Annotated in this window: 87 protein-coding genes and 1 pseudogene (1 of these 88 only partly in view); 40 read left to right on the forward strand and 48 right to left on the reverse strand. The window is 67.0% G+C overall.

Annotated elements, in window-relative coordinates; translation table 11 throughout:
• The 4 genes from AB4Y40_RS27480 to AB4Y40_RS27495 form a co-directional block, all read left to right on the forward strand.
• Positions 1-905, forward strand: the 3' portion of a protein-coding gene (locus AB4Y40_RS27480; RefSeq protein ID WP_368690587.1) for an NAD(P)/FAD-dependent oxidoreductase. 232 nt of this gene lie to the left of the window's left edge; the window shows 905 of its 1,137 coding nt (coding positions 233-1,137); its start codon lies beyond the left edge, outside the window; its stop codon occupies positions 903-905.
• A 12-nt stretch (positions 906-917) separates the two neighbouring features.
• Positions 918-1,964, forward strand: a complete 1,047-nt coding sequence (locus AB4Y40_RS27485) for an ABC transporter substrate-binding protein (RefSeq protein ID WP_368690508.1) — start codon at positions 918-920, stop codon at positions 1,962-1,964.
• Positions 1,965-2,048: 84 nt separating this feature from the next.
• Positions 2,049-3,611 carry an SH3 domain-containing protein gene (locus AB4Y40_RS27490; RefSeq protein ID WP_368690509.1) on the forward strand — a complete coding sequence of 521 codons (1,563 nt, stop codon included), beginning with the start codon at positions 2,049-2,051 and terminating at the stop codon, positions 3,609-3,611.
• Positions 3,612-4,106: 495 nt separating this feature from the next.
• Entirely contained in the window at positions 4,107-5,180 is a 1,074-nt protein-coding gene (locus AB4Y40_RS27495) for a porin (protein WP_368690588.1), read from the forward strand.
• Positions 5,181-5,261: 81 nt separating this feature from the next.
• On the opposite strand, the gene AB4Y40_RS27500 is transcribed toward AB4Y40_RS27495, so the two are convergent.
• The 5 genes from AB4Y40_RS27500 to AB4Y40_RS27520 all read right to left on the reverse strand — a co-directional run bounded on the left by AB4Y40_RS27500 (position 5,262) and on the right by AB4Y40_RS27520 (position 11,669).
• A complete protein-coding gene (locus AB4Y40_RS27500) occupies positions 5,262-7,229 on the reverse strand; it encodes a beta-galactosidase (RefSeq protein WP_368690510.1) in 1,968 nt (655 codons plus the stop codon).
• A 77-nt stretch (positions 7,230-7,306) separates the two neighbouring features.
• Positions 7,307-8,158 (reverse strand): carbohydrate ABC transporter permease, encoded by an 852-nt coding sequence (locus AB4Y40_RS27505; protein WP_133187218.1) that lies wholly within the window; start codon positions 8,156-8,158, stop codon positions 7,307-7,309.
• A 23-nt stretch (positions 8,159-8,181) separates the two neighbouring features.
• Entirely contained in the window at positions 8,182-9,087 is a 906-nt protein-coding gene (locus AB4Y40_RS27510; protein WP_368690511.1) for a carbohydrate ABC transporter permease, read from the reverse strand.
• A gap of 67 nt (positions 9,088-9,154) precedes the next feature.
• A complete protein-coding gene (locus tag AB4Y40_RS27515) occupies positions 9,155-10,420 on the reverse strand; it encodes an ABC transporter substrate-binding protein (RefSeq protein ID WP_368690512.1) in 1,266 nt (421 codons plus the stop codon).
• A gap of 112 nt (positions 10,421-10,532) precedes the next feature.
• Positions 10,533-11,669, reverse strand: coding sequence for an ABC transporter ATP-binding protein (locus tag AB4Y40_RS27520; RefSeq protein WP_368690513.1), 1,137 nt, complete (start codon positions 11,667-11,669; stop codon positions 10,533-10,535).
• Positions 11,670-11,875: 206 nt separating this feature from the next.
• On the opposite strand from AB4Y40_RS27520, the gene AB4Y40_RS27525 reads away from it, so the two are divergent.
• Positions 11,876-12,901 carry a LacI family DNA-binding transcriptional regulator gene (locus tag AB4Y40_RS27525; protein ID WP_368690514.1) on the forward strand — a complete coding sequence of 342 codons (1,026 nt, stop codon included), beginning with the start codon at positions 11,876-11,878 and terminating at the stop codon, positions 12,899-12,901.
• 136 nt (positions 12,902-13,037) lie between these two features.
• Positions 13,038-14,195, forward strand: coding sequence for an N-methyl-L-tryptophan oxidase (gene solA, locus AB4Y40_RS27530; RefSeq protein WP_368690515.1), 1,158 nt, complete (start codon positions 13,038-13,040; stop codon positions 14,193-14,195).
• A gap of 15 nt (positions 14,196-14,210) precedes the next feature.
• Here the strand turns inward: solA and AB4Y40_RS27535 are convergent, their stop codons facing one another.
• From AB4Y40_RS27535 to AB4Y40_RS27560, 6 genes are all read right to left on the reverse strand, one after another.
• Positions 14,211-15,281 (reverse strand): hypothetical protein, encoded by a 1,071-nt coding sequence (locus AB4Y40_RS27535; RefSeq protein ID WP_368690516.1) that lies wholly within the window; start codon positions 15,279-15,281, stop codon positions 14,211-14,213.
• Positions 15,282-15,393: 112 nt separating this feature from the next.
• Complete coding sequence (locus AB4Y40_RS27540; RefSeq protein ID WP_368690517.1) at positions 15,394-16,698, reverse strand: RNA polymerase sigma factor; 1,305 nt, start codon at positions 16,696-16,698, stop codon at positions 15,394-15,396.
• Positions 16,695-17,117 carry a VOC family protein gene (locus AB4Y40_RS27545; RefSeq protein WP_342922843.1) on the reverse strand — a complete coding sequence of 141 codons (423 nt, stop codon included), beginning with the start codon at positions 17,115-17,117 and terminating at the stop codon, positions 16,695-16,697. Before AB4Y40_RS27545 ends, AB4Y40_RS27540 begins: the two co-directional genes overlap by 4 nt.
• A 30-nt stretch (positions 17,118-17,147) precedes the next feature.
• Positions 17,148-17,570: a YciI family protein gene (locus AB4Y40_RS27550; RefSeq protein WP_368690518.1), complete on the reverse strand. Its 423-nt coding sequence runs from the start codon at positions 17,568-17,570 to the stop codon at positions 17,148-17,150.
• Positions 17,571-17,720: 150 nt separating this feature from the next.
• Positions 17,721-18,074, reverse strand: a complete 354-nt coding sequence (locus AB4Y40_RS27555; protein WP_368690519.1) for a YciI family protein — start codon at positions 18,072-18,074, stop codon at positions 17,721-17,723.
• A 92-nt stretch (positions 18,075-18,166) separates the two neighbouring features.
• Positions 18,167-18,784 carry a TetR/AcrR family transcriptional regulator gene (locus AB4Y40_RS27560; protein WP_368690520.1) on the reverse strand — a complete coding sequence of 206 codons (618 nt, stop codon included), beginning with the start codon at positions 18,782-18,784 and terminating at the stop codon, positions 18,167-18,169.
• An 88-nt stretch (positions 18,785-18,872) separates the two neighbouring features.
• Between AB4Y40_RS27560 and AB4Y40_RS27565 the strand changes: the two genes are divergently transcribed.
• The 5 genes from AB4Y40_RS27565 (at position 18,873) to AB4Y40_RS27585 (ending at position 25,260) form a co-directional block, all read left to right on the forward strand.
• Entirely contained in the window at positions 18,873-20,000 is a 1,128-nt protein-coding gene (locus AB4Y40_RS27565; protein WP_368690521.1) for an MBL fold metallo-hydrolase, read from the forward strand.
• 326 nt (positions 20,001-20,326) lie between these two features.
• Positions 20,327-21,586 carry an ROK family protein gene (locus AB4Y40_RS27570; RefSeq protein WP_368690522.1) on the forward strand — a complete coding sequence of 420 codons (1,260 nt, stop codon included), beginning with the start codon at positions 20,327-20,329 and terminating at the stop codon, positions 21,584-21,586.
• Entirely contained in the window at positions 21,573-23,126 is a 1,554-nt protein-coding gene (locus AB4Y40_RS27575) for a sugar ABC transporter ATP-binding protein (protein ID WP_368690523.1), read from the forward strand. The genes AB4Y40_RS27570 and AB4Y40_RS27575 overlap by 14 nt, the downstream gene beginning before the upstream one ends.
• Positions 23,127-23,167: 41 nt before the next feature.
• Complete coding sequence (locus AB4Y40_RS27580; RefSeq protein ID WP_133187246.1) at positions 23,168-24,211, forward strand: ribose ABC transporter permease; 1,044 nt, start codon at positions 23,168-23,170, stop codon at positions 24,209-24,211.
• A gap of 104 nt (positions 24,212-24,315) precedes the next feature.
• Positions 24,316-25,260: an ABC transporter substrate-binding protein gene (locus tag AB4Y40_RS27585; RefSeq protein ID WP_368690524.1), complete on the forward strand. Its 945-nt coding sequence runs from the start codon at positions 24,316-24,318 to the stop codon at positions 25,258-25,260.
• A gap of 42 nt (positions 25,261-25,302) precedes the next feature.
• Here the strand turns inward: AB4Y40_RS27585 and AB4Y40_RS27590 are convergent, their stop codons facing one another.
• The 4 genes from AB4Y40_RS27590 to AB4Y40_RS27605 form a co-directional block, all read right to left on the reverse strand.
• Positions 25,303-26,304, reverse strand: coding sequence for a sulfonate ABC transporter substrate-binding protein (locus tag AB4Y40_RS27590; protein WP_368690525.1), 1,002 nt, complete (start codon positions 26,302-26,304; stop codon positions 25,303-25,305).
• A 109-nt stretch (positions 26,305-26,413) separates the two neighbouring features.
• Positions 26,414-28,024: an EAL domain-containing protein gene (locus AB4Y40_RS27595; RefSeq protein ID WP_368690526.1), complete on the reverse strand. Its 1,611-nt coding sequence runs from the start codon at positions 28,022-28,024 to the stop codon at positions 26,414-26,416.
• Between the two features lie 194 nt (positions 28,025-28,218).
• On the reverse strand, positions 28,219-29,262 hold the full coding sequence (locus tag AB4Y40_RS27600; protein ID WP_368690589.1) for a transporter: 1,044 nt from the start codon (positions 29,260-29,262) through the stop codon (positions 28,219-28,221).
• Positions 29,263-29,364: 102 nt separating this feature from the next.
• Positions 29,365-30,618, reverse strand: coding sequence for a DUF1479 domain-containing protein (locus tag AB4Y40_RS27605; protein ID WP_368690527.1), 1,254 nt, complete (start codon positions 30,616-30,618; stop codon positions 29,365-29,367).
• Between the two features lie 226 nt (positions 30,619-30,844).
• Between AB4Y40_RS27605 and AB4Y40_RS27610 the strand changes: the two genes are divergently transcribed.
• Complete coding sequence (locus AB4Y40_RS27610) at positions 30,845-32,248, forward strand: DHA2 family efflux MFS transporter permease subunit (protein ID WP_368690528.1); 1,404 nt, start codon at positions 30,845-30,847, stop codon at positions 32,246-32,248.
• Between the two features lie 8 nt (positions 32,249-32,256).
• Here the strand turns inward: AB4Y40_RS27610 and AB4Y40_RS27615 are convergent, their stop codons facing one another.
• Complete coding sequence (locus AB4Y40_RS27615; RefSeq protein ID WP_368690529.1) at positions 32,257-33,360, reverse strand: PHB depolymerase family esterase; 1,104 nt, start codon at positions 33,358-33,360, stop codon at positions 32,257-32,259.
• A 252-nt stretch (positions 33,361-33,612) separates the two neighbouring features.
• Here AB4Y40_RS27615 and AB4Y40_RS27620 point away from each other — a divergent pair, with 252 nt between their 5' ends.
• From AB4Y40_RS27620 to AB4Y40_RS27635, 4 genes are all read left to right on the forward strand, one after another.
• Complete coding sequence (locus AB4Y40_RS27620; protein WP_368690530.1) at positions 33,613-34,185, forward strand: chromate transporter; 573 nt, start codon at positions 33,613-33,615, stop codon at positions 34,183-34,185.
• Complete coding sequence (locus AB4Y40_RS27625) at positions 34,182-34,751, forward strand: chromate transporter (protein ID WP_368690531.1); 570 nt, start codon at positions 34,182-34,184, stop codon at positions 34,749-34,751. Before AB4Y40_RS27620 ends, AB4Y40_RS27625 begins: the two co-directional genes overlap by 4 nt.
• A 130-nt stretch (positions 34,752-34,881) precedes the next feature.
• Positions 34,882-35,211, forward strand: coding sequence for a DUF4148 domain-containing protein (locus AB4Y40_RS27630; RefSeq protein WP_368690532.1), 330 nt, complete (start codon positions 34,882-34,884; stop codon positions 35,209-35,211).
• Between the two features lie 327 nt (positions 35,212-35,538).
• Positions 35,539-37,383, forward strand: coding sequence for a trypsin-like peptidase domain-containing protein (locus tag AB4Y40_RS27635; protein WP_368690533.1), 1,845 nt, complete (start codon positions 35,539-35,541; stop codon positions 37,381-37,383).
• Between the two features lie 114 nt (positions 37,384-37,497).
• On the opposite strand, the gene AB4Y40_RS27640 is transcribed toward AB4Y40_RS27635, so the two are convergent.
• The 3 genes from AB4Y40_RS27640 to AB4Y40_RS27650 are packed head-to-tail and all read right to left on the reverse strand — an operon-like array spanning position 37,498 to position 39,663.
• Positions 37,498-38,343: an anti-sigma factor gene (locus AB4Y40_RS27640; protein WP_368690534.1), complete on the reverse strand. Its 846-nt coding sequence runs from the start codon at positions 38,341-38,343 to the stop codon at positions 37,498-37,500.
• Positions 38,340-38,858: a sigma-70 family RNA polymerase sigma factor gene (locus AB4Y40_RS27645; protein ID WP_028205375.1), complete on the reverse strand. Its 519-nt coding sequence runs from the start codon at positions 38,856-38,858 to the stop codon at positions 38,340-38,342. Before AB4Y40_RS27645 ends, AB4Y40_RS27640 begins: the two co-directional genes overlap by 4 nt.
• A 55-nt stretch (positions 38,859-38,913) precedes the next feature.
• Positions 38,914-39,663 carry a transcriptional regulator gene (locus AB4Y40_RS27650; RefSeq protein WP_368690535.1) on the reverse strand — a complete coding sequence of 250 codons (750 nt, stop codon included), beginning with the start codon at positions 39,661-39,663 and terminating at the stop codon, positions 38,914-38,916.
• Positions 39,664-40,067: 404 nt separating this feature from the next.
• Here AB4Y40_RS27650 and AB4Y40_RS27655 point away from each other — a divergent pair, with 404 nt between their 5' ends.
• Positions 40,068-42,122: a hypothetical protein gene (locus AB4Y40_RS27655; protein WP_368690590.1), complete on the forward strand. Its 2,055-nt coding sequence runs from the start codon at positions 40,068-40,070 to the stop codon at positions 42,120-42,122.
• Positions 42,123-42,134: 12 nt separating this feature from the next.
• Here AB4Y40_RS27655 and AB4Y40_RS27660 read toward each other — a convergent pair whose 3' ends face one another.
• The 11 genes from AB4Y40_RS27660 to aroQ form a co-directional block, all read right to left on the reverse strand.
• Positions 42,135-43,118 carry a diguanylate cyclase gene (locus AB4Y40_RS27660; RefSeq protein ID WP_368690591.1) on the reverse strand — a complete coding sequence of 328 codons (984 nt, stop codon included), beginning with the start codon at positions 43,116-43,118 and terminating at the stop codon, positions 42,135-42,137.
• 199 nt (positions 43,119-43,317) lie between these two features.
• Positions 43,318-44,343: a chemotaxis response regulator protein-glutamate methylesterase gene (locus AB4Y40_RS27665; RefSeq protein ID WP_368690536.1), complete on the reverse strand. Its 1,026-nt coding sequence runs from the start codon at positions 44,341-44,343 to the stop codon at positions 43,318-43,320.
• The gene (locus AB4Y40_RS27670) at positions 44,340-46,631 is read right to left on the reverse strand and encodes a hybrid sensor histidine kinase/response regulator (RefSeq protein WP_368690537.1); all 2,292 of its coding nucleotides are present in this window, start codon (positions 46,629-46,631) and stop codon (positions 44,340-44,342) included. The genes AB4Y40_RS27665 and AB4Y40_RS27670 overlap by 4 nt, the downstream gene beginning before the upstream one ends.
• A complete protein-coding gene (locus tag AB4Y40_RS27675) occupies positions 46,628-47,320 on the reverse strand; it encodes a chemotaxis protein CheW (protein WP_368690538.1) in 693 nt (230 codons plus the stop codon). Before AB4Y40_RS27675 ends, AB4Y40_RS27670 begins: the two co-directional genes overlap by 4 nt.
• Positions 47,313-48,791, reverse strand: coding sequence for a CheR family methyltransferase (locus AB4Y40_RS27680; RefSeq protein WP_368690539.1), 1,479 nt, complete (start codon positions 48,789-48,791; stop codon positions 47,313-47,315). The genes AB4Y40_RS27675 and AB4Y40_RS27680 overlap by 8 nt, the downstream gene beginning before the upstream one ends.
• On the reverse strand, positions 48,788-49,282 hold the full coding sequence (locus tag AB4Y40_RS27685; protein ID WP_368690540.1) for a chemotaxis protein CheW: 495 nt from the start codon (positions 49,280-49,282) through the stop codon (positions 48,788-48,790). The genes AB4Y40_RS27680 and AB4Y40_RS27685 overlap by 4 nt, the downstream gene beginning before the upstream one ends.
• Positions 49,283-49,295: 13 nt before the next feature.
• On the reverse strand, positions 49,296-50,969 hold the full coding sequence (locus AB4Y40_RS27690; protein WP_368690541.1) for a methyl-accepting chemotaxis protein: 1,674 nt from the start codon (positions 50,967-50,969) through the stop codon (positions 49,296-49,298).
• 340 nt (positions 50,970-51,309) lie between these two features.
• On the reverse strand, positions 51,310-51,978 hold the full coding sequence (locus AB4Y40_RS27695; RefSeq protein ID WP_368690542.1) for a TetR/AcrR family transcriptional regulator: 669 nt from the start codon (positions 51,976-51,978) through the stop codon (positions 51,310-51,312).
• Between the two features lie 121 nt (positions 51,979-52,099).
• Positions 52,100-53,398, reverse strand: a complete 1,299-nt coding sequence (locus AB4Y40_RS27700; RefSeq protein ID WP_368690592.1) for an MFS transporter — start codon at positions 53,396-53,398, stop codon at positions 52,100-52,102.
• A 193-nt stretch (positions 53,399-53,591) separates the two neighbouring features.
• A complete protein-coding gene (locus tag AB4Y40_RS27705; RefSeq protein ID WP_368690543.1) occupies positions 53,592-54,512 on the reverse strand; it encodes a shikimate dehydrogenase in 921 nt (306 codons plus the stop codon).
• Complete coding sequence (gene aroQ / locus AB4Y40_RS27710) at positions 54,509-54,964, reverse strand: type II 3-dehydroquinate dehydratase (protein ID WP_368690544.1); 456 nt, start codon at positions 54,962-54,964, stop codon at positions 54,509-54,511. Before aroQ ends, AB4Y40_RS27705 begins: the two co-directional genes overlap by 4 nt.
• Positions 54,965-55,270: 306 nt before the next feature.
• Here aroQ and AB4Y40_RS27715 point away from each other — a divergent pair, with 306 nt between their 5' ends.
• The 3 genes from AB4Y40_RS27715 (at position 55,271) to AB4Y40_RS27725 (ending at position 59,969) form a co-directional block, all read left to right on the forward strand.
• Positions 55,271-57,187, forward strand: a complete 1,917-nt coding sequence (locus AB4Y40_RS27715) for a bifunctional sugar phosphate isomerase/epimerase/4-hydroxyphenylpyruvate dioxygenase family protein (protein ID WP_368690593.1) — start codon at positions 55,271-55,273, stop codon at positions 57,185-57,187.
• 121 nt (positions 57,188-57,308) lie between these two features.
• Entirely contained in the window at positions 57,309-58,487 is a 1,179-nt protein-coding gene (locus AB4Y40_RS27720) for a porin (protein ID WP_368690545.1), read from the forward strand.
• 135 nt (positions 58,488-58,622) lie between these two features.
• Positions 58,623-59,969, forward strand: a complete 1,347-nt coding sequence (locus tag AB4Y40_RS27725) for a PucR family transcriptional regulator (protein WP_368690546.1) — start codon at positions 58,623-58,625, stop codon at positions 59,967-59,969.
• 23 nt (positions 59,970-59,992) lie between these two features.
• Here the strand turns inward: AB4Y40_RS27725 and AB4Y40_RS27730 are convergent, their stop codons facing one another.
• Positions 59,993-61,603 (reverse strand): AMP-binding protein, encoded by a 1,611-nt coding sequence (locus tag AB4Y40_RS27730; RefSeq protein WP_368690547.1) that lies wholly within the window; start codon positions 61,601-61,603, stop codon positions 59,993-59,995.
• 317 nt (positions 61,604-61,920) lie between these two features.
• On the opposite strand from AB4Y40_RS27730, the gene AB4Y40_RS27735 reads away from it, so the two are divergent.
• The gene (locus AB4Y40_RS27735; protein WP_368690548.1) at positions 61,921-63,504 is read left to right on the forward strand and encodes an inorganic phosphate transporter; all 1,584 of its coding nucleotides are present in this window, start codon (positions 61,921-61,923) and stop codon (positions 63,502-63,504) included.
• Here the strand turns inward: AB4Y40_RS27735 and aliA are convergent.
• The 4 genes from aliA to badH all read right to left on the reverse strand — a co-directional run bounded on the left by aliA (position 63,440) and on the right by badH (position 68,018).
• A complete protein-coding gene (aliA, locus tag AB4Y40_RS27740) occupies positions 63,440-65,158 on the reverse strand; it encodes a cyclohexanecarboxylate-CoA ligase (RefSeq protein WP_368690549.1) in 1,719 nt (572 codons plus the stop codon). The genes AB4Y40_RS27735 and aliA overlap by 65 nt on opposite strands.
• Positions 65,159-65,204: 46 nt before the next feature.
• On the reverse strand, positions 65,205-66,356 hold the full coding sequence (gene aliB / locus AB4Y40_RS27745) for a cyclohexanecarboxyl-CoA dehydrogenase (RefSeq protein ID WP_368690550.1): 1,152 nt from the start codon (positions 66,354-66,356) through the stop codon (positions 65,205-65,207).
• A gap of 61 nt (positions 66,357-66,417) precedes the next feature.
• A complete protein-coding gene (gene badI / locus AB4Y40_RS27750; protein ID WP_233888679.1) occupies positions 66,418-67,200 on the reverse strand; it encodes a 2-ketocyclohexanecarboxyl-CoA hydrolase in 783 nt (260 codons plus the stop codon).
• Positions 67,201-67,250: 50 nt separating this feature from the next.
• Positions 67,251-68,018 carry a 2-hydroxycyclohexanecarboxyl-CoA dehydrogenase gene (gene badH, locus AB4Y40_RS27755; protein WP_368690551.1) on the reverse strand — a complete coding sequence of 256 codons (768 nt, stop codon included), beginning with the start codon at positions 68,016-68,018 and terminating at the stop codon, positions 67,251-67,253.
• A gap of 231 nt (positions 68,019-68,249) precedes the next feature.
• On the opposite strand from badH, the gene AB4Y40_RS27760 reads away from it, so the two are divergent.
• Together AB4Y40_RS27760 and AB4Y40_RS27765 are read left to right on the forward strand one after the other, a co-directional pair.
• Positions 68,250-68,675, forward strand: a complete 426-nt coding sequence (locus tag AB4Y40_RS27760; RefSeq protein ID WP_368690552.1) for a MarR family transcriptional regulator — start codon at positions 68,250-68,252, stop codon at positions 68,673-68,675.
• A gap of 45 nt (positions 68,676-68,720) precedes the next feature.
• Positions 68,721-69,061: pseudogene (locus AB4Y40_RS27765) on the forward strand (DHCW motif cupin fold protein).
• Positions 69,062-69,074: 13 nt separating this feature from the next.
• On the opposite strand, the gene AB4Y40_RS27770 reads toward AB4Y40_RS27765, so the two are convergent.
• The 3 genes from AB4Y40_RS27770 to AB4Y40_RS27780 form a co-directional block, all read right to left on the reverse strand.
• The gene (locus tag AB4Y40_RS27770; RefSeq protein WP_368690553.1) at positions 69,075-70,205 is read right to left on the reverse strand and encodes a DnaJ domain-containing protein; all 1,131 of its coding nucleotides are present in this window, start codon (positions 70,203-70,205) and stop codon (positions 69,075-69,077) included.
• Between the two features lie 135 nt (positions 70,206-70,340).
• On the reverse strand, positions 70,341-72,101 hold the full coding sequence (locus AB4Y40_RS27775) for a cobalamin biosynthesis protein CobT (RefSeq protein WP_368690554.1): 1,761 nt from the start codon (positions 72,099-72,101) through the stop codon (positions 70,341-70,343).
• A gap of 22 nt (positions 72,102-72,123) precedes the next feature.
• On the reverse strand, positions 72,124-73,347 hold the full coding sequence (locus AB4Y40_RS27780; RefSeq protein ID WP_368690555.1) for an AAA family ATPase: 1,224 nt from the start codon (positions 73,345-73,347) through the stop codon (positions 72,124-72,126).
• Between the two features lie 529 nt (positions 73,348-73,876).
• Between AB4Y40_RS27780 and AB4Y40_RS27785 the strand changes: the two genes are divergently transcribed.
• Together AB4Y40_RS27785 and AB4Y40_RS27790 are read left to right on the forward strand one after the other, a co-directional pair.
• Positions 73,877-75,346, forward strand: coding sequence for an ATP-binding cassette domain-containing protein (locus AB4Y40_RS27785; RefSeq protein WP_368690556.1), 1,470 nt, complete (start codon positions 73,877-73,879; stop codon positions 75,344-75,346).
• Positions 75,347-75,389: 43 nt separating this feature from the next.
• Positions 75,390-76,202, forward strand: a complete 813-nt coding sequence (locus AB4Y40_RS27790) for a helix-turn-helix transcriptional regulator (protein WP_368690557.1) — start codon at positions 75,390-75,392, stop codon at positions 76,200-76,202.
• Positions 76,203-76,227: 25 nt separating this feature from the next.
• Here AB4Y40_RS27790 and AB4Y40_RS27795 read toward each other — a convergent pair whose 3' ends face one another.
• A complete protein-coding gene (locus tag AB4Y40_RS27795) occupies positions 76,228-76,449 on the reverse strand; it encodes a hypothetical protein (protein WP_368690558.1) in 222 nt (73 codons plus the stop codon).
• 369 nt (positions 76,450-76,818) lie between these two features.
• Here AB4Y40_RS27795 and AB4Y40_RS27800 point away from each other — a divergent pair, with 369 nt between their 5' ends.
• From AB4Y40_RS27800 to AB4Y40_RS27815, 4 genes are read left to right on the forward strand one after another with little or no spacing between them, the layout of a single operon-like run.
• On the forward strand, positions 76,819-78,150 hold the full coding sequence (locus AB4Y40_RS27800; RefSeq protein ID WP_368690559.1) for an efflux RND transporter periplasmic adaptor subunit: 1,332 nt from the start codon (positions 76,819-76,821) through the stop codon (positions 78,148-78,150).
• 18 nt (positions 78,151-78,168) lie between these two features.
• Positions 78,169-81,327, forward strand: a complete 3,159-nt coding sequence (locus AB4Y40_RS27805; RefSeq protein ID WP_368690560.1) for an efflux RND transporter permease subunit — start codon at positions 78,169-78,171, stop codon at positions 81,325-81,327.
• Complete coding sequence (locus tag AB4Y40_RS27810; protein WP_368690561.1) at positions 81,324-84,638, forward strand: efflux RND transporter permease subunit; 3,315 nt, start codon at positions 81,324-81,326, stop codon at positions 84,636-84,638. Before AB4Y40_RS27805 ends, AB4Y40_RS27810 begins: the two co-directional genes overlap by 4 nt.
• A 32-nt stretch (positions 84,639-84,670) precedes the next feature.
• Positions 84,671-86,248, forward strand: coding sequence for an efflux transporter outer membrane subunit (locus AB4Y40_RS27815; protein ID WP_368690594.1), 1,578 nt, complete (start codon positions 84,671-84,673; stop codon positions 86,246-86,248).
• Positions 86,249-86,263: 15 nt separating this feature from the next.
• On the opposite strand, the gene AB4Y40_RS27820 is transcribed toward AB4Y40_RS27815, so the two are convergent.
• Together AB4Y40_RS27820 and nfsB are read right to left on the reverse strand one after the other, a co-directional pair.
• The gene (locus AB4Y40_RS27820) at positions 86,264-86,719 is read right to left on the reverse strand and encodes a PACE efflux transporter (RefSeq protein ID WP_368690562.1); all 456 of its coding nucleotides are present in this window, start codon (positions 86,717-86,719) and stop codon (positions 86,264-86,266) included.
• 88 nt (positions 86,720-86,807) lie between these two features.
• On the reverse strand, positions 86,808-87,458 hold the full coding sequence (nfsB, locus tag AB4Y40_RS27825; protein WP_368690563.1) for an oxygen-insensitive NAD(P)H nitroreductase: 651 nt from the start codon (positions 87,456-87,458) through the stop codon (positions 86,808-86,810).
• A 181-nt stretch (positions 87,459-87,639) separates the two neighbouring features.
• On the opposite strand from nfsB, the gene AB4Y40_RS27830 reads away from it, so the two are divergent.
• From AB4Y40_RS27830 to AB4Y40_RS27850, 5 genes are all read left to right on the forward strand, one after another.
• Positions 87,640-88,059 (forward strand): secondary thiamine-phosphate synthase enzyme YjbQ, encoded by a 420-nt coding sequence (locus AB4Y40_RS27830; RefSeq protein ID WP_368690564.1) that lies wholly within the window; start codon positions 87,640-87,642, stop codon positions 88,057-88,059.
• Between the two features lie 85 nt (positions 88,060-88,144).
• Positions 88,145-88,867 (forward strand): dienelactone hydrolase family protein, encoded by a 723-nt coding sequence (locus tag AB4Y40_RS27835; protein WP_368690565.1) that lies wholly within the window; start codon positions 88,145-88,147, stop codon positions 88,865-88,867.
• Between the two features lie 126 nt (positions 88,868-88,993).
• Complete coding sequence (locus AB4Y40_RS27840; protein WP_368690566.1) at positions 88,994-89,767, forward strand: hypothetical protein; 774 nt, start codon at positions 88,994-88,996, stop codon at positions 89,765-89,767.
• 46 nt (positions 89,768-89,813) lie between these two features.
• Positions 89,814-90,125, forward strand: a complete 312-nt coding sequence (locus AB4Y40_RS27845) for a cupin (protein ID WP_368690567.1) — start codon at positions 89,814-89,816, stop codon at positions 90,123-90,125.
• A gap of 149 nt (positions 90,126-90,274) precedes the next feature.
• The gene (locus AB4Y40_RS27850; protein WP_368690568.1) at positions 90,275-90,979 is read left to right on the forward strand and encodes a glutathione S-transferase N-terminal domain-containing protein; all 705 of its coding nucleotides are present in this window, start codon (positions 90,275-90,277) and stop codon (positions 90,977-90,979) included.
• A 12-nt stretch (positions 90,980-90,991) separates the two neighbouring features.
• Here AB4Y40_RS27850 and AB4Y40_RS27855 read toward each other — a convergent pair whose 3' ends face one another.
• Entirely contained in the window at positions 90,992-91,645 is a 654-nt protein-coding gene (locus AB4Y40_RS27855) for a DUF4410 domain-containing protein (protein WP_368690569.1), read from the reverse strand.
• Between the two features lie 71 nt (positions 91,646-91,716).
• Positions 91,717-92,334 carry an HAD family hydrolase gene (locus AB4Y40_RS27860; RefSeq protein WP_368690570.1) on the reverse strand — a complete coding sequence of 206 codons (618 nt, stop codon included), beginning with the start codon at positions 92,332-92,334 and terminating at the stop codon, positions 91,717-91,719.
• Positions 92,335-92,491: 157 nt separating this feature from the next.
• Here AB4Y40_RS27860 and AB4Y40_RS27865 point away from each other — a divergent pair, with 157 nt between their 5' ends.
• Positions 92,492-92,752, forward strand: a complete 261-nt coding sequence (locus AB4Y40_RS27865; RefSeq protein WP_368690571.1) for a hypothetical protein — start codon at positions 92,492-92,494, stop codon at positions 92,750-92,752.
• Positions 92,753-92,770: 18 nt separating this feature from the next.
• Here AB4Y40_RS27865 and AB4Y40_RS27870 read toward each other — a convergent pair whose 3' ends face one another.
• Entirely contained in the window at positions 92,771-93,733 is a 963-nt protein-coding gene (locus AB4Y40_RS27870; RefSeq protein ID WP_368690572.1) for a LysR substrate-binding domain-containing protein, read from the reverse strand.
• A 16-nt stretch (positions 93,734-93,749) separates the two neighbouring features.
• Positions 93,750-94,829, reverse strand: a complete 1,080-nt coding sequence (locus tag AB4Y40_RS27875; RefSeq protein ID WP_368690573.1) for a tartrate dehydrogenase — start codon at positions 94,827-94,829, stop codon at positions 93,750-93,752.
• A gap of 253 nt (positions 94,830-95,082) precedes the next feature.
• Here AB4Y40_RS27875 and AB4Y40_RS27880 point away from each other — a divergent pair, with 253 nt between their 5' ends.
• Positions 95,083-95,580 carry a GAF domain-containing protein gene (locus tag AB4Y40_RS27880; protein ID WP_368690574.1) on the forward strand — a complete coding sequence of 166 codons (498 nt, stop codon included), beginning with the start codon at positions 95,083-95,085 and terminating at the stop codon, positions 95,578-95,580.
• Positions 95,581-95,653: 73 nt separating this feature from the next.
• Here AB4Y40_RS27880 and AB4Y40_RS27885 read toward each other — a convergent pair whose 3' ends face one another.
• On the reverse strand, positions 95,654-96,565 hold the full coding sequence (locus tag AB4Y40_RS27885) for a LysR substrate-binding domain-containing protein (protein ID WP_368690595.1): 912 nt from the start codon (positions 96,563-96,565) through the stop codon (positions 95,654-95,656).
• A gap of 117 nt (positions 96,566-96,682) precedes the next feature.
• On the opposite strand from AB4Y40_RS27885, the gene AB4Y40_RS27890 reads away from it, so the two are divergent.
• Positions 96,683-97,570 carry an aldo/keto reductase family oxidoreductase gene (locus AB4Y40_RS27890; RefSeq protein WP_368690575.1) on the forward strand — a complete coding sequence of 296 codons (888 nt, stop codon included), beginning with the start codon at positions 96,683-96,685 and terminating at the stop codon, positions 97,568-97,570.
• An 18-nt stretch (positions 97,571-97,588) separates the two neighbouring features.
• Here the strand turns inward: AB4Y40_RS27890 and AB4Y40_RS27895 are convergent, their stop codons facing one another.
• Positions 97,589-98,494: a LysR family transcriptional regulator gene (locus AB4Y40_RS27895; protein WP_254319794.1), complete on the reverse strand. Its 906-nt coding sequence runs from the start codon at positions 98,492-98,494 to the stop codon at positions 97,589-97,591.
• A gap of 95 nt (positions 98,495-98,589) precedes the next feature.
• On the opposite strand from AB4Y40_RS27895, the gene AB4Y40_RS27900 reads away from it, so the two are divergent.
• The gene (locus tag AB4Y40_RS27900) at positions 98,590-99,903 is read left to right on the forward strand and encodes an MFS transporter (protein ID WP_368690576.1); all 1,314 of its coding nucleotides are present in this window, start codon (positions 98,590-98,592) and stop codon (positions 99,901-99,903) included.
• A 143-nt stretch (positions 99,904-100,046) separates the two neighbouring features.
• On the opposite strand, the gene AB4Y40_RS27905 is transcribed toward AB4Y40_RS27900, so the two are convergent.
• The gene (locus tag AB4Y40_RS27905; RefSeq protein WP_028205419.1) at positions 100,047-100,271 is read right to left on the reverse strand and encodes a hypothetical protein; all 225 of its coding nucleotides are present in this window, start codon (positions 100,269-100,271) and stop codon (positions 100,047-100,049) included.
• Between the two features lie 389 nt (positions 100,272-100,660).
• Between AB4Y40_RS27905 and AB4Y40_RS27910 the strand changes: the two genes are divergently transcribed.
• Together AB4Y40_RS27910 and AB4Y40_RS27915 are read left to right on the forward strand one after the other, a co-directional pair.
• On the forward strand, positions 100,661-101,296 hold the full coding sequence (locus AB4Y40_RS27910; protein ID WP_368690577.1) for a LysE family translocator: 636 nt from the start codon (positions 100,661-100,663) through the stop codon (positions 101,294-101,296).
• Positions 101,297-101,952: 656 nt separating this feature from the next.
• On the forward strand, positions 101,953-102,300 hold the full coding sequence (locus AB4Y40_RS27915) for a helix-turn-helix domain-containing protein (RefSeq protein ID WP_368690578.1): 348 nt from the start codon (positions 101,953-101,955) through the stop codon (positions 102,298-102,300).
• Positions 102,301-102,503: the final 203 nt, after the last annotated feature.

Here is a 102,503-nt window from a genome sequence, read left to right on the forward strand (position 1 = left end):
TGATCGGCAGCGACGGTGAATTCGTCGTCTCCGGGCACTTGCGCCTCGCGCGCCGCGACAGCGATCTCGAGGCGCTCCACGCATGGTCCGCCATGGCGCGCGATTTCGGCGTCGAGTCGCTGGTCATGAGCGGCGAAGCGTTTCGGCGCCGCTACCCGTGGCTCGGCAAGGCCGCCATTGGCGGGGCGTTCTGCGCGAGCGACGGCCAGGCGAATCCGCGTCTCGTCTCGCCCGGCTTCGCGGCGGCGGCGCGGCGCGCGAGCGCGCACGTGCAGGAGCAGACCGCACTCGGCGACCTGAGCTTCGACGGCCGGCGCTTCCAGATGCGCGCGGGCAACGAGCGCGTCAGCGCCGACTGGCTGATCAACTCGTCGGGCGCCTGGGCCAATACGGTGGCGGGCGCGTTCGGCGAAACCGTGCCGATGAAGCCGATCTACCCGAACATGTGGGTGACCGAGCCGCTGCCGCGCTTTATCCAGCACAACCTGGGCGTGTACGGCGGCGGCGTCTACGCGCGCCAGGTGGAGCGCGGCAACTGCGTGATCGGCGGCGGACGCGGCCACGGCGACGGCGAATACGCGCAGCCATCCACTGCCACCACGCGAGCCGTCATGCACGACGCCTGCGCGCTGGTGCCCGGCCTGCGCGACGCGCTGCTGATCCGCACGTGGAGCGGCGTGGAAGGTGAAACGCCGGACAGCAACCCGATTATCGGTTTCAGCAACACCACGCCGCGCCTCCTGCATGCTTTCGGCTTTTCCGGCGGCGGCTTCCTGCTGGCGCCGGGCGTGGGCGAAGTCCTTGCCGAACTCGTTACGGAAGGCACGACGAGCACACCCATCGAAGCGTTCGCAATCGGGCGCTTCGCGCAGTCTTCCGTTCATGCCGCTCTCCCAATCAAATAAGGAGTCCCCTCGATGAAACTCACACGCACCCTGGCCTCGCTAGCCGCACTCGTTGCCTTGGGCATCTCGCAAGGCGCCTGGTCGCAAACGAAGACGATCTACATCGGCATGAACGGCGGCCCGATGGAGAAGGCCTACACGAGCCAGGTCCTGCCCGACTTCGAGAAGGCCAACAACGTGAAGGTGGTGGTCGTGCCGGGCACCTCCTCCGACGTGCTCGCGAAGCTCCTCGCCAACCGCAACAGCCCGCAGATGCATGTCGCCTTTCTCGACGACGGCGTGATGGCGCGCGCCGTGAGCATGGGCGTGTGCGAGAAGCTCGACGATTCCCCGGTGCTCAAGGAACTGTATCCGTTCGCACGCGTGAAAGGCGACGTGGGCGCGGGCGTGCAGCTCGGCATGACCGGCATCGGCTACAACACGAAGGTGTTCGCGGACAAAGGCTGGGCGCCGCCCACTTCGTGGCTCGATTTCGCCAATCCGAAATACAAGGGCAAGGTGGTGTTCCAGTCGGCTTCGAGCAGCACCTTCGGGCTGCACGGCTTTCTTGCCATCAACCGCCTGATGGGCGGCAGCGAGAGCAACGTCGAACCGGTCTTCACGAAGTGGGCGAGCACCGTGGGCCCGAACGTCGTCGAATATATTCCGAACTCGGCCAAGCTCTCGGAGATGATCCAGACCGGCGAGGCTGGCATCTTCCCGCTCACGCCCACCGCAGTGGGCGACCTGAAGGACAAGGGCCTGCCCGTGGCCTACGCCAACCCGAAGGAAGGCGCGGTGCTGCTGCTCGTGGACCTGTGCGTGGTGAAGAACAATCCCGACCCGCAACTCGCGCAAAAGCTCGCGCAGTTCCTGCTTTCAGCGCCTGCGCAAAACAAGGCGGCCGCCGCCGGCAAGCAGATTCCGACCAACCAGAACACCACCATGCCGGCCGACATGCAAAAGAGCCTGGGCAATCTCGACCAGCTCGTGAAGAAGGTGACGGTGGTGGACTGGGATGTGATCAACGAGCACCGCGCGCAGTGGGATTCGCGCTGGAACCGGCAGATCGAGCAGTGATCGTTTGATTTTCGGGCATCGGCGAGGGCGGCGGGCGCGGCGCGTCCTGTATCATCCACGGGTTGTCGAACCGCCCGCTCGCCCATGCGCTCCGCCCTCGATTCTTCGTTTCGCCTTTCCGCTTTTGCCCGGGCGCCGCGCGCCCGCTTCTTCGCCCTGGCGCTAGCCGCCGCGTGCGTGCTGCCGGGATGCGCAACCGGCCCGGCCTCGCAGAGTCAGGCCGCGCAGGCACTCCCGCCCGATACGGTCACACTTTTCCCGATCGAGCACTACGACCAGAACGTCGATCACTGGATCGATCCGGCCAGCGCCGCTTACGACAAGCCCTTCCTTTCGCCCGACGTCCAGCGCGCGCAATTCGATGCGCTCGTCGCGCGCTATTTCGGTGCAGGTCCGAACGATCCCTCGCCGTGGAATCGCGCGTTTGTCGAGCAGCGCGTGTATCGCGACGGCGGCAGCGACATCGCCGCGCTGCAGACGCGCCGCCTCGCGTACTTCGACAACACCGGCAAGGAGGCGCGCCGCATTGGCTACGGCATGAATTTCCGGCCGCACACGAAGGCGTGGATCGACGCCATCGAGCGCAACGCCAACGTCAACCAGTTCGAGCAGGCCAGCGGCTTCGACGCCACGCGTCGCGCCATCGCCACGACGGCGCTGTACGTGCGCGAACTGCCCACCATCGACCCGTCGTTCTATTCACATCGCATAGCAGGCGAAGGCTATCCCTTCGACAACCTGCAGGTGAGCGCCGTGCGGCCGGGCACGCCGCTCTACGTGCTCGGCACGAGCACCGACGGCGCCTGGCGCTACGTGCAGACGCCGGACGTGCAGGGCTGGGTGCGCAGCGACGGCGTGGCGAGCGTCGATGAAAGCTTCGTGTCGACGTGGCGCGCGGCGGCGCACCAGTCGCTCGGCGTCGTGGTCGCGGCGTCCGCCGCGCTGCGCGACGACGCGGGCGTGTTCCGCTTCGATGCGCCCGCCGGCACGCTGCTGCCGCTGCGGCCTGCTTCCGGCGCGAAGCCGGGCGAAGTGCTCGTGCCCGCCCGCGACGTAGACGGCCGCGCGGCGATCCGCACGGCGGCGCTCGATGGCAACGCGATCGCGCCCGCGCCGCTCGCGGCCACGCCGCGCCATCTCGCGCAGTTGATGAAGGCGCTGATCGGGCGCCCCTACGGCTGGGGCAACACGAACTTCGACAACGACTGCTCGGCTGAACTGCAGAGCATTTTCGCGGCGTTCGGCGTGTGGCTGCCGCGCCATTCGTCCACGCAGATGAACGCCGGGGCGATGACCGATCTTTCGGCGTCCACGCCCGCGCAGCGCCTTGACTGGCTCGTGCAGCACGGGGCGCCGATGCGCACGCTGATCTATATAGGCGGTCACGTGATGCTCTACCTGGGTAACACGGAGCGCGACGGCAAGACGGTGCCGCTCGTCTATCAGGACGTGTGGGGCCTGCGCCCCGCCGACAACAGCCGCCGCGCCGTGATTGGCGGCTCGGTCATTTTCCCGTTGCTGCTCGCCTACCCCGAAGACCCGGGCCTCGAATCGCTCGCAGGCACGCCGGTATTCCAGGTCAGCATTCTCGGCGCGCCCGCGGGGAGCACGCCGCCGGCGCAGGACGAGGAGAATCCGGCGGGGTGAGTCAGACGCCCGTGTGTCGATTCATGCACCGGGTGCAACAAATTGATGTGCAAATGTGATCGTTTCTCCCAGGGTGACAGATTCCGCACGGTCGTACAAAAATAGCCCCCATCGAACGTAGCATTCCGTCAACGTTGCACACCTCTCGTCAGGGGAGAAGCGATCGGTGAACGCGCATTCAATCCGGCTCATGCCTAGCCGCAAGCCCACGATGACCACGCGCTCGTCCACGCTGTTCCTGCGCACGCGAGAGGACCCCGGCCGCCGCGCCAGACCGCAGGACCGCGCACAGTCCTGCGCGTAGTACTCCGAGCAGCACTCCCAGCATTCCGATTCGTGTGGTTCCGCGAGGAACCGCGGTCCCCTTTCGCCTGAAGCTTTATCCGCGGTTTTGCCTGGAGCATGGCCTGAAGCGTGCGCAGCACCCTGTCATATCAATTTCAATCCATAAATAACACTAAGGATGACGAAATGTTACAACGCGACAACCTCGGCATGAAATGGCTGGTCCGCTGCCTTGCGGCGGCCGGTTTGATGGGCACAGTAGGTGTCGCAAGCGCACAGAGCAGCGTCACCCTGTATGGCATCGTCGACGGCTCGATTCTTTACACGAGCCATACGCTGAACACGCAGACGGGCCAGAACGCCGGTCATCAGTTCTCCTTCACGGACAGCGGCATGTCCGGCTCGAACTTCGGCATGCGCGGCGCCGAGGACCTGGGCGGCGGGATGCGGGCGGTATTCGCGCTCGAAAGCGGCATTAGCGTCGCGAACGGCCAGTTCGGCAATTCCAACGGCAACTTCTTCGGGCGTCAGGCGTGGATCGGCATGGAAAGCCCCTACGGTACGGTCAAGGCTGGTCTGCAGTACTCACCGTTCTTCCTGTCGCTCTACCAGACGGACCCGCGCGGCATGTCGTATTTCGGCAGCGGTCTCGTGAGCTACGTGAACAACGTCTACGTGACCGGCCTCTTCAACAGCAACGCGATTACGTATACGTCTCCGGAAATCGCCGGCATTCAGGCGATGGGCATGTTCGCCATGGGCGGCGCAGCGGGCAACTTCCAGGCGGGACGCCAGTATTCGGCGAGCCTGCGCTACCACATCGCAGGCTTCACGATCACGGGCGCGCTGTATAGCGGCAACGCCGGAGGCAGCGCGGCCACCACGCCGGTGCCGAGCACCATCGAGTTCGTGGGCCGCACGATCGGCGCGAGCTATCGCTTCCCGAACTCGCTCACGGTCTACGCTTCGTATGCGCTTTACAAGGTTGCGCAGTCGTTCGACAACAGCGTCTACTCCGGCGGACTCAGCTATATGATCACGCCCTACCTCGACGTCGACGCGGGCGTCTGGTACACCCGCGACGGCAACGACGGCACCAACCACTCGCTGCTGGCGTCGAGCGGCGTGCAGTTCTTCCTCTCCAAGCGCACGACGCTCTATGGCCAGGTCGGCTATGTGAACAATCACGGACGCATGGACACGGGCTTGTCGATCAACAACGCGCTCTTTGAAGTCTCCGGCTCGACCGTCGGCGCGAGCATCGGCATCCGGCATCTGTTCTGATGCGCGCAAGTGTTCCGCGGCGCGCGCGTGAAGTGACGCGACGCGACGCGACGCGGAACACGCGCTCGGGCTAGCTGCGACTCAGCGAGTTTCGCGCCACGCGCACACGTCACCTCGCGCAAGCTCGCGCGCGCCCAGCACGAACTGCGCCCCGTCGGGGGCCGGCGCCTGAACACGTTGCTCGCCAAAGTTGAAGGCGAAGCACAATCCGCCGCGTCGGCTCACGCGCAAGCCTTCGGGCAAGCGCTGCGTTGCGAGGCCCGCGCCGCGCGCGGCTTCTTCGAGCATGGCGAGGTGCAGTTCGCGCGCAAACCACGCTGCGGCGTAACGCACGCGGCCATGCGAGAGCAACGCTGGCCAGCCGTCTTCGAATTGCGCCTGAATACGCGTGGCGCCGTTGGCGCGCACGTGATCGCGCCAATGCAATGCTTCGCCCTGCTCGCCGGCTAGCGTGACCGCAGGCGCGAGCGTGGGCCGCAGCGATTCCGCCTCGAGCACCTGCAACGGCAGCACGCGTTGCAACGCGCCGGGCGGCAGGTCGCCGGGAATGGCGAAGTGCGCGGTCTTCGAGCCGCTGCGCGGCCCGAACACCCAGAGCCCGTCGCTGCGCTCGATCTGGTCGACGAAGGCGTCGTCGATCACGGCCAGCGACGGCACCACCACGAGCCGGTAAGCCGAAAGATCCGCATGGCGCGAAACGATCTCGACATCGAGGCCCAGTTCGCGCAGCGCGCTGTAGTAGTCGAACGCGAGCGTCTGATAGTCGAAGCTCGCGCCGTGGCGCTGGATCTCGAACATCCACTGCGTTTCGTAGTCGAACACCAGCGCCACCTGCGCGCGTCCCGCCGGCGCGAGCGTGCGCAACACGTCGCTCGCCGCGATCTCGCGCGCGGCCTGCTCGACCTCGCGGCCACCGGGAGACAGCTCGTTATTCGGCAGATTGAGGCCCGAATGCATCTGCTCCTGCGCATACGGGCACTGCCGCCAGCGGAAGTACGACACGAGTTCCGCGCCGTGCGCGAACGCTTCGTAGGCCCACAGCCGCACCATGCCCGGCGCGGGCACCGGGTTCCATGGCGCCCAGTTCACCGGCCCCGCCTGCTGCTCCATCACCCAGAAACGTCCGCCACCGATCGTGCGGTAACGGTCGTGATCGAACGACGAGACGTCCGGGTGCGCGGTGCGTGCGTAGCGCGCCTTTTGCGCTTCCGGCAAGCCGATCACTTCGGTGCGTGCGATCGGATAGCTGTCCCACGTCGCCACGTCGATGGCCTCGTCCGCTGCGAACCGGTAGTGGTCGAAGGTCGTGAAGAAGCCCATGAAGTTGTGCAGCACGTCGGCGTTCGGCGCGTGGCGGCGCAGCACGTCCGCCTGCTCGCGGTGAAAGCTCGCGACTTCATCCGACATGTAGCGGCGAAAGTCCAGATGATGTGCCGGATTGGCGTCGGTCGGCGTGCGCACGGGCAGCCCCACTGCTTCGAACGACGGGTACTCCATGCTCCAGAACACGTTGCCCCATGCCTCGTTGAGCGCCTCGATCGTGGAGTAGCGCTTCGCGAGCCACGTCTGGAAGCGGCGCTGCGCAGCACTCGACCAGCTCGGCACGGTGTCGTGGCAGCCCAGTTCGTTGTCGGTCTGCCATGCGACCACGGCCGGATGCGCGCCATAGCGCTGCGCCATCGCCTCCGTAATGCGCACGCAATGGGCGCGATAAGCCTCGCTCGCAATGTCGTAGTGGCGGCGCGAGCCGTAGTTCCAGGGCGTGCCGTCGGCGCGCACGGGGAGCATGTCGGGCGTCGCGTCGACGAGCCACTTCGGCGGCGAGGCCGTGGGCGTGCCGAGCACCATCTTCAGGCCGCGAGCCGCGAGCGTTTCGATCGCGTCGTCGAGCCATGCCCATTCATACACGCCGGCGCGCGGCTCCATGCGGCTCCAGGCGAATTCGCCAATACGCACGTGGGTAATGCCGAGTTCGGCCATGCGGCGCGCGTCGTCGGCCCACATCGTTTGCGGCCATTGTTCGGGGTAGTAGCAGACACCGATTTGCATGAGTGACAATCCGCCTCGGAATAACGTCAGTAATACGAATGAGATGAAAAAGGGCCTTCGGCTGCGGCCGGGCTCGATCAGCCCTTGCTCGCGCCGAAGGTAAGCCCCGCGACAAAGTGTTTCTGCATGGCGAAGAACATCAGCACCGAAGGCAGCGCCGCTAGCACCGAACCCGCCGCCACGAGATTCCACGCCGTGGTCCACTGCCCCTTGAGCGCGGCCACGCCCACCGTGATCGGCGCGGCGTCGTCGCCCTGGGTGAGACACAGCGCCCAGAAGTAGTCGTTCCATACGAACGTGAAGACGAGAATGCCGAGCGCGGCGAGCGCCGGCCGCACGAGCGGCATGACGATGCGCCAGTAAATGGCCCATTCGCTCGCGCCTTCCACGCGCGCGGCCTCGATCAACTCGAACGGCAGCTGCTTGATGAAATTGCGCAGGAACAGCGTGCAGAATCCGGTCTGGAACGACACGTGAAAGATGATGAGCGCCCACACGGTGTTGTAGAGTCCCACGCGCAGCGCCATGTCGCGCACCGGGATCATGAGAATCTGGATCGGCACGAAGTTCCCGGCGACGAAGGCGAACAGCACCGCCGTGTTGCCGCGAAACCGATACGTGGAGAGCGCGAAGCCCGCCATCGAAGCCAGCGCGATAGCGCCGATCACCGAAGGCACCGTGATCAGCACGCTGTTCGCGAAGTAATGGAGCATGGGCGTTTGCGTGAGCGCCGCGCCGTAGTTTTCCAGCAGCGCGAAGTGCTTCGGCCAGCCCCAGTAGTCGCCCTGCTGCAATTCCTCGGTAGAGCGTATCGACGTGACGAGCACGGCGAGCATGGGCAGCAGCCAGATGACGAGCGCAATGGGCAACGAGATCTTGTAGAGCGCGCGATTCGCGGGTTTCCAGCGATCGACGGGAAGCGGATACATGGGCAGCGACTCCGACGGGAAATTCAGCGTTCTTCGCGCAGCATGCGGCGCAAATGGAACACGATATAAACGAGCATGATGGCGAACAGCACGACGGCAATCGCCGCCGAATAGCCTTCGCGGTAATACTTGATCGCCTGGTCGTACATGAAGTACGCGAGCACGGTGGAGCTATCGAACGGGCCGCCGCCGCTCATCACGGCGATCAGGTCGAAGCTGCGCAGCGCGCCGATCACCGTGAGCACGATAGCCATGAACGTGGCCGGGCGCAGCTGCGGGAGCACCACGTGCCAGAAGAGCCGCCAGCCCTTCGCGCCTTCCATGCGCGCGGCTTCCACGATCTCGGGGTTGATGCCCGTGAGGCCCGTGAGATACAGGATCATGCAGAACGGCGTTTGCGGCCAGAGCGCGGCGAAGATGATGCCGAACGTCACGAGCTTCGGGTCGCCCAGCACGGGGATGCCGTGCCCGACGATCATCTTCAGTAGACCGAAGGTCGGATCGTAGAACCACGAAAACACGAGACCGACCACTACGCCTGAGATCACGAACGGCGCGAAGAACAGCGACTTCACCGCGCGAATGCCGCGCACGTGCTGGTTCAGATAAAGCGCGAACACGAGACCGAGCGGCGGCGCGAGCAGGAAGAACACGAGCCACAGCAGATTGTTCTTGAGCGCGGTATAGAACGTGTCGGTCTGGAACAGTTCGACGTAATTGGCGAGGCCGACGAATGTCTTCGCGGTCATGCCGTCCCAGTTATAGAAGCTGAGCGTGATGCTGCTGATGATCGGGTAGACCACGCACAGCGTGAAGAGCGCGCAGCCCGGCAGCAGGAAAAACAGCGCGGCACGATTCTGCTGCCGCCGCACAGTAGAGACGCGACGTGGCCGCGCCGCCCCGATGGGGCGCGCCAAGGTATCGGACATGGTGAAGTCTCGCCGGTGATCGAAGAAGGTGCGGCCGGCGGCGCAATGCGCCGGCCGCACCGCGGCTTTACTTGTGGTAGATGCGCTGGCGCGTCGTTTCGAGGCGCGCGAGCAGCGTATCGAGCTGAGACGGGTCGCTGTAGAACTGCTGCATGGCCTTCATGCCTTCGTCGGCCATTTCCTTCTGCATGTCGCGGTCGTAGAACTGCGCAATACCGCCGCTCGTGCTCGCGAGCGTCTGGAAGCCCACCTTGGAGATGGGATCGTCAGGCTCGGCGGCCTTGTTGTTCGAAGGCAGCTGGCCCCAGCCATGCGCGAGTTCGGCGTTGATCGCGGGCGTTTCCATGAAGGCAAGCAACCGGCGCGCGTCGGCCTTGTTCTTCGCCTTCGCCGGAATGAGCAGCACGTTCACGGGACCGTCTTCGGCCGTCGGCACGTTGGCGTCGATGATCGGGAAGCGGAAGAAGCCCACGTCCTGCTTCATGTTCGCCGGGAAGCTGGCCGAGAAGAACGTGCCCATCAGCATCATCGCCGCCTTGCCGTTCACGAGCACCGGCGCGATCGAATCCACGTCGTAGGACAGCGCGTTTTCCATGAAGCAATGGTTGTCCATCAGCGTCTTCCACGTCGTGTAGACCTTCTTCACGCGCGGATCGGTATAGGGAATCTGACCGGCCATCAGCTTCTGGTGGAACTCGTTGCCGTTGATGCGCAGGTCCAGATAGTCGAACCAGGCAGCGAGCGTCCAGCTGTCGCGCGCGGCCACGGCAATGGGCTGCACGCCGATGGCGTTGAGCTTCTTGCAGCTTTCGAGCAACTCGTCGAAGGTCTTCGGCTCGGACTTGATGCCGGCCTTGGCGAACAGGTCCTTGCGATAGAAGAAGCCATAGGCGTCATAGCCCAGCGGCGCGGCGTACTGCTTGCCGTTCCAGGTGGACGCACTCTTCACCGACGCGTACTGCTCGTTCCAGCCGTTTTTGGCCCAGTCCGGGGAGAGGTCTTCCAGCAGGCCGCGCTCGGCGTAATAGGCCATGCGCTCGCCATCGTGCCACGACACCACATCGGGCGGATCGGTCGCGAGCCAGCCGCCCATCTGCACCTTGTAGGCCTCCTCGGTGATATAGGAGACCTTGAGGTCGACGTCGGGATTGGCTTTCTTGAACTGGTCGAAGGCGTCTTGCCATGTCGAGCGCTGGTTGGCGCGCGCCGAGACGTTGACGGTCAGCGTCCCGGCGTCGGCGGCCATGCTCGTGAGTGCCGTCGCCGCCACGATCGCAACGGCGGCCGAGGCGCGGGCCAGCGAACCGAACGTTTTCAAGCGGTTGGAAAACATCTGTTGTCTCCTGTGTCGATCCATCCAACATGCTGTTGGACTGCCTTTGTCGACTGACGGCACTCGCGCCGCCAGACCTGGTGACCCGCTCTACCGGCGGGGTATAACGAAATCAGGCCAGTGCCGGCGCGTGCGCTGCCGCGAGCCGGCGCAACGCCGCGCCTTCCGCGTCGAACAGATGGCACGCCTGCGGCGGCACATGCACGCGGATGCGTTCGCCCACGCCAATGAGCGAATCTCCCGGCGCCTTCGCCACGAGCGTACCCGCCGCATGATCCGCATGCAGATAACTATGTTCGCCCAGGCGCTCGGCCAGCACCGTTGCGCACGCAATCGATTGATCGTCGCCAGTCAGCCGCAGATGTTCGGGCCGCACGCCCAGCGTGACCGGTTGGCCACGTTGCAAGGCGCGGCCGTCCACGCAGGCGAGCAGCGTCTGCCCGCCTTCGAGCGTGACGCGCACGCCCTCTTCATCGACGGAGTCGACAGTCGCGTCGATGAAGTTCATGCGCGGCGAGCCGATGAACCCGGCCACGAAGCGCGACTTCGGATGGTGATAGAGATCGAGCGGCGCGCCGCTTTGCGCCACGCTGCCGTGGCGCTCCATGTCGGCGCCCGCGTGCAGCAGCACGATGCGGTCGGCGAGCGTCATCGCCTCGACCTGGTCGTGCGTGACATACACGACGCTCGCATCCGTGAAGCGCTGGTGCAGGCGCGCGATCTCGATGCGCGTATGGCTGCGCAGCGCGGCGTCGAGATTGGAAAGCGGCTCGTCGAACAGGAACACGCCCGGTTCGCGCACGATGGCGCGGCCGATGGCGACGCGCTGCCGTTGCCCGCCCGACAACGCCTTGGGGTGACGGTCGAGCAGCGCCTCCAGTTGCAGGCTGCGCGCGGCATCGCGCACGCGCCGCTCGATCTCGGCTTTCGGCACCTTGGCGATCTTCAGGCCGAACGCGATGTTGTCGAACACCGTCATGTGCGGAAAGAGCGCGTAGCTCTGGAACACCATCGCCACGCCGCGTTCGGCGGCGGGCACGTCCGTCACCACGCGCGACCCGATGCGCAGTTCGCCTTCGCTCAATTCCTCGAGACCCGCGATCATGCGCAGCAGCGTGGACTTGCCGCAGCCGGAAGGCCCGAGGAACACGCAAAACTCGTGAAGCCCGATGTCGAGATCGACCCGCCGCACCACCGGCGGATGATCGCCGTAGCGCTTGCCGACGCCCGAGAGCTGTATCGTCGCCATGTTCTCGCCTCGAAATTTAAGCGCTTAAATTTTTACGCAGAAAACGTCCCGTAGCCCTTGCGCAGCGGGAATTTAACCGCTTAAATTCGAATCCGGCATAATCGCGCATTCGTTGTCTCCGTTGATGTTGTGGGAGAAAAGTAGCAAACCCGGCCGCAGCATTGCAACATCTGAATCATCTTCCCTGAATGTGGGAAAGGTCCGACATGGTCACCTTGTCAGAAGTCGCGCGGCGCGCACGCGTCACGGCGGCTACCGTTTCGAACGTGCTGCGCAATCGCGAGAAGGTTCGTCCCGAGACGGCCGAGCGTGTGCTGCAGGCCATCGCCGAGCTGGGCTACCGGCCCAACCTCAATGCGCGCGCGCTGGCGCAGGGGCGCTCGTCCACGCTCGCGCTCATGCTCTCGAACATCTCCAACCCGTTCTATCCCGAGTTCGTGCTCGCGGCCGAGCGCGCCGCGCGCAAGGCGGGCCACTTCCTGATGGTCTGCAACACCGACGACGACGCGCAAATCGGCCGCGCCTACCTGAACCAGATCGCGGGCACCTTCGCGGACGGCGTGCTCGTGATGAACACCGACATCGCCATGAACGAACTGTGCATCTCGGCCATGCACAACGGCCCCATTCTGCTGGCGATGTGGGAGCACCCCGAGAATCCGCCCGTGCTGCCGTGCGTGGCCGTGGACTTCGCGCGCGCGGGCGCGCTCGCGGCGCACCATCTGCTTGAATTGGGACACCGAAATATCGCCATGCTGATCGGCGACGGCTGCGGCGGCCTGCAGGATGCGCGTTCGGAAGGATTCCGAATGGCCTTGCGCGAAGGCGGCGTAGATCCCACGGACGTGGCGCAGATGCAGGTGCGCGACTCGATCGACTCCGGCTACGCGGCCTGCCAGCAATTGCTCGCGCAACACCCGCGCGTGAGCGCGATCTTCGCGACCAACGACCTGCTCGCGATCGGCGCGATTCAGGCGCTGGTCAGCATGGGCCGCGCCGTGCCCGACGACGTGTCGGTGATCGGCATCACCGACATTCAGCTCGCCCATCAGATGCGCCCCGCCCTCACCACGGTCGCGATCCAGACCGAGGCCGTGGCCGAGCTGTCGATCCGCAGCCTGATCCGGCTGATCGACGAACCGGACCGGCAGCCGCCCATGGTGCTCGGGCCGCCGCCGGAGCTCGTCACGCGCATGTCCACGGGGCCGCGCAAGCGGCGCGCGCGGGCCTGACCCTGCGCGCTCCCCGCCTCGCTCGACAGGTGCGGGCGAAGCGCCGACAATGAATGCCCTTTACGGCGCGCCCGTCCCGCTCTGCGGGGCCGCGGCCCACACACGTTCGCGCGCCGCGGCGCGCACGGGGCACTACATGCAGGACACAAACGCAAGCAATCGACATTTCGACACGCTCATCGTCGGTGCAGGTTCGATGGGCATGGCGGCCGGCTATTATCTGAGCCGCCTCGGCAACAAGGTACTGCTGCTCGACGCCGGCGATCCGCCTCACGATCAGGGTGCGCATCACGGCGCGACGCGCCTCATTCGCCACGCCTATGGCGAAGGCGCTGCCTATGTGCCGCTCGTCTTGCGTGCCCAGCAGCTTTGGGAGGACCTCGAGCAGCAAACGCAGACCACCCTCTTCGTGCGCACGGGCGTCGTCAATATCGGCTCGCCCGACGACGTGTTCATGCGCGAAGTGCAGGCGAGCGCCGCCAGCCACGGCATCCCGCTCGAAACGCTCGACGCCGCCACGGCCGGCAAACGCTGGCCCGCGTGGCGGTTGCGGCCCGAGCAGATCGCGAACTTCGAACCGGGCGCGGGGGTGCTCTATTGCGAACGCGCGATCAGCGCCTACCGCCAGCTCGCGACCGCGCTCGGCGCCACGCTGGGCACGAATACGCGCGTCACGCGCATCGAGTGTCACGGGCGGGAAAGCGTCAACGTCTGGACCGACCGGAACGAAAAGTTCACCGCGCGCGACCTGATCGTGTGCGCCGGCAAATCGACGCGCGATCTGCTCGCGCCGCTGGGCGTCGAGGTGCCAGTCACGCGCGTGCGCAAGGGGTTCGCGTGGTTCGAGGGCGAGCCCGGCCTCTTTGCGCCGGAGCGCTTCCCGGGCTTTTTCGTCGCCTCGGAAGTGGGCGGCTATTACGGGTTTCCCGATCTCGACGGCAGCGGCCTGAAGCTGGGCCGTCACGACACCGGTGTGCCCGTCGCGGCGGACGCACCGCTCGCGCCATTCGGCGCCGAGCCGAGCGATTTCGGCGATCTGCAAGCCTTCCTGGAACGCTACTTACCGGGCGCGGGCAAGCTGCGCGCAGGCCGCGCATGCGAATACGACATGACGCCGGACGAGCATTTCATCATCGACCGCGTGCCCACCTGCCCGAACGTGCACGTCGCGACCGGCTTTTCCGGGCATGGGTTCAAGTTCGCCAGCGCGATCGGCGAGGCGCTCGCCGAGCGCATCACGCAAGGCGAAAGCCGCATCGACCTCGCCATGTTCGCGCGCAAGCGCTTCGCGTAGCGACGCCGCTCACGCCTAGTTCGCGGGAATCGTCACGACCGGCGCCTTGCTGCTCGTTTCGGCCTCGGCGAGCGCCATGAGGTTCTGCAGGACCGTGAACGCGTATTTCGAGTCGAAGTCGGCACGATCGACCCAATACGCCGTCCCCTCGTACTCGATCGCAACATAGGCGTCCGCGGGCGCCTTCGGCCCCTGGTGCACGATGATGATCGGCCGCGTTTCGCCCCCGATCAGCCCGACGGTCGGTTTGGTCGCGCCGCTCTGCACCTGGGCGTCCGGCACCTGGATCTGCGCGCCGATATTCGTGAGGATGCCGAGCACCGAGCGCGTCACCATCGGAATGCGATTGCCGCCCTGCGCCGAAGGCCCATAGACGACCTCGTAAGTACGCGTGTCCGCCGCGAGATGGAGCAGTTCGCGCACGCGCGCCAGGTCCGCCGAAACTTGCGGCGACTGCGCGCTGTTCGTCGCGCCGAGCGCGAGATACACCGTGTTCTTGCCGTTCTCGCTGCGCGACTCCACGTTCAGCTCGCCGGCCAGCTGCAGGCGCCGCAGCGCCTGCAGCAACTGGAAGAAGCCCGCCGAGCCCGCGCTGCCCTCTCCGCCCAGCGCGCTGCCGTTCTGCAACCCGCCGATCGATTGCGCGCCGATACGCAGCAGCAGATCGACCGGCATGCCGCCTTCGGCGAGCGGCATCATGAGTTCCGGCGCGAGCGGCCGGATGTACGCGGAGGCGAACGCTTCGCCCGTGGTCGGCGTGAACGTGAAAGTCGGGCGATTCGACCAGGAGATATTACCGGTCGCCAGCGCATAGTTCGGTTGCGCGCCCGAACCGAGATTGCCTGTGGCGCCCGCCGTCGAATCGAATTGGTACGCGGCGATGATCGAACTCACCGAGAGAAAGGCGGGCGCGTCGCCGTAACGCAACCCGATCACCGCGGCGAGTATGCCGCGCTTTTTTGCATCGCCCAGCGCTCTTGCGTAGTCGACCTGATCGGCACGCAAGCGCGTCGGACCGAGATGCACACACGCCGTGCCCAGCAAGGCCGAGCACGAAACCGCCAGAATCGACGTTTTTGAAATCATCGAAGCCTGCGCGCCGGGCCGCGCAAAGTGAGTGGGTTCGCGCGCACAGGTAGCAAGCGTTGTGCCCCGATATTTCAGAAGCGCAAGCGTGACCCTTCCGGCGACGGCGCCCTCAAGCGCGCGGCGCGCACGATTGCGCCCGCGCCAGCAGCACTTCGCGGTCGCGCGCGTTTTGCGTGAGCGCGGCCGCGCGCTCGAATTCCGCGCGCGCTTCGGCATGGCGCGCCAGCTTTTCGAGCAGATCGCCGCGCGCGGCCGGCAGCCACGGATAGTGGCGCAGCGCGGGTTCCGCGCACAGTGCATCGACGAGCTCGAGCGCCGCTTGCGGCCCCTGCGCCATGCCCACCGCCACGGCGCGATTCAGGCGCACGACGGGCGAAGCATCGAGTTCGAGCAGCGCGTCGTAGATCGAGACGATCTGCGCCCAGTCGGTCGCCGCCGCGCTCGGTGCGCGCGCATGGCAAGCCGCCAGCGCCGCCTGCAGCGCGTACGGTCCTGGCGAGCCCGCGCAGGCCGCACCGCGCGCGATCGCGGCAAACCCGCGCCGGATCAGGAGCGCGTCCCAACGGCTGCGGTCCTGGTCGGCGAGCAGCACGGCGCGCCCGGCCCGGTCCACGCGCGCGGGCAGGCGCGAAGCCTGCAGTTCCATCAACGCGACGAGGCCGTGCGCCTCGCCCTCGAGCGGCACGAGTTCCGCCAGCATGCGGCCGAGCCGCAGCGCTTCTTCGCACAGCGCGGGCCGGGTCCAGTCCGGGCCCGCCGTGGCCGCGTAACCCTCGTTGAAGATCAGGTAAATCACTTCGAACACCGAAGCAAGTCGCGGCTCGAGGTCGGCCAGGCGCGGCACTTCGAACGGGACCTTCGCGGCCGCGAGCGTGCGCTTGGCCCTCACGATGCGCTGCGCGACGGTTGCCTCGGGCACGAGGAACGCGCGCGCGATCTCGGCCGTGGTGAGGCCGCCGAGCAGACGCAGCGTGAGCGCGGCGCGTCCCTCCTTCGGCAGCACGGGATGGCACGCCACGAACACGAGCCGCAGCAAATCGTCGCCGATCTCGTCCTCGCGCGCGGCGTCGAGCGCCTCCACGAAGTCGGGCGCGAAGTGCGCTTCGAGCGCCTCGAGGTCGGCGCCCAGCGCCTCGTGCGCACGCGCATGCGAGGCCGCGCGACGCAGCCGGTCGAGCGCGCGATGTTTCGCGGCGGTCATGAGCCACGCTCCGGGGTTCTCGGGAATGCCGCTCGCGGGCCAGCTTTCCAGCGCGGCGACGAACGCGTCCTGCGCGATTTCCTCGGCCACGCCCACGTCGCGCACGATGCGCGCGGCGTGGGCGATCACCTTCGCCGACTCGATGCGCCACACGGCCTCGACCGTGCGGCGCGTCGCCGTGAATGGGTCGTGAGGATCGCGCGCTTGCGTCACGAGCCGTGCGCGCCCTTTTCGACCGCCGCCGGCGACATGTACATCAGTTCCCAGATGTGGCCGTCGGGGTCTTCGAAGCTGCGGCCGTACATGTCGGTGCCGCACTCCATCGGCGGGCGCTTCGAGCTGCCGCCCGCCGCGAGCGCCTTCTCGACGAGCCCGTCCACTTCCTCGCGCGACACGCACGAGAGGCAGGTCAGCACCTCGGTGCTTTCGCGGGCGTCCACGAGCGCCTTGTCGGTGAAGCCGCGCATGAAATCGAGAGTGAGCAGCATGGCGTACATGTTCTCGCCCAGCACCATGCAGGCGGCCTGGTCATTGGTGAATTTCGGGTCGAACCTGAAACCGAGCTGGCCGAAGAAGTCCATCGAGCGCTTGAGGTCGCGCACGCCCAGATTGACGAAGATGTGCTTATGCATGATTGAAGCCTCGTGTGATCGGGTCAATGTTCAGGATGCCTTACGCTCTTCCTGGAGCTGGCGAAAGCTCTCGACGCCCTCGCACTGCGGAAGTTCGTCGAGTTCATAGAGTTGGCGCACTTCGACCTCGCCTTCGGCGTGCTTGCCGAAGGGCGACGGGAAGCGGCGCGCCCATTCGAGCGCTTCGTCGCGCGAGCGGACCTGGATCAGCGTATAGCCGGCGATCAGCTCCTTCGTTTCGGCAAACGGGCCGTCGAGGATCGTGGGCTTGCCATTCGTGTAGTGCACGCGAAAGCCGCGCGAGCTGGGCTGCAGACCCGAGGCGTCGAGCAGCACGCCGGCCTTCGCCAGTTCCTCGTGATAGCGGGCCATCTCGGCGAATACTTCCACGTCGTCGGGCGGCTCGCCCGCTTCGGTCAGCGCGTTGGCGCGCACCATGATCATGAATCGCATTGTCTTCTCCTGAATGTGACGTTCGGGGTCGTTCGAAGCAAGCGGCACCCTTGGGTGCGCTCATGAACACGACGCGTGGGGCGCACGGAAATCGACAACGGACAGCGAATTTTTTACGTGCCTGGGGAAACTACCAGGAGTAGCGCGGCTTCAGCGGAAACACGGACCGGTCTCCCGCACTTCGACGCTCGCCCATTGCGCCGCGGGACAGCGCTGCGCAATGGCGAGCGCCTCGTCGCGCGTGGCGCAATCGACGAGGAAAAAGCCGCCGATCATCTCCTTCGCCTCGGCGAACGGGCCGTCGACGATGCTCGTGCGGCCTTCGCGCACCTGCACGCGCGCGCCGCGGGTGTCGGCGGTGAGCGCGTGCGCGTCGATCAGCTTGCCTTCGGCGGCGAGTTCGTCGGCGAACGCGACCATGCGCGCGTAAAGCGCCTCGCCTTCGGATGGCGTGCGCGTGTCGCGCTGGCCGCGCGGCTCGGCGATGAGCAGCATGAATGGCATGAACGTGTCCTCTCAGTCAGCCTGCGATCCTGAAAGGCAAGAGTCTATGCCAGAAGAACCGTTGCGCGCCGGGGCCGCGCGCGGTCAGGCGCTCACGCGTAGCGCGCGAGGAAAAGATCGGCCGACGACTCGGCAATCTGGCACTGCTGCGCGTCGTCGAGCGGCGGCTGGCCCATCGCGACCTGCGGCCAGAAGGCGAATGCCTTCACGATGCCGTGCAGCTGCTGCGAGGCGAAGGCCGGATCGGTCGTCTTCAGGCGGCCATCGGCGGCGGCGGCACGCACCCAGACGGTGACGTCCTCTTCGCGCTCGCCGATGCGGGCCACCATGTCGCGCGCACGTTCGGGCGAATGGATGCCCGCCGCGATCGCCACACGCGCGAGCTTGAAGAACGCTTCGTCGCTCAGGAGCCGCAGCTTGCGCATCAGCAACTCGACGAGTTGCGTGCGCAGCGGCTCGCCGGCGCGGTAGGCCGGCGCGTCGGCGGTCGCGCTCGCGTCCCAGAGCTGGCACAGGATCGACGCGAACAGCGCCTCCTTGCTCGGGAAATGGTTGTAGACCGTGCGCTTCGAGACGCTCGCGCGCGCCGCAATGCGGTCCATGCTCGTGGCGTCGAAGCCGGAGGCCAGAAATTCGTCGATGGCCGCCGCGACGATGGCGGCGCGCTTGCGGTCGGTCAGGCGTTGGGGGGTAGCGGGGATGCAATCCATCCCCAAATCTTACACCAGACAGTTTACTTTTCGCCAGAATAAACTACACTGTGCAGTCTACTTCCTGTTTCCAAAGGCAGCCGCCGACATGACCTCGCCTTTCGCATCGCTGAGCCGTACCTTGGGCCTGAGCGCCGCACAACGCGGCCGCGAGCTCTCGTCCACCTCGCCGCAACATGATGGCGAGCGCTTTCGCAACGTGCGCCCGCGCCCGGCCGAGGGCCTCGGCAAGACGCTGAAGATCATGTGGAACATGATCTTCCACAAGCCGGGCGGCACCATCCCCGCCGGCGCGCTGCCCGTTCAGGCGCTCACGCGCAGCCAGCTCGAGGCCGCGCCCGACCGCAGCGTCTACCGCCTCGGCCATTCCACGCTGCTCTTCAAGCTGCGCGGCCACTTCTGGCTCACCGACCCGGTGTTCGCCGAGCGCGCCTCGCCGTTCCAGAACCTCGGGCCCAAGCGCTTTCATGCGCCGCCCATTGCGCTTGCCGATCTGCCGCCGTTGCGCGGCGTGATCCTGTCGCACGACCATTACGACCACCTCGACCGCGAAACCGTGCTCGCGCTCGCCGCCACGACTGGGGTGTTCCTCACGCCGCTCGGCGTGGGCGACCGCTTGATCGAATGGGGCATCGACGGGGCGAAGGTGCGCCAGTTCGACTGGTGGCAAGGCGCGAATGTCGAAGGCGTCGAGTTCACCGCCACCCCCGCGCAGCACTTCTCGGGGCGCAGCCTGTTCGACGGCAACAGCACGCTGTGGGCGTCGTGGGTGATCGCCGACGCCAACCTGCGCGTGTTCTTCAGCGGCGACACCGGCTACTTCGACGGCTTTCGCGCGATCGGCGAGCGGCTCGGTCCGTTCGACGCGACCTTCATCGAGACCGGCGCCTACGACCCGCAATGGCCCTACGTCCACATGCAGCCCGAGGAAACGGTGCAGGCGCACGTGGATTTGCGCGGCGAGTGGCTCGTGCCGATTCACAACGGCACGTTCGATCTCGCGATGCATCGCTGGCAGGACCCGTTCGAACGCGTGACCGGCCTCGCGCTCGCGCGCGGCGTGACGCTCTCCACACCGCGTATGGGCGAGCGGCTCGACCTGGCCGAGCCGCATCGTGGGGAGCGCTGGTGGCGTGAGGTGGCCGAAAGCGCAGAGCCGCCGCGCACGGCGCGTCGGTGGTTCGCTTGCCGCGACGCGCGCGAGGCGCGCTCGTAACACCCAGCCCCACATCTCCCTCGACTTCCCGCGCGCGATACCAACGCGCGCGGGCACGCCCGCTGCTCGTTCCCCGCTTCTTCCCCTTCGCGGCCAAAGTCTCCTAAGCTTTTGCATCAGGGCCCGCATCGCGCCGGCGCCCTTCATCCCGCCCCTTTACGCTTAACGGGATTTCCCCAGGCTGACAGCCCCCGATTTCTGGCATTAAATAAATCAACTTGATTTATTTAGTCGGTCGCGCAGTTCCAGGCCGACCCTCTCTTTAGCTTTGCATGGGACCGGAGTCAGCGCTCAAGCGCCCACTCCGGATCGACCGGAGGAGACACGTGAGAAGTCCGCATATCGGTCAGGGCAGCAATTCCGCCAACGTCCGCCGCTTCAACGAACGCCTGCTGCTGCAGGCGCTGCGTCGCGCGGGCGAGGCGTCGAAGGCCGATCTCGCGCGTCTCGCGAATCTCACGAGCACCGCGGTGGGCACCATCATCACCTCGCTCACGGCCAATGGCCTGATCGAGGTGAGCGGCCGCCGCGACGGCCAGCGCGGCCAGCCCGCCTCGCTCCTGCGCCTCTCGCCGCGCGGCGCGTTCGCCATCGGCGTGCGGCTCGACCGGACCAACATCGAAACCGTGCTCGTGGATTTCGCGGGCCAGATGATCGAGCGCCGCTCGCGCGACATGCTGCTGCCGCAACCCTCGGTCGCGCAGGAGATCGTGCAGCGCGACATCGCCGAGCTGTTAGGCTTGCTCACGACCGAGGAACGCAGCCGCCTCGCCGGCATCGGCGTGGCGCAGCCGTACAACCTCGGCAGCTGGCTGCGCGAACTGGGCCTGCCTGCCGACACCTTCCGCGTCTGGAACGACGTCGATTTCGCGGGCGAACTCGCGCGCGCCACGGCGCTGCCCGTGTTCAGCGAAAACGACGGCAACGCAGCTGCCATCGCGGAAATCTTCTACGGCTGCGGGCGCCAGCGCGACGACTTCCTCTACCTGTTTCTCGGTGCGGCGATCGGCGGCGGCATTGCCATCGACGGCGACTGCGTGCGCGGCCTCACCGGCAACGCGGGCGATTTCGCGGTGATGCCGGTGCCGCCGAGCCGCCTGCCCTCGGCGCACAAGCCGCCCGGCCAGTGGGACATCCTGCTGTCGCGCGCGTCGCTCATCGCGCTGCGCCGCCATCTGCAGTATTGCGGCGAGACGATCGACAGCCGCGCCGATCTGCAAGCGTGCATCGCGCGCGGCCACCCCGGCGTGCAGGAATGGCTCGACGACTGCATCGATGCGCTCGCCCCCGCGCTGCGCTCGGCGTTCTGCGTGCTCGACGTGCCGGCCGTGGTGCTCGACGCCGACGTGGACGCGGGCCTCATCGACACGCTCATGCAGCGCCTGCGCCTCGCGGTCGCCGCCACCGCGCCCGAGGCGCGCGGCACGCCCGCCCTGGTGCGCGGCACCTTCGGTCCCGATGCGGGGGCGCTCGGCGCGGCCACGCTCCCCATGTTCTTCAACTTTTCGCCGCGCGCGGGCATCCTCATGGGCGCCGGCGCACAAACTTACGCACAAGCGCAGGAGGAGAGCCATGTCGCCCTCTGAGTCCACGCCGCCGCTGCTGGAAATGCGGGGCATCACCAAGACCTTCCCCGGCGTGCGCGCACTCGACAACGTGCGCCTCACCGTCTACCCCGGCGAGGTGCACTCGCTCATGGGCGAGAACGGCGCGGGCAAGTCCACGCTGATGAAGATCCTCTCGGGCGCCTACCAGGCCGACCCCGGCGGCGAGATTCTCATCGAGGGCAAGCCGGTCGTGATCGACGGGCCGCATGCGTCGCGCGAGCTGGGCGTGGCCGTGATCTATCAGGAGCTGAGCCTCGCGCCCAATCTCTCCGTGGCCGAGAACATTCATGCGGGCCGCGAACTGCGCAAGGGCGGCCGCCGCTTCGGCACGGTCGACCGGCGCGCCATGGAGCGCGGCTGCGAAGACGTGCTCAAGCGCCTCGGCGCGAGCTTCGGGCCCACCACGCTGGTCGGCTCGCTTTCCATCGCCGAGCGTCAGCTGGTGGAAATCGCACGCGCCGTGCATAGCGACGCACGCATCATCGTGATGGACGAGCCCACCACGCCGCTCTCCTCGCGCGAAACGGAACGCCTTTTCAAGCTCATCAACCAGCTGCGCGACGAAGGGCTTGCGATCATCTACATCAGCCACCGCATGGCCGAGGTGTACGAGCTTTCGGACCGCGTGTCCGTGCTGCGCGACGGCAGCTACGTGGGCACGCTCATGCGCGACGCGCTCAACGCGGAAAGCCTCGTGAGCATGATGGTGGGCCGCGATATTTCGGGCTTCTACAAAAAGGCGCACGCCCCTTACGATCCGGGCAAGGTCGTGCTCACTGTGCGCGATGTGGCCGACGACAAGCGCGTGCGCGGCTGCAGCCTCGACCTGCACGCGGGCGAAGTGCTCGGCATCGCGGGCCTCGTGGGCGCGGGCCGCACCGAGCTTGCGCGCCTCATCTTCGGCGCGGAGCCGCGCGTGCGCGGGCAGATCGCCATCGACGGCAAGATGCTCAACGTGCACACGCCGCGCGACGCGATCAACGCGGGCCTCGTCTACCTGACCGAAGACCGCAAGCATCAGGGCCTCTTTCTCGACATGAGCGTGCGCGACAACATCAACGTCGCCGTGGCCGGTCGCGACGCGCGCATGGGCGTGCTCGACCTCGCGCGCGGCGGCGAGCGCGCGAAGGAAGCCATCCGCTCGCTCTCCATTCGCGTGCCGAACGCGCGTGTGAACGTGGGCGCGCTCTCGGGCGGCAACCAGCAAAAGGTGCTGCTGTCGCGCCTGCTGGAAACCAGGCCGCGCGTGCTGATACTCGACGAGCCCACGCGCGGCGTCGATATCGGCGCGAAATCCGAGATCTACCGCATCATCAACGACCTCGCCAAGACCGGCGTGGGCATCATCGTGATTTCGAGCGAGCTGCCCGAGATCATCGGCGTGGCCGACCGCGTGCTCGTCATGCGCGAAGGCGTGTTCGCCGGCGAGCTTGGCGGCTACACCGGCAAACCCATCAGCCAGGAGGCGATCATCGAACTCGCCACCGGCTCGCAGCACCCGCTCGACGAAGCCGCTTGACCTTCACCGCATACGCAAGAAACGTCCCTCAGGAGTACGACATGAAAAGCATTCTTCCCCGGCACGGTGTCGCGGCCTCGCCCACACAGCCCGCGCAAGGCGCTCAACCCGCACGCAGCGTCGCGGTCGACGGTCATCGCCAGCGCATGAAGTCGCTCGTGCGCACCGCCGGCATGCTGCCCGTGCTGGTGCTGCTGTGCATCGGCTTCGGTCTGCTCAACGATGGCTTCTTCACGCTGGAGAATCTTTCGATCGTCACGCAGCAGGCGTCGATCAACATCGTGCTCGCCGCCGGTATGACGTTCGTGATTCTTACGGGCGGCATCGACCTCTCGGTGGGCTCGGTGCTGGCCGCGGCAGCCATGGCCGCCATGATCGGCTCGAACTTCGCGGGCTGGGGCTGGGTCGGCGTGCCCATGGCGCTCGCGGTGGGCCTCGGCTTCGGCCTCATCAACGGCGCGCTCATCGCGCTCCTGCGCCTGCCGCCGTTCATCGTCACGCTCGGCTCGCTCACGGCGGTGCGCGGCATCGCGCGCCTCATGGGTCACGACACCACGATCTTCAACCCGCAGCTGTCGTTCGCGTTCATCGGCAACGGCACGGTGCTCGGTGTGCCCTGGCTCGTCATCATCGCGCTCGTGGTGGTGGCCGGCTCGTGGTTCGTGCTGCGCCGTACCGTGCTCGGCCTGCGCATCTACTCGGTGGGCGGCAACCCGGAAGCGGCGCGCCTCTCGGGCATCAAGGTGTGGGGCATCGAGATGTTCGTCTATGCCGTGTCGGGCCTGCTCGCGGGTCTCGGCGCGGTGATGTCGGCGGCCCGTCTCTACGCGGCCAACGGCCTGCAACTGGGCCAGTCCTACGAACTCGACGCGATCGCCGCGGTGATTCTGGGCGGCACGAGCTTCGTGGGCGGGGTGGGCTCAATCATCGGCACGCTGATCGGCGCACTCATCATCGCCGTCCTGACCAATGGCCTCGTGCTGCTCGGCGTCTCGGACATCTGGCAGTACATCATCAAGGGCCTCGTGATCGTCGGCGCCGTGGCGCTCGACCGCTACCGCCAGCGCGGTTCGGCGCGTACCTAAGCGTAGATTCGATACACCATCAGCCAGAAACAGGCGCGAGCGCAGGCGGTCCTGCTGCGCTCGCCCGGAAAGCACCCAAACAGGACCCCTCAGGAGACAACCTCATGTTCAAGAAGAAAGTCGTTCTCGCCGCTGCCGCCCTCACGTTCGGCTTCGCACTGCAAGGCGCGCATGCCGCCGACAAGCAGCTCAAGTCGATCGGCATCACCGTGGGTTCGCTCGGCAACCCCTACTTCGTGACGATCGTGCAGGGTGCGGAAGCGAAGGCGAAGCAGATCAACCCGAGTGCCAAGGTCACGGCCGTTTCCGCCGACTACGACCTCAACAAGCAGTTCACGCAGATCGACAACTTCATTTCGGCGCACGTGGACATGATCCTCCTGAACGCGACCGATCCGAAGGCGATCCTGCCGGCGGTGAAGAAGGCGCAGGCGGCCGGTATCGTGGTGATGGCCGTGGACGTGGCCGCCGCGGGCGCCGACGCCACCGTGCAGACCGACAACGTGAAGGCCGGCGAGATTTCGTGCGAATACCTCGCGAAGAAGATCAACAACACCGGCAACGTGATCATCCAGAACGGGCCGCAGGTCTCGGCCGTGATCGACCGCGTGAACGGCTGCAAGCAGGTGCTCGCCAAGACGCCCGGCATCAAGATCCTCTCCGACGACCAGGACGCCAAGGGCTCGCGTGAAGGCGGCATGAACGTGATGCAGGGCTACCTCACGCGCTTCCCGAAGATTGCCGGCGTGTTCGCCATCAATGACCCGCAGGCCATTGGCAGCGACCTTGCCGCGAAGCAGCTGCATCGCAGCAACATCGTGATCACGTCGGTGGACGGCGCGCCCGATATCGAAACGGCGCTCAAGACCGATACGCTGGTGCAGGCCTCGGCGAGCCAGGACCCGTGGAAGATGGCGCAAACGGCCGTGCAGGTGGGCTACGAGATCATGAACGGCAAGAAGCCCGCCAACCCGATGATCGAAATGACGCCGCAGCTCGTCACGCGCGACAACGTGGGCAGCTACAAGGGCTGGTCGTCGCAGCACTAAGCCCTGGCATTGCATGAGCACGGGGCGCCCGTGCTCGCGCGGTCAGGCGAGCACGGCGTCCTTCGTCACCACGCGGCGCGGAATGATCTTCAGATCGTAGAACGTGTCCGCGATCTTCTGCTGCTGCGCGATCACGGCGGCGTCGATGGGCCGGTATTCATGCGCGTAGTGCGTGAGGCCGGTCTGGATCGTCGCCGCGTCGAGGCCCTGGATCGGTGAGAGTTTCGCGGCCGCTGCCGCCGTGTTGGCGCGCACCCATTGCCCCGTCTTGCCGAGTTCGTCCAGCGCGATCGCCAGCGCGTCCTTGCGGTTTTGCGCGAATTCGCGCTGGCTCAGGAAGAACTGATGATGGCTCGCCACGCCGCTGGCGTCGGCAATGAGGCGTGCGCCGTCCTGCGACTCGACGGCGGCCAGGAACGGGTCCCAGATCGCCCATGCGTCGATGGCGCCGCTTTGCAGCGCCGCGCGCGCATCGGCGGGCGCCAGATACACGGGCTGCACGTCGCCGATCGAAAGGCCCTGCTTTTGCAGCAGCGCGACGAGGAACCAGTGCACGTCCGAACCGCGATTCAGGCCGATCTTCTTGCCCTTTAGTCCTGCCACGTCACGGATCGGCGAGTTTTTCGCCACCACCACGCCTTCCGCGTGCGGCGTGGGCAACTCATACGCCGTATAGACGAAATCCGCACCCGCGGCCTGGGCAAACACGGGCGGCGCCTCGCCCACGTAGCCAAAGTCGATCGCGCCCACGTTCAGGCCTTCGAGCAATTGCGGGCCGGCCGGGAATTCGGTCCACGACACCTTGATGCCGAGCGGCGCGAGGCGCGTTTCGAGCGTGCCGTTGGCCTTGAGCAGCACGAGCGTGCTCGCGGCCTTCTGGTAGCCGATGCGGAACTGGTCGGGCTGATATTTCGCGAACGCGGTGGCGGGCAGCGCCGCGCTGGCGAGCGTCGCGCCCAGCGTGGCGAGGAAGTGGCGGCGGGTATAGGGTCTGGGCGGCGTGGGGCGAGTCATCTTCAGCGCTTCCGTGTTGGCATGGGGCATGCGCCGACACGGCGCAGCCATCGAAGCGTTGATGCTACCGGGCCGCACGCGTTCGCCGAACCGATGTTTGGCGCTAAGCAAATCACGCCGGCAGGAATACGCGGGCGCCCTAGGTGCCGGCCGTCATGTGCGGATTGGGCGACATATGCGCCCCGTTCGCGCGATACCAGCGCACGAACGCCTCCGACGGCATGGGCCTCGCGTAGAAAAAGCCCTGGATATAGGTGACGCCGCGCGCGCATAGATAGTCGCGCTGCACCTGTGTTTCCACCCCCTCGGCCACGAGCCGCGCGCCAAGGCTATGCGCGAGATCGATAATGGCGTCGAGCACCGCCGCCTTGCCGCCCTGCGCGTCGATGGTCAGCACGAAGCCGCGATCGATCTTCAGGATATCGAACGGAAATTTCTCGAGATACGAGAGCGAGCAATATCCCATGCCGAAGTCGTCGATGGCGACCCTCACGCCCTCGCGCCGCAAGGTCACGAGATTGCTGCGCGCCTGCTCGGTATTGCGCACCAGCGTGCGCTCGGTGATCTCCAGCGTGATCGTCGCGCCGTGCGGCGCCACGGCCGCGCGCAGCGCCTGCACGTCGCTCACGAGCTCTACGCCCGACAGATGCTCGGGCGCGAAGTTGACGCCGAGGTGAAATCCCCGTGCGACGTCCCACGTGGCGACATCGTGCTCGATGAGCTTCAGCAGATGCTGCGTGAGCGGCACGATCACGTGCTCTTCTTCGGCCACCTGAATGAACTCGTCCGGACGGATCGCGCCGGTGCCTGGCCGCACCCAGCGCAGCAACGCCTCCGCGCCCTCGCAGCGCCCCGTCTCGACACCGTAGAGCGGCTGGTATTCGACATGGAATTCGTTCGCGCGAATGGCCCGCAGCAGTTGTTCGCGGCGCGACTGCCCGCTTTGCTGCAGGCGGCGCACGAGCCAGACGAGCCACGCGGAGAAGGCAGCCGCCCACGGCATGTAGCGCAGCAGCAGGGCGCGCCAGTATTGCAGAATACGCTCGGGCCGCCCGTAGATCTTCAGATCGATCGTGGTGCCCGACATGCGCTTTTGCAGATCGACCAGCAACGGCGCGCCTCGCACGTTCACGAGCGCCATGGCTTCGCGCAACACGGTGCCCCCGCCCACCCTCAACTCGGCCTGGCGAAACACCGTGAGCGGCGCCGCGCCATGCAGGAGGTCCATCAGATACTGCACGTCCACCACGGCCACGACCGCGCGCCCCGCTTCGCCCGCGACGCCAACCAGCAGCGAGGGGCGGTTGCGCACCATCGGCGTGTCGTCGACGATCAGGAGCCATTCGTCCTGCGAGGCCGGCACGCTGCCATCGAGCCAGCCGCGATTGGGCACCGCCTGTTGCGCGTACGCGGACGAGCAGTCGATGCGGCCTTCGTAAAGGATATTGAGCGTGCGCACATAGGGCACGGCGGCGGCCTTGCGCGTGAGATCCGGCGAGAGCGTCTCGCACGCTTCGTTCGCACGCGGCGCGAATGAGCGCGCCGCGCTCTGCGCCGTCTCGACGATCGAGACCACCTGCCCGACGATGAACGCGGAAGCAAGGCTCGCCTCACGCTGCGCAATGCGTTCGGCCTCGTAACGCCCGAGCGCCACACACAGCAGGAGCGGAATCAGCGCCACGACCAGCAGCACGAGCAAACGCGAGACTCGCGAGCGGACCGCGCCGGGGTTGGGCGAGACTTCGGGCAAGGCGTCCTCCGCACCAGGGCCGTCATGGGGGCCGCTACGGTATGACGCCAACATACACCAACGCGCCAGCCGCGGGCGCGCGCGGTGCCCGGCGCACGCCAACGTCAGCTAACGTGAGCGCCCATCATGCCCAGACGCGTGAGGCCGTCGGTTGCATCGCGCGCGCCGGCAGTCCTGCAGCTGCCCCGCAAGCCTCAGGTGTCGCCGCGGCGGCGGAACACCCACCATCCCAGCAGCGCCGTGAAGGTCGCGACCAGCACCACCATGAGCCAGAAGCCGTGGCGGTTTTCCGCGAGCGGAATGCCGCCCACGTTCATGCCGAAGAAGCCCGCGACGATGTTGATCGGCAGCGCGAGCACGGTGACGAGCGTGAGCGTGAAAAGCGTGCGGTTGTTCTGCTCTTCGAGCCGCGCGGCGATTTCTTCCTGCAGGAGCTTGATGCGCTCGACGAGTCCGGCCATGTCGCCCAGCACGAGCGAGAACTCCTCGGTCGCCTCGCGCAGGTCCTGCATGTCGGATGTCAGCAGCCAGCGCGGCGGGCGCGCGAGCAGACGGAAAATCGAACCCGGCTCCGGCGCGAGCATGCGTTGCAGGCGCACCAGGATGCGCCGCATGGCCGCGAGTTCATGGCGGCTCCTGGAGCGGCGCGAGGCGAGAAACTGGTCCTCGGCACGATCGACGTCGATACTCGTGCGGCGCACGATCTCCACCATGAGGTCGGCCTGGTCGCGCATCAGGTGGATCAGCAGCTCGGCCGGCGAGCGGAACGTCTCGCCGTTGCGCACGTAGCCGCGCAGACGGTCGATGGAGCGCAACGGCTTCAGGCGCGCCGTGACGAGAATGCGCTCGTGCGTGTACGACCAGAGCGTCGCGATCTGCGAGGGCGTGAGTTCGAAATCGAACATCACGTCGTTGACCACGGCGAACAGGCCGTTATCGACGTGTTCGATGCGCGTGGAGTGCGAGCCTTCCACGAGCATCTCGAAGAAGGCGTCGGGCAGGTCGAGATGCGCGCGCATCCACGGTTGCGCCGCGGCGTGGGCGAGATTGAAGTGCAGCCAGTAGAACGTGTCGTCGCGCGCGCCCTGCGGCTCGCCGCTCTCGTGCGTGCGCCGCAGCGCCTCGAGGACATCGTCGCACGTGACGGGCTGCCCGGGCTGGCCGGGCGTGAAGTGAAAACCGCAAATGAGGCCCGACAGGTCGGCGCCATAGGTTGCGACGGACGAAGCGAAATCCATGGTCGTCATGGCCGGTTGATCGGCGCACAGCATGCCACACGCGTGCTTTGACAGGCAAGCGCGCGAATCGATGCGCCGACACGCGCGGGTCATGTGCCCATGTTAGGCAACGCCGGGCAGGCCAAGCTGGGTGCGGCCGAGCGGCGTGAGATCGGCCACGCCCGCCCGGTCCGCCAGATCGGCTTCGATATGTTCGGCGGGAAAGTCCGGCGGGCTGCGGCCTTCGAGAAAGCTCGGCAACTGGCGCTGTAAATAGGCGTCGTTCTTCGCGCAACCCGGTGTGGCCGGAATGTACATCACGTTACTGTAGCCGCTGCCGCGGTGCTCGTCTTCCACGGAGTGAATCACGTCGCAGTGCCAGAACACGGTGTCGCCGGCTTGCATCTGAGGAATCGAAATCAGCGCATCGATCAGCGGCGCATGCCACTCGCGGCTGATCGGCAGCCCACGGCCCGGCTGGGCGCCGCACAGGTCGTCCTCGGCCACGTCGTCCTGCAGTGCGCGCAAGAGGACGTACGCCATCGCGTTGGCAATGGGCACGATCTGCAGCGTGCCGTCGCCGGGGCCCTGCGGCGTGAGCGCGGTCCAGCCCTGGAAGGTGCGGAACATCGAAGAGGCGATGCGTGAGGGAATCTCGCTCGCATGCGTGCGGTACGCGCCGTCGAACGGGTCGTAGCGCCGCCAGTCGCCCGAGAACACGTGGCGATAGACCTGGCGGAAACTCTCGTCGACCCAGCGCTCGACCGCGCCGCCGTCGCAATGCGGGGCGAGGCCGGGCGCAGCCGTTCCAGGCGGCCGGCGCCGCAGACGGTCGGCGTAGACGGGCACGACATCGGGATCGAAATGCACGCGCCCCTCGCTCTCGTGGCGCCACAGGCGGTTGAGGAAGACGCGCGCGGCCGTCAGTTCGGCGGACTCGCGCGCCTGCACCTGCGGGCGGGACCAGTAGAGGCCATAGATCAACGGGCGGCTCGCCTGCGGCGGGAGGGCATTGCGCTGCGCCGCGCGCTGCGCGGCACGCGCGTCGAGATCGTTGCGCGCCACGTACCCGGCGATTTCGGCGTCCCAGCGTGCGGCCTGCTCCGGCTCGAACACGCGGCGGATCACGCAGGCGCCGCGCGCCTTCACGAGCGCGATCGCCTCGGGACTCACGCGCTGCGCCTGGATGTCGGCGAAAGCGATCTCCGGGATCACGGCCTCGCCCGCTTCGCGCAGCCGGGCAATGTGCCGTGCTTGTTCGCCTATGGCCTGCGCGACCTCCTCGAACACTTCGCGATAGTTCGGCAGTTGCGCGCGCAACATGCGCTTGGCTTGCCGGATCGCGGCCGGGACATCGTCGATTTGAAGTGCCGCCATGCGTGTCTCCATCGGGGTTGAATGCCGTCGTTTGATGGCAAGCATACGCCTCCATGGCGCTCGTCTGGCGTTAGCGGTTTGGCATCCCACTTCCTGGGTTTTCAAATTTTCAACAGGTAAACTTGCAAGTTTGGCTGTTTATATTCATGATTGGCTGACGTACCCCAGCCGAATCCGCGTGAATCGTTTTCAAGGCGGGCGACATCATGAGAAGGCTGGCTGAACGATGAGCGGCACGCGTGAGCCCAGCGGTGCCGGCAACCGGATTTCCGCGTCCGTCTGGAAAGTCGCCGTGGTCGTCTCGATCGGCTCGTTCATGGCACAGATGGACTCGACGCTCGTGAACGTCTCGCTATCGGCCATCGGCCATGCGCTCCACTCGCCCGTTGCCACGACGCAGTGGATCATGAGCGGCTACCTGCTGGCCATGGCGCTCATGCTTCCGCTCAACGGCTGGCTGGTGGATCGCGTCGGTGCGAAGCGGCTTTATCTCTTTGCCTTCACGGCCTTCACGCTCGCTTCGGTACTGTGCGGCGCGGCGCAAAACATGGGGGAACTAATCGGCGCGCGCATCGTTCAGGGCCTCGTGGCGGGGCTGCTCGCCCCCATGGCGCAGATGATGATCGGGCGCGTCGCGGGTAGGAACATGGAGCGCGTGATGGGCTACGCCACGCTGCCCATCCTGCTCGGGCCGATCCTCGGCCCGGTGCTTGCCGGCGCGGTGCTGGCGCGCGCGGCGTGGCCCTGGCTGTTCCTGATCAACGTGCCGGTCGGCATACTCGGCGTCACGTTGGCCACGCGTTTGCTCGCGCCCGACACCGCCCAACCACAAAGGCGCCGCTTCGATTTCGCGGGCTTTGCGTTGATCTCGCCGGGGCTCGCCGCGCTCGTCTATGGCTTCCAGAGCGCCATGCACGCCGAAGGCGCGGGGTTTCTGCTAGCCGGCGCCGCGCTGCTCGCGGGATTCGTGTGGCACTCGTTGCGCCGGCCAACGTCGGCGCTGATCGACGTGCGCCTCTTTGCGGACCGGATGTTCGCGGTGCCCGCCATCACGCAATTCTTCGCCAACGGCATCATGTATGGACGGCAGCTGGCCGTTCCGCTCTACCTCATTGCAGGCTGCGGCCTGAGCGCCGCGCATGCGGGCTGGCTGCTCGCGGCGACGGGCGCGGGCATGATGGCCTCGTTCGCCTTCATGGGCTTTCTCACCGAGCGGCTGGGCTGCCGCGCGCTCGCGGCGGGCGGCGCACTGCTGGCGCTCGTCGCCACGCTGCCGTTCCTGTGGATGACGGGCCACGCGTTCTCCACGGGCCTCGCGTTGGCGAGTCTCTTTATCGCGGGCGTGGGTCAGGGAACCATTAGCATTCCTTCGATTTCCGCCGCGTATGCCCGCATGCCGAAGGCACGGCTTCCGGTCGCGAACACCGCGTTGAATATCGCGCAGCGGATTGGCGGCCCGTTCGCCACGACGCTCGTCTCCATCGCCGTTTCCCTGGCAATGCCGAGTGCTTCCGCTGCCGAACCGCGGCACTTCCTGCCGGCGTTCGCGGCGCTCGGCGGGCTGCATCTCCTGTGCTTCGCGGCAGCCATGCTGCTCCCGGCGAGAGTGCGCCGCGCAAACGAGGGCTGACGCCCCGCTCACACCATGTCGCTTGCCGCAGTTCGGCGCTGCCGCCGGAAGAACTGCCACATCAGCGCCATCGCGTCGGGACCTCGGTCCGAATGAAACGCTTCGCGCGGATCGCCGCCGCTCCATGCGTGCCCGAGCCCGCGAACGACACACACCCGCACGACGAGCCTGCCCGACTTGACATAGTCGGTGTATGCCACCGCGTCACGGCTATAGGTCCGGATCTCGCCGACGCGCAATTCGCCCTGCGCGTCGAGCAGCCGGTTGACACGCGCGAACTGCATGCCGAGCTGTGCGCCGTTGCGCTTCGCCACGACCGCGTCGATTTCGCCTTGCACGATGAAGGCGGGCACACCTGGATGGGCGGCGACGTCGAGCGCGGCATCGACCAGATGCACCGGGTCTTCGCGGCTGCCGTGGCGCATGACGCTCATCGCGCTCATGGTTGAACTGGCCGCACCGAAAACCGGCCCCGAGTGCAGGCCCACTGCCGCGAAGCGCCACGGATGGCGCATGGCGAGCACGGACGCGAGACCCGCTCCCGCCGAGATGCCCGCGAGGTAGACGCGCTCGCGATCGAAGCCGTGCTCGCGCGCGACGGCATCGACGAGCGAGGCGACCGCTGGCGCTTCCGACTGCGCATGATCGCCGTGCCAGTGCCAGCATCGCTGCGCGTGCGCCGTTTTCGCCTGCTCGGGAAGCAGCACGGCGAAGCCTGCGCGATCCGCCAGCCGGCAAACCCGCGTGCCCGCGGCAAACGACTCCGCCGTCTGCTTGCAGCCGTGCAGCATGACCACGAGCGGCAGGCCCGTGGCGCTGGCCGCGCCGGCGGGCAAATAGAGCGCATACGCGAGATGGTTGACGAGATGCCCGGCCCTGGGCGGCGCGGAATGATAGGAGCGGATCCACCTGCCGGCCGTGCCCGCCGGTTGCGCACGCCCCACGTGCGCCTTCCCTGCGCGCCTCGCCGGTTTGGCTGCCGGCCTCGCGACCTGCGCGGCCCTGGCGGGCACCGTTTTGCGTGCGGCGGCCTTTGTCTTCGGTCGCGGTGCGCTCATGCGGGTGAGCAGTTCGAGACCTTTGAGCCAGACGCTGGTCTTTTTCCTGGGCATGAGCAATGGCGACAAGGCGTTTTGTTCACGTCACGCCAGGCGGCACACGGCGGACAGCGCAAATACATCGATCGCAGCGATGGCAACGATCGAGCCGCTGCGAGTCCTACCATCATAACGGCCCTGACCTCGCGCTGAATTTTGCGTGACCGCGCGCGCCCGCGTCACAGGTGTTGCGGCGCTATAATTTCGGCCACCGCCGCAAGAGACGATCGCCGAACCGTTCGGCATTACCCGCCTTCCGTCATCCCCGTGACCGCTTCCACGCCAAACGCCTCGCCGGGCCCCACGCTGTTCGGACTCTTTCTGATCTTCAGCCGCATTGGCATGACGAGCTTTGGCGGCGGTTTGAGCGGCTGGCTGTTGCGCGAATTCGTCCAGGATCGCAACTGGATCAGCGAAGAGGACTTTCTCAACGGGCTCGCCATTTCGCAGGCGCTGCCCGGCATCAACGTCAAGAACATGGCGATCTGGATCGGGCACCGGCTGCTGGGCTGGCGTGGCGCCGCCGTGGCCGTAACGGGCATCCTCGTGCCGCCCGCATGTCTGATCGTCGTGATCGGCAGCGTGGTCGGCGCGCTCATCTTCCATCCGCTTACGCAGATTCTGATCGCGGGCGCCGCCGCGGCGGCCACCGGATTGTCGCTGTCGATGGGTGTCGTCACCGCACGGCGCGTGCGTCGGCAGGTCCTGCCGCTGCTGCTCATGGCAGCGACCTTTGTTGCGATCGGCATTCTGCGTTGGTCGCTGGTGTGGGTGGTCGTGGCAGGCGGCACCGTGAGCGTGCTCTACGAATACGTGGCGATCCGCCGGGGTGCGCGATGAATGCACGCCTGCTCGGTCAGTTCGCCGCCATTTTCGCGCCACTTTCGCTCGTGACGATCGGCGGCGGCCAGGCGATCGTCGCCGAGATCCAGCGCCAGGTCGTGGACGTGCATCCGTGGATGACGCATTCGCAATTCGCGGCCGACTTCGCGATTTCGCGCATGGCGCCGGGGCCGGGTTCGCTGCTCGTCACGTTGATCGGCTGGCAGGTTGCCGGCTTCTGGGGCGCGCTCGTGGCGACCGCCGCGCTCCTGCTGCCAACCGCTATCCTCATCTATGGCGTCACGCATATCTGGGGCCGCTATCAGGGCGCGGCGTGGCAGTTGGCGCTCGAGCGCGGCCTGCGCCCCATCGCGGCCGGCATGATGCTCGCGGCGGGCTGGGTGCTGCTCGAGTCGCTCAACGGCGGCCTGCCCGCGAAGGCCATCGCCGTCGTGTCGCTTTGCGTGCTGCTCAGGACGCGGGTCAGTCCGCTCGTCCTTCTGTTTGCCGGCGCGCTCGCGCTCTTTGGCGTCAGCCTGATCGGCGCGGACCTGCCGCATTGGCTCCAGGTGCAGCTCACGTAGAAAAACTCCCTGCGGCAACAACTTCACGGGAATAACAGCCCACCCGCGGCGGTATACCCATTGCAGTCTCCGTTGATTCGACCGTGCGCCAGCCGGTCGCCGAACCATGCTATTTAATCAGGAGTTCGAAATGATCATCCGCCGCCCGCTTTTCGCCTTGCTCGCCGTGACGGCTTGCATCGGCGCCGTATCCACCGCGTCAGCGCAGGGACTCACGCGTGCCCAGGTGCGCGAACAGTTGATCGAAGCGCAGGCCAACGGTTCGCAATTCGTGACCGATAGCTCGTATCCCGACGTGAGCCCCATCTCCGCGCAGCAAGTCGCGCGTGCGAAGGCCCAGCATCAACAGCAGGAACCCAGCGGCATGGGCGCGCCGATGCAGGGCACGAGCGACTCCGGCGCACCGCACACGACGTGTGTCGGGCCGGTGAGCTTCTGCAACCTGTATTCGGGTAGCTGAAAGCGATCGCCGGAACCCGCTCCCGGCCCCGCCAAAGCCGAAGCCCCGCTCGCGACGAGCGGGGCTTTTCGCGGGGCTTTTCGCGCGCCTGCTCGGCGTCGCCCCCACCCTTTCCTGAGCATCCTGACCTGCCGCGAAGTCAGCCAGGCGTCATGTTCGATGCGCCGCGCATGCACCGTGACGCCTGCGTGCCGATTTGCGTGCGGTACAGGACAAACCCTGCCCCCCAATTGTCTTGTGGCGTGACTACACTATGGACGTCGGCATTCGTTTGCTATCCGCGTTCGCGTGCCGCCCGCCAGCACGATGACCACTGGGAGGTGTGCTGTGCTCCGCCTGACCTTCGCCCGCACTTCGCGCCCTGCGGCGGCGCTTGCCCTCGCGCTTGCCAGCGCTTTCTGTTACGAAGCGAACGCCGCAACGCCGCCTCCGGCCGCCGCCAAGCCGCCCGCCAACAAAGCCGCCGCCAATAAGGCCGCTAACAGCAAGGCCGCTAACGACAAGGCGGCAAGCGATACGGCAGTTGGCGACAAGGCGGCTGGCGACAACGCCGCCGCGCCGAAGGCCACCGCCGAGGCAAACGCGCCCGCGGCCGTGGCCGCGCCCGACTTCTTCTCGCTCGCCGAGCGCTACGGCCCAGCCGTCGTGCACGTGATCGCGCGCAGCGCCGACGACCCGTCCGCGCCGCCCGAGCAGGAAGCGATCGATGACGCCGATCCTTTCTTCGCGTTCTTCCGGCGCGCGCCGAAGCCGGCGTCCGACGCCGAGGCCGGCGGACCGCGAGTGATGACGGGCGCGGGCTCCGGCTTCATCGTCAGCCCCGATGGCGTCGTGCTGACCACGGCGCATATCGTCGACAACGCCGAGCAGGTGACCGTGCGGCTCACGGACAAGCGCGAGTTCAAGGCGGAGGTCGTGGCCGTCGACCCGCAAAGCGACGTTGCCGTGCTGCAGATCGACGGCCACGATCTGCCGTTCGTGAAGCTCGCCGATACGGCGAAGGCGCACGCCGGCGAGCCCGTGCTGTCGATCGGGTCGCCGGACAGTTACCAGAACACCGTGACGACGGGCATTCTCAGCGCGACCTCGCGCACGCTGCCCGACGGCAAGCCGTTCCCGTTCCTGCAGACCGACGTGGCGGTCAACCCCGACAACTCCGGCGGCCCGATCTTCAATCGCGCGGGCGAGGTGATCGGCATCGGCGTGCAGATTTACGCGGACGGCGGCCGCTACCAGGGCCTGACTTTCGCGATTCCGATCGACGCCGCCAACCAGTTCCGCGCGCAGTTGCAGGCGCGCAAGGCGGCGCCCGCCGCCAGCGCCAATGCGGCGAACGCGGCAACCGCGGGCAACGGCGGCACGATCCGCACCTTCGGCATGCAGGTGGAAGACGTCAGCCCCGGGCTTGCGGCCGCGCTCGGCTTGCCGCACGCGGGCGGCGCGCTCGTCGACGCCGTCGATCCTGGCTCGCCCATCGGCAAAGCGGGCATCCGGACCGGCGACGTGATCGTGCAGGTCGGCAGCAAACCCGTCGACCGGGCCGCGACGCTCGCCGCCGCGCTCGCTGCCGTGCCGCCGGCGACGCCGGCGTCGCTGAAGGTGATCCGCAACCGTCAGCCCGCGGTGGCGGGCTTCTCGAACACGGCGTTCGAGGCGAAGGCGGCGGATGGGGATGCGCCTGCGGCGGCGACAGGCGCAGCGGGGGCCGCTGGCGCCGCTGGGGCGACGGCAGCACGGGCTACCGAAGCCGCACAGGCGGCGGAGAAGACCGACGCGCCCGTCGCGCCCGCCGTAGCGGATCCGGTGAGCAAGACGCCGCCGTCTGACGTGCACGCCGTCAAAGCGGCGATGACAGACCCGAACGCGCAGCCCGCCGCTGCGACAGCACCGGCCGCGCGCCATGCCGCCGACCGCCTCGGTCTGATCGCGCATGCGCTGAGCGCCGAGGAAAAGCGCACGACCGGGTTGCCGCTTGGTTTGATGGTGGAAGCCTCCACTGGACCCGCCGCGAGCGCGGGCGTGCGGGCTGGAGACGTCGTGCTGTCGCTCGACGACACGCTGGTCGAATCGCAGGAGCAAGCTGTCGCGCTCGAGGCGAAGGCGACGAAGAGCATGTCGCTGCTGATTCAGCGGAATAATGCGCGGAGCTTTGTTGCTGTGAAGATTCGGTGATGGGCGCTGTGCGCGGTTTCTGGCTGCTTTCGGCGTTTCCTTGCTTTCGCGTCATACCGACGCGAAAGCAACGAAAGGCTAACCCGGCCAGGAACAACAACAAAAGACCAACCCTCACCGCGGCGTCAGCTGCGCATAAACATCATGCGCAAGCTGCAGCAGCTCCTTACGGTCGATCCCGCCCGAAAGCGCATAACCAAAGTCGCCATCCACCCAATAAAACACATTCACCGGCCCGTCCTGATAAAGCTTGAACGCGGTCGTGTTGGCGCTCGTCTTACGGTGCGAGATACACAGCGTCACCCGCTCGCCTCGCGCGTTGTGATACATGAACTGCGCAACTTCGCCGCCGTCGTCGGCCGGCAACAAGCGCCCCCCCGAAAGCTCGAACCCGCTCTTCGAGAGCATCGGCGCGTGCACGTTGGTGCCGAGCCGGTTCGCGAGCCACTTCACGAAGTCCTGCTCCTGGCTGACGTCCATCGTGTCGGGCCGCGCCACCGTCGGCATGTAGACCACATGCGCCAACGCCGCTTGCTGCGCGAAGCGCATGGAGTTGTCCGCGCTCACCGCCCGCAGCTCGCCGCCGCCAGCCGCGCCTGCGGCTCCGCCCGTGCCGCTCATGCCGTAGTGCATGCCCCACCCGATTCCCACGCCCAGCACCAGCGCCGCCGCAAGGCCCGCGAAGCGCGGCCAGTTCGCCGCCGGGCGCGTGTCTCGCACCGCTTGCGACCCGGGTTCGGGAGCGGCCACGCGCAGGCGCGCGGGCAGCGGCTCGTTGAGCACACGGTCGTAACGCTCGTGCAGCAGGTTGTTGAGCGCGAAGAAGTCGCTCGCGCGCGCGGCAAGCTCGGGGTTGCGCTCGAGCTCGCGCTCCACGTCGGCGCGGCGCGCCTCGGAAAGCGTGCCGTCCACGTAGGCGTGGATCTCGTCTTGCGTGACTGGATTTTGTTGCTCGCTCATCGCACCACCTTCAGATTCGCACGCGGGACGGAACCGGCCATGAGCGCCCGCAAGCGCTCACGTCCCCTCGACAGACGCGACATGACCGTGCCGATCGGTATGTCGAGCGCCAATGCGACATCGGCGTAACTCATCTCCTCCAGTCCTACCAGAAGCACCACCTCGCGCTGCTCCACGGGCAGGCGCTGCAGCGCGAAGTCCAGATCGCGCACTTCGAGCGCGCCCGTCTGCGTGGCGGGCACGGCATAGTCGGTTTCGGGCACGCTGTCGTCGTCGACGGAAACGTGCGCACCGCGTGCCGCCGACTTGCGCACCTGGTTCACGAACAGGTTGTGCATGATCGTGAAAAGCCAGGCGCGCAGGTCGGTGCCCGAACGAAACAACTCCGTGCGGGCGATGGCGCGCTCGAGCGTGTCCTGCACGAGGTCGTCGGCGAGCTCGCGGTTGTTGATCAGCGCGCGCGCGTAGCGTCGCAGGCGCGGCACGTGTTCTATCAGCTCGTCACGGATGTCCATGTTTCATCCTGGATTGCCGCAAGGGTCATTGCGCGGTTTGCATCGTCGGGCAGGTTCACGATCCTTCGCCTTCATGCGCCGGCTGCGTGGCGAGCGTCGCGAGATCCGCCGCGCGCATCAAGCCGCGCGTTTGGGCGTTGCCCGCGAGCACCCAGCGCGTGCCGCGCTCGCGCCACATCAGGAGCCGCAGCGGACCCGCGCGGTGGGCGCTCCACTGCGGCGCCGCGCCGGCCAGCCAGGCACGGCTCGCGAGCAGCACCACGCGCTCGCCCTGGTTGTTCTCGTAGACATAGCGCTGCGCCCTCGCGAACGGGCCGACCCGCACTTCGCCGCCGCCGAGAAAGTGCAGGCCCGCCGCGCCGAAATCGAACGGCGCACGCGCCGCGCCCGCTTCCAGCGCCTCCGGCTGCGCGTTTTCGGCTTCCATCAGCGCCATCACCGCGGCATTGTTCAGCACTTGCTGCGACGGCTCGGTCACGCCGATCCACGCCACTGCGGCGCCCGTCATCGCCAGGGCGGCCGCGAGGGCGATAGCGTAGCGCAACACCCGCCTGCTTCGGGCTGAGGAGGTGCGCGAGTGCGCCGCCTGCGCGGTCGACGCACCCGGCGCACCCGGCGCCGGGTAAGCATCGCGGATCTGCGCGTTCAGGCGCCGGTAGAACAGGATGCGATGCCATTCGCCGGGCTTGCCCGCGAGGTAGCGCCGCACGTGCGCCGCCCGCGCGCCGGCAAGCGTGCCGTCGCTATAGGCCTGGATATCGGCTTCGGAAACCGGCGGCTCGTCGAGCGGCCCGCGAAACTTCATGATCGTGAATCGATGCTGATTGGGTGGAGATGCGGGGGCTAACGCGCGGCGGGCGCGGATTATTCCCGCGGGCGGCGAAATTCCCCTTTTGCGCGGCGCTCGAGCGATTTTGCGCCACGCGGGTGCCCCATTCACCGCATCCGCATAAAAAAACGCCACATTACCCGCATTGAATAATATTTGAATTATTTCCTTAAAAGCGCATGCGAGCATCACGCCCAACTGCCGCGCACCCTGCGGCAGGTTCGTGATTGATGGGAATTCAAGTGAAAAATGCTGCTCGCCTCATTGCCTTGTCGGTTGCGCTGCAAGGTCTCGCCATTCAACCCTGCGTTGCGCAAAGCACGCTCAACTACACCACGTCCTGGATCGGCAACAGCTTCGGTTTCGGCGACGGCAAGTGGATGCAGCAGGACGTCCAGGCGATTGCCGTCGCGCCCGACGGCACCGTCTACGCGAACGCGCCCTGGGACGAAAGCGGCAGCGAGATCGGCGTCTACCGCGGCGGAGACAAGCTCGCCGTGGCCGGCAACACGCACGGCTGGGGCAATGCGGGCGGCGACGCCATCGCGGCGAACAGCACTTACGTCTATGCCGCGATGTCGATCGGCAACCAGAGCAACGCTCTCGTGGGCGCGGACTATCCGCCCGCCAACCAGACGTGGTTCGGCGTGACGCGCCGGCTGCGCTCGAACGTGGCGCAGGGCGCGCCGTTTGCGAGCGGCATCGGCAACAGCGCGAACGCGACGAAAAACAGCTTCCTGCGCGTGCTCGCGGCGCCGGGCAGCAGCGACGGCGCCGTGCGCGGCCTGGCCGCCACCGACGCCGAGCTGTACGTTGCCGATACCGCGGACAGCCGCATCGTGGTCTACGACGCGCAAACCATGCGTCAGATGCGTGCTTTCTCCGTGCCGACGCCGGGCCGCATCGCGCTGGCCACGGACGGCACGCTCTGGGTGATCCAGGGCATGCAGGACGCGAACGGATCGAGCATCGGTCACTACCGCAAGGACGGCACCGCGCTCAACGATGCGCCCGTGCTGCCCGCGGGCAGCGTGCCCACCGACCTTGCGTTCGCGCCTTCCGGCCAACTCTCGATTGCCGACAACGGCCCCTCGCAGCAGATTCTGCTTTACGCCCGCGCGTCGAGCGGCCAGATGGCGGCCGCGGGTACGCTCGGCACGCGCCAGGGCATCTTCCACGTCGTGGAGGGCATGACCGGCGACTGGCGCTTCAACGGCATCACCAGCATCGGCTACGACCAGGCGGGCAACCTGTACGTCGCGCAAAACGGCCAGGGGCCGCGGCCGTACGGCACCGCGCTCGTCGGTCAGGGGGCGGTGCTCGAAAGTTACGCGATGGGCACACGCACGCTGGGCTGGCGCCTCGATGGCCTGACCTTCGTCGATGCCGCCGCCTTCGACCCCGCCAACACCGCGAACGTCTTCACCGGCTCGAAGCGCTTCACGCTCGACTACCGCCAGGCGCCCGGCAAGCAATGGACCTATGCGGGCTTCACGCTCAACCGCTTCGCGTATCCCGACGATCCCGCGCTGCACTCCACGCGCGGCGTGCGCGGCTCGCCCATGGTGCGCCGCTTCAATGGCCAGCCATTCCTCTATACGCTCGACCAGTACGCACACTACCTGAACATCTACCGCTTCTCGCCTTCAACCGATGGCGAAGTCGCGATTCCCTCGGGCCTGCTCGCCCAGAATCCGATGCCCGGCAACTGGCCCGCCGGCCAGCCGACCTACGGAGAGTGGATGTGGCGCGACGCGAACGGCGACGGCCACGTGGACGCCAGCGAGATCGCCTCGAACCCGTCGACGGGCGCGACCGTCGGCAACGGCTACTGGTGGGTGGACACGCCCGGCAACGTGTGGCTCGCCACGCCCCTTTCGGGGATTCGCGAGATGCCGATGCAAGGGCTCGACGCGCAGGGCAATCCGCAGTACACCTACGCATCGTCGAAGATGTTCCCGATGCCGGCGCCGTTCAACCGCATCGCGCGGATCGTCTACGTGGCCGAAACCGACACGATGTACATCACCGGCTTCACCGCGAACATTCCGTGGGATGCGTCGCACTGGAAGGAAGCGGGGCCCGTGCTCGCGCGTTACGACAACTGGTCGAGCGGTTCGCTCACGCTCACGTGGCAGGCGTCATTGCCCTGGAATACGGGCAGCAGCCCGCAGGTGACGACGGTGGGAATCGCCGTGGCCGGCAACTACGTGTTCATCGCGGAGCTCTACACGCAGAAGGTCGACGTGTACGACGCGCGCAGCGGCCAGATCGTCGGCTCGATGACGCCCGGTGCGAACGTGGGCAACACGAGCGGTTGGGTGGACATCTATATGGGCATGAGCGCGGCGCAGCGCGATAACGGCGATTACGTGGTGCTCGTGGAGGACGACGCGCGCGCCAGGATCCTCATGTACGACTGGACGCCAGGTTGAGGCGCCGCGGCTTTACGGCCGCCCCGACGCGTGCGTGGAAAACGCCACGCGATTACGGCCGTCGCGCTTCGCGCGGTACAGCGCGGCGTCGGCCTCCTCGATCAGCGCGGTTTCCGCGAGCCCCGGCGCGGGCGTGAGCGTCGCCACGCCGATGCTGATCGTGAGGTGCTCGCTCACGGCGGAGCCCACGTGCGGCAACGCGAGCCCCACCACGTCGCGGCGCATTTTCTCGGCGAGCAGCCGCGCGCCCGCGCTGCCCGTGCCCGGCAGCACCACGGCGAACTCTTCGCCGCCGAAGCGCGCCACGAGGTCGCGCGGCTGACGTATCTCGCGGCGGATCGTCGTCGCCACCGAGCGCAGCACGTTGTCGCCTGCCACGTGGCCGTAGGTGTCGTTGTAGGGCTTGAAGTAGTCCACATCGATCATCAGCAGCGACACTTCGGTGCGCTCGCGCTCCGCCCGCTTCCACTCGGCGCTCAGGAATTCGTCCAGATAGCGCCGGTTCGAGAGGCCGGTCAGGCCATCCGAATGCGTGAGGCGGCGCAGCTCGAGGTTCGCCCGCAGCAGTTCCTGCTGCGAGCGGCGCAGCGCGCGATAGGCCTCGTCGCGCTGCAGCATGCTTACGTAGGAGCGCGAATGATATTTCACGCGCGCGATCAGCTCGACGCTGTCCGGCAGCTTGACGAGGTAATCGTTGGCCCCCGAGGCGAACGCCGCGCTCTTGATGGCGGGTTCTTCCTTGGTGGAGAGCACGATGATCGGCACGTCGCGCGTCGCTTCGTTCGCGCGGTAGGCGCGCACGAGCGTGAGGCCGTCGGTGCCCGGCATCACGAGGTCCTGCAGGATCACGGTCGGGCGCACTTCCTCGGCCATGCGCACGGCCTGGTCGGGATGCGCGCAGTAGTGGAAATCGATCTCGCGCTCGCTGGCGAGCGCCCGGCGCACGGCCTCCGCCACGATCGCCTGGTCGTCCACCAGCAGCACCATCATCGGCATGTCGGCGGCGGGCAGCGTCTGCTCCAGCGCGCTGCGCACGGCCTCCAGCGCGACGGCGAGCGAAGCGTCGTCGGCGCTGCCCGGGTCGAGACCCGCGTCGACGCCGACGTCCGGCCCGATGCCGTCGGCAACGTTTGCGCTGGTGGGAAGATTGGACTTCTCGGTCATGATATCGGTCGCGTCTCGTGATGGCTGGCGTCTAGCCGGCGGGTTGATGCAGTAGTTTCACCCGGCTCGCAAGCTCGGCGGCAATGGCGCCGAGCGGCAGGATCGCGCGCGCGGCGAACAGCGCGGCCGCCGCCTTGGGCATGCCGTATACGGCGCTCGTCGCCTCGTCCTGGGCGATGGTGTGCCAGCCCTTGGCGCGCATCGCCTTCAGGCCGATGGCGCCGTCGCGCCCCATGCCCGTGAGCAGCACGCCGATCGCCTCGCCGGTCCAGGACTCGACGAGGCTGTGAAAGAACGTGTCGACGGAGGGACGGTAGGGTGTGTCGGCCGGTTCGCGAGTGTAAGCCAGCTTGCCGCCCGCTGTCATGCGCAGATGATCGTTGGTCGCGGCGAGCAGCACGCAGCCGGGCTCGGGCTGTTCGCCCTCGAGCGCGATGCGCACCGTGAGCGGCGTCTGGCCGTCGAGCCAGGCGGCCATGCCCGCGGCGAACGACTGGTCCACGTGCTGCACGATCACGATGCCCGCGCCGAAACCGGCGGGCAGCGCGCCGAGCACGGCGGCGAGCGCGCTGGGCCCGCCCGCCGAGGCGCCGATCGCAATGAGCGGTGCTTTTGCCATGCCGGCAGCGCTGAACGCCGGCGCGCGCGCGGCGAGATCGAGCGCGCCTGAAACGCGCCCGATCTGCTCGATCTTCGCGAGCAGCAGGTCCATGGTGCGGCGTGTATCGGGCCCGGCGAGCGTGGGGGTATCGACGGCATCGAGCGCGCCCGCGCCCATCGCCTCGTACACGCGCCAGGCGTTCGCGCCCACGCTGCTCGTGACGATCAGAATGGGGCACGGCGAGCGCGCCATGATCTGCCGCGTGGCCTCCACGCCGTCGAGTTTCGGCATCACGAGATCCATGAGGATCACGTCGGGCACCTGCGCCGCGCAGAACTGCACCGCATCTTCGCCGTTCGCGGCGACCCACAGCACGCGATGGCCCGGCCGCGTCGCGATGGCCTGACGCAGCGCCTCGACCGCTAGCGGCATGTCGTTGGCGATACCGATGTTCATCCTGCCGCCTCTCCGATCAGGTCGTTCACTGCGTCGAGCAGCGCTTCGTCATGGAAGCTGCCCTTGGTCAGATAGTAGTCGGCGCCCGCGTCGAGGCCGCGCCGCCGGTCGTCTTCACGATCCTTGTACGAAACGATCATCACCGGCACGTTGCGATGCATCGCGTCCCCCTTGATCATCGTGACGAGTTCGATGCCGTCCATGCGCGGCATGTCGACGTCGGTGATGACGAGGTCGAAATGCGCGTTGCGCAAGGTGCTCCAGCCGTCCATGCCGTCCACCGCCACCGTGACGTCGTAGCCGCGTTTTTCGAGCAGCTTGCGCTCCAGCTCCCGCACCGTCAAGGAGTCCTCGACAACCAGAATGCGCTTGCGAGCGCGCGCCCCATCGTGTGCGCCGCCGCGCGCCACGCCCGCGAGCTGGCCGTCGCGCACGAGCCGCGCAACCGACGTCACGATGTCCTCCACGTCGACGATCAGCACGACCTCGCCGTCGTCGAGCAGCGCCGCCGCCGAGACGTTGCGCACCTTGCCCAGACGCGCGTCGAGCGGCTGCACGGCGAGCGTACGCTCGCCCGCGAAGCGGTCCACGGCCACGCCATAGAGGCCCGCCTCGCTGCCCACCAGCACGACGTTCAGGTCTGCCGCGGTCGTGGCTTCGGCACCCGCGCCGAGCAGCTGGCGCGCGGTCACGAGCCCCACGGGCCGCCCTTCGAAGGCAATGTGCTGCTGGCCTTCGAGCATCTCGATCGTGCTGCGCGGCACGCTGAGCGCGCGGCGCACGTGCGCGAGCGGGAACGCATAGGCCTCGCCCGCGACCTCGACGATCAGGCTGCGCACCACCGAGAGCGTGAGCGGCAACTGCAGCACGAAGCGCGTGCCCCGCCCGGCCGCGCTCTCGATGCGCACCGTGCCGCGCACGGCCTTCGCGAAGTTTTGCACGGCGTCGAGGCCGACGCCGCGGCCCGACACGTCGGTGACGGTGTCGCGCAGCGAGAAGCCCGGCAGCAGCAGGAAGTCGAACAGCTCGGCGTCGGACATCGCGGCCACGGCCTGGGGCTGCGCGAGCGAGCGCGAGACGATGCTCGCGCGCAATGCGTCCAGATCGATGCCCGCGCCGTCGTCGGCCACGGCGATCAGCAGCTTGCCGGCGCTATGGCGCGCTTCGAGCGTGAGGCTCGCCTCTTCGGGCTTGCCCGCGCGCCGTCTCGTTGCGGGATCCTCGATACCGTGGTCGAGCGCATTGCGCAGCAGGTGGCCGAGCGGCGCGTCGAGCATTTCGAGGATGTCGCGGTCCACTTGCGTCGACTCGCCCACAATCGCGAAGCGCACGCGCTTGCCGAGCGAGCGTGCAAGGTCGCGCACCACGCGCGGATAGGTGTGCGCCGTGTCGCCGAACGGCCGCATGCGGCATTGCAGGGCCTCGTCGTAGAGGCGTTGCGCGAGTTGCGTGCCGCGCCGGTCGATGCGATCGACGTCGTCGAATCGTTCGGATAGCTGACGATCCAGCGACCCTACTGCATTGCGAATTGCTGCGAGCGCGGCGCGCGCATCGACGTCGAGCGCATCTCCGTGGCGTTCCTGGAACTGGCCCAGCGCCGCGAGCACGTCGCCCTGCGCGCGGCGCGTGCGCAAGAGCCCCTCCGCAAACGGCCGCATGCGGCGCGACGCCACCAGCGATTCGCCCGCGAAGCCGAGCAAGCGGTCGAGCGTGCCGGCGCGTACGCGCAGCATGCGCTCGGCGTCGGCAGAACGGGGGGGCGAGGGTTGCGCCAGCGGCACGGGTTCGACGTCGCCAGATGCGACCGCCTCCGGCTCTGGCTCGGGCAGACGCAGTGACGCCGCCAGCGCGGCGAGGTCGTCGGTTGCCGGTACGCTCGCGGCGACGTCGGCCGCGGGTTTGGACACGTCGGGCTGCGCCCCGCCCTGCAGACGCGCGACGAATGCCGCGACCGCCTCGTGCGAAAGCGGGGGCGCCGCGGCATCGCCTGCCGCGCTCACCAAGTCGATGCCGACGAGCAATGCATCGATGCGCGCCGCGTCGATGCGCAGTTCGCCGCGCTGCGCGGCCACGAAGCAGTCCTCCATCGCGCTCGCCACCTCGACCGCCTCCGGCAGGCCGACGATGCGCGCGGCGCCCTTGAGCGAGTGCGTCGCGCGCATGCAGGCTTCGAGCGTGGCGGCATCTTCCAGCGCGAGCAGGCCCGCGGAAAGCGTGCGCGTCTGCGCCGCCGCCTCCTCATGGAAGAGGTCGAGCAGCGAGCGGCGGCTCAGTTCGTCGTCGCTCATCGCAAACTCCTTGCAAGCGCATCGAATAGCACCTCGGCATCGAGCACGCCCACCGAACGGCCGCGCCAGTGCGTCACGCCGCGCACGTGCCGCCCGACCGACTGCGCGAGCGTGGCGGGCGCAGGCAGGAGCGCGTCGGCGCCGAAGCTCGCCACGCCCTCCACGGCATCGACGGGAAACGCCGTCGTCGCGCCCGCCCATTCGGTCACGAGCAGGCGCGGCGGGGCGGCGCGCGACGGTGCGCCGGCCGCCGCGGCATCGATGCGCAGCAGCGCCGCCAGCGATACCGCGAGCGTGAGCACGCCGCGCACGTTCACGACGCCCAGCACGGCGGCGCTGCGCCGGTGCGGCAGCGTGTGGATGGCGCGCGCCTCGTGCACCTGGCGCAGCGCGGTGGCGGGCAGCGCGAGCCACTCGCCGCCCACGCGGAACACGAGCGAGCCTTGCTCGCGCGTGCGCGTGTCCGCGGACTCAGGCGCGCGGTCGAGCTCAAGCGCGGACGGCGCAAGCGGCGCGGGACGGTCGAGCATGCGCGCCGCCGCTGCTTCGAAAACCGGGCAGTTCAGGCAGCGCACGCATGTTTCGAGGCGCGGGCACGAGTTGTCGCCCAGCGTGCCGATGACTTTCCAGCACTGCTCGGGCAGTTGCGCCGCCGGCGCGAAGTCCTGTTCTAGTTCGCGCTCAGGCATGCGAGCCTCCTGCGTCCGCTTCGCCGCGCTGAGCGACTTCCTGTGCGGCTCGCTGCGCACGGCGCATCAGCCGGCGCGCACCTTCGGCATCGCCCTGCACTTCGAGCAGCGCCGCCAGATGCGTGAGCGCCTCATAGTGCGAAGGCTCCAGATAGATGGCCTTGCGATAGTGCGCAAGCGCAACGGCTGCGCGGCCCTGCGCATCGGCGATCAGGCCTAGCAGATACCAGGTGCCCGCGTTCTGCGTCAGCGCCTGCGCCGCTTGCGTGGCGAGGCGCTCGGCCTCGTCGAGCGCGCCGGCATCGGCCAGACGCCGCGCGTCGGCGAGCGCGGCTTCGGGCGTGGCGCCGGTGGACGGCCCTCCCGCCGCATGACCATTCACGACAGCCGCCGCGCGCGGAGCCGGCGCGCCGTGCAAGGGCCGCAGCGAGAGCCGCGACGGCGCGAACCCGCGTGCTGCCGCGGCCACGGGCGCGTCCAGCGGCGCGAACACCGGCGCGCTGCCGAAGGCGGGCGCCGCTGCCGTGGCGGCCATCACCGGCAACGGCGTGAGCGCGGGCGGCACGGCGGCCGCCGGGCTCGCCGGATGTTGATGATCCGCCGTCGCACCGGGTTCCGGCGCGCGAAAGCCGAACGCGAGCGGAATATAGGCGGACACCATCTCGTGGCGCATCATCAGCCCGGTTTCCGCCGGTCCGACGAAGATCATGCCGCCCGCCGTGAGCCGCGCACGCAGCAAGTTGATGGCGCGGTCCTGCGAGGCGCGGTCGAAATAGATCAGCACGTTGCGGCAAAAAATGAAGTCGTAGCGCACCGGATGCGGGGCGAGCCATTCGAACAGGTTCGCGCGCTCGAAAGTCACCGCCCGGCGCACCGTCGCGGCGATCCGCCAGCCGTCCGGCGCCGCCTCGAAATAGCGCTCGCGAAACGCGAGGCCGTCGCCGCGAAACGCATTGCGGCCATAGACGCCGCGCGCGGCCGCCGCGATCGACTGGCCGCTGATGTCGATCGCGTCGATGGCGAATTGCCCGGGCGCGAGGCCCGCGTCGAACAGCGCCATGGCCGCCGAGTACGGCTCCTCGCCGCTCGAGCACGGCGCGCTCAGCACGCGCAGCACGTCGCCGGGCTGCGCGGCCAGCCGCTTGGCGCCGAGGCGCGCGAGCGCCGCGAAGGCCTCGCGCTCGCGAAAGAACCAGGTCTCGGGCACCACGAGCGCGTCGATCAGCGCCTGGCGCTCGGCAGGCGTAGTCGTGAGACGCTGCCAGTAAGCTTCGCGCGCCCATTCGGGCAGCGCGGCGCCGCTCATCCACTCCTTGCGCGTGAGCGCCGGATGCAGGTCGGCGTGGACCTCGAGCGTCACCGCCGCCCGTGCGCCCACCGCGCGGGCGAGCGCGTTGGCGCCCAGCGATTCGGCGTCGATGCCGGTCTCGTCGAGCAGCCAGGCGGCGAAGCGCGGGTCGGCCTGTCTCATGGCGTGCCTTGCCACGAAGGCGGATCGGGAAAGAGCCGCGCGCGCACGCGCGCGTCGAGCAGCTGGGCCACCTTCACCCACTGTACGAAGCCGCGCTCGTCGCGCGCGACGGGGCCGAGCCAGCGCGCCTCGGGCGTCGCGATGCCGCCTTCGGCAAAGCGCTCGGGCGCAATCGACTGCGTGCGCGTCGCGCTTTCGAGCAGCAGCGCGAGGCGGCGCGGCGGCGCATGAGCGGCGGCCGGCCCGGCGTCGTCCTGACGGTCATAGACGAGCACGAGCCGCGTGGACATCAGCGTGCGCGCGGGCCGCCCGAGCGCGAGCATCGGCAGATCGACCACGGGCACGGGCGCGCCCTCATAGTCGATCACGCCGGCGATATACGCGGGCGTGCCCGGAAACGCGCGCACGGGCGCGAGCGGCAGCACGTGCGCGATCTCGCGGGCATCGAGCGCGTAACGCTCGCCGTCCAGTTCGAACACCAAGAAGAGCATCGCCGCTCCCGCGTCACGCCTCGATCCTGAACCGCGACACGCCGGTGCGCAGTTCGTTGGCGACGAGCGTGAGATTGTCGATGGCCTGCGACGACTGGCGCAGCGACTCCGCCGTCTGCTGGGCGGCTTCGGAAAGCTGCGTGAGCGCCTGGGTGATCTGCTCGGCGCTGGTGGCCTGCGCCTGCATACCGTCGTTGACGACCTGGAAGCGCGGCGCTAGCGTCTGCACTGCGCCGATGATCTGTGAAAGCTGCGCGCCCACGGCCTGCACGTCGTGCATGCCGCGCCGCACTTCTTCCGCGAACTTGTCCATGCCCATCACGCCCGCCGACACCGCCGACTGGATCTCTTTCACGGTCTGCTCGATGTCGTAGGTCGCCACGGCCGTCTGGTCGGCGAGGCGGCGGATTTCGGTCGCGACCACCGAGAAGCCGCGCCCGTACTCGCCCGCCTTCTCCGCTTCGATCGCCGCATTCAGCGAAAGCAGATTGGTCTGGTCGGCCACCTTCGTGATCGTCGCCACGACCTGATTGATGCTCACGGCCTTCTCGTTGAGGATGGCGAGCTTGGCGTTCACCGAGCCCGCCGCTTCCATCACGCTGCGCATGGTTTCTTCCATGTGCGTGAGGCCGCTCTGGCTCGTGCTGGCGAGCCCGGCCGACTGCTCGGCCACCGTCGCCACCTCGCTCATGGTGCGCACGAGGTCGCGCGCCGTGGCGAAAATCTCGCGCGAGGTCGCACCGATCTCGGTCGTGGTGGCCGCCGTCTCGCTCGCGGTGGCCTGCTGCTCCTTCGACGTCGCGGCCACTTCGGCCACCGAGGTCGAGACTTGCAGCGACGACTTCTGCGCCTGGGCGACGAGGCTGGCCAGTTCGTCGCTCATGCGGTTGAAGCCGTCTTCGAGCACGCCGAATTCGTCGCCGCGGTTCAGCGCGAGACGCTGCGACAGGTTGCCGGTGCGCATGGAGTCGTGCACCTCGACGAGGCGCGCCATCGGCACCGTGATCGCGCGATAGAGCGCGTAACCCGTGGCGAGCGCGGCGAGCAGCACGATACCCAGCGCCGTGGCGAGCGTGATCTCTGTGCCGGTGACCGAGTTGCGGATGGTCTGCGCGGACTCGTCGGCCTGCTGACGGTTTTCCTCGACGAGCGCGTTGGCCGTGGCGAGCACCTCCTGCCAGGCCGGGCCGATCTGCGCGAACGCGGCCTGCGCAGCCGGGCGCGAGGCGGGCAGCTGGCTCGCTACCGCCTTTGCCAGCGGCAGATAGCGCGCGTACGCGTCGCGAAAGCGCTGGAAGCGTTCGCGGTCGTCGCTGCGAAACAGCGTGCGTTCGTACTGCCGTGCGGTCTCCTCCACCTGCGCCAGGGCCGCGGGCAGGCCAGACAGGTCGTGGGCCACGCTGTCCGCGTCGGCATCGACGAAGGCCGCGCGCTCGACGAGGCTATAGGTCTGGTTGGCCGCCGCGCGCAGCGAGGTCGCGTAGAACAGGCCCGGCACCGAATCGCCCGTGAGGCTCATCGCCTCGCTATCGATCGCGCGCAGGCGGTCCCACGAGATCGCGGCCATCGCGAGCATCAGCACGAACAGCAGGCCGAAGCTGAAGACGATGCGCGTGCCGAGGGTGAAGCGACCCTGAGTCTGTCGAGGCAGGCCGGCTTGGCCGGAACGGGGCATGGCGGTGCTCATTGCGCTAAAGACTCTCCGGTGGCGTGGACCGGCGCGCCGGCCCTGCCGGCGAGGCGGGGCGCGGCTGCGCTGGGCGTGGCCGCACGCGGCGGCCGTGACCGCCGTAGTGTAATGCGTTTGCGCACTTTTATGGGACAAGCGATGCTAGCTGTCAGCCACGTGGGACGGGGCTCGCCGGGCTATTGGAGATAAATCTGCAGGGTTCGCCGGGAATTTTCGGCGACCCGGCGCGGCGCCGTACGGGGATCGGGCGCACCGTGGCCAATGCGTCCCGCATCGGCAGGCGCTCGGGAAGCGGCCAAAGCGGCCGGGGCGGCCGCGGCGGCCGCGGCGCTGAGCCTTACTTCTTGACGAAGCGCAGCGTGGCGTCGACGATCATCTCGCGATGGCGCGCGCGCAGGCGCGGATGCGAGGGGTCGCGCCCGAACGCCGCGCCGAACGTGTGGCGGTTGCCCACGCGGTGAAAGCACATCGAGCTGATGAGCAGGTGCAGGTCGATGGGATCGATGTCTTCGCGGAACGCGCCGCTCGCCACGCCGCGCGCGAGCAGGTCTTCGATCGTGCGGATCGCGCTGGCGTTGCGGCTGCGGAAGGTCTTCAGGCGCTCGATGTACTTCGCGCCGTGAATGTTCTCGATCGTCACGAGGCGCACGAAGTCGCGATGGCGGTCGTGATAGTCGAAGGTGAATTCGACGAGCCGCCGCAGGCCTTCCATGGGGTCCAGTTCGTCGATGTGCAGGTCGAGTTCGAGCGCGCGGATGTCGCCGTAGACCTTGTCGAGCACCGCTTCGTACAGCCCTTCCTTGCTGCCGAAGTAGTAATACAGCATGCGCTTGGTGGTATTGGTGCGCTCGGCGATCGCGTCTACACGCGCGCCTGCGAGACCCATGGCCGAGAATTCGGCCGTCGCCACTTCGAGGATATTGCGCTTGGTCTGCTCGGGATCGTACTTGCGCCGGCTTTCGGATTGAGCATCGTTGCGTTCGGCCGAAGCCGCCGGTCTTGCCATGTTTTTTTGGGCCCGCAGCAGGGAAGGAATGCCGGGAATTTTAGCACGCGGGGCGCGGCCCTTTAGAAGGTGCCGCGCCCCGCTATCCCGCTGAAAGCCGCCCGCAGGCGGCCTGCGAGCCTTACAGCTCGATGCGCTTGATATCGCCCACGATGAAGATGTACGAGGCCGCGCCGATCAGCGCGATCACGCCGATGAACACGAGCGCCCAGACGAACGAGCCGGTCGCACCCACGATCAGCCCCACCACCAGCGGCGTGATGATGCCCGCGAGATTGGCCGCCAGGTTGAAGATGCCGCCCGTGAGACCGAGCATGCCGGCCGGCGCGATATCCGAAACGAGTGTCCAGCCGAGCGCGGCCATCCCTTGCGCGAAGAACGCCACCGAAAGGATCGCGATCACGGCCACGTTGCTGTCCACGAAGTTCGCCAGAATGATGGTCGAGGCGAGCAGTAGACCGGCGATGATCGGCAGCTTGCGCGCCACGTTGGCCGAGATGCCGCGGCGCAGCATCCAGTCGGAGAACGTGCCGCCGAACATCACGCCGATCGACGCGGCAATGAACGGCATGATCGCGAAGAAGCCGATCTTGAGCCAGCCCATGTGGCGCTCGGTGGCGAGGTAGGTCGGGAACCACGTGAGGAAGAACACGAGCGTGGAGTTGCCCGCGAACTGCCCGAGGCAGATGCCCGCGAGCTGACGGCGGCGCACCAGCTGGCCGGCCATGCGCCAGTCGAAGCCCTGCTTTTTCGGTTCGCCGGCAGCGGCTTGCGCGTCGGCCTTGCGCTCGTGGCGAGCCAGACCGCCGCCCGCCTCGATGTAGTCGAGTTCGGCGCGGTTGGCCGCGGGGTGCTCGTGCGGCTCGCGATACAGGAACCACCACACGACGCCGAACGCGATGCCCACGCCGCCGACCACGTAGAACAGCGAGCGCCAGCCGTAGGCGCCCATCAGCGCGAAGAGGAACGGGCTGAAGAACGCGAGGCCGATGTATTCGCCCACCGTATAGGTGCCCGTGGCGAACGCGCGCTCGCTTTGCGGGAACCACGTGGCGACCACGCGGCTGTTGGTCGGGAAGCACGGCGATTCCGCGGCGCCCAGACCCAGACGGCACGCGAACAGCGCCCCCACTCCGCTGATGAAGCCCTGGGCGAGCGTGCACATCGACCAGAGCGTCATCGAAAGCCAGTAGGTGAACTTGCTGCCGAAGCGGTCGAGGAACACGCCGCCCGGAATCTGCGCGACGACGTAGCTCCACGAGAACGCCGAGAACACGAGGCCCATGAGCGCCGCGTTGATGCCCAGCTCCTTGGTGAGCTGCGGCGCTGCGATGCCGAGCACGGTGCGATCGAGGTAATTGATCATCGTGCCGACGGCCAGCAGGCCGAGGATGCGATAGCGCGCTTTCGAGCGGCGCATGGCGCCCTCGGCGGGCGCGGCTGCGGAAAGGTTCGGCGCGTCGCCGCGCCCCGTGGATACGGGTGGTGCCATGTCTTCGTCTCCGATGTGTCGACGGGAGTTGGCGCTTTAGCGTTTACTCCCGTCCCATGCCTGTAAGGCGGTCGGCGGGAGTCAGCGACTTGACGCCGACGCCCGTCGCGCGCTGTCGTTGTTATTCGCCGGCGCCTGCAGCATTCGCCGCCAGCATGGACTGCAGATGCGCATACATGCGTTCCGCGTCGGGCTCGACGCCCGTGAACAGCCGGAACGCATCCACTGCCTGGTACACCGCCATGCCGCCGCCGCTCAGCGTGCGGCAGCCGCGCGCCTCGGCCGCTTCGAGCAGCGCGGTGCGGATCGGGAAATAGACAATGTCCGCCACCCACAGCCGCTCGTGCAGATACTCCGCGGGCAGCGGCATGCCGGGCAGCTTCGCCATGCCGGTGGGCGTGGCATGTATGAGGCCAGTGGCGTGCTGGAGCACTTCGCGCAGATCGCCGCCCGCGCTCACGCGAGCCGCCGGGAAGCGCGCCTGCAATTCGCTGGCGAGCGATTCGGCACGCGACGCGTCCACGTCGAACAGCGTGAGCGCCTGGGCGCCCATCTGCAGCGCCGCGTGGGCGACCGCCGCGCCCGCGCCGCCCGCGCCCAACTGCACCACCGCTTCGAGCGAGACATCGGGCAGGCCGCGCTGGAACGCGCGCGCGAAACCCGACCAGTCGGTGTTGTGGCCGATGCGCTTGCCGTCGCGGAACAACACGGTGTTCACGGCGCCGAGCGCGCGGGCGTCGTCGGAGAGTTCGTCGAGCAGTTCGATCACGGCCTGCTTGCACGGATAGGTGATGTTCAAACCGTCGAAACCCATGCGCTCGGCGGCCAGCAACAACTCGGGCAGCGCGGCGGGCGTGAGCTTCAGCGCCTCGAGGTCGATGCGACGGTACACATAATGGAAGCCGAGTTCGCGGCCTTCCTGCTCCTGCATCGCGGGCGTGAGCGAGCCGCCGATGCCCGAGCCGATCAGGCCGCAGAGAAACGAGTTGGCGGTTGCGCGTGCGCCCAGCGCATTCGTTTTGGCGTTGTCCTGGGCGCTCATTTCGTCACCTTTTTGGCGAGCAGCGTGGCCATGCGCTCCAGCGCGAGCACGTACCCCTGCGTGCCGCAGCCGACGATGATGGCCTCCGCAATGGGCGAAACGAAGGAATGGTGCCGGAACGCCTCGCGCTTGTGCACGTTCGAGATATGGACCTCGATCACGGGCTTCGCGATGGCGGAAAGCGCATCGGCGATCGCCACCGACGTATGCGTATAGGCAGCCGGATTGATGACGATGCCGTCCACGCGCGTGCGCGCTTCATGCAGCCAGTCGATCAGCTGATGCTCGGCATTCGACTGGCGAAAATCGATCTCGAGCCCAAGACGCCCCGCCGCTTCGCGGCACAGGTTGGTGACGTCATCTAACGTTTCAGCGCCGTAGATCGCGGGCTCCCGCGTTCCCAGCAGATTCAGGTTCGGTCCGTTCAGGACCAGCACCGAAGGCATTCCCATTACACACACTCCAGAACAGCTTGACGACCGGCACGGCGCATGCTCGAGAACCGTTGCATGTTTCACCGCATGGTCGCCAGTGTGCCGCGAAGCGGTGCACCGGTCACCTGGGGTTTGCCAGAATTTGTACTAACTAGTTAGTTTGGCGTATCCTTCGGACACTCCAGCGGCAAGTGTGTCTGCGGTGCGCCAGTTAGTTAAACGCCCGCCCCACGCCGCCGCACCGGACCCTTGTTCAACACCGAAGTCGCAGTCAGCACGCTCGCCATGCCCATGTCCAAGCCGCTCCACACCCCCTCTCGCGCGCTGCGCCGCTCGATCGCCACGGTGTCGATCAGCGGCACGCTCGCCGAAAAGCTTGCCGCGATCCGCGCCGCGGGCTTCGACGCCGTCGAGATCTTCGAGAACGATCTGCTCTATTTCGAAGGCTCGCCCGCCGACGTGCGCCGCATGGCCGGCGATCTCGGCCTCGATATCGTGCTGTACCAGCCGTTCCGCGATTTCGAAGGCGTGGCGCCCGAGCGCCTCGCGCGCAACATCGAACGCGTGAAGCGCAAGTTCGACGTCATGCATCAACTGGGCACGGACCGTTTGCTGGTGTGCAGCAATGTCTCGCCCGACACGATCTGCGACGACGGCCTCGCCGCCGAACAGCTTGGCGCGCTCGCGCAAGCCGCCGGGGAAGCGGGCGTGACGATCTGTTATGAGGCGCTTGCATGGGGGCGCCACGTGCGCACCTATGGCCACGCGTGGCGACTCGTCAACACCGTCGATCACGCGAACCTGACGCTCGCGCTGGACAGCTTCCACACGCTCTCGCTCGACGACGCGCCCGACGGCATCGCTGCGATTCCGGGCGCGCGCATCGGCTTCGTGCAGATCGCCGATGCACCGAGAATGCAGATGGACGTGCTCGAATGGAGCCGGCACTATCGTTGCTTCCCGGGCCAGGGCGACTTCGCGCTCGCGGATTTCACGGCGCAGGTGGTGAAAAGCGGTTACACGGGCCCGCTCTCGCTCGAAATCTTCAACGACGGTTTTCGCGGCGCGCCGCCCGCCGCCACGGCCGCCGACGGCCATCGCTCGCTCTTGCTGCTCGAATCGCTCACGCGCGAAACCCTGCAGGCGGAGCATGTCGAAGCAAGCGCCCTCTACCATCCGAGCGCCGCGCCCGCGAACGCGCAGTGGCAATTCCTCGAGTTCGCCGTCGACGACACCGCGCGCGCGCATGTGGCGAACTGGCTCGAAAAACTGCATTTCCGCCGCGCAGGCCAGCATCGCTCGAAGGACGTGACGCTCTATCAGCACGGCTCGGCCGCGATCGTGCTCAACGCCGAGCCCGACTCGTTCGCCAATGCGTTTTTCCAGCGCCACGGGCTCTCGCTCTGCGCCTCGGCGTTTCGCGTGGACGATGCGCGCCTCGCGCTCGAACGCGCTGCGGGATTTGGCTACCAGCCGTTCTCGGGCCGCGTGGGTCCGAACGAGCGCGTGGTGCCCGCCGTCCAGGGCCCGGACGGCAGTCTTAACTATTTCGTTAACGAGCAGCCGGGCGAGCCCACCCTCTTCGAAGCCGATTTCGCGCTCACGGATATCGACGGCCCGGTCGAGGTGGGACCGATTGCGGGCATCGATCACGTGAGCCTTTCGCTGCCTGCTGGCTCGTTCGATTCGTGGGTGCTGTTCCTGAAGTCGGCGTTCGGGCTCGAAGCGACGCCCGCCGTGCTGCTGCCCGATCCGTACGGACTCGTGCGCAGCCGCGCGCTCATGAGCCGCGACCGCGGGCTGCGCGTCGTGCTCAACGCCTCGGTGGACCAGCACACGGCCGCGGCAGAAACCGTGCGTGCCTACCACGGCACGGGTCTGAACCACGTGGCGTTCAACACCGGCGACATCTTCCGCGCCGTAACCGAATTCGAGGCGGCCGGCGTGCCGCTCCTGCGCGTGCCCGCGAACTACTACGACGATCTCGACGCGCGCCACGCGCTCGACGCCGAGTTTCTCGACGCGCTGCGCAGCCACAACCTGCTCTACGACCGCGACGAGCGCGGCGGCGAGTTCCTGCACGCCTACACGGAGACGCTCGACCAGCGCTTCTTCCTGGAGATCGTGGAGCGGCGCGGCGGCTATGACGGCTACGGCGCGCCCAACGCCGCCGTGCGCCTCGCAGCGCAGGCGCGCCAGCGCGCACTCGCCGCACAGGGCGCGAGCCAACCGCAGGATTGATTCAAACGCAGTCACCGTAGTCACTTCGCGCAGCAGTCCGCACGCCGCCTCGATCTGAAAATCAGGCGGCGTAGCAAAGAAAACAATAAGCAGTCCAAATCTCACCCGGAGACACACAACGATGAAGAAAGCAGGCTTTGGTTTTGGCACGTTCCTCGCGACTAGCGCAGCCCTCGTGGCCAGCCCCGCGTTCGCGCAAAGCAGCGTCACGCTTTACGGCGCCGTCGACGACGCCATCACCTACGTCAACAACCAGAACGGTCACTCGAACGTCTATCTGCGCCAGGGCAACCTGTATGCGTCGAAGTTCGGCCTGCAGGGCAAGGAAGATCTCGGCGGCGGCACGTTCGCGATCTTCGACCTGCAGAACGGCTTCGACCTCAACACCGGCGCGCTGTCGTCGAGCGGACTGATCTTCAATCGCCAGGCCTACGTGGGCCTGCAGAACCAGAACCTGGGCACGTTCACTGCGGGCCGTCAGTACACGCCGTATTACCTGTTCGTCGGGCCGCTCACGGGAAGCTCGTGGCTCACCGGCGCAACCGGCGCACACCCCGGCGATATCGACGGTCTCGACACGACCGTGCGCATCAACAATTCGGCCACTTACACCTCGCCGATCTTTTACGGCCTGCAGGCCAGCGCCATGTACGCGCTCGGCGGCATCGCGGGCAGCACCGGCAAGGGCCAGACGTGGAGCGCCGCGCTGCGCTACTCCGCCGGCCCGGTGAGCCTCGCCGCGGCCATCCTGCGCATGGACAACGCGCAGTTGACGAGCGGCTTCGACAGTTCCTCGACGGGCAGCTTCGGCAAGTCGTCGCTGAACACGGGCTATGTCTCGGCGAGCGCGGTCCAGCACATCGCGGCGGGCGGCAACTACACGCTCGGCAACCTGGTGCTCGGCGCGTCGTATTCGAACGTTCAGTACATTGCGGGCGGCAAGTCGATCTTCCACGACACGGCCATCTTCAACACCTGGGCGGCGCTCGCCGTGTATCGCTTCACGCCGGCCTTCGACGTGGGCGGCGGCTTCGCCTACACGCTGGCTTCGAAGGCCAACGGCATCACGAGTGCGGCGCGCTACCAGCAGTACTCGCTCAAGGAGTCGTACCACCTCTCGAAGCGCACCACGCTGTATGCGCTGCAGGCCTACCAGCACGCGGGCGGCCAGACGCTCGGCGCGAACGGCGCGGGCAACATCGTCAACGCGAGCCCGGCAGTTGGCGACTCGCAGAACTCCACGCCTTCGTCCACGCGCTCGCAGTTCGTCGGCATGGCTGGTATCGCGCTGCTGTTCTGAACGTTGTGCCGATGCACCGCCGGGGGCCGCCTGCACGGCCCCGGTTTCGTTCGCCGCCCCTCGACGCAGCGGCACGGCGCTGAGTACACTCGCGGGTATCGCCTAAACGAATCCGCGCGAATCCGCGAACTCACCGTGCCGCCCCCCGTTCCCGCCATCAGCCCACGCCTGCGCAGCAGGCTGCGCACGCTCGCCAAGACCCAGCCCAAGGCGGTCCAGCGCACCTACGACACGCTGCTCTCGCTCGAAGGCTATAGCGCGCTCTCGGCGGCGGCGCGCAAGGACATCTTCTCGTCGATCGCGTTTTCCGCGAACCTGTGGTTCCAGTGCCTGCTCGACGGCACGCCGCCCACCGCCGAAGTCATGGATCAGACTGCGGCGTTCGCGCGCCGACGTGTCCACCAGAACGTGCCGCTGCGTTCGCTGCTGCGCGCCTTTCGCCTGGGCGCGCGTGAGTTATGGCGCACCTGCACGGAGCTCGCCGAGGCCGACCCGGCGCTCGCGCATGAACTGCTATTCGATATTTCGCCTTATCTGCTCGATTACTTCGACGCGATGGCCGAGCACATCGCCGAGGCCTATCTCGACGAGCAGCACCAGCAGGCGCGCTGGCGCGGCTCGCTGCTGCAGCAGCTCTACGACCTCGTGTTCCATGCCCCCGACGACGCCGCGCGCTTTCGCGAAACCGTCGAGGCGCTCGGCCTCGATGCCACGCTGCCGCGCATTGCGCTCGCCGTCGATCTGGACTTGCGCGACCACGCGCCTTCGGTGCGCGAGGATGCGCTCGACCGTTTCGCGCTCAGCGCCGCGCGGCACTTCGAGCTGAAGCCCGACGCGCTCGTGCGGGCGTGGCACCGCGAGCGGCTGGTGTTCTGGCTGCCGTGCGTGCGCGGCGATTCGATGACGCGCAACGATCAGCGCGTGGCCGAGCATGCGGCCGCGCTCGCGCGCGCCGAGCCACGCGTGCGCAGCATCGGCATCGGGCTCATGAACGAAGGGGCGCGCGGCTGGGCGGCCTCGGTGGAAGAAGCGCTCAAGGCGGTGGACTTTGCGCCGCGTGGCAGCCGCGCGGACGACAGCGAAGAAAATGGCAACTTCCTGCGCGTGCACCGCTTTTCGTCGATCGCCATCGAGGAGAGCGTGCGCAGCAGCGCCAACGTGCTGCGCTATCTCGTTTCGCTCGCCGAGCAACTGGCGACCGAGGCGGACCTGCTCGCCACGCTCGAAGCATGGTTCGCGAGCGGGCAGCGCCGGCGCCAGACGGCCGAAACGTTAGGTGTGCATCCGAATACGCTCGACTACCGGCTCGAGCGCATCGAAACCCTGCTGGGCGCGAAGCTCACTGATGCGCACTGGATCGCGCGGCTGGATATCGCGCTCAAGCTGCGCGGGGCGACGCAGGGTGCCGAGCGCGACGGCAAGAAGAAGGAAAAGAAGGGGCGCCTCGGGGTGAAGAAGGCGAAGAGCGCGGCGCCGCGCTGAACGCAGCGCGCTCCTGCCGCGTGTCACCCCGCGTCGCGCAATTCCCGCCGCAGGATCTTGCCCACCGTCGATTTCGGCAGCGCCTCGACGAAGCTCACCACGCGCGGCACCTTGTACGCCGCGAGTTGCGCCCGGCAATGCGCGATCACGGCTTCCTCGCTCAGCGCCGCCTCACGCGCGGGCACCACGAACACACGCACGGCCTCGCCGCTGCGCTCGTCGGCCACGCCCACGCACGCGCACTCGGCCACGCCGGGCAACGCGGTCACGACCGCCTCGATTTCATTCGGATACACGTTGAAACCCGAAACGAGGATCATGTCCTTCGAGCGATCGACGATGCGCAGGAAGCCGCGCGCGTCGAACATACCCACGTCGCCGGTGCGAAAGTAGCCATCGTCCGTGAAGGCGGCGCGCGTGGCCTCGGGCTGGTTCCAGTAGCCCTGCATCACCTGCGGGCCCTTCGCGCAGATCTCGCCGGGCTCGCCAGGCGCGGCCTCGACGCCGTCGTTCATCAGCTTGACGTCGGTGGAGGGCACCGGCAGTCCCGTCGTGCCGGTGAAGTGATCGACGCTCCCCGGGTTGAACGACAGCACCGGACTCGTTTCCGAAAGCCCGTAGCCTTCGCGGATGAAACCGCCCGTAATGGCCTGCCAGCGCTCGGACACCGTGGGAATGATCGCCGCGCCGCCACCGCCCGCGAGCCGCAGCCGCGAAAAATCGACCTCGCCGATGCGCGGATGCGCAACGAGCCCCGCATAGAGCGTATTCACGCCCATGAAGCTCGTGGGCCGCGCAGCCTTGAACACGTCGATCATGCCGCCCAGATCGCGCGCGTTCGCAACGAGCCAGTTCTCGGCGCCAATCGAGAAGTAGGTGATGAGATTTACTGTCAGCGCGAAGATGTGATAGAGCGGCAGCGCGGTGACGACGACTTCCTCGCCCGGGTTCATGAAGCCCGGCATGAAGGTCTTGAACTGCTCGACGTTGGCGACGAGGTTGCGATGCGTGAGCAGCGCGCCCTTGGAGAGCCCGGTCGTGCCGCCCGTGTATTGCAGGAAGAGCGGATCGTCGCCGCACAATGCGGGAGCGTCGAACGGCAAGCCGGCGCCCTGCGCGAGCGCCGCCGCGAACGAGCCGGGCTGCGCATCGCGCTCGCCGCCCGCGCTTGCGCAATCGCTTGCGGCAACGCTCAATACGGTGTTGACGGCCGTATTCGCCTTGATCGCATCGAACGTCGGCAGCGCCCCATCGATCACCACGAGCGTTTGCGCGCCGGAATCCGCCAGCTGGTGCTGAAGCTCGCGCGGCGTATAGAGCGGATTCACGTTCACCTGCACCGCCCCTGCCCGCACGATGCCGATCAGCGCGATGGGAAACGCCAGCAGGTTCGGCAACATCACGGCGACGCGGTCGCCCTTCTTCACGCCCGCGTGCTGCAGATACGCCGCGAAATCGCGCGACAGACGATCGACATCGGCGTAGCTAAGCGAAGTATCGCCCGCGCGCAATGCCGGCCGGTGCGCATGTTCGCGCATCGCCTCGATGAACATATGCGCGAGCGACGGATGCCGGTCGGGATCGATGGTAGCGGGAATCTCGCCATAGCTGGCGAGCCAGGGGGCTTTCGACACGTTCGTCTCCATGAAATCAATGCGCGGCTTGTCTGCGGGGTGCCGCGTTTCACGCCCATGCTACGGGCTTGGCCGCGCCGGGAGAACTGGGAAAGCAGATAAGGTGATTGTGAAAAGTCACAAAAGCGCGTCCGCGCGCGGACCGGTGCGGCGTCACGTCCGTGTCTGATTTCTGTCAATTGTGCGACACTGCGTCGTCTCGTCCGCATCGCGCTTTCAGCGTGCCGACGCGGCACCGCGCCACGCACGTTTGCGAACCCGCATACGCTGCGCCGAGGCGCTTCCCCAAGCGGATTGATCAGAGCCACCACGCTTTCATGCCGGACATACCCTTGTCCCCCTACCGCGCGCCGAGCGCACGCCGCCGCGGTATTGGCATCGCCCTATTTCTCGCCATCATCGCGGCCGGGGCGATTTACGTAATCGATCATCTCGTCGTTGATTTGCGCGCCGTACGCGAAAGCTCGGCGCTGCCCTTCATCCTGCTCGGGCTTGCGCTCCTCATCGCGCTCGGCTTCGAGTTCGTGAACGGCTTTCACGACACCGCCAACGCCGTCGCTACTGTCATCTACACGAACTCACTCGATCCGCATCTCGCCGTGGCGTGGTCGGGCGCGTGGAATTTCATCGGCGTGCTCGTCTCCAGCGGCGCGGTCGCGTTCGGCATCCTGCAGCTGCTGCCGGTGGAACTCATCCTCCAGGTGGGCAGCGGCGCCGGCTTCGCCATGGTGTTCGCCCTCCTGCTCGCCGCGATCGTCTGGAACCTCGGCACCTGGTATTTCGGCTTGCCGTCATCCAGTTCGCATACGCTCGTGGGCTCGATCATCGGCGTGGGGATCATGAACCAGTTCATCAGCGGGCCTTCGGGCACGAGCGGCGTGGACTGGGACCAGGCGGCGGGCGTGGGCAAGGCGCTGCTGTTCTCGCCCGTGGTCGGCTTCGTCATGGCCGGTTTGCTGCTCCTCGTGCTCAAGCTGCTCGTGCGCGTGCCCGCGCTCTATGCCGAGCCCAAAGCCAACCAGGCGCCGCCGCTCTGGATCCGCATCCTGCTCGTCCTCACCTGCACCGGCGTTTCGTTCGCCCACGGCTCGAACGACGGCCAGAAGGGCATGGGCCTCATCATGCTGATCCTGATCGGCGTCGTGCCGACCGCCTATGCGCTCAACAAGGCCGTCACGCCCGAGCAAACCACGGCGTTCGTGGTCGTGGCGCGCGAGGCGTCCGCAACGCTCGGCCGATACGCGCACGGCGCGCCGCCCGACAACGCGCGCGCCGAGGTCGAGGCATTCGTGCGCACACGCCAGCTCACGCCCGCCACGCTGCCCGCGCTGCGCCGGCTCACCGACACGATCGCCGACCAGGTCGCCTTGTCCGGCTCGATGGCGACGGTGCCCGACGCGATCGTCGACAACGTGCGCAACGACATGTACGTGGCGAGCGAAGCGATCCGCCTGATGCAGAAGGCGAAGGCACCGGAGATGTCTCCCGCTGACGTTAACGTGCTCGACACCTTCCGCAAGCAGATGGACCACTCGACCAAGTTCATTCCGACCTGGGTGAAGGTGGCCGTGGCGCTCGCGCTCGGTCTCGGCACGATGGTGGGCTGGAAGCGCATCGTCGTGACGGTGGGCGAAAAGATCGGCAAGCAGCATCTCACCTACGGTCAGGGCGCCTCGGCCGAAGCGGTCGCCATGATCACGATCGGCATGGCCGATGTCTACGGCCTGCCGGTGTCGACCACGCACGTGCTCGCTTCGGGCGTGGCCGGCACGATGGCCGCGAACGGCTCGGGCCTGCAGTGGGCGACCGTGCGCAACCTCGTGCTCGCGTGGGTGCTCACGTTGCCTGCTTCGATTGCGCTTGCTGCCGGTCTTTACTGGATGTTCCGGCGGCTTCTCTGACATCGGCTTCACGCAGCATGTCGCGCAAACGGAACTTCTGCACCTTGCCTGCGGGCGTGGTCGGCATGGCGTCGAGCAGCCAGAGCCGTTCGGGCAGGTACTGCACGGCAACCTTGTGCGACTTGAGAAAGCCGACGAGCGAAGGCAGATCGACCGCCTCGCCGGGCCTCGCCACCACCACGGCGCAGGCGCGCTCGCCCAGCCGCTCGTCCGCGTACGCGACGATCGCCACCTGTGCCACGGCGGGATGCCGGTAGAGCAGCGATTCGATCTCCACCACGGGAATATTCTCGCCACCGCGGATGATCACGTCCTTGCTGCGGCCGCTGATGCGGATGTAGCCGCGCTCGTTGACGATCGCGAGGTCGCCCGTGTCGAACCAGCCTTGCGCATCCGTCGCATTGAGATGCGCGCGCTTGAGGTAGCCGCCGAACCCCGAGCAGGAGCGCACGAAGAGCCGGCCCGCTACGTTCGGCGGCAGCGCGTGATCGTTCTCGTCGACCACCTTCACTTGCACGCCCGGCAGCGGCGCGCCATCGGTCGTGGAGGCGCGTTCGTCATCGTCGTCCAGATGCGTGAGCGTCACCGCGCCCAGCTCCGTCATGCCCCACGCGGGGACGATCTTCGCCCCCAGCGCCATGCGTGCGCGATCGACCAGTGCGCCGGGAATGGGCGCGCCCGCGCACAAGAACGTGCGCAGCGTCGGCACGCGCGTGCCCGTCTCGACGGCCGCGTTGGCGAGATCACCGAGGAACGCCGTGGACGCCATCGTGAACGTCGCGCGTTCCTGTGCGATTAGTGCCAGCGCCGCCTCGGGCTGCCATACGTCCTGCAGGACGGCGCTCGCCCGCAATGCAATGGGCATCATGAGGCCATACATGAAGCCGGTTTGATGCGCCATCGGCGAGGCCATCAGCACGACGTCGTCGCGGCCGAGACGCATGGCCTGCGCATACGGGAAGATGTTCGAAAACAGCGTGTTGGACGTGTGCATCACGCCCTTGGGCTCGCCCGTGGTGCCGGAGGTGTAGAGCAGCTGCGTCACGTCGTCGGGGCCTGGGCGATTGCGCGTGAGGATGGCTTCGGCGTCACTCGCCTCTTCCCAGCGCGGGCCGCTCAGGAGCGCTTCGAAACTGTTGCGCGCCGGCTCGCCTGCGTCGGTTGCGCCCACGACCACCACGTGCTGCAAGGCGGGGAGTTCAGGCCGCAGCACGCGCAACATGGCCTCGTAGTCGAAGCCTCGATAGCGCTGCGGCACGATCATCACCTTGCTGCCGCCATGGTTGAGCATGAACGACAACTCGCGCTCGCGAAAGATCGGCATGAGGGGATTGAGCACCGCACCGATGCGCGAGCACGCGAGATAAAGCAGCGTGAACTGCCAGCAATTCGGCAGCTGCATCGAGACCACGTCGCCCTTCGCGACGCCGAGCCTGGCCAGGCCCACGGCGATGCGGTCCGCCATGCGCGCCATCTGCGCGTAGGTGAAGCGCGTGGTCCCGCCTTCCTCGATGCGTACCGCCGTGAGCGCGATCTTCGCCGGACATTCGGCCACGCAGGCGTCCAGCTCGTCGTTGATGGTGCGCCCGGGCCACCAGCGCCTTGCGTCCTCGCGCGCGCGGCGCGGCCCGATCAGTACCGCGTCGAACTCCATGTGCAGCCTCCCGTGGCGTTGCAGGAAACGTCGCAGGCGGCGCGCATCATGCCGGCACCGCGTCGCGGCCCGCGTTCGAGCGCGCGATGATGGTCTTCATGATCTGGGCCGTGCCGTCGCCGATCTGGAAGCCGAGCACGTCGCGCAGGCGCTGTTCGAGCGGGCCGCGGTCGTAGCCGCCGTGCCCGAACGAAAGCAGGCATTGGTGCACCACGTCGTAGGCGAGCTTCGGCCCCCACCACTTGCACATGGCCGCTTCGGCCGTATGCGGCAGTCCACGGTCCTTGAGCCACAGCGTTTGCAGGCACAGCAGGCGCGCCGCCTCCACCTGGGTGGCGTATTCGGCGAGCGGATGCGACACGCCCTGGAACGCAGAGAGCGGCTTGCCGAAGGCTTCGCGCTGGGCGACGTACTCCCACGTTTCTTCGAGGCTCACGCTCGCCACGGCGAGCACCTGCAGACCGATCAACGCGCGCGAAAAGTCGAAGCCCTGCATCACCTGAACGAAGCCCTTGCCCTCGTCGCCCAGCAGGTGGTCCACCGGCACGCGCACGTTCTCGAAGAAGATCGAACCGCGCCCGATCGCGCGCTGCCCGTGGCAGTCGAAGCGATTGCGCGTGACGCCCGGCAGGTCCATCGGCACGAGGATGGCCGAGACGCCGCGCGCGCCATCTGCCACGCTGCCGGTGCGCGCGAACACCACCGCGGCGTCGGCCTGATCGGCGGCCGATATCGAGGTTTTCTCGCCGTTGAGGACGTAGTGGTCGCCCACGCGCTCCATTTTCAGCCGCAGGTTCGCGGCATCCGAACCGCCGCGCGGTTCTGTGAGCGCGATGGCGAGCAGCGCGCGGCCCTGCGTGAGGCGTTCGAGCCACGGGCGCGCAATCTCGGGCGCCGCGTGCTTGGCGAGGATCTGCCCGTTGAGCGAGGCAAGCAGGTTGATGTACGAGAGGCTCAGGTCCGCACGCGCAATCTCCTCGTGGATCACCCCCGCGGCCAGGCAGCCCAGGCCCTGGCCGCCGTACTGCTCCGGCAATTCCGGCGCGATGAAGCCCATCTCGCCCATTTCGCGCATGAGGCCGCGATCGAGCACGCGTGTGGTGTCTCGCTCGATGAAGCCTGGCGCGGCGCGCCCTTGTGCAAAGCGCCGCGCGTGCTCGCCGAGCGCGGCGAGGTCTTCGTCGATATACGGATTCATGGTGTCTCCTTGAAGCGGCCTGCTCTATTCATTCGTCATCCTGATCGTCATGGAGACGCCTTCATTTGGCGTACTTGCGGAACTCGGGTTTGCGCTTCTCCTGGAACGCGCGCACGCCCTCGCGCGATTCTTCCGTGTCGTAGTAGAGCTTGAGCGCATACATGCCCATGCCGGCAATGCCCGCCTGATGCGCGGTGTCCATATTGAACGAGCGCTTGGCGATCGCAATGGCCGTGGGGCTCTTTTCCATGATCTCGTCACACCACTTCTGCACTTCCGCGTCGAGTTGATCGTGCGGCACCACGGCGTTCACGAGGCCCATGGCCAGCGCTTCGGCAGCCGGATAGCGGCGGCACAGATACCAGATTTCACGCGCCTTCTTTTCGCCGACCACGCGCGCGAGAAACGCCGTGCCGTAGCCCGGATCGACCGAGCCGACCTTCGGGCCCGCCTGCGCGAACACGGCCTTTTCCGATGCGATGGTGAAATCGCAGATCGTGCACAGCACGTTGCCGCCGCCCACCGCATAGCCTTGCACGCGCGCGATCACGGGTTTAGGCACGTCGCGGATCGCGGTGTGCAGCTCTTCCATCGGCAGGCCGATCGTGCCGCGTCCGTCGTACTGTCCCGCGTGCGCGGATTGGTCGCCGCCCGTGCAGAACGCCTTGTCGCCCGCGCCCGCAAGCACGATCGCGCCGATCTCGCGGTCGTAGCCCGCCTTGTTGATCGCGTGAATCAGCTCATCGCAGGTGCGGCCGCGAAACGCGTTCATCTTGTCGGGCCGGTTGATGGTGATCCATGCCGCGCCGTTGCGCACTTCGTAGAGAATGTCTTCGTAGTTCATGATCGATGCCTTTGATGTTGCGTAGTCGATAGAGAGCGTGTTCGTCGCCGTTAGCCCCCCATGGTCAGGCCGCCCGATACGCTCAGCACCTGGCCCGTGATGTAGTTCGCGTCGTCGCTCGCGAAGAACACGATCGCGCCGGGCAGATCGTCGGGCTGCCCGATGCGGCCGAGCGGAATGGAACGCTGGAACGCTTCCAGCAGCTTTTCGGGGTTGCCCGCGCCTTCCTTGTATTCGGCGAAGAGCGCGGTGTCGGTCGGGCCCGGACACACCACGTTCACGGTGATGCCGTGGCGCGCATGTTCACGCGCAATGGTTTTCGAAAACGCCACGAGGCCGCCCTTGCACGCCGCGTAGACCGCTTCGCCCGACGAGCCCACACGCGCGGCGTCCGAGGCGATGTTGATGATGCGACCGCGCTTGCGCTCGACCATGCCGGGCAGCACCGCGTGATGCATGTGCAGCGCGCCCGTGAGATTGATGGCGATGAGCTTGTCCCACTGCGCCGGTTCGGTCTTCGTGAACGGGCGGAAAACGTCCCAGCCCGCATTGTTCACGAGCACATCCACGGGGCCGAGCTGCGCTTGCGCCTGCTCGAGCGCCGTTTCCACCTCGGCGCGATTCGTGATGTCGCAACGCAGCGCCAACGCCTGGCCGCCCTTTTCGTGAATCTCCTCGGCCACCTTCAGCGCCGCGTCGAGCGACAGATCCAGCACCGCCACGCGCGCGCCCTCGGCCGCGAAGCGCCGGCAGGTCGCCCCGCCGATGCCGCCGCCACCGCCCGTCACCACGACTGTCTTGCCTTCGAGTTTTCGCACCGCGATCCTCCATTCGGTTGAGCAGTACCATAGACGCCTTCGATGCTGTCCCCATCTTTGGGTCTCGCTTCGAATTACGTCAATATGTTGACGTATACTAGGTAACACTCAGATCGAAGACAAGCGTGGAAGCACCAGGAGAAACCCTTGCCAAAAACACCAAAAATTCAGGATTCAAGCCGCTTCGATCTTGCCAACCGGCTGTTCTTCCGGCTCTACCAATGCGCAAATATGTTGCATAAAACGGGCACGCGCGCCGTGGAGGCCGAGGGTTTGACCACGCAGCAATGGGCCGTGCTCGGCGCGCTCTCGCGCCCGGAAGCCCAGCCGGGCATGAGCGTGGGCGACCTCGCGCGCTATCTGATGGTGAGCCGCCAGAATCTCTCGGGTCTGATCAGCCGGATGGAACGCGATGGCCACGTGAGCACCCAGGCGGACGCGCGCGATCGCCGCTCGCGCCTCGTCTGCATGACCGGGCCGGGCCGCAAGCTATGGGTGGCGCAGGCCACGCCGAAAATCGAGGCGTACTACGAAGCCGTGCTGGACAATTTTTCGTCGGACGACATGACGCACGCGCTGCACTATCTGCTGAAGCTGCTCGATAACATGAAGCGAGTGGACGAACAGGAACGCGTGGCGGACGACGACGATGCGTGAGCGCGCTCCGCTACACTCTGACGTCACGCACAAGGAGAAAACCGCATGAGAATGGATGCATTTCGCTTCGGCACCACCGACTGGTCCAGCGTCGAGCCCACGCAACACAAAGGGGAAACGGGCATGGCCACCTGGCGCACGCGTTTTTTCGGCGACGAGGCCGACCCGATCCGCGTGCGCAGGTCGAGTATTCGCCGGGCTACCTCGCGGATCACTGGTGCAAGAAGGGGCACATTCTGTTCTGCCTCGAAGGCGAACTCGAAACCACGCTCGACGATGGGCGCAAGTTCGTCCTCACGCCCGGCATGAGCTATCAGGTGGGCGACAACGCCGAGGCACACCAGTCGTACACGCGCACGGGTGCGAAGCTCTTCGTCGTCGATTGAAAGCGATGCCGCTTCAGCGCGCCGCGCCGAGATCGGCGTCGAGCCGCTTGCGCAGGTCGCGCACCACGCGCGCGGCGGGAACCAGCCACCATGTGGGCGCCGCCACGGAGAAGTCGTATGCGAGCGCCGTCTGTGCGGCGCCGGTCGTGTGCGCCCGGCAGCGGAACGCCACCATGTGGCGCCGCGTGGCGGTTTGCGAACCAGGCGAGAAGCGCATCACCGCACGCAGCGCGAATTGCGTATCGTCGGGTGCGGCCTCGTACGATTCGATGCTCCACTCCGCTCCGTAGTGCGCCTCGTGACGCAGCGCCGCGCTCACGCGCAGGCGCGTTTCATCGGCGGGCAACGCCACGGCGTGCTCGCGCCCCGCACGCCCGGCGCGATACAGCGTGCGCTGCGACCAGCCCCAGCCGAACGTGAGCACCACGCCGCCCGCCACGAGCGCCCACTGCAGAATGTGCGTGAGCCAGCGGCCCACCTCGAAGCGCGCGATGGGCGCGAGCAGCAAGCCCGCGATCCAGTGCGCGGCAACGAAGATCACGATGCACGCGAACACGCTTGCGGAAAGCGTCAGCAGCCAGCCCCGCGACGGGTCGTCGAATTTCGCAAACAGGAAATCGCGCACGCCGCCTGAACGCGCGTGCACGGCATCGGTTTCGGGCGCGGTTGCGCCCTCGGGCTCGCCTCGCTGCGCGGCATCCGCTTCGCCGCGCAGCCCCGTGAGTTCGCCGTGCAGCGAGTCGCGTTCGGTCCGCATGCGCTGGAGCTCGTCGAGGGTACGCGTGCGCTCGGCGCGCAGCCCGTCCAGCTCGGCGCGCACGCGTTCACGCTGCGCCAGCAGCGCCTGCATCTGCGCGTGCAGTTCGTCGGCCTGCGCGACGCTCAGCGCGGAGCGGCTCACCGGCGGCGCATGATGCACGGACCAGTACGCCTCGAGCAGCTCGCGCGCCTCCTTGACGCGCTTGAACTGGTCGTCGGCCCAGCGCATCGAGGCGGCCGTGGGGTGCCGCCATTTGTCGGGATGCAGGATCTGCGCGAGATGGCGATAGTGATGCTTGATGTCGGCCTCGCTCGCCCCCGGCTCCAGATCGAGCCGGTAGTAGAGGCGGTCGTAATCCACGGGTCGGTAATCGCGGCCTGGCATGACCTGTATCTATTCGTCAGTGGATGGATTGGCAGGCGGCGCAACGCCTGCCCGCTCAAGTTAGCGCAATGCGCCCGGTCCGGCAAGGAAAGCGCCGCTGCCCCTGCCGCTGCCGTTGCCCGCCCGGTTTCAGTGCTACCGGCCCGCGAGCAGGCGGCTCAACGTCGCAAACGCGGTGACCGGCAGCTCGTGGAGCTTGCGCACGACCACGGCATGCGGATAAAACGCCTCGACGGCGTCGTCCAGGATGCCGATGCCGACCAGCTCGATGCCCTGCTCCCTGACCGCCTGCACGCGCGCGAGCAGGTCGCTGCGCAACACCGCCGGGTCGCCGTCGCTCGTCGAAGGATAGCCGTCCGAGAGGACGAACAGCAGCCGCCGGCGCGCCCTGCGCTGCGCGAGCCGCGCCGCCGCCCAGGCGAGCGCTTCGCCGTCGGGGTTCTCGTGGCCGCACTCGATGGCCGCGAGCCCGCTCAGGTCGCGCGAGTCGAAGCGCTTGAACACGCGCAGATCCAGCCGCTCGACGAAGCGGTTATAGGCCCGCAGATCGGCGCCGGCGGCGCGCTCGCGCTCGTAGCGCGCGCGCATTTCCGGTTCTTCAATCGAACTGTAGCCGAGCACTTCCGAATCGAAGGCGAGCTGCGTGAGCGCGTCGGCGAGCGCCGCCGCGCACAGGCGCGCCAGCTCGATCTTGCGGCCCGCCATCGAGCCACTCAGGTCGAGCAGCAGCGTGACGACCGTGTCGCGCCCGCTCGCATGACGCGCCACGCGAAACGGCGTGCGGTAGCCGCGCGAAGCGGCGAGACGCGCGAGCGCCGCGCGGTCGATCTCGCCGCGCTCCTGCTCGCGCTTCCAGTGCGTGAGTTCGTCGGCCTTGAGCACGCGCTCGAGCTGGGCCTTGAGCGCGCCGGTCTCCGCGCGTGCCAGGGCGCGCAGCTTGCGCCAGGCGGCAGCGTCGCCGCGGCCCGTGAGATCGGAGACGGTGTCGTAGGCCGTGGTCAGCGGGATCGACAGACGTGGCCGCCCGGGCTCCGGGCTGCGATTCGTGGCGGCGTGCGGCGCATCCGCTTCGGAAAGCGCTGCGCCGGCCGCGGAATCGGACTCGGCGCTCGCGCGTGCCGCTGCGCCGTCGTCGCCTTCGCGGGCGTCATCTGGCTGGGCGCCTCCGCCCGGCGGCTCGACCTCGTCTGCCTGGCCGAATTCGTCCATTGCCTGCGCGAGTCGCGCCGATTCGTCGTCGAGCCCTTCGGACAGGGCCGCCGTCTGCATCATGTTGTTCGCGCCACGTGACGCGAGCGAGCGCACCCCCGCCACGATCGCCACGGCGGCACTCACGCTGGCGCGTGTCGACTGGCTCGCGCGGGCCGCGCCGAGTGGAGCGTCGATCGCACGCAGCGCGGCGGCCAGCGCCGCGACATCTCGCTCGAGCACGCCCGGCGCTTCGTCCCACAGCGTGCGTTCGATCGCCCAGGCGAGGCACTCGCGCCACGCCAGTTTCGACCAGCGTCGTGCGACTGCCTCACTGCGCTGCATACGCCAGCTTTGTGCGTAGCGTTGCGCGCCAGGGAATGCCCGCGCGAGTTGCGCAAGCACGCGACGGTCTTCGATCGCCTGCGCAATGCGCCCCGTCACGCCGGCTTGCGGCGTGTCGAGACGCGCCGCTTCGCTGTAGCGATAGCGCGCCGCCAGCAAATCGAGCGCGCCGAGCAGCGGGGCTTCATTCGCACCATCATTCGCGAGGCGCGCGGGCAGTACGAAGCGTTCGCCTTCAATGCGCGGCTCGCCCGCGCCGAACGTCACGCTCACGCGCGAATCGCCGGTCAGCACCCGCGCGAGGCGGCCGAGCGCGCCCGCGGGATCGGCGCTCGCCGTCAATCGTTCTGTTTGGTCCTGCAAGCTGGCCACAGGGCCTCCACGCTCACGCGTCGAAGATCACGTGATGCCGGATGACGCTGCGGATGAGCGCCGCATCGTCCGCGCTCACCTTCGCGTAGATCGCCGGCCCCGCCGCGCGCTCGACATCGCCGGTGCGCAGCATGAGTTCGGCCCAGTCGATCAGGCGCCGCGTGGAGAACGCGCTCGCGAGATCCTCGCGGGCGAACGCGGCCCGGCAGTCGGCGGCGATGGCGGCGAGTGTGTGCGCGAGCGGCCGCGTGAGAACGGGCAGCGTGCGCAGCAATACTTCGGTTTCCCCTTCAAGTGAGAGATAGTCGAACAGGTAGACGCGCCAGCGGTCGAGAAACGCCTCGTTGAGCAGATTCGCGCCCTGGTACAGATGGCGGTACGCGCTCATCGCGCCCGCGGCGTTCGCGGTGGCGAAGAGGCGGAACGACGGATGCGGCTCGACGATTTCGTTGCCGCGCTCCTTGAGCAGCAAGCGGCCGTTCGGTTCCAGCACGGCGGTGAGCACGGCCAGAATGGACGGCTCGGCAAAGTCGAGTTCGTCGATGATGAGCCAGTAGCCCTCGCGCATCGCCACGGGCAGCACGCCGTCCACCCAGATCGTCTCGCCGCCCTTCACGGTCCAGAAACCGACGAAGTCGCCGATGGTGGTCTGGCCGTTCATGTTCGCGCGCAGCACGCCATAGTCCGCGCGTGCCGCCACCTGCTCGATGAAGCTCGTCTTGCCCGAACCCGTATGGCCGATCAGCATGACGCGGCGATTTTCTACGATGTCCTGAACGATATCGTCGCCGCGTTCTGTGAAAAGGTAGGCTGCGTTCACGCGTGGCACCAGCGCGTTTGGTTCGCCGCGCGGTAGATCTACGGTGCCGATGCGTACGGTGGGCGTGTGGGTTTGCGGCCTGGCTCGAGCGGCTTTGTCCTCGCGCGCCGTTTCGACGGCGCGCTGCAAGGCGGCGGAAAATGTGCTGCCCGCTTGTGAAGCTCGCGCTTCGTCGGCGCGCTGCGCTTCGGAGACGAAGCCCTCGCGACGCCACTTGAGCAGCTTCGCTTCGAGATTGTCGAGATCGATTTCGGTGTCGATGTCGACTTCACCGTCCTCGCCCTGGCCATGCTCGATGCGGTACATGTGCGCGCGTTCCGAAGGCGAGACGCGCCACCATTCGCTCGCCCGGCCGGCGCCGCGGGTGTAGAGGCCGAGCGGGGCTTCGTCTTGTAGTGCGGGATCGGTTGCGTTCATGGGAGCGAAAGCGGGCAGCGTGGCGCGGTAGGTCGCCCTATCTTACCTGCGCGCGCCGCAGCTGCGCAAAGAATGCGTCGGACAACGCGCGGCCTGACGACAATCTTCGCTTCTTCAGAAAGCGGACTACGCGATCAACAATCGAGGTGCGTCAATGACCGATCGTGAATCTGTTTCAAAGCGCATGCCCCTACATCAAAATAAGAGAGATCGAATTTTCAGGATCCGACTCATTCTTGAACTACAACATTGAATCTGCAGAGGCCCGCATGTCGTTTCCATTGGAGTTGGTACGCGAATACATCGCTACGTACCGGATTGCCGTTAGCCACGACAAGGCACTTCCCGCTCGCTTTGCTGCGGCTACGCTGATCATGATCGCCGTCGTCGCTCTCGAAAGTGCAGTGCCGTGGCTATTGCGAGAAAGCACCAATGCGCTCTCGGTCGAGCGCGCCCCTGGTTTCGGGGGAGCAGCCGTCACGCTCGCGGGCGTCTACGGCCTGTGCTGGACCGCAGCACGCGTCTCAGAGTGGATCAAAACAATATTCTCATCCGCCACGCTTGCCCGATCCGACGCCGCGTTTCAGAAAGCCTATATGCGCATCTCATTCGCGTCGAATACGCCCGGCTCGCGACGATCGATCCTGGCGCGATGGTATCGGTCATCGCCAGGAGCCGCACCGCTTTCAGTGCAATCACATTTACGCTCTTCTGGGTAATCGTGCCGGCGCTCTTCCAGCTCGTTGTCACGGCATCGATTCTCTGGCGTGTGACCAATCTCGCATTTGCTGCTGCGTTCGTCGGCGCAATCGGCGCGCTGTTCGCGGCGACGTGGAGGCTCGCTGCGAAAACGAAAGGCGCGCACGCCCGGATTTTCGATGCCTCGAATCTTCTCTCCAGCCATCTGGTGGAACGGCTTGGCTTTATGCTGGATATCAAATTGAACAACGCCTATGAGCGCGAAGAAGCCGGACTCCACCGTATCCTTGCCCGTTATGTCGCGCAAATTTCGCACGGCAATGCGCGGCTTGCGCTGCTGCTTGCAGCGCAAGCGTTTTTTACCGGACTCGTGCTGACGATCTTCACGATCGTCGCGGCGACATCGGTCACGCGCGGCGTTTTCCGCATCGGCGATTTTGTGATGATTACCGGTTATGTCGCGGCGCTGACCGCGCCATTCACGGGCCTCGCTGCTTCACTTTCCGATCTGCGCAGAAGTCAGCTTGCCTTGCACGAAGGCCTCGGCATCCTTGCACTGCCGCCCGAGCCGGGTGGCGTCGAGGTCGCAACTGCACTTGACGCGAACCCCGTTTATGCCTTGTCGGGTGTCGATATTTCATTCGGACCACGAGCAATTTTTCGCGGAGCCAACCTTATCGCGAATCGAGGCGAGGTAACCGTCCTGATCGGACCATCTGGAAACGGAAAGTCGACACTCGTCAATCTGATGCTCGGCCTCGTGCGCCCCGAACGCGGGCGGGTCGAGTTGAATGGCGTTGACGTTTCTACACTCTCTCCAGCTTCGATATCGCGGACTGTCGCTGTCGTTCCGCAAAATCCGCTGATCATCAGCGGAACGCTCCGTGAAAATCTTGCTTTCGGCTGTGCAGACCCGCCTTCCGACGAACAGTTGCTGGCGCTGGTCTGCGCGCTGGAACTGCAAGGACTCGCCGGCGAGTCGAGCGGCAACGTGCTCGATGTCATCGTCGGCTTACAGGGTCGAGCGCTTTCCGGCGGCGAAAGGCAACGTATCGCGCTGGGTCGCGCACTTGCGCGCCACACTTCAGTCATCGTCCTCGATGAGCCAACCTCTTCACAGGATCCGTCCCGCGAGGCGCGTGTGCTGGAACAGGTACGCCGTCGCGTTCCCACGATCATCGCAATTACGCATCGTGAAGCGTTGCTGGAAATGGCAGATCGCGTCTATCAGGTCGATGAAGGGCGCGTCGTCGAATCGGGTGCCAGAAGACAAGCGGCCACGACCAGGCAGAGCGGATAATGTCGCGGAACGCTCACCCCCCGCAATTCCCCCGGAGCCCCCCATGCCCCAAGCCGCGCCGCCCGAACTCGACGACGAGCCCGGGCGCGGCCGTTCGCTCGCACGCCACTACCCGCGCGGCCTCGAGGTCGAGCCGCACACGCATACGTGGGCGCAGGTGCTCTACGCCGTCTCCGGCGTGATGTGGGTCGAGGTGGAGCGCGAAGCGCTCGTCGTGCCGCCGCAGCGCGCCGTGTGGCTGCCTCCCGGCACGCAGCACGCCATTCACATGCTGAGCGCCGTCGAGATGCGCAATCTCTATCTGCACGAGCGCGACAGCCGGCACCTTAGCGAGCGGTGCGAAGTGTTCGAGGTCAACGGCCTGCTGCGCGAACTCGTCACGGGCCTCGCGGAACACGCGCGCGAAGACGACGCCTGGCTCGACGCAGCCTATCGCCTCGCGTCGCTCGAACTCGCCCACGCGCCGCGCTCCACGCTGCGCATCCCGCTGCCCGATGCGTCCGACCGCCGCCTCGCCACGCTGTGCCGCGCGGTGATCGACAACCCGTCGGCCGATATCGGCTTCGAACAGCACGCGGCATCGGTGGGCGCGAGCGTGCGCACGCTCTCGCGACTCTTCACGCGCGAGCTTGGCATGGGGTTTGCGGAGTGGCGCCGCCAGGTGCAGCTCGCACTCGCGGTGTCGCGCCTCGCGGAGGGCGAGCCCGTGAGCGCGGTGGCGCGCATGCTGGGCTATCTGCCCAGCAGCTTCAGCGACATGTTCCGACGCGAACTGGGCGTGCCGCCCAGCGAGTTCCGGCCCGCCGGCACCCTTGGCGGCCCAGCGGGTTTCGCAGCGGAAAACGCGGCGCAGTAACGCGCGCGTAGACGCGTGGCGCGGCTCAATGCGGCGGCAGATCGCCCACTAGCGGAAACATGTCGGGCGTATAGCCCATATTGAAGTAACCGGCCCGTGCATAAGTGGCGATTCGCTCGAGCTGCTCGGTTTCGCGCGACGCGTCGCGCAGTTCGGGCTCATCGGCTTGCGGCGTGGGCGGCGGCCGGTTCGCCCGGCCGCGCCGCGTGAACCACGCCGGCACGGACAGCATCGACAGCTTCGACATTGCGGACTCCTTGCGAGGCGTTGACCCTTTCCAATCTAGACAGTCGGAGGCGCGCACGCAAACAAGCATTTCTGCGATGCATTGCACACCGCGGCCGATGCCCATCCTGGATCAGGCCCAGGCGCTGTAAACGCCCGAAAACCTTACAAATAACTAACGTTTCGAAATTGGCGCACGAGTTGGTTAGACTGCGAGTCTCGGCCTTCGCTGCATGGCGGGGCACGGCTTCGACGGCATAACAATCATGAGAATGCGTATGCAGCAACTCGACAGTCACCGGCAGCATTTCGCGGCGGCCAAGCCGTTGAGCGCGCCGACTTCGTTTCTCCGCACCGCCTCGCGCGGCGGTCCGACCTCCTGGAGGCAGGCATGAGCGACGTCCCGCAGACGCAACCCGCGCCCCAGCCCCCCCCGCCGCCACCGCCACCGCCACCGCCCGCACCGCCCCCGCAGGCGCCGAAGCGCCGCCGCCTCGGCCCGCTCATTCTCGCCATCGTCGTGATCGTGCTGATCGTGCTCGTAATCGTGCACATCATGCGCAACAAGAAGACGGAGCACGGCGCTACGCCCCAGGTCGTGACCGTGGCCGCCGCCACGCTCGGCCCCATGCCCGTGACGCTCAACGCGCTCGGCACCGTCACGCCTCTCGCGACCGTCACGGTTCTGCCGCAAATCAGCGGCTATCTCACCGAGGTGGGTTACAAGGAAGGCCAGGACGTCGTGAAGGGGCAGTTCCTCGCCCAGATCGACCCGCGCCAGTACGAGATCAGCAAGGAGCAGGCGCTCGCGCAACTCGCCAGGGACCAGGCCTTGCTGGCGCAGGCGCGCGCCGACCTCGCGCGGTACACGCAGTTGAACGCAAAGCAGTCGATCGCCGCGCAGACCTACAGCGACCAGCAGTTCCTCGTCAAGCAGTATGAAGCCGCGGTGCAGGCCGACAAGGCGAACGTCAGGCTGTTCGAGCTCGATCTGATCTATTGCCGCATCACGGCGCCGGTGTCGGGGCGCGTGGGCCTGCGGCTCGTCGACCAGGGCAACTACGTGACTTCGTCCAGCTCCACGGGCATTGCCGTCATCACGACGATCAAGCCCACCACCGTGCAGTTCGCCATCCCGCAGACCTCGCTCGGCAGCGTGCTCGAGCGCGTCAATGCCGGCGCGCAACTGCCGATCACCGTCTTCAGCAGCGACAACACCCGCCAGATCGCCACCGGCACGCTGTTCGCGCTCAGCAACCAGATGGCCACGGCCACCGGTACGGTCACGCTGCGCGCGAGCGTGCCCAACGACAACGAGGCGCTCTTTCCCAACGAGTTCGTCAACGTGAGGCTGCTCGTCGACACGCTGCAAAACGCCGTGCTCGTGCCGACGCCCGCCGTGCAGACCGGCGCGCCCGGCGACTACGTGTACCTCGTGAACGCCGACAACACGGTGTCGGTCCACAAGGTCACGCTCGGCCCGAGCGACGGCCGCTACACGGTGATCTCGGCGGGCCTGCAGCAGGGTCAGCATGTCGTGACCGACGGCCTCGACCGCCTCAACGACGGCGCGAAGATCCAGCCCGCGGGGCCGAGGCCCGCCACGCACGCAGGCGCGGCGAGTGCCCCGCACCATGGCAGCGCCCCGGGCGCGGCCAGCGAACCGGGCGCCACGGCGCCGAACGCCTCCGACGCGAGCGCCGCGGCCTCGCAAGCCGGTTAAGCCCCGGACCCAGCGCCGATGAATATTTCGCGTCTCTTCATCCTGCGGCCGGTCGCGACTTCGCTCCTGATGATCGCGATGGTGCTGATCGGCCTCGTTGCGATGAAGTTCCTGCCGGTTTCCTCGCTGCCCGCGGTGGACTATCCCACTATCCAGGTGCAGACCTTCTATCCGGGCGCGAGCCCGAACGTGATGGCGACCACGGTCACGGCGCCGCTCGAGGTGCAGCTCGGCGAAATCCCGGGCCTGCAGCAGATGATCTCGTACAGCTCCGAGGGCGCCTCGGTCATCACGCTGCAGTTCGACCTCTCGCTGAGCCTCGACGTGGCCGAGCAGAACGTCCAGCAGGCCATCAACGCGGCCAACAGCTTCCTGCCGAGCGGCCTGCCCGCGCCGCCGACCTACGCCAAGGTGAACCCGGCCGACCAGCCCATCCTCACGCTCGCGGTCACGTCGAAGTCGATGTCGCTCACGCAGTTGCAGGACGCGGCCAACAACCGTCTCGCCACCAAGATTTCCGAAGTGCCGGGCGTGGGCCTCGTCACCACGGCGGGCGGCAACGTGCCCGCCGTGCGCGTCGAAGCCGACCCGCAGAAGCTCGCGGCCTACGGCCTGAATCTCGACGACCTGCGCACGCTGCTCGCCAACGTCAACGTGAGCAACCCGAAGGGCAATTTCGACGGCCCCGAACTGAACTACACGATCAATTCGAACGACCAGATCTCCGACCCGAAGGACTACGAAGACACCGTCATCGCCTATGAGAACGGCTCGCCCGTGTTCATGCGCGACGTGGCGCGCGTGTCCACGGCCGCGCAGGACGTGGAGCGCGGCGCCTGGTACAACAAGACGCCCGCCATCGTGCTGAACGTGCAGCGACAGCCGGGCGCGAACGTGATCGCCACCGTCAACCAGATCATGCAGCAGTTGCCGCAGCTCGAAGCGGCGCTGCCCGCGGGCATGCAGGTCACGGTCGTGTCGAACAGCGTGGGCGTGATCCGCGCTTCGGTGAGCGACGCGGCCTTCGAACTCGTGCTCGCCGTGGCGCTCGTGGTGGCCGTGATTTTCGTGTTCCTGCGCAATCTGCCCGCCACCATCATTCCGAGCATCTCGGTGCCGGTCTCGCTGATCGGCACGCTCGCGATCATGTACGAGCTGGGCTACTCGATCGACAACCTCTCGCTCATGGCGCTCATCATCGCCACGGGCTTCGTGGTGGACGACTCGATCGTGATGATCGAAAACATCGTGCGCTACCTCGAGGAAGGCGACAAACCCTTGCAGGCGGCGTTAAAAGGCGCAGGCCAGATCGGTTTCACGATTCTTTCGCTGACGATCTCGCTGATCGCCGTGCTGATTCCGCTGCTCTTCATGGGCGGCGTGATCGGACGCCTCTTCAGCGAATTCGCCGTCACGCTCGCGGTGACCATCGTGCTGTCGGCCGTGGTCTCGCTCACCGTCGTGCCGATGATGTGCGCGCGCATCCTGCGCGCCCAGGCCGAGCGCCACCCTAGCCGCTTCGAGCGCATCAGCGAAGGGCTGTTCAACAAGACGCTCAACGCCTACGAGCGCGGCCTGCGCTGGGTGCTCGACCACCAGACGCTCACGCTCGTCGTGTTCGTGGTGACGGTGGTGCTCACCGGGCTGCTGTACGTCGTGATTCCGAAGGGCCTGTTCCCGGTGCAGGACGTGGGCGTGCTGCAAGGCATCAGCGTGGCCGACAATTCCATCTCCTACCAGGCGATGGTGCGGCGCCAGTCCGCCCTGGCCGAGGAAATCCTCAAGGACCCCGATGTCGTTTCGCTCACCTCGTACGTGGGCATCGACGGCATCAACAACACGCTCAACAACGGGCGCTTCCTCATCAACCTGAAACCGCACGACGACCGCTCCGAAACCGCCGACGAAATCGGGCGGCGCATTCAGCAGTCGGTCGCGAAGGTGGCGGGCGTGCGCCTTTACATCCAGCCCGAGCAGGACCTCACGCTCGACACCACGGTCTCGCGCAACCAGTACAACTTCGTGCTGCGTGGGCCAAGCCAGGAGGCGTTCGAGCAGTATGTGCCCGCGCTCATCGCGCGCATGAAGCAGATCCCGTCGATCCGCGACGTCACGAGCGACCTCAACACAGATGGCCTTTCCGTGAACGTCGAAGTGAACCGCCAGCTCGCGGCGCGCTACGGCATCACGGCGGCGACCATCGACAACGCGCTCTACGACGCGCTGGGCCAGCGGATCGTTTCGACCATCTTCCAGCAGTCGGACCAGTACCGCGTGATTCTGGTGGCGAAGCCCGAGGCGCTGCCCACGGTCGAATCGCTCGGCGACCTGTATCTGCCTAGCCAGACGAGCAGTGAAGGCCAGGTGCCGCTCAAGGGCATCGCGAAGATCAGCATCACGCGCTCGCCGCTCATGATCAGCCACCTTGCGCAGTTCCCTTCGGTCACGATCTCGTTCAATCTCGCCGATGGCGCGTCGCTCTCCGCCGCCGTGCGCGACGTGCGCAAAGCGGAGGCCGCGGTGAACCTGCCGCCCTCGATCACCTCGTCGTTCCAGGGCGCGGCGCAGGCGTTCGAGGATTCGCTTGCCAGCGAGGTGTATCTGCTGATCGCCGCGCTCGTGGCCGTGTATATCGTGCTGGGCGTGCTGTACGAGAGCTATGTGCACCCGGTCACGATTCTTTCGACGCTGCCTTCGGCCGGCATTGGCGCGCTGCTCGCGCTGATGATCGCGGGCAAGGACCTGGACGTGATCGGCATCATCGGCATCGTGCTGCTGATCGGCATCGTCAAGAAGAACGCCATCATGATGGTGGACTTCGCGCTCGAAGCCGAGCGCGTGCACGGCAAGCCGCCGCGCGAGGCGATTTTCGAGGCGTCGCTGCTGCGTTTCCGGCCGATTCTCATGACCACGCTCGCGGCCATGCTCGGCGCGCTGCCCATGCTGCTCGGCAGCGGCACGGGCTCGGAGCTGCGCCGCCCGCTGGGTCTCGCGATCATCGGCGGGCTCACGCTTTCGCAGATGCTCACGCTGTTCACGACGCCCGTGATCTATCTGTTCTTCGACCGGCTGGCCGAACGCTTCGGCCGCAAGCGCAAGCCTGAAAGCCACCCGGACGGCGACGCGGACGGCGGCTCCGGCACCGGCGCGCCGCCCGCTCCCGAGGGCACGCCGTGAACCTCTCGGCGCTCTTCATCCGGCGGCCGGTCGCGACCTCACTCCTTGCGATCGCGATCCTCATTTCAGGGACGCTCGCCTTCTTCCGGCTGCCGGTCGCGCCGCTGCCCAACATCGCCTACCCGGTGATCGTGGTGCAGGCCAACATGGCGGGCGCGAGCCCGGACATCATGGCGTCCACCGTGGCCGAGCCGCTGGAGCGCCGCCTCGGCACCATCGCCGATGTCAGCCAGCTCACGTCGATCAGCAACACGGGCTCGTCGCTCATCGTGGTGGTGTTCGGCCTGAACCGCGACATCAACGGCGCCGCGCGCGACGTCGAAGCGGCCATCCAGGCCGCGCGCGCCGACTTGCCCACCACCCTGCGCAGCAACCCAACGTATCGCCAGTACAACCCCGCGAGCGCGCCGATCATGGTGCTCGCGCTCACCTCGGACACGCTCACCAAGGCTCAGCTGTACGACTCCGCCGATTCGGTCATCCAGCAGCAGCTCTCGCAGGTGGACGGCGTGGGCCAGATCACACTGGGCGGCGGCGCGCTGCCCTCGGTGCGCGTGGAGCTGGAGCCGGGCAAGCTCAACAGCTACGGCATCGGCCTCGAAGACGTGCGCGCCTCCATTGGCGCGGCCAACGCGAACAGCGCGAAAGGCCATATCGACCAGGGCAACCAGCGCTACACGGTGACTTCGAACGACCAGATCAGCAAGGCCGCGCCGTTTCGCGACGTGGTGATCGCCTATCGCAACGGCTCGCCCGTGTTCCTGCGCGACGTGGCTTCCGTCGTCGACTCCAACGAAAACATCCGCAACGCGGGCCTCTACAACGGCAAGTCGGCCGTGCTCGTGATCGTCTACCCGATGCCGGGCAGCAACGTCGTGAAGACCGTGCAGCAGATCCGCGATCGCCTGCCCTCCATCGAGGCCGCGCTGCCCGCCACGATCAAGGTGGATGTGGCGATCGACCGCTCCGAGTCCGTACGCGCCTCCGTGGCCGACACCGAACGCACGCTCTTCATCGCCGTGCTGCTCGTGATCGGCGTGGTGTTCGTGTTCCTGCTCTCGCCGCGCGCCACGCTCATCCCCGCCGTGGCGCTGCCGCTTTCCATCGTGGGCACGTTCGGGCCCATGTACCTGCTCGGCTACAGCATCGACAATCTCTCGCTCATGGCGCTCACCATCGGCACGGGCTTCGTGGTGGACGACGCCGTGGTGGTGCTGGAGAACATCGTGCGCCATGTCGAGGCCGGTATGGACCCGAAGGAAGCGGCGCTCAAAGGCGCGGGCGAAGTGGGCTTCACGGTGCTTTCCATGAGCCTTTCGCTCATCGCCGTGTTCCTGCCGATTCTGCTCATGCCGGGCATCGTGGGCCTGCTCTTTCACGAGTTCGCGATGACGCTCTCGATCGCGATCCTGATCTCGCTCGTGATCTCGCTCACCGTCACGCCCACCATGTGCGCCTACGTGCTCAAGCGCGAGGCGCTGCACAAGAAGCCCTCGCGCGCGGCCGTGTGGATCGACGCGCAGTTCGAGCGCTTCAAGCAGTTCTACTCGCGCACGCTCGACGTCGCGCTCAATCACGCGCGGCTCACGATCTTCATCCTGTTCGCGCTGCTGGTCGGCAATGTGTTTCTCGCGCGGCTGCTTTCCGGCACGTTCTTCCCCGAGCAGGACACCGGCATTCTGATCGGGCAGATCATCGCGGACCAGAGCATTTCGTTCACGGCGATGGAGAAGAAGCTCGCGCAGCTGCAGGCCATCGTGAAGGCCGATCCGGCGGTGCAATCGGTGGCGGGCTTCACGGGCGGCCGCGCGCTCAATTCGGCCACCGTGTTCGTCGAACTGAAGCCGCTCAACGAACGTCGCCTGACGGCCACCGAGGTCGTGAACCGCCTGCGTCCCAAGCTCAATGGCGTTTCGGGCGCACGGCTTTTCATGCAGGCCCAGCAGGACCTGCAGATCGGCGGGCGGCAGTCGGCGGCCGAGTATCAGTACACGCTCACGAGCGACGACGCCGACGCCCTCTTTACCTGGGTGCCGCGTCTAGTGGACGAGCTGAACAAGCACCGCAGCCAGATGTCGGATGTGAACTCGGACCTGCAGCAAAATGGTCTGGAGGCCTACATGACGGTGCAGCGCACGACCGCCAAGCGCTACGGGTTCGACCCGAACCAGGTGGACAACGTGCTCTACGACGCCTTCGGCCAGCGCACCGTTTCGACCATCTATAACGCGATCAACCAGTACTTCGTCGTGATGGAAGTGGCGCCGCAGTACTGGCAGTTTCCGCAGTCGTTCCAGGATATCTGGCTGAGCACGGCGGCGGGCAACGCAAGCGGCGCCGCGCAAACGCAGATGCCGTCGAGCGTCATCTCGGGCGTCACGCCGTTCACGGCCGTGAACACGGCCACCACGGCGAACGGCAACACCAACGAGCGCAACGCCAACGCGGTGGCCAACCAGCAGAACAACGCGATCGCCAACAGCAAGGGCGGCAGTTCCAGCGGCAGCGCGGACAGCACGGCCGCCGAAACCATGGTGCCGCTCATGGCACTGATGGACTGGAAGACGCGCCATACGGCCACCCAGGTCAATCACCAGGGCACCGAAGTGGCGGGGACGATTTCGTTCAATCTGCCCAAGGGCGGCTCGCTTTCGGAGGCCGGCACGATCATCGAGCAGGCCGAGCGCAACATCGGCATGCCGGCCTCCATCCACGGCGCGTTCGCGGGCGCGGCACAAGCCTACGCGCAATCGATGAGCGTCGTGCCGCTGCTGATTCTCGCCGCGCTCGCCGTCGTCTATACCGTGCTGGGCGTGCTGTACGAGAACACCATCCATCCGCTCACGATCCTCTCGACGCTGCCTTCGGCCGGCATTGGCGCGATTCTCGCCATGCTGATCTTCGGCACGCCGTTCTCGGTGATCGCGATGATCGGCATCATCCTGCTTATCGGCATCGTGAAGAAGAACGGCATCATGATGGTCGACGTCGCCATCCAGTTGCAGCGCCACGAGGGCATGGAGGCGCGCCGCGCGATTCACGAAGCCGCCGTGGTGCGCCTGCGCCCGATCATGATGACGACCTTCGCGGCCGTGCTCGGCGCGCTGCCGCTCGCCATCGGCATCGGCCAGGGCGCTTCGCTGCGCCAGCCGCTCGGCGTGACGGTGATGGGCGGCCTGCTCCTGAGCCAGGTCTTTACCCTGTACACCACGCCGGTGATTTACCTGTTCCTCGACCGCCTGCGCGCACGCCTCGCGCGCTGGGCCGCGCGCCTGCCGTGGAATCGCCAGGCCGATGAGAGCGCATCATGATGAAGACTCGCCTTAATCCATCGCTCACGCGAATGCTGATCGCCGCCGCCGCAAACGCCGCCACGCGCACGCTGCCGCTCGCGCCCCTCACCGCCGCGCTGCTGCTCGCGGGCTGCATGGTCGGGCCGGACTACCACCGCCCGCAGGTCACCGTGCCCGCCACGTGGAAGGAACTGCCCGGCTGGACCCAGGCCGAGCCCGAAGCCGCCCAGGGTCCCAAGGGCGACTGGTGGACCGCCTTTCAGGACCCGCTGCTCGACGAACTGGAACCGCTCGTCCAGGTCTCGAACCAGACCGTGCGGCAGAGCTACGCGAACTACCAGCAAGCGCTCGCCGAAGTGCGCGTCGCGCGTGCGAGCCTCTTTCCGACCATTGGCATCACCGGCTCGCTCGCGCGCGAGCGCTCCTCCACCGGCACGCTCAGCAGCGTGAGCAGCATCACGTCCACGCCGAGCGGCGCGCGCATCGTCAACGGCGGCACGCTCGAAGCGAACGCGAGCTGGGACATCGACCTCTGGGGCCAGGTGCGGCGCCAGATCGAGGAACAGTCGGCCACGGCCCAGGCGAGCGAGGCGACGCTGGCGAACGCTACGTTATCCGAACAAATTGCCCTGGCGAACGCCGTGATCGATCTGCGCATCACCGATGCCGATATCGACCTGCTCACGCATACCGTGCAGGCGTACTCGGACTTCCTGCGCGTGGTGGCCAATCAGGACCAGGCGGGCACCGTGCCGCCGTCCGATCTGATCTCCGCGCGCACGCAGCTCGAATCGGCGCGCGCGAGCCTGATCGCCCTGGGCGTGGCGCGCGCGCAAAACGAGCACGCCATCGCGGTGCTCGTGGGCCGCAACCCCGAAGAAGTCGATATCCCGCACAGCGCGCAGCTTCCCGCGCTGCCCGCCATTCCCGCCGGCGTGCCCTCCACGCTGCTGCAGCGGCGGCCCGACATTGCGACTGCCGAACGCCAGATGGCGTCGGCCAATGCGGCGATCGGCGTGGCGGTGGCCGCCTACTATCCGACGATCTCGCTCACCGCGCTCGACGGCTTCACGCAGTCGCCGCTCTCGGGCCTGCTGCACATGAGCAACTATGTGTGGTCGCTCGGTGCGAGCGCGACCCAGACGATCTTCGACGGCGGCCAGCGCAGCGGCCAGGTGGCGGCCGCGCGCGCGAGCTACGACGCGGCGGTGGCGAACTATCGCGGCACCGTGCTGACGGCGTTCCAGGGGGTGGAGAACGATCTCTCGGGGCTGCGCATCCTCGCGCAGCAGGCCGACGTGCTCGACGGCGCCGTGCGCGACGCCATCCGCGGCGCGCAGATCGCGCAAAACGAATACGAGGCGGGCACCGTCGACTACACGACGGTCGCCACGGCGCTGGCCACGCAGGTGACCAATCAGCAGAGCGCGCTCAACGTGCATCAGCAGCGGCTGCTCGATACGGCTTCGCTGATCGGCGACCTGGGCGGCGGCTGGTCCGGACAACTTCACGATGCTCAGCACCCGGCGCGTGCGGTGACACCGGCTTCCGACGCCGCGGCGGCGAGCGCGAGCGGTCCGGCAAACGTGGAAGCGAGCAGGACCCAGGGCGCCTCTGCGAGCCCCTGACCGGGAGAACCTGCGCTACGCGCGCGGCTCCCGCTCCGAAGCCGTCGCCACCGGCATGGCGGAGGCCGGCAGGCCGAACACGGCGTCGAAGATCAGGTTGTAGACGTAGTTGTAGACGAGAAAGAACACCGAGAGACCGATATCCATCGCGAACGCCTCGAACAACGTCACTTGCAGCGTGAGCGCGATCATCGGCACGAGCAACACCAAGAGGCCGCCCTCGAAGCCGACCGCATGCGCAATACGGCGCGCAAAGCTGCGGCCGCGTTTCGTCTGGCGCGCTTCCCAGCGCTCGAACAGCAGGTTGTAGACGAAGTTCCAGCCCACCGCGATCAGCGATGAAAGCACCGCCGCCGCGCCCGCGCGGTCCATGCCGCTGCCCGAGAGCGAGGCGAAGCTCGTGCTGGTAATCAGGATCGCGATGCCTTCGAACAGCGTGACGTACACGATCCGGCGTTTGATGCCCTGCATGAACGAATGCTCCTGATGCGCTTACCGCGTGGCTTCGGGCCGTGTCGATCGCCGCGCCGGCTGCGAACGCGGCGAAACCCTGCGCGAATCAACCGAGATCGGTAAATACCGAAGCGGCGGGCAGACGCGACTTCGGCAGCTTCGCGTTGAAGTCGTCGGCGCTGCGGTAGCCGAGACCGACCACCACCAGCGCGGTGAGGCCCTGCTCGCGCAGGCCCAGTTCATCGTCGAGCGCCTTTGCGTCGAAGCCTTCCATCGGGCAGGCGTCGATTTCGAGCGTCGACGCGCCGATCAGCAGCGTGCCGAGCGCGAGATACGCCTGCTTCTCCAGCCACGCCGGCAGGTCGTTGCGTTCGCGATGCAGGTTCACGTAGAAGGCGCGGGTCTTTTCCTGCCCCGCCTTGGCCTCGGCATTGGCGAAGCGGCCGTCGGCCTCTTCCTGCGCGAGCACGCCGGCGAGGTGCGCTTCGTCCATGTCGGTGCGTACGCACAGCACCACCACGTGCGAGGCGCGCGTGACCTTCGGTTCGTTGTACGCGAAACCTTCCATGCCACGGGCGATACGCGCGCGTGCCGCGTCGCTTTCGGCCACCACGAAATGCCACGGCTGCGAGTTCACCGAGGACGGGCTGAAGCGGATCAGCTCCTTGAGTTCGTCGATGACGGCGGCGGGAATCTTGCGGGCGGGGTCGAACGCCTTGGTGGCGTGGCGGGCTTTCGCGAAGCGGGTGAGTTTCAAGCGGTTTTCTCCTTCGTATGCGGTCGGCCGGGGCGAAACCCGGCAAGGCCGACATCGTACCAGCATCGTGTGCCGGCCGAGGGGGCGGTCTGCGCGCCCGGCGCGCCTGCGCTATGCTTGGAAGCTGGAATTGCCGCGACGGCGCACCCGCTACGCGCCGCCAGCAAGGAGAATACCGATCATGCGCCAGGCCATCCATCATCTGCCGGTGAGCACGCGCACGCGCGGGCTCGTCGAAATCAGCCATGAGGTGCGCGCGTTCGTGCGCGAACAGCGCATCGCGACCGGCTTGCTCACCCTCTTTTGCCGCCACACGTCGGCGTCGCTCGTCATTCAGGAAAACGCCGATCCATCGGTGCGCCGCGATCTCGAACGCTACTTCGAGCAGCTCGCGCCCGAAGATCCGCAGCGCTACGAGCACGACACCGAAGGCACCGACGACATGCCCGCGCATTTGCGCACGGCGCTCACGCACACGCAGCTCTGCATCCCGGTCGAGCACGGCAATCCCGTGCTGGGCACGTGGCAGGGCATCTATGTGTTCGAACATCGGCGCGCGGCGCACACGCGCGATATCGTGCTGCATCTGATCGGCGAATGAGCCGATCAGGCGCGCGCACGCAAATCCCGTAGGCAAGCGCTATGCTACGGCTTTCGTTCAACCGACTTACCGAGGGTTGCCCCAAATGAAACAGTCCGCCGGATCCATGATTTCCTTCACCCGCCCTGACGGCCAGTCGCTCCAGGGTTATCTCGCCAAACCGGAAAAGACCGAAGGCGCGCCCGCCATCGTCGTGATCCAGGAGTGGTGGGGCTTGAACGACCAGATCCGTGGCGTGGCCGACCGGCTCGCACAGGCTGGCTATTTCGCGCTCGTGCCCGACCTCTATCGCGGCAAGAGCACGGTCGAACAGGAAGAGGCCCACCATCTGATGACGGGCCTCGACTTCGCGGACGCGGCCTCGCAGGACGTGTACGGCGCGGTCACCTATCTGAAGACGCTCACGGACCGCGTGGGCGTGACGGGCTACTGCATGGGCGGCGCGCTCACGCTGCTCGCGGCCACCATGGTGCCGGGCCTGACGAGCGCCGTGGTGTGGTACGGCTTCCCGCCGCTCGAATACATCGACGCGAGCAAGATCACCGCGCCCATCCTCGGCCACTTCGCGACCCAGGACCAGGCGTTCAGCATCGAAACGGTGGCGGAACTCGAAACCAGGCTCAAGGGCGCCAACGTCGACGTCGAATTCCATCGCTATCTCGCCCACCACGCGTTTGCGAACGAGACAGCCGTGGGCCCGAACCGCATTCCCATCACGCAGTACGACCCGGTCTGGGCGCAGCTCGCGTGGGACCGCTCGCTGACGTTCTGGGGCCGCACGATGTGGCCGCAGCGCACGGCGCGCTGAAGCGCTCACAGCGGCCCGCGCGCACGCGCGGATCTGACGTAGAATCGGCGTCGCACCGCCTCACGCGGGCGACGCCGATTTGCATTGCAGCGCCTTCGTCCCTCTCACGCAATTCGCGGAGACTCCATGACGCCGCTCATCCTCCAGCGCCCCGCGCTGCTGTTCATCGTGCTGATCCTCGTGCTGCCGCTTGCCGCCGGGCTCGGTGCGAGCGTGCTGCACCGCTGCTTCCCGCTCGCCGAAGAGGCGCGCGAGAACTACAAGATCGTGCAGGGCGCGACGCTCACGCTGCTCGCGCTCCTGATCGGCTTCACGCTCTCGATGGCCGTGAGCCGCTACGACCAGCGCAAGAACCTGGAGGAAGAGGAAGCCAATGCAATCGGCACGCAGTATCTGCGCGCCGACCTGCTGGGTGGCGAGGCGGCGGCCCGGACCAAGGCGCTGCTCGCGCGCTACCTTCAGGCGCGCATCCAGTTCTACGTCGTGCGCGACGCCGGCGCACTCGACCAGATCAACCGCGACACCAGCGAGCTGCAGACGCAACTCTGGGCAAGCGCGCGCGATCCCGCGAAGGCGCAGCCGAATCCGGTGATGGCGCTCGTGGTCGCCGGCATGAACGACGTCATCAACGCCCAGGGCTACACGCAGGCGGCGTGGATCAATCGCATTCCCGTCGCCGCGTGGGCGCTGATGATCATCATCGCCATCTTCAGCAACCTGATGCAGGGCTACGGTGCGCACGGCCAGGTCGGCCGGCGCGTGCTGCTGCTCATCCTGCCTATCACGGTGACGCTGTCGCTCACGCTCATCGCCGATATCGACAGCCCGCGCGGCGGCCTGATTCGCGTCGCGCCGCTCAATCTGATGAGCCTTGCGCAATCCATGCCTGCCAATCCCTGAACCCCGCTCCGCGGCGCCGCACGATCACACCCAAGGCCGTACCACCATGAAAGTCATCCGCTCGAAAACCTTCACCGCCACCCGCCCTTGGGGGGCGCTCGATATCGCCAACATGAACGGCACCACCGTGCGCCTGCACTGGACCGACCAGCCATACAAATGGCACGTCAACGATGGCGAGGAAGTGTTCGCCGTGCTCGACGGCGTGGTCGACATGCATTACCGCGAAGACGGCGCGGAACAGGTCGCGGTGCTCGAAGCCGGCGACGTGTTCTTCGCGGGCGTGGGCTGCGAGCATGTCGCGCATCCGCGCGGCGAGGCGCGCATTCTCGTGGTCGAGCGCGAAGGGAGCGTGTAGCAGCGTGCAAGTCGCGCCTTGCGGCGAAAAGACGGCGCGCGCCGTTTCCACTAAACTTGGCGGCCTGACTCCACTCCCGCCTCTCGATCAGGCCGCGGCGCGCCTTGCACGGCGAGCGCCGCGCCGTTGAAGGACTTCAAGGACCCCGCATGAGCGACCTTTCCGCCTTTCCCATCACCGGCAAGTGGCCGGCGCTTCACCCCGATCGCATCCAGCTCTATTCGCTGCCCACGCCCAATGGCGTCAAGGTCTCGATCATGCTGGAGGAAAGCGGCCTGCCTTACGAACCGCATCTGGTGCGCTTCGACGCGAACGACCAGATGTCGCCGGAATTCCTTTCGCTGAACCCCAACAACAAGATTCCCGCGATCCTCGATCCGAACGGCCCGGGCGGCGAGCCGCTCGCCCTCTTCGAATCGGGCGCGATCCTCATCTATCTCGCCGACAAGAGCGGCCGCTTCCTCGCCCGTGAAGGCGCGGCGCGCTACGAGACGATCCAGTGGGTCATGTTCCAGATGGGCGGCATTGGCCCGATGTTCGGTCAGGTGGGCTTCTTCCACAAGTTCGCGGGCAAGGAGTACGAGGACAAGCGTCCGCGCGACCGCTACGTCGCCGAGTCGCGTCGCCTGCTCGCCGTGCTCGACCAGCGCCTCGAGGGGCGCAAGTGGATCATGGGCGACGAGTACACCATCGCCGACATCGCCACGTTTGGTTGGGTGCGCAACCTTGTTGGCTTCTACGAGGCCGGCGACCTCGTGGGTTACGCCGATTTCAGGAACGTCGCGCGCGTGCTCGAAGCATTCGTCGCGCGGCCGGCGGTCGCGCGCGGGCTCAACATCCCGCCGCGCGGCTAACGCGTCCGGGCGTCATTGCGGCGCCGCTTTCACGCGCGCCGCGACCGAGTCGGCCACTTCGGCCGCCGCGCGGTCCACGTTCTTGCGGTCGTCGGCGCGCGCCAGCACGAATTTGGCCGCCGCCACATAGGGATTGAGCTTGATAGCCGCACCGGCGCCCGGCTTCGCATGGCTCGACTGGCTGTCGATCACCTGATACAGCGGCTGCGGCGCCTGGGTGGCCAGGTTGTCCACGGCCACCGCCAGCTCGATCTGGCTCGCGCCCGAGCCGAAGCCCACCACCGCGCGCCGCATGCTGTTGCCTTCGTCCACGCTCAGGAAGACGCCGCGCACCAGCCAGCCCTGCGCGGGTAGCGGCGCGCCGCTGGGCAGGCGACGTGCGTCGAGGCCCTTCTCGCGCAGGTCGTTCACCAGCGCGTCGGCCATTTTCTTGACGACCTGATCGGCCTGCTGCTGCGGGTCGCGGTGGCGCAGTCGTGGCAGCAAGCCGCCCATGCGCTCGCGCGCATTCTCCACAGGATTCGAATCCTGCTTGACGTTGGCCGCGTCGAGTTCGAAGTCCGTCACGTAGACGAGCGGCGCGCCCGGTTGTTGAGCCGCGGCGAGCGGCGCGAACGCGCACAGGCAGAGTGTCGCGACCAGCTTCCAGTTCCATTGCATTTTCATCGCAAGCTCCCGTACGTTCGCCAGCCATCCATCTATTCATGCATGCCGTCGCCGCCCGTGCGGCACGGTCATCAAGCGTCGATCAGCCCGAGCCGCGCCAGGTCGCTCGCGAGCGCATCGGCTTCGACAAAGTGGCACGCCTGCAACCCCGCGTCGAGCGCGCCCGTGACGTTCGCTTCGCTGTCGTCGATGAAGAGCGTTTCCTCGGGTTGCGCGCCGAGCTGGGCAACGCAGCCAAGGTAGGTCTGCGCGGCCGGCTTGACCGCGCCGAACGTCGCCGACGAATAGATCTGCGAACCGAACAGCCGCGCCACGGGCGGATTCAGATAGTCGAGGTGATGCGTGACGAGCGAGCAGTTGTTGGTCAGCACGGCGATGCGGCAGCGCGCGGCCACACGCTGCGCCAGCGCGAGCGCCGCCTCGTTCGGCGTGATCGACGCGCGCCGCGCAGCGAGCCACACATCGCGGCCCACCTCGCATCCGAGCATCGCACCGAGCGCGCGCAAATACGCGTCGGGATCGAGCTCGCCCGCGTCGGCGCGCGCTTCGAGACCCGAGCCCCAGATCGCGTGACGCACCGTCGCGGGCGGCGCGCCGGTGGCGGCCGCGAGGCTCGCCACGCGCGCGTCGCGATCGTAGTGGGACAGCACGCCCTCCATGTCGAACAGGACTACGCCGATCGCCGCCATCTGCCGCTCCCGCCACGCTAATTCGAACCGCGGTCCCGCCACATCCGCAGCCGATCATACCGCCGGGCCGCGCCAGGCGGCGCACGAGTGGCACGCGCGCCGCGCGACGCTGATCGCGCCCCTAAACCCTCAATCGATTTTGGGTAAACTGGGATGCATGGACACCTGCCGTTACTGCGGAAAACTGCGCGACGAATGGGATTGCCACGGGCCAGCGTGCCGCCAGGCGATCGCGCAGGCGCTGCACCGCCAGCGCAAGGGGCTGCCGATGGTCGCGAACGTGATCCGCAACGAAATCCCCGCCGACGCCACCACCGGCCAGATCATCACCGTGCTTTCGCGCCAGCGCCAGCGCGCGCGGCGCGGCAACGAGGAACGTCGCGAGCGCAAGGCGCTCGGTCTCCCCGAAAGCGAGTAAGGGACCCGCCGAACCCGCTCAGCGCCCGCTCTCGTCCTCGTTTGCGGGCACGGCAATGCCGATGCGCGCGAAGGTTTCCTCCAGATGATTCACGCACACGCGCACCTTCGCGGACTGCGCGAGGCGCGCCGGGTACACGGCCCAGACATTGGCCGGCTGCGTCACGCCGGGCAGCACGCGCTGCAGGCGCCCGCTCTCCAGCAATGGCGCGACGTCCCACATCGAGCGCAGCACGATGCCGCGGCCCGCCAGCGCCCACTGCACGGCGACCTCGCCGTGATTGGTCGAGAGCGGCCCGGCCACCTTCACCGAGACCGTTTCGCCATGCGTGTTCAGGCGCCATACGCCGAACGGATGATCGCGCTCCTTGATCGCCAGACACGCGTGTTCGGCAAGATCGGCGACCTCCTGTGGCGCGCCGCGCCGCGCGAGATACGCGGGCGCGGCGCAGAGCACGCGATAGTTCGTGGCGAGACGCCGCGCGATCAGATGGCCGGCGATCTCGTCGCCGATACGCACGTCGAGATCGAAGCCCTCGCCCGCCACATCGACGAGCCGGTCGAACAGTTCGAGGCGCACGCTCAGTTGCGGATAACGCTCGGAAAGCCCCGCGAGCGCGGGCGCGAGGAAGTTGCGGCCAAAGCCGAAGCTGCTCGACACGCGCAGCGTGCCGCGCGGAATGCGCCGCGTGGTGGAGACGTCGTCCACGAGGCGCTCGACGTCGTCGAGGATCTTGCCCGCCGACGCATAGACGCGCTCGCCCGCCTCGGTCATCGCGACGCGCCGCGTCGAGCGGTGCAACAGGCGCGTGCCGAGGCGCGCCTCGAGCACGCCCACGCGCTTGCTGACATAGGCCGGCGAGGCCGCCAGCGCTTCGGCCGCCGCGGTGAAGCTCGCCTTGCGCGCGACCATGCAAAACACGCGCAGGTCGTCGAGCTCCGGCGATGCGACAGATTTCGGCGCTTTCGGTGCGTCCGGCATAGGCGTCACCGCGGCGTCACAGCGCGGCGGCTACCGCTTCGCCGAGCACAGTCGTGTTCGCCGTGCCGCCCATGTCGGGCGTACGCGGGCCTTCCACCAGCACCTTCTCGATGGCCTGCATGATCGCGTCGTGCGCGGCCTTGTATTGCGCGTCGCCGTTGCCGAGGAACTCGAGCATCATCGCGCCCGACCAGATCATCGCGATGGGGTTGGCGATCTGCTTGCCGAAGATGTCGGGCGCCGAGCCGTGCACCGGCTCGAACAGCGACGGAAACTTGCGCTCGGGATTCAGGTTCGCCGAGGCCGCCAGACCGATCGTACCCGTGCAGGCGGGGCCGAGGTCCGAAAGAATGTCGCCGAAGAGGTTCGAGGCGACGACCACGTCGAAGCGGTCCGGCTGCAGCACGAAACGCGCGCACAGAATGTCGATGTGCTGCTTGTCCCACTTCACGTCGGGATACGCCTCGCCCATCGCCGCCACGCGCTCGTCCCAGTACGGCATGCTGATCGAGATGCCGTTGGACTTCGTGGCCGCCGTGAGCTTCTTGCGGCCGCGCTGGTTCGCGAGTTCGAACGCGTACCTGAGAATGCGGTCGACGCCGTGGCGCGTGAACACCGACTCCTGCAGCACGAACTCGCGCTCGGTGCCTTCGAACATCTTGCCGCCCACCGAGCTGTACTCGCCCTCGGTGTTCTCGCGCACGACGAGAAAGTCGATGTCGCCGGGCTTGCGGTTGGCGAGCGGGCACGGCACGCCGGGCAGCAGACGCACCGGACGCAGGTTCACGTACTGGTCGAACTCGCGGCGGAACTTCAGCAGCGAGCCCCACAGCGAAATGTGATCGGGCACCTTGTCGGGCCAGCCGACCGCGCCGAAATAGATCGCATCGAAGCCCTTGAGCGTGGCGAACCAGTCGTCGGGCATCATCTTGCCGTGCTGCAGGTAGTAGTCGCAGCTTGCCCAGTCGAAATGGGTGATGTCGAGCTTCAGGCCGAACTTCGCGGCCGCCGCCTCGACCACGCGCACGCCCTCGGGCATTACTTCCTGGCCGATACCGTCGCCGGCGATGGCGGCGATTTTGAATGTCTTGCTCATGTCGCGTTCTCCGTTTCTGTGTTGATTCTGTGCTGATGCGCCATCATGCCCGAAAAACCGTCGGCAACCAGCCCCGCAGGCGTGGATAGATTCAACACGAAACGTGAATAATCGCACGAGGGCGCGCTACGGTCCATGGATGCGCCATATTCAGCGCCCGGCGAATTCCTGCCGATAGCCGATCTCGCCTAAAATCTCGTTTGGCCCCACCGCGCCTTTCGCTGCAACGGCGCATATCCAGATCGACCGACTTATGTTCTCGCTTTCCGACACGCTTCCCTCCGACAAACCCGCCCTCTACGAATCGCTGGCCGCGCAGGCGCGCTCGCTGATCGAAGGCGAAACCGACGTCATCGCGAACGCCGCGAACTTCGCTTCGCTCGTGTTTCATTCGCTCGAAGGCCTGAACTGGGCGGGCTTTTATTCGTTCGACGGTAAAGAGCTCGTGGTCGGCCCGTTCCAGGGCAAACCGGCGTGCGTGCGCATTCCCCTGGGCAAGGGCGTATGCGGCACGGCCGCGGCCACGCGGCAAACGCAGGTCGTGCCCGACGTGCACGCGTTCGCGGGCCACATTGCGTGCGATTCGGCTTCGCAGTCGGAAATCGTCGTGCCCCTCGTCACGCCGGACGGCGAGCTGATCGGCGTATGGGACGTGGACAGCCCGCATCTCGCGCGCTTCGACGAAGAGGACGCGAAGGGCATGGAATTGCTGTGCCGCACGTTCATCGAGTACGGCATGAAGCGCCGCTAGGCGTCATTACGCGTGGTTAGGCGCACGACGCCGCATCTTCCCGAGTGGGCGTCCTGAATCGCTCGACGCGTACTCAGGACGCCGAATCGTCTGGTGCATTCGCCTTGACGAAGTCGACGAACGCGCGCAGCGGCGCCGGCAGGTGCCGCCGCCCAGGGTAGTAGAGAAACGGCCCCGGAAACGACACGGCCCAGCCGTCGAGCAGACGCACGAGCGCGCCGCTGCGGATCTGCGGCAGCAACATCTCTTCATACAGATACACGATGCCGACGCCGTCGAGCGCCATGTTGATCAGCAGGTCGAGCGCCGCGCCGGGGCGCACGACGAGCGGCGTGGGCGGGTCGAGGCGCAGCACTTCGCCGTCGCGCTCGAAATGCCAGAGCGGCATCGCGCCGCCCGCGAACTGCACGCGCAGGCACGCGTGGTCGAGCAGCTCGCGCGGGTGTTCAGGCCGCCCGCGCGCCGCGAGATACGCGGGCGACGCGACTGTCGCGAAACGCTCCACGCGCGGACCGATCGGAATCGCGATCATGTCCTGCTCCAGCCGCTCGTCGTAGCGGATCCCGGCGTCGCAGCCGATCTGCAGCACGTCGACGAAGCCGTCCTCCACCACCACCTCGACGCGGATCTCGGGATACGCGCGATGAAACGGCGCGAGCACGCCCGGCAGGATGGTGCGCGCCGCGCTCGCGGGCACGTTGAGCTTGAGCGTGCCCGCCGGCTTTTCGCGGTAGCCGTTGAGCACATCGAGCGCCGCTTCCATCTCGCTGAAAAGCGGCGTGATCGATTCGAGCAGACGCTGCCCCGCCTCGGTCGGCGCGACACTGCGCGTGGTGCGGTTCAACAGCCGCAGCCCGAGCTTCGCCTCCAGCCGGCGCACCGCGGCACTCAGGCTCGACGCCGAAACGCCGCCCACGCGCGCCGCATCGCGAAAGCCGCCCGCGCGCGCCACCGAAACGAAAGCGGCCAGATCGTTCATTTCCATCGGCATGGTTCATCCTGCACTGTTCGGTTTTCCGCACAGCCTGTTCTGATCAGATGGGATTATCGGACAATTCGAAGGCGCCCATACTGCGGACATTCGTCAACCGAGGAGTACGCAATGCCGAACCGCAAACCCGGAAGCACCTATGAACTGGCCGGCCGCCAGGTGAACCGCATGGGCTATGGCGCCATGCAACTGGCCGGCCCCGGCGTGTTCGGGCCCCCGAAGGACCGCGCGCAGGCCGTCGCGGTACTGCGCGAGGCGCTGGAACTGGGCGTCAACCACATCGACACGAGCGACTTCTACGGCCCGCACGTGACGAACCAGATCATCCGCGAGGCGCTGCATCCGTATGCGCCGAACCTCACGATCGTCACCAAGGTGGGCGCCGTGCGCGACGACAACGGCGCCTGGCTGCCGGCACTGGAACCCGCCGACATCGAGCGCGCCGTGCACGACAACCTGCGCAACCTGGGCCTCGACGCGCTCGATGTGGTCAACCTGCGCATCATGGGCGACGTCCACAAACCGTCCGAAGGCCCCGTGGAAAAGCAGGTCGAGGCGCTCGCCCGGCTGCGCGAGCGCGGCCTCGTGCGCAACGTCGGCATGTCCAACGCGACCGCCGCACAAATCGCGGCGGCGCAGCGCCTCGTGCCGATCGTGTGCGTGCAGAACCACTACAACCTCGTGCACCGCGACGACGACGCACTGATCGACGCCCTCGCCGCGCAAGGCATCGCCTACGTGCCGTTCTTTCCGCTCGGCGGCTTTACGCCGATTCAGTCGTCGGCGCTTTCAGCGGTGGCCGCGCGCCTCGAAGTCACGCCGATGGCGCTCGCGCTGGCGTGGCTGCTGCGGCGCTCGCCCAACATCCTGCTGATTCCGGGCACGTCCACGCTTTCGCATCTGCGCGAGAACGTGGCGGCCGCGCAGCTCGACCTGAACGACGACATGCTCGCCGAACTCGACGCCATCGGCAGCAGCGGCAACGCCGCTCACGCCTGAGCGCGAGGCGCTGCGCCGTCACGCCACTTCGGCCATCTCCAGCTTGTTGGCCAGCGCGTCGCGGATGAGCGCGACCGGCCGCACGAGGCGCCCCGGCAGCGCCCCGTGCACGAGCCACACATTCAGGCCCGAGCGGAAGTCGGTCGCGTCGATGATCTGCAGCTGGTCGCGCAGCGGGCTGCGGGCAAGCGCCTGCGGCGCGGCGAGCCCGACGCCCATGCCGCGCGCGACCAGCGAAAGCTGCAGTTCCGAGCCGAAGGCCTCGACCGCGACGTTGAACGGCAGACCCGCCATGCCCATGGCGCGGCTCAGCGCCGAGCGCATCCCGCAGCCGTCCTGGTTCAGCACCCACGGATGGTGCGCGAGCGCGGCGAGCGTGGTGGGCTCGTCGGGCAAACCAAACGAGCGCGCCGCGACGACGAGGGTCGGCGTGTAGCCGAGCTGGGTCGCGACCACGCCCTCCGGCGGCATCACCGCGGCGGGCAGCAGGATCACGGCCGCATCGAGCCGCGCGCGCTCGACCTCGTCGAGGAGGCCTGGCGACCAGCCCGCCCTCACGCGCAGCGTCAACTTGGGAAACTCGCCGCGCAATTGATCGACGGGCTGTTCGAGCGCCAGCTCCGAGAGAAACGGCGGCACGCCGAGCTTGAGCTCGCCGACCGGCTCGCTCTCCGGCGAGGCGACCGACATCAGGTCGTCGACCGCACGCAGGACCGAGCGCGCGAGGCCGTACACCTCGTTGCCCGCGGCCGTGGGCTTGAGGGGCTTGCTCTGGCGGTCCAGAAGCTCGATGCCGAGCGTCGTCTCCAGGTTCTGCACGCGGCGCGTGAGGCCCGGCTGCGTCAGGAACAGCCGCTCCGACGCCCGCACGAGCGAGCCGCTTTCGACCACCGCCACGAAGGCTTCCAGATCTCGAGTGTTCACAACGACTCCGCATAAAGATTATCGCGATAATTCAATTGTCGCATAACGTGACGCTCCCTACGATAGCTGGTGTTGCCACGTTGCGGAGCCAATCGATGGAGCACCCTGCCGAAACCTGTACGCGTGCGATGGCGCGCGAAGCCACCCCCGCGAGCCACGCCAACCAGCCCAATCACGCCACCCACGCCACGCTCACGCTGCCGATGACGCTGTTCTTCGCCGCCGCCGTCGGCGTAATCGTCGTCAATCTGTCTGCGGCCCAGCCGCTCGCCGGGCTCGTGAGCCAGTCGCTGCAGTTGCGCCCCGAATTCGTCGGCGCGGTCGCCATGCTGCCGCAGATCGGCTACGCGGCCGGCCTGCTGCTGCTCGTGCCGCTCTGCGATCTGCTCGAAAACCGGCGGCTGATTTTCCGCACCCTGCTTGCCTGCTCCGTCTTTCTGGCCCTCGCAGCGCTGGCGCGCTCGGGGCCGCTCTTTCTCGGCGCGGCGTTCCTCGCGGGGGCGACCTCCAGCGTGATCCAGATGCTCGTGCCGATGGCCGCTTCGATGGCGCCCGAAAGCCGGCGCGGGCGGGCCGTCGGCAACGTGATGAGCGGCCTGATGCTGGGCATTCTGCTGTCACGGCCGCTCGCGAGCCTGATTGCGGGAACGCTCGGCTGGCGTGCGTTCTACGGCCTCGAAGCGGTGGTGGATGCCCTGCTCGCCGTGGTCCTGTTTCTGCGGACGCCACACCGCATGCCGGCCGTGACGGCGCGCTACGCCGATCTGCTCTATTCGCTCTGGACGTTGCTGCGCACCGAGCGCGTTCTGCGGCGCAGCGCCTTGCTTGCGGCGCTTGCACTGGGCGCCTTCTCGGCGTTCTGGACCGCGGTCGCCTTGCTGCTGTCGCAGCCGCCGTTTTCGCTCGGCATGAACGGCATTGCCGCGTTTGCGCTGGCGGGTGCGAGCGGCGCGATCGTCACGCCGCTTGCGGGCCGGCTGGGCGATCACGGCGCGGGGCGCGCGGTGCAATACGCCGCGCACGCGACGATGCTCGGCGCGGTCGTGCTGCTGGGCGTGGCGGGCGCGGGCTGGGGCGGCTTTGCGCCCGCCGCGCATCCCGCGCTGGCGCTTGGCCTGCTCGTTGCGGGCGCGGCTGCGCTCGATGCGGGCGTCATCGCCGACCAGACGCTCGGGCGGCGCGCGATCAACCTGCTCAACCCCGCCGCGCGCGGCCGGCTCAACGCGATTTTCGTGGGGATGTTCTTCATCGGCGGCGCGGCCGGCGCGTTCATGGCCGGCGCCGCGTGGGCCACGGCGCGCTGGAGCGGCGTGTGCCTCGTCGCTCTCGGCTTCACGGTGGCGGTCATCGCGCTGGGCTTCGTTTATCGCGCGTCGCCGGGTTCTGGGCGCTGGCGGGCCGCCCGGTGAGCGGTCCAATGAAAAAGCCGCGGCTGATCCGGCCGCGGCTTTCCTGTATCTGTACTGCCACTCGCGTATCGAACGACACGCAGCCATGCGAAGCGAAGCGCGCCAGACTCCCCGGTCAAACCGTCATGCGCGCCGCAATGTGCTCACGTCTGCTGATCCGACCCATCCGCGGGCTGCGCGGTGTTGTCGTCGGCGGGCTTTTCGTCTTCCTTCTTCTCGACTAGCTGCTCGACTTCCTTGGCGCCCTCGAAACCGGCAACCGCGGCGGCTGCCTTGGTCAGGAAGCCCGCGTTCGGATCGAGCTTCTCGGCGCCTTCCACAGCGGCGACCGCACCGGCAATTTCACCCACCTTGTCCAGAATGCCCATTTCATCCCTCCAGTTGAAACCCGCTCCGGGCTGACGAGGCGATGTCTCGCCTCCCGTGCGCCGCACCTTCCATCCAGCGACGCGCCGCTTCATTGTGTGCCTGCCCGATGGCCACATCAATCACTAACTCATTAATCTGACAATGATTAACGATGTTATATACGAACGTATATTGCGACGCGTCAATTGTTTGACTATAGTGAAGTTGTCTCCTCCATGTCTCCCTTGGCATGGTTCAAGCCCGCGTTCACTGCGGGCTTTTCTTTTTGCTGCCTCGCGTTTCCCCCACCGATTCGTCGCTGGCCTGCGGGCCGCGGCCTGGCGCGCGCCGTCCGCTGGCATAATCGTCCCTTCGCCGTATTCCAGCCCTCTTTGATCTCGTCGCTGCAATGAATCTGCATACCTGGTGGCTGTTCGTCGTCACCGTCTTCGTCGTCTGCGCCATCCCCGGTCCCAACATGCTGCTCATCATGTCGCACGGCGCGCAGTACGGACTGCGCCGCACGAGCGCGACCATGGCCGGTTGCCTTTCCGCACTGGTTCTGATGCTGGCCGTCTCGGCGGCAGGGCTCGGCGTGTTCCTGCAAGCGTGGCCGACCATGTTCAACGCGCTGCGCTTCATCGGCGCCGCGTACCTCGTGTACCTGGGCATCAAGGCGTGGGGCGCACCCGTGCCCGAGGCCGCCGCCGACGTTGCCGAACGTGTGGCCGCGCGACCCGTGCGCTCACCGTTCGCGCTCTATCGCAACGGCTTTTTCGTCGGCGGCAGCAACCCGAAGGCGATCCTTTTCGCGGCGGCGCTCCTGCCGCAGTTCATCGACGCGACCCGACCGGTGCTGCCGCAGTTCGGCGTGCTCGTTGCGACCTTCGCCGTGTGCGAAGTGAGCTGGTATCTCGTCTACGCGGGTTTCGGCACGCGCATCGGCGCGACGCTCAAGAGCCGTCGCGTGGCGAAAGCGTTCAATCGCGTGACGGGCGGGGTATTCGTCGGGTTTGGCGCGATGATGGCTTTGCTTCGGCAGTAGGGCTCGCTGGGCGGCGCGATGGTTTGGCGCGGGAACCATAAAACTTTAACTCTGGAGTTAACTGGTTCACTTTTACCGCCTAAGCGCAGAGTTGCACCATATTGGTGCGAAAGACATTACAGGAAAATTCCACTTTGCTTTCCTGGCGGCGCTCCACTGAGCTTTCGGTGTATTGACACTCATGTGCGCCTCTCCGCACCCGTGGAAAAAATGCCAACCGACGCGTCGATTCTTGTCTGCTCGAGCGAAAACAAAGTTTCTTAACTTTATCCGAGGCGGTTGCTTCGTCGCCCCCTCAACGCCAGGATCACGCGCGTTCTTTGCGCTCAACACTCCTCCCGACCGGCAGCTATCCACATCGGAAATGCCGGGCTAAAAGCGCCCAGAGTTGCGACTGGTTTCTTTGAGACAAAGCGATTTCTGAGCTCTATGCCAGCATCTCCACGTTTCGGTTGTCGTGCTGCCGAACGACGAGCGACAGCCAATAGAGGCATTCAAACTCGCCCCAATGGCAGATCCCGAGCTTGAATCATTGGCATAAGGAACACGATGCGGCGAATTATTCACAGCATGTTGCTTTACGCCATATAACATCCTTCACAAACAAGTGCGCGCGGCTCGACACTCTGTGTGGGGAAGCAACAAAATGAGTGGCAATGTCAAAGTACATCGGTTCGGTAGAAGAGCGCCTTGGCAAGGCGATTGCGAGAGAGCGCGCAGCCTTGGGCCTCACTCAGGAAGAGTTGGCTCAAGCGATAGGCGTGCAACAGGAAACCATAAGCCGGTTTGAACGGGGCGCTGTGTTGCCACCACTTCAGCGGTTGATCCAGTTGGCTGATGTCTTTGATATCCCGCTTGACAGCCTTGTTCGCGGAACAACCAATCGTGCTGTAGACGACGGGCTTGAGATCACGATGAACTTAAAGAAACTAAACCCGGAAAGTCGTGAATTTGTTCGGCGCTGGGTGATAGAGATGTGCGAGCAGTTGGGACGCAAGCGGTAAGCCGGTCGCCTCAAGTAATTTCCCGCTGGTCGCGCTGCATCAGCCCCGTGCGGCCATCGTGCGCGACCGAATCAACTGTATTAGCCGGGACTCGATCTGACAGGTAGTCGGACCGATAGAAAGGAAGCGATCAATGGGGAATGAGTTTCTCCTTGGCCAAATCCAGCGAATCGAGAAAGGTGCACATCGGCGTCTTGCCGTAA

It is taken from the genome of Paraburkholderia sp. EG287B (assembly GCF_040965595.1).
Lineage (GTDB): Bacteria > Pseudomonadota > Gammaproteobacteria > Burkholderiales > Burkholderiaceae > Paraburkholderia.

What these genes read in the sequence shown, in the direction of transcription:
- AB4Y40_RS27485 (WP_368690508.1), top strand. Translation starts at nt 918, where the DNA reads ATGAAACTCACACGCACCCTGGCCTCGCTAGCCGCACTCGTTGCCTTG.
- AB4Y40_RS27490 (WP_368690509.1), top strand. Translation starts at nt 2,049, where the DNA reads ATGCGCTCCGCCCTCGATTCTTCGTTTCGCCTTTCCGCTTTTGCCCGG.
- AB4Y40_RS27495 (WP_368690588.1), top strand. Translation starts at nt 4,107, where the DNA reads ATGAAATGGCTGGTCCGCTGCCTTGCGGCGGCCGGTTTGATGGGCACA.
- AB4Y40_RS27500 (WP_368690510.1), bottom strand. Translation starts at nt 7,229, where the DNA reads ATGCAAATCGGTGTCTGCTACTACCCCGAACAATGGCCGCAAACGATG.
- AB4Y40_RS27505 (WP_133187218.1), bottom strand. Translation starts at nt 8,158, where the DNA reads ATGTATCCGCTTCCCGTCGATCGCTGGAAACCCGCGAATCGCGCGCTC.
- AB4Y40_RS27510 (WP_368690511.1), bottom strand. Translation starts at nt 9,087, where the DNA reads ATGTCCGATACCTTGGCGCGCCCCATCGGGGCGGCGCGGCCACGTCGC.
- AB4Y40_RS27515 (WP_368690512.1), bottom strand. Translation starts at nt 10,420, where the DNA reads ATGTTTTCCAACCGCTTGAAAACGTTCGGTTCGCTGGCCCGCGCCTCG.
- AB4Y40_RS27520 (WP_368690513.1), bottom strand. Translation starts at nt 11,669, where the DNA reads ATGGCGACGATACAGCTCTCGGGCGTCGGCAAGCGCTACGGCGATCAT.
- AB4Y40_RS27525 (WP_368690514.1), top strand. Translation starts at nt 11,876, where the DNA reads ATGGTCACCTTGTCAGAAGTCGCGCGGCGCGCACGCGTCACGGCGGCT.
- solA (WP_368690515.1), top strand. Translation starts at nt 13,038, where the DNA reads ATGCAGGACACAAACGCAAGCAATCGACATTTCGACACGCTCATCGTC.
- AB4Y40_RS27535 (WP_368690516.1), bottom strand. Translation starts at nt 15,281, where the DNA reads ATGATTTCAAAAACGTCGATTCTGGCGGTTTCGTGCTCGGCCTTGCTG.
- AB4Y40_RS27545 (WP_342922843.1), bottom strand. Translation starts at nt 17,117, where the DNA reads ATGCATAAGCACATCTTCGTCAATCTGGGCGTGCGCGACCTCAAGCGC.
- AB4Y40_RS27550 (WP_368690518.1), bottom strand. Translation starts at nt 17,570, where the DNA reads ATGCGATTCATGATCATGGTGCGCGCCAACGCGCTGACCGAAGCGGGC.
- AB4Y40_RS27555 (WP_368690519.1), bottom strand. Translation starts at nt 18,074, where the DNA reads ATGCCATTCATGCTGCTCATCGCCGAGCCGCGCGGCCAGCGCGACACG.
- AB4Y40_RS27560 (WP_368690520.1), bottom strand. Translation starts at nt 18,784, where the DNA reads ATGGATTGCATCCCCGCTACCCCCCAACGCCTGACCGACCGCAAGCGC.
- AB4Y40_RS27565 (WP_368690521.1), top strand. Translation starts at nt 18,873, where the DNA reads ATGACCTCGCCTTTCGCATCGCTGAGCCGTACCTTGGGCCTGAGCGCC.
- AB4Y40_RS27575 (WP_368690523.1), top strand. Translation starts at nt 21,573, where the DNA reads ATGTCGCCCTCTGAGTCCACGCCGCCGCTGCTGGAAATGCGGGGCATC.
- AB4Y40_RS27580 (WP_133187246.1), top strand. Translation starts at nt 23,168, where the DNA reads ATGAAAAGCATTCTTCCCCGGCACGGTGTCGCGGCCTCGCCCACACAG.
- AB4Y40_RS27585 (WP_368690524.1), top strand. Translation starts at nt 24,316, where the DNA reads ATGTTCAAGAAGAAAGTCGTTCTCGCCGCTGCCGCCCTCACGTTCGGC.
- AB4Y40_RS27590 (WP_368690525.1), bottom strand. Translation starts at nt 26,304, where the DNA reads ATGCCCCATGCCAACACGGAAGCGCTGAAGATGACTCGCCCCACGCCG.
- AB4Y40_RS27600 (WP_368690589.1), bottom strand. Translation starts at nt 29,262, where the DNA reads ATGGATTTCGCTTCGTCCGTCGCAACCTATGGCGCCGACCTGTCGGGC.
- AB4Y40_RS27605 (WP_368690527.1), bottom strand. Translation starts at nt 30,618, where the DNA reads ATGGCGGCACTTCAAATCGACGATGTCCCGGCCGCGATCCGGCAAGCC.
- AB4Y40_RS27610 (WP_368690528.1), top strand. Translation starts at nt 30,845, where the DNA reads ATGAGCGGCACGCGTGAGCCCAGCGGTGCCGGCAACCGGATTTCCGCG.
- AB4Y40_RS27615 (WP_368690529.1), bottom strand. Translation starts at nt 33,360, where the DNA reads ATGCCCAGGAAAAAGACCAGCGTCTGGCTCAAAGGTCTCGAACTGCTC.
- AB4Y40_RS27625 (WP_368690531.1), top strand. Translation starts at nt 34,182, where the DNA reads ATGAATGCACGCCTGCTCGGTCAGTTCGCCGCCATTTTCGCGCCACTT.
- AB4Y40_RS27630 (WP_368690532.1), top strand. Translation starts at nt 34,882, where the DNA reads ATGATCATCCGCCGCCCGCTTTTCGCCTTGCTCGCCGTGACGGCTTGC.
- AB4Y40_RS27640 (WP_368690534.1), bottom strand. Translation starts at nt 38,343, where the DNA reads ATGAGCGAGCAACAAAATCCAGTCACGCAAGACGAGATCCACGCCTAC.
- AB4Y40_RS27645 (WP_028205375.1), bottom strand. Translation starts at nt 38,858, where the DNA reads ATGGACATCCGTGACGAGCTGATAGAACACGTGCCGCGCCTGCGACGC.
- AB4Y40_RS27650 (WP_368690535.1), bottom strand. Translation starts at nt 39,663, where the DNA reads ATGAAGTTTCGCGGGCCGCTCGACGAGCCGCCGGTTTCCGAAGCCGAT.
- AB4Y40_RS27655 (WP_368690590.1), top strand. Translation starts at nt 40,068, where the DNA reads ATGCAGCAGGACGTCCAGGCGATTGCCGTCGCGCCCGACGGCACCGTC.
- AB4Y40_RS27660 (WP_368690591.1), bottom strand. Translation starts at nt 43,118, where the DNA reads ATGCCGATGATGGTGCTGCTGGTGGACGACCAGGCGATCGTGGCGGAG.
- AB4Y40_RS27665 (WP_368690536.1), bottom strand. Translation starts at nt 44,343, where the DNA reads ATGAACATCGGTATCGCCAACGACATGCCGCTAGCGGTCGAGGCGCTG.
- AB4Y40_RS27670 (WP_368690537.1), bottom strand. Translation starts at nt 46,631, where the DNA reads ATGAGCGACGACGAACTGAGCCGCCGCTCGCTGCTCGACCTCTTCCAT.
- AB4Y40_RS27675 (WP_368690538.1), bottom strand. Translation starts at nt 47,320, where the DNA reads ATGCCTGAGCGCGAACTAGAACAGGACTTCGCGCCGGCGGCGCAACTG.
- AB4Y40_RS27680 (WP_368690539.1), bottom strand. Translation starts at nt 48,791, where the DNA reads ATGAGACAGGCCGACCCGCGCTTCGCCGCCTGGCTGCTCGACGAGACC.
- AB4Y40_RS27685 (WP_368690540.1), bottom strand. Translation starts at nt 49,282, where the DNA reads ATGCTCTTCTTGGTGTTCGAACTGGACGGCGAGCGTTACGCGCTCGAT.
- AB4Y40_RS27690 (WP_368690541.1), bottom strand. Translation starts at nt 50,969, where the DNA reads ATGAGCACCGCCATGCCCCGTTCCGGCCAAGCCGGCCTGCCTCGACAG.
- AB4Y40_RS27695 (WP_368690542.1), bottom strand. Translation starts at nt 51,978, where the DNA reads ATGGCAAGACCGGCGGCTTCGGCCGAACGCAACGATGCTCAATCCGAA.
- AB4Y40_RS27700 (WP_368690592.1), bottom strand. Translation starts at nt 53,398, where the DNA reads ATGCGCCGCTCGAAAGCGCGCTATCGCATCCTCGGCCTGCTGGCCGTC.
- AB4Y40_RS27705 (WP_368690543.1), bottom strand. Translation starts at nt 54,512, where the DNA reads ATGAGCGCCCAGGACAACGCCAAAACGAATGCGCTGGGCGCACGCGCA.
- aroQ (WP_368690544.1), bottom strand. Translation starts at nt 54,964, where the DNA reads ATGGGAATGCCTTCGGTGCTGGTCCTGAACGGACCGAACCTGAATCTG.
- AB4Y40_RS27720 (WP_368690545.1), top strand. Translation starts at nt 57,309, where the DNA reads ATGAAGAAAGCAGGCTTTGGTTTTGGCACGTTCCTCGCGACTAGCGCA.
- AB4Y40_RS27735 (WP_368690548.1), top strand. Translation starts at nt 61,921, where the DNA reads ATGCCGGACATACCCTTGTCCCCCTACCGCGCGCCGAGCGCACGCCGC.
- aliA (WP_368690549.1), bottom strand. Translation starts at nt 65,158, where the DNA reads ATGGAGTTCGACGCGGTACTGATCGGGCCGCGCCGCGCGCGCGAGGAC.
- aliB (WP_368690550.1), bottom strand. Translation starts at nt 66,356, where the DNA reads ATGAATCCGTATATCGACGAAGACCTCGCCGCGCTCGGCGAGCACGCG.
- badI (WP_233888679.1), bottom strand. Translation starts at nt 67,200, where the DNA reads ATGAACTACGAAGACATTCTCTACGAAGTGCGCAACGGCGCGGCATGG.
- AB4Y40_RS27760 (WP_368690552.1), top strand. Translation starts at nt 68,250, where the DNA reads ATGTTGCATAAAACGGGCACGCGCGCCGTGGAGGCCGAGGGTTTGACC.
- AB4Y40_RS27770 (WP_368690553.1), bottom strand. Translation starts at nt 70,205, where the DNA reads ATGCCAGGCCGCGATTACCGACCCGTGGATTACGACCGCCTCTACTAC.
- AB4Y40_RS27780 (WP_368690555.1), bottom strand. Translation starts at nt 73,347, where the DNA reads ATGAACGCAACCGATCCCGCACTACAAGACGAAGCCCCGCTCGGCCTC.
- AB4Y40_RS27790 (WP_368690557.1), top strand. Translation starts at nt 75,390, where the DNA reads ATGCCCCAAGCCGCGCCGCCCGAACTCGACGACGAGCCCGGGCGCGGC.
- AB4Y40_RS27795 (WP_368690558.1), bottom strand. Translation starts at nt 76,449, where the DNA reads ATGTCGAAGCTGTCGATGCTGTCCGTGCCGGCGTGGTTCACGCGGCGC.
- AB4Y40_RS27800 (WP_368690559.1), top strand. Translation starts at nt 76,819, where the DNA reads ATGAGCGACGTCCCGCAGACGCAACCCGCGCCCCAGCCCCCCCCGCCG.
- AB4Y40_RS27805 (WP_368690560.1), top strand. Translation starts at nt 78,169, where the DNA reads ATGAATATTTCGCGTCTCTTCATCCTGCGGCCGGTCGCGACTTCGCTC.
- AB4Y40_RS27815 (WP_368690594.1), top strand. Translation starts at nt 84,671, where the DNA reads ATGCTGATCGCCGCCGCCGCAAACGCCGCCACGCGCACGCTGCCGCTC.
- AB4Y40_RS27820 (WP_368690562.1), bottom strand. Translation starts at nt 86,719, where the DNA reads ATGCAGGGCATCAAACGCCGGATCGTGTACGTCACGCTGTTCGAAGGC.
- AB4Y40_RS27830 (WP_368690564.1), top strand. Translation starts at nt 87,640, where the DNA reads ATGCGCCAGGCCATCCATCATCTGCCGGTGAGCACGCGCACGCGCGGG.
- AB4Y40_RS27835 (WP_368690565.1), top strand. Translation starts at nt 88,145, where the DNA reads ATGAAACAGTCCGCCGGATCCATGATTTCCTTCACCCGCCCTGACGGC.
- AB4Y40_RS27840 (WP_368690566.1), top strand. Translation starts at nt 88,994, where the DNA reads ATGACGCCGCTCATCCTCCAGCGCCCCGCGCTGCTGTTCATCGTGCTG.
- AB4Y40_RS27845 (WP_368690567.1), top strand. Translation starts at nt 89,814, where the DNA reads ATGAAAGTCATCCGCTCGAAAACCTTCACCGCCACCCGCCCTTGGGGG.
- AB4Y40_RS27850 (WP_368690568.1), top strand. Translation starts at nt 90,275, where the DNA reads ATGAGCGACCTTTCCGCCTTTCCCATCACCGGCAAGTGGCCGGCGCTT.
- AB4Y40_RS27855 (WP_368690569.1), bottom strand. Translation starts at nt 91,645, where the DNA reads ATGAAAATGCAATGGAACTGGAAGCTGGTCGCGACACTCTGCCTGTGC.
- AB4Y40_RS27860 (WP_368690570.1), bottom strand. Translation starts at nt 92,334, where the DNA reads ATGGCGGCGATCGGCGTAGTCCTGTTCGACATGGAGGGCGTGCTGTCC.
- AB4Y40_RS27865 (WP_368690571.1), top strand. Translation starts at nt 92,492, where the DNA reads ATGGACACCTGCCGTTACTGCGGAAAACTGCGCGACGAATGGGATTGC.
- AB4Y40_RS27870 (WP_368690572.1), bottom strand. Translation starts at nt 93,733, where the DNA reads ATGCCGGACGCACCGAAAGCGCCGAAATCTGTCGCATCGCCGGAGCTC.
- AB4Y40_RS27875 (WP_368690573.1), bottom strand. Translation starts at nt 94,829, where the DNA reads ATGAGCAAGACATTCAAAATCGCCGCCATCGCCGGCGACGGTATCGGC.
- AB4Y40_RS27880 (WP_368690574.1), top strand. Translation starts at nt 95,083, where the DNA reads ATGTTCTCGCTTTCCGACACGCTTCCCTCCGACAAACCCGCCCTCTAC.
- AB4Y40_RS27885 (WP_368690595.1), bottom strand. Translation starts at nt 96,565, where the DNA reads ATGGAAATGAACGATCTGGCCGCTTTCGTTTCGGTGGCGCGCGCGGGC.
- AB4Y40_RS27890 (WP_368690575.1), top strand. Translation starts at nt 96,683, where the DNA reads ATGCCGAACCGCAAACCCGGAAGCACCTATGAACTGGCCGGCCGCCAG.
- AB4Y40_RS27900 (WP_368690576.1), top strand. Translation starts at nt 98,590, where the DNA reads ATGGAGCACCCTGCCGAAACCTGTACGCGTGCGATGGCGCGCGAAGCC.
- AB4Y40_RS27905 (WP_028205419.1), bottom strand. Translation starts at nt 100,271, where the DNA reads ATGGGCATTCTGGACAAGGTGGGTGAAATTGCCGGTGCGGTCGCCGCT.
- AB4Y40_RS27910 (WP_368690577.1), top strand. Translation starts at nt 100,661, where the DNA reads ATGAATCTGCATACCTGGTGGCTGTTCGTCGTCACCGTCTTCGTCGTC.
- AB4Y40_RS27915 (WP_368690578.1), top strand. Translation starts at nt 101,953, where the DNA reads ATGTCAAAGTACATCGGTTCGGTAGAAGAGCGCCTTGGCAAGGCGATT.